Origin of the sequence: Neomelitea salexigens DSM 19753 (assembly GCF_000422345.1) — a bacterium.
Classification (GTDB): Bacteria; Pseudomonadota; Gammaproteobacteria; order Pseudomonadales; family Spongiibacteraceae; genus Spongiibacter; species Spongiibacter marinus_A.
Genome location: NZ_AULP01000003.1, coordinates 230687 through 343212 on the forward strand (window position 1 = coordinate 230687; position 112526 = coordinate 343212).

Sequence of the window (112526 nt, forward strand, 5' to 3'; positions counted from 1 at the left end):
GCGCTGAAATTGTTAATTGAAAACCCCGACATCCAGGCGCAGCTGCGCGAGGATTTGGATGGCTTGCTGCCGGTTTTTATCGAAGAGGTATTTCGCCTTGAAGCGGCCTTTCAGGGGCATTTTCGTTGGACCAAGAGCGCGACGCAATTGCACGGTGTAAACTTGCCCGCCGACAGCAGGGTGTTTCTAATGTGGGCGGCGGGGAATCGCGACGAGCGTGTATTCACGGCGCCCGATGACATTCGTCTTGACCGCAGCAACGGAAAAAAACACCTGACATTTGGCCACGGTATACACGCCTGCATTGGTCGCGAGCTGGCGCGCACGGAAATTCGTATCGTATTGCGTGAGTTTCTGCTGCGCACCGAAAATCTATCCTTGGCGGGACCTTCCCCCTATGTGGCGTCGATGTTTGCACGCACATTGCAGTGCTTGCCGATCCGCTTTAGCGCAAAGCGCGGGTTCGCTGACGGTGGTGGAGGAGCTGAGCGTCGTGAACATGCCGGAGCGGCATAGTTGTGTCGGCAAAAAAAATAGTCGTGCCGGCTAAAAATAAGATAAGTCGAGGTGATATGAGTGGCAGTTTGAACCGCCAGCGTTTTGTGGATGCTGCCCTGGATGTGATTGCCGATGTTGGCGTTGAGAAATTATCGATGCGCCGCGTTGCCAGTCAGCTGGGGGTTTCCGCAATGGCGATGTACAAGCATTTTGCGAATAAAGATGAGTTGCTGGGTGCAGCCTTTGAGGAATTTATCGCTCGCGCGGAGGTGCTGCCCGATGACCAATTGCCCTGGGATGAATGGCTGACTGTGAGCGCGCGGGGCATGTACCAGGCGCTGTGTAGCGAAATGTCTTGGGTACCCTGGCTGGGAAAACTGCGCCTTGGCGGCAACGCGCTCCGGGTGACAGAACGCTTTGCCGCCAAGCTGGCGGAAAGTGGATTGGCGACGGATGCCTCGGTGAGGGTCTATATGGCGACTATTCAGCTCGTGGTCGGCGCCGTGTGTATGCGGGCCTCTCTGCATGCCAGCCATTGGCAACAGGGCGAGGGTGCGGCGGCGACGCCTGAGGCACTGCCGCCGGAGATCTATACAGGCTTGGCAAATGCGGTTGCCCAAGAGCCCATCGACGTATCCTTACCCCTGTTGATTGAGGGGGTTCGCCACCAATTATTATTGGCTTAGTGCCGCCTGCCTGCCCGCGAGTCGACCGAAGAATGTCGCATCGCCCACCGACATCCCGCTGGCGTATCCCTTGGCTGTGCGCGGCAGGCCAGCGGTTGCACGGCCTGCGGCGAAGAGGCCAGGGATCGCGTGGTTGTCGGCATCGAGTACTTCGCCATTACAGCGTGTTTTTAAGCCGCCAAGCGTAAAGATTAGCGGGCCATTGGTGCCCGGCATAATGATTGCGCGCATTTCACTGGCGGAATACTCCAGCAGGGCGTAGGGCGGTTTATTGAGCGGCTTGAGCCATTCGGAAGTTTTGTGGAAGAGCGGGTCGCGCCCTTCACTGGCATGCCGGTTAAAATAGTCGACAGTATCTTCCAGTGCGCCCGGGGGGAAGGGCGCTTCTGATGCCAGCTCAGCGATGCTGTTACCGCTGGCGATCAGCGGTGCACGCTCCAGGTAATGTGAGGCCTCGTAGTCCTCTTCCTGCACAAGTAAATAGAATTTTTGCTCAGGCTGCTGGCAGGAGTAATGCGCTAACTGGGCAAGGTAGGCATCTTCATTGATGTAACGCTGGCCACGCTGGTTGAGCAGCAGGCCGTAGGTAAGCTTAGCGGGTGGGTAGAGTGGGAACGACATGAAGGCCTGATCCATATTGATGGCTTGGCCACCCGCCGCGAGCCCCAGCTGGATACCGTCACCCATATCATAGCTATTGCCGTAGGGCACCGCGTATTGATGAATCTCTGGCAGGTATTGGCGGGTCATCGCCTCATTCATAACAAAGCCACCGGTGGTCAACACCACCCCGCGCACAGCGCGGATCGCGATTTCGCGGTTATTGTGTTTTGCGATAACGCCACAGATTCGCCCAGTATTGTCCGCCAGCAGTGCCAGTGCCCGGCAGTCGTTAACAACGTCCACTCCCGCTTCGTCAACGCGCTGCATAATTGCATCCATAAAAATTTTGCCGCCTTCGTCACCTTCCTTTGAGGGGACGTGGCCACGCGGCACTGGCTCAGCGATGGTGTTGAAGGGATAAGATTTTTCATTGCCGGTAAACAGCAGCGATTCGTCGCTGAGTGGCACCACGGTGCGCTCATGCATTACCGCACGCTTATAGCTAACACCCAGTGACTCTACCCAGTCGAAGTGAGCGGCCGCGCCCTCGGCGTAACAGCGAATTTTTTCGCTGTCGCCGTAGGGGCCCAGGGCTTCGTGTAGGTAGGCCAGTAGGTTTTCAGTACTGTCGTGTATGCCCAGGTCTTTCTGCAGCGCGGTGCCGCCACTGCCGCCGAGATACATCTCGCAGCTGGATAACGCGGTGGCACCGCCACCGGCGCTGGCGCGCTCAATAATACAGACTTTCGCGCCGGCCGCGGCAGCCTCTAGGGCCGCGGCAGCGCCAGCGCCGCCGTAGCCGCAAATTAGCACATCGGTGGCGATATCAAAGTGAGTAACAGATTCAATCGGGCGTATGCGGGCGTTCGCAGCCATCTTTCAGGGCCTCATTATTGTTGTTTGTGACGTCGATAATTTTAACTTATCATTTGATAAGTATTAGTGTCGAGTCAAAAGAGCGCCCCCATGGCTAAGCCGTCCTCACGAAATCACATAATTGCTGTTGCCACCGAGCTGTTTGCCGAGCGCGGCCTGTCGGTGTCGCTGCGGGAGGTCAATGAGGCGGCGGGCCTGAGTGCCGCGGCCGTTCACTATCACTTTAAAAATAAGGGGGCGTTGATCGACGCGGTGCTTCGCAGCCGCATGCGGCCCAAGGCCGAACGAGAAGGGCAGCTACAACAATTGGCCACTGCGCCCAAGGTCACCATCGACGATATTGTTCGGGCCTTACTTGCGCCGCTGCGCGAGGTGTTGTCGGAAGACCCCATCGCGGGGCGGCAGTATGCCAGAGTGATTGCCAGGGTGTATGCCGAGCAGTCGGAAGAGGTTCCCTTGCTGGATGAATTCCTTTCGCCAGCCAATGCGCTGATTGCCATGCTCGCGCAACAGCGCCCAGATCTGTCATTGCTGCAGTGCCGACTCCGCTATGGCTTCGCGGTGGAAGCGATGCTCAATACATTGTCTTGCGTACACTTCCCCAGCCCCTTTGGCGGTGATGAGGTGGCGGACGATATGGCCATGTTGTTTGATGAATTGCAGCAGTTTTTGGTAGCTGGCTTGATGGCGCCTTAGATAATTTGCTGTCATATCGTATTGATGTTGTCGCATGCCCCGGTTGGGACATGCGGGCACGAAAGCGATCCTCCCTTTTATTTATCTGGCAGAGATAGGGGGCTGTCTCGGTCTCAGCTGGCTTTTCTCTGCGTAGTATATTGACTCTGTTCCGCAGCTTTGATCACGGCCTGCAGTGATGCGCTGACGACATCGTTGTTCACCGCGACGCCGATATAGCGCTGTTTGTTAATGCTCAGCAATACGTAGGCGATCGCTTCCGATGCGGTGCCTGATTTCAAGGCGTGCTCGCTGTAGTCGATAACTTCCACGGCGTCGCCATAGCGCTGTTGCCAGGCATCGGTCAATGCACTGATCGCGCCATCGCCTTCACCTTCCAGGGAAACCGCTTGGCCGTTGATATGGGTAACCAGTTTTAGCCGATCGTGACCATGGTGGCTGGCATTGTCCTGACTAATGGAGAAATTCTGAAGTGACTGCTGCCCCTCAGGCTGAAGGTAGCTGGCGGCGAAGACCGACCAGATCTCGGCAGCACTGAGCTCTCCCGATTGGGCCTCGGCTTCGGCTTGTACTTTACGGCTGGCGTCAATTTGCAGCCAGCGCGGCATGTGCAGGCCGTAGTCGTTCTCAAGCACCCAAGCGACGCCGCCTTTGCCGGACTGGCTATTAATCCGTATCACTGCCTCGTAGTTGCGACCCAAGTCAGCCGGATCAATAGGCAAGTAGGCAACGTCCCACTTAGCATCTTTGTCCTGCTGGGCGAGGCATTTTTTTATTGCATCTTGATGGCTACCTGAGAACGCCGTGAACACCAACTCACCGGCGTAAGGATGACGGGGGTGCAAGGGAATGGCTGTGCAGTGCTCAACCACCGAGATGATTTCATCCATATCGGAGAGGTTCAGCTTGGGGTCAATGCCCTGGCTATACAGATTCATCGCCATGGTGACGATATCCATATTGCCGGTGCGCTCGCCATTGCCAAGCAAGGTGCCCTCAATGCGGTCGGCGCCCGCCATCAATGCCAGTTCGGCAGCCGCAACCCCGCAGCCGCGGTCATTGTGAGTATGAATCGATACCCGGTAGTCTGCGCGGTACTGACTGTGGCGGCAGAAGTACTCGACTTGGTCGGCGAATACATTGGGAGTGGCGCATTCTACGGTGGCGGGCAAGTTGACGATGAGAGGTTTACCACTGTCGCGCCACTGAGCGATAACCGCATCGCAGACCTCAACGGCGTAGTCGACTTCAGTACTGCTAAAGCTCTCGGGTGAGTATTGAAACGTCCACTGGGTTTGCGGGTAGCGCTCAGCGTATTCCCGAACCCACTTTGCCCCTTGAACGGCGATGGCAGTAATGCCCGCTTTGTCGAGACCAAATACCCGCTGGCGCTGCACGGGGCTGGTGGAGTTGTAAACATGGACAATGGCGCGTTTGGCACCCTCCAATGCTTCGAAACTGCGAGCAATCAAGCTTTCGCGCGCTTGCACCAAAATTTGGATGGTGACGTCGTCAGGTATACGTTGCTCCTCTATCAAGGCGCGCACAAAGTCGAAGTCGGGCTGGGACGCAGAGGGAAAGCCAACTTCAATTTCTTTAAAACCGAGCTTGACCAGCAAGTCCCACATACGCAGCTTTTGTTGCACGGTCATCGGCTCAACCAGGGCTTGGTTGCCATCGCGCAGATCGACTGAACACCAATCGGGGGCGCGGTCGATAACGCGGCTTGGCCACTGTCGATCATCTAAGGCGATGGTGGGGGTGGGGCGGTATTTGCTGTGGTCAAAAGTCATATCAGTTCCTGTCGTGAGGCTTGGCCTCATAATTGTTTTTTAGCCCGCGGGTAGCGGGCTTTTTTTTCAGCCTTGTGGGCCTTTTAACGCGTCGGAGTCGCGGGGTGTTGCGGCTCGTTCGGTGAGGGTGGAAGGGGTAACTTCCTGTAGTTGGGCTACGGGGAACAGTGTAGGGAAAACGGCTGAGCAGGCGATTGCGAAGTGTTGGTTAATTTGGGGTGAAATTTCTATTTAATTGCTATTATTAATTGTATTTTGGAATAATATTGCTATTAATTGTTGTTTGGTGGTTTTTATGAATATAGATCGCTATGACAGGGCAATTTTGAGTGCCTTGCAGAATGACGCACGCCTGAGTAACCAGGAGTTGGCTGATCATATTGGCTTGTCACCGTCGCCTTGTTTGCGGCGGGTGCGGCGTTTGGAAGAAAGTGGCTTAATCGAAGGCTACCGGGCGCTGCTCAATGCCCGCCAACTGCAACTGAAGTTGATGGCCTTCATCCATATCAGCATGGACAAGCACACGCCTGAGCGCTTTGAAAATTTTGAGAAGAAGGTGGCCAATTGCGACGAAGTATTGGAGTGCCACCTGATTACCGGCCAGGATGCGGACTACTTGCTAAAAGTGATTGTCGAAGATATGGACGGGTTTCAGGCCCTGTTGCTGGAACAGATTACTCGAATAGAAGGCGTAAGCGGCGTACACTCGAGCTTTGTAATGAAGTCGCCAATCAGTAAAACGGCGCTACCTATTTAGCGTAAAATGACGAAGGGATGACGATATGGGCGGTCAGTTTATTGCTTCACTTGAAGAGGTGAAGGACGGGGAATTTCTCAAGCGGGAAGTCGATGGCAAAAAGGTATTGCTAACCCGTGTGAACGGGCAGATCGCCGCTGTCGAAAACCGCTGCCCACACCTGGGCTTGCCGCTAGCGAAAGGAGAGATTTGTGACGGCGCCGTTACCTGTCCTTTTCACGGTAGCCGCTTTGATTTACTCAGTGGTGAGAACTTGGATTGGACGCACTCTTTCTTTGGGGCAGAGCTGCCTAAATGGAGTCATAAGCTGATTGCATTGGGTAAAGCCCCGCAAGATTTACATACCTTTGATATCGAGTGTGTTGATGGTGCGGTATATCTGCGCGGGTAAGGTATGTTGTGGTTTTTTGTGTAAGGGCTTGAGATAGCAATGGCGGTAGATATTTCCGTTGTCCCGATTACCCATGCCATTCAGCAGGCGGTTGCGCCGGTATTTTTGCTGGCGGGCATCGGCGCAATATTAAATGTACTCACCAATCGCTTAGCCAGGATTATTGATCGGTCGCGCAATTTGCACGCCAGGCTTGAGATGGTTGGGTCGGAAAAATCTGAGACAATACACGCTGAGTTGGTCGTGCTCACCAAGCGCGCTCGAGTGGTCAATCGCGCTATTGGCTACGGCACGGTAAGTGCCCTGCTGGTGTGTACGGTCATTGCGACGCTGTTTATCAGTGCAGTGGGCAAATGGAATAGCGGCATGTTTGTCGTTGCGCTGTTTGTGCTGGCAATGTTGTTTCTTATTGTTTCGCTTTTGAGTTTCTTGCGAGAGATTCAAATGGCAATGAAAGTGATCCTCAACGGGCCGTAGTGACGCCACCGCTTTTAACCGTTGCTTAAGCGTCTTTGTCGTCGGGAGTTTCGGTCCGCGGCACCTGGTGTTGTTTGCTGACTTTCTGCAGCATAAATACTGGGTAGTGCTTGCGAATATAGGTTTGTTCGCGAAATAGCTGCCCAACATCCAGGCTTTTGTCGAGGGCAATTGCCAAACCGTCACTGTCTTGCCGAATAGCCACGCCTTCAGCTTCCAGCGTTTTTCCGTCATGAAAAATAATGACGCCGCTAAGCCGGGTGGAGATAGCTAAGTCGGGCTCATTGACTGCCGCGATTTTTAGCCCCTTTTCTGAGACATCAATAACCGAGTAGCGCTGACCGGAGTCCGCTTGAAAGGGGGGCTGTTCATTGTCTGGGTAGGGCACCCGGAAGTACCGTCGCTCGCTAGGCGGCTTTTGTTCGCTCATTGCGTGTTCCCTTTATCTCTGAGCATGAGCATAGCAGAAACCGTATCAGGCAGCGTGCTACAGCGTTTTACAGAATTTATTTACTTTTACTATTTGGAGAAGATCTATGGCCGACAAAATCGTTATTGTGGGAGGTGGCGCCGGAGGCCTGCCGCTGGCAAGTAGCCTGGGTAAAAAGCTGGGGCGTCGCGGCCGGGCAGAAATCACACTGGTGGATAATTCTGCCAGCCATATTTGGAAACCCCGCTTCCATGAGGTGGCCACGGGCGCGATTGATGCAGACTTGGACGCGGTGGATTATCGGGCCCATGCCCGGCGTAACCACTACCAATTTGCCTTGGGCAAGATGCAAAGCGTGGACAGGGAGAACAAACAGTTGGTGTTGGCGCCGCATTGCAATGCAGCGGGCGAGGAAGTGTTGCCCGAACGACGACTGGACTACGACTATCTCGTGTTGGCAGTGGGCAGTCGCGGGAACGATTTCAACACACCTGGTGTGCGCGATCATTGCCTGTTCCTGGACAGCCGCGCGCAGGCTGACCGTTTTCACGACCGTTTTCTCGATCTGTGTTTGCGCGCCAACCATCGCGCCGAGCCACTTTCTATCGCCATTGTCGGCGGCGGCGCAACAGGCGTTGAGTTAGCTGCAGAGATTCATCACGCCGTTGCCTTGTTGAAACTTTACGGACATGAACAGCTGGATCGCAGTCGCCTGAGGGTGGATGTTATCGAGGCAGGCCCCAGCCTGTTGCCGGTGCTTAAGCCGGAACTGGCGGCGACGGTGAAATCTGAGCTGGAGAAAATGGGGGTGAATGTTCACCTGAATACCAAGGTAAAAAGCGCCGATGCCGCAGGCTTTGTTACCGCCGATGATCAGCGCATTGATGCGGACATCCGGGTTTGGGCGGCCGGCATCAAGGCACCATCCTTTTTGGCGGAGCTCGGGTTAGCGCACAATCGCATCAACCAGCTGATGGTTTCGTCGACCTTGCAGACAGAGGATCCTAGTATCTTTGCCATTGGGGACTGTTGCGCCTGTGAGATGTCGGAAAACAAATTTGTGCCTCCCCGCGCGCAGTCTGCCCAGCAAATGGCTAAACACCTTTCCAGGAACTTACAGCGCCAAATTGCCGGTGAGGCGCTAAAACCCTTTACTTACCGCGATCATGGCTCCTTGGTATCGCTCTCCAACTACACCGCGGTAGGGAGCTTGATGGGAAGTTTGCGTGGCGGCTCGGTGTTTGTTGAGGGCTGGCTGGCGCGAATGATGTACATCAGTTTGTACCGGATGCATCAAGTTGCCCTTTATGGCTGGATCCGTACGGCGATGCTGCTGCTCGCTGGGCGTTTTAATAAACTGTGGCGCCCGCGCTTAAAACTACATTGACGTAGCGCTGGCCGCTGCTGCTTCGGGGTGCTAAAAAGGAGGACATACGATAAGCAGGAGGCAGTAGTGGACGGACAACATGAGCAGACCACTGCTCGTAAGGCGCAGTGGTTGCACTCAGAGGCGCAATGCGTTGAGCAGGTGCGCCAGCGCTTGGGTAATTCATTAACGCTGGCGCTGCCGCTGGGCTTGGGCAAGCCCGTTGCTCTGGTAGATGCGTTTTACCAACAAGCCTGCAAGCACCCTGAGCTTTCCCTTACGGTGATGACAGCGCTCACCCTGGAGCGTCCGCAAGAGCACGATCCGATACGCGGGCGTTTATTAACACCGGTATTTGAACGCCTGTTTCGCCGCTACCGCGAGCCGTTGTATACCACTGCTGAACGTCGCGGAGAGCTGCCGGCGAATGTGCAGGTACACGAGTTTTATTTTAAGGCTGGCGCCCGCCTTGGTAACCCGATAGCGCAACAAAACTATGTAAGTAGCAACTATACCCATGCGGCTCGTGATATCAGTGACCGCGGTTGCAACGTGGTCATGCAGTTGCTCGCCCGGCATGCCGATGGCCGGCTGAGTATGAGTTGCAACCCAGATACCTCCAATGCATTGCTAGAGCGATTGCGCGCAAAGGCAGAGCCATTTGTCGCTATTGGTGTGGTGCACGACGAGCTGCCCTTTATGGTTGGCGATGCCGAAGTCAGTGAACAGCACTTTGACTATCTGTTGAACAATGACAGCCAGCAGCACGGCTTGTTTGCGGTGCCGCGTTTGCAGCCGGTTCCCGCTGCCGACTACGCAATTGGTCTCATCGCCAGCAGCTTGGTTAAAGATGGTGGAACGCTTCAACTGGGCATTGGCAGTATGGGTGATGCGATTGTGCAGTCGCTAATGCTAAGGGATCAGCGCAATGACAGCTATCAGCAACTGCTAAAGCAATTGGGTGTTAGCGCCGCGCTCAGCAATGAAGTAGGTGGGCGTTTACCGTTTGAATACGGCCTTTACGGCGCCACTGAGATGTTTGTGGAGGGCTTTCTTTCGCTGTTCGACAGCGACATTTTGCGCCGCGAAGTATACGACTTCTGGGCGTTGCAGCAGCTGATTAACGAGGGGCGTTGCCAGCCCGACAATTTACAGGCGGACTGTTTGACCGCCATGGCAGACGTCGGTGTGCGAGAGCTGCGCGGTAAGGACTTTGAGGTATTGCAGTACCACGGTTTTTTCCGGGATGACTGCCGCTATCGCGAGGGCCGCCTGATCGCGGCAAGTGGTGAATCCTGCGCGGCGAATATGGCGAACCCGTCGAGTCAGCGGTTTATCGCCGAACACTGTCTGGGAAGGGCGTTGCGCAATGGAAAAGTATTGCATGGGGGCTTCTTTCTGGGCAGTGAAGACTTTTACGCTCGATTGCGCGCGCTACCAGAGGAGCGCCGCCGACAGCTTGCGATGTGCGGTGTCGATAAGATCAATCAACTCGATCTGAACCCACGGCTATTCCGTGCGCAGCGGCGCGATGCACGCTTTATCAACACAGGGTTGAATGTGAGCTTAAACGGCGCCGTCGCCTCCGATACTTTGGAGAGTGGCCAGGTTATTTCCGGTGTTGGCGGGCAATACAATTTCGTCGCGATGGCCCACCAACTTCAAACGGGGCGCTCTGTGCTGATGATCCGCTCGCATCGTCAGGGCGCTTCCGGCCCGGAGTCGAATATTGTGCCGCACTACGGTGCCTGCACGATTCCGCGTCACCTGCGGGACCTTATTGTTACCGAGTACGGTGTTGCCGATTTGCGGGGCAAGTCAGATCGCGAGGTAGCCGAGGCGCTTATTGCCATTGCCGATAGTCGATTCCAGCCTGAGTTGATCCGCTATGCGCAGCAAGCGGGTAAGCTCCCCGCTGATTTTGTATTGCCTGAGTCGCAGCGCAGCAACACGCCGCAGCGCATTCAGACAATCATTGCCCGTGCGGCAGAGCAGGGGCTGTGTCCGCCGTACCCACTGGGCTGCGATTTTAGTGATGTTGAGCTGCGAGCGGCTAAACGGCTTCTCAAGGTAAAGAAGATGAGTGCCTTGCAGCGATGTCGCACATTGTTGCAGTCAACGCCGATAGATAGTGCCTCAGATGAACTGTTAGAGTTGCTCGCGCTGAAGCAGGTAAGCGGGCTAAAACAGCGCCTTTTGCGGCGACTATTGCTGGCAGTTGACGATTGAATTTGTGGCTCTGCTCACATTTTGAACAATTGGTTTGTTGGTCATTGAGCTCCGCAAGTTATTGATAATGAGGCTAAATATAGTCGTTAGCGATAGTGGGGTAGGGGAAAATGCCTGCTGCTGTCGCCGCCTGTTTTCGCTAGTGTGAAGGCTACTGAATTGCACGCCGCGACATAAGTTCTTGTTTGCGACGGCCCAGCGAAAAGCAATAGGTGACGTATGAAGGCAGTAATGGCAACGAAAGTATTGATTGGGTGTTTGAGCGTGTCGGCGTGGTGTTATGGCGCGGAACCTGAGCAGTGCTTGAACTGGACAGTTGAAACCCATAATTCCGCCTCGAAAGCCTCCAGTTGCGCCTATTACATGCGCGACAAGGTGTCCACGCGCTTCCTCGTACAAAACCAGTGTGAGAGTAGAGTGTCAGGGGTTTTCAGTTACACGCGAGAAGATGCGGTACGGCCGCTGAGTGTACAGGCCTTTGATGTTGAACCGGGGGAGGTTGAAGAGGTGGCGAACCCTTGTGACGAAGCCGGTGACTGGCGCATCCAGGTGTCGCAAGTCAGTTATTGAGAGCCTGCCTTGTCGCCGCCCTGTTGCGGTAGTTTTCGCCAGACAAAAAAAAGCGCTGCATATTTGCAGCGCTTTTTTTATGCCAGAAGACCTAGCGAAGTTCGAAGCGAGCCGGGTCCATGCCCATAACGCTTTCGGTGCTGCTGTCCATTGACGCTGCGTGAGCTTTCGCGCGAGGTAACAGGCGAGAGAAGTAAAACTCAGCCGTTTCCAGCTTGGCTTTGTAGAACTCGCTGTCGCCTTCACCGGCTTCCAGCTTGTTCGCGGCGACTTCTGCCATCATCGCCCAGTAGTAGGCCATAGACAGATAGCCTGAGTACATCAGGAAGTCATAGGACGCGGCTGATACGGCATCGCGGTTACGGCTGGCGCGCGCGACCATTTTGATGGTTTTCCAGTTCAGGCCCAGGGTGTAGCCAATCAGCTTGGCACTGTGGCCACGGCGCTTGCCGCTGATCAGGTTTTTGAAGCCAAATTTGTAAAGCTTTTTGCTGAAGCCTGCGTACAGTTTAAAGCCATCCAGAACCACTTTTCGGCCGATCAGGTCCATCGCCTGAATACCGGTTGTGCCTTCGTACATGGTGGCAATACGTGCGTCGCGGTAAATCTGCTCCATGCCGTGCTCAGTGATGAAGCCGTGGCCACCGTAAACCTGCATGGCATTGCTGGCAGATTCCAAACCGGTTTCTGTCAGGAAGGCCTTCAGGATGGGAGTTAAGAAGCCCAGCTCGTTTTCCGCTGCATCGCGCTCTTCCTGAGTGTTGGCGTGAACCATTACGTCAGAGTATTTGGCGGCGTCGTAAATCATTGCGCGGCCACCTTCAGCAAAGGCGCGAGCTGTTAACAGCATGCGGCGCACATCGCCGTGGTGGATGATTGCATCGCCGGCTTTGTCGGGGTTTTTAGTGCCTGACAGGGCGCGCATAGAGTGGCGCTCCATCGCGTAGGGCCAGGCGTTCTGGTAAGCCAACTCTGACGCAGCCAGACCTTGGATGGCCGTGCCGATACGGGCAGTATTCATGAAGGTGAACATGGCCGCCAAGCCTTCGTTCTCTTTGCCCAACATATAACCGGTGGCATCGTCGAAATTGATAACGCAGGTCGCGTTGCCGTGGATACCCATTTTCTTTTCGATGCTGCCACAGGCAACGCCGTTGCGCTCAGTGATGTTGCCGTCGTTGTCAGACAGGAACTTGGGTACGATGAAAAGGGAAATACCCTTTGTGCCTTCCGGTGCGCCGGGTGTGCGGGCGAGTACGATGTGGACAATATTTTCGGCCAGGTCGTGTTCGCCAGCAGAAATAAAGATCTTGGTGCCGGTCAGTTTGTAACTGCCGTCTTCTTGTGGCTCGGCCTTGCTCTTCATTTGACCGAGGTCAGAACCGCAGTGGGGTTCGGTCAAGCACATGGTGCCGGTCCAGGTGGCTTCGCAGAGCTTGCGCAGGTATAGGCCTTTCTGCTCTTCAGTGCCGTGTACGTAAAGCGTGTTCATCGCGCCGAGGCTCAGGCCTGGGTACATGCCCCAGCTCCAGTTGGCGGTGCCGACCAGCTCTGATTTGATCAAACCCATTGACATCGGCAGGCCCTGGCCGCCGTATTCTGCGGGGTGAGACAAGCCCTGCCAGCCGCCCTCTACCCACATATCGTAGGCTTCTTTGAAACCGGGAGGTGTGGTGACTTCGCCGTCTTTCCATACACAGCCGTGCTCGTCGCCGCTTTGGTTGAGAGGCGCAAGGACTTCTTCAGAGAATTTTGCCGCTTCGCCAATGATGGCATCGATCATGTCGGGGGTGGCTTCTTCGCCGCCGGGGATCTGGGCATAGTGTGCTTGGTAGTCGAGCACATCGTTGATCACAAAATCGATATCGCGTACCGGGGCCTTGTAAGTAGTCATGGCTGCCTCGTGGTTGTCTATTCGCTGTCGGAGGAATTCCCAGTGAGGAATTCAGCTAGGTGGCGGAGCATAACGAAAGCGTTGCGGCGACAAATTGGCCGTGCCAACCAATAAAAAATGACAGTTGGGTCAATGTAGACACGAGCTGTTGTCAAAAAAGCGCGAGGCAGTTGGCTCAGCGGCGCCCCGCTATGCTTGAGAGATATGCGGTCAGGAGGGATACTGGGGGTTCGCGTTCTCGCAGGTGGAGTTGTCAGCATGAATGTTGATTTTTCAATTTGCATGGAGCGCCATCCGCTACCCGCGGGTGGCTATTTGGCCCAGCTTACGCTGAATGCGCCGTCGCGGCGCAATGCCATTACCCCGGAGATGGCCGAGCGTTTGCACCGGGCGCTTCTTGGCCTGCGCGACGACCCCGAGGCGGTGGCAGTACTGCTCGATGGCGCTGGCGCTGGCGGTTTTTGCGGCGGTGCTGATGCTCAGCGTATGTTGGCGTCGGCACTGGCCAATCCGGGGGGCGCCGCCGTCGAAGCGGAGGCCTTTCTACGCTGTGGCTATATTTCCGCGTTTTTGATTCACACTTTCCCAAAACCTGTAATTTGCTGGGGTGACGGCAGAGTAATGGGGGCCGGCCTGGGCCTGATGGCGGGTGCCAGCCACCGCATTGTCACTGAGCACAGCCGCTTATCGGTGCCCGAGGCGAGTATTGGTTTACTGCCGAACGCGGGCGCGGGCTGGTATCTGGGGAAGATGCCCGGCGAAACCGGTTTGTATATGGCACTGACCGGCGTGCAACTGGGTGCGGCTGACGCGCTTTATGCCGGGCTTGCTGACTACTGCTGGGCATCGGCAGAAAAATCGGCCTTGTTGCGCAGTTTATTGCACTTGCCCTGGTGCGACGACTCCTCGGCGAATCACGAGATGCTGACCGATGCACTCACTGACTGGGAAGTGGAGCAGGGTATTTGCTTGCAGCACGCGCCGCTGAAAACGCACCGGCAATGGATAGACCAGCATTGCCGTGAATCCTGCCCGGCAGGCCTTGAGGCCGCTTTAGCGGGCGCCGCACCGCGCGACGCCTGGTTGTCGGAATCGCTGGCGGGCCTTCGTCGAGGCGCCGCGAGTGCTCATAAACTAATTGTTCGCCAGTTTGAGCGCAGTCGCGGTTTGGGGCTGGCCGATGTGTTGCGTCTGGAAATGACCCTGGCAGCGAACCGGCTTCGCGACCCGGAGTTTGCCGAAGGGGTGCGCGCGCGCTTCAAAGACCGCGACCAGGACCCTCACTGGTGCTACCGCAGCGTGGCCGAGGTGCCGGACGAGGAAATTGAGGCGCTTTTTGTGCCGCCCTGGCAGCAGCACCCCCTGACCGCGCTGGGATAAGATGCACGAGGCGTTTATTGCGCTTCAGCCAGGATGTCCTCGTCGGTGTCTATTTGACGCGGCGCCGATATCCAGTTGTCGAGAGCATCTAGCATGTCGCTGCGCCGCCGTTTCAGGCCACTAAATGCCAGCAGCGGCGCAACATGGCCACCGTCGCTTACAAACAACTCCGCAGAACTTCCCGCTGACTGCAGTAATTCAACCAGCCGCTGACTATTGCGCACACTAACCGTTGTGTCGTCGCGACCGTGTATGAGCAGCGCTGGCGGGTGATTGGCACTGACAAAGTTCACCGTATTGCCCTCTGGGTAACGCTCTGGTGGGCCAAAGATCGCCGCCACCTTCTTTGCCTTCGGTGGCAGGAAGTCGTAGGGGCCAGATAGCCCGAAGACACCACTCAGCCACGCTGGGCTGCCGCCTTCTGCACGAAGGTAACGCTCATCCAGGGCAAGCATCAGGGCGCTGTGTGCACCGGCAGAGTGACCACCGACATAGAGTTGCTGCGGGTCGCCACCGTACTGCGCGGCAATTTTACGCACGGCTGCCACGGCGCTTGCGGCATCTTCAATAAACGCGGGGAAGCGCACTTCGGGGAATAAGCGGTAACTGATGATGACGGCCAGATAGCCACGTTGAGCCAGGGTTTCGCCCACAAAGCGATACTCGCTGCGCTCGCCAGATGACCAGTAACCACCGTGAATAAAAACCACCACAGGAAGATTATTGCCCTGCTCGGGGCGATAAAGGTCAAACTTGTTTCGGGGGTGCTCGCCATAGGACAGCGCTGGTATATGCGTGGCACCGGAGTCGGGCGTCAGGGCATTGACAAGATGCAGGGCGCAGCCGGTTACTGAAAAAAATGCCATAAGGAGTCCTGTCCACCGTAGAGCACAACTGAGATTGCTGAAAATAGGGCTCATTAGAGCGTGATTCCGTATTGGATAAAAGCGTGTTTACGGTGTGGTGCCGCAGTTGTGATCAGCAGAATAATTTTTTCCTATCAGTTTTATAGATATAATCGAATTTATCTATTTTTGGTGCGCGGTTAAGGTGAAAGCCAGCAATGAGGATTGAGGGCAAATACCATGAAAAAAACTCTGAGCTTTGCCGTGATGCATTTCAGCGTGGCCTTTGCCGTGGCTTATATACTGACCGGCAGTGTATTGATCGGTGGGCTGTTAGCCCTGGTTGAGCCAGCAGTGAACACGGTGGCGTTTTACTTCCACGAGCAATTTTGGCAGCGGCTGCAGTCATCCAGACCGCAGCCAGCGGAGGTGTTATCCGTTTAACAGATGCTGTATCAGTGCCACCACGATACCGACGGCAACCAGGGGCAGTATCCAGCGGCTGATCCGCTGTTGCTGCTCAGGGCTTGCCCGCGGCGCGTATTTTTCAATTAGTGGCACAAGCAAAAACAGCGAGATAAATATCGCCGCAACAAGGGCTAGCATGGTAGCCATAGCGTCGCCTCTCCTTTATTTAAAACGCCTACTGGCCGCGCCACTTTACCTGGTAGAGGTCGTGACGTCGGTCGCGAAGATTCTGCACGGTGCCACTATTGCGGGCGACGTGCAGGCTTTCTGGTCGCAGGTCTGCAATAGCAACGGTTTCGACATTGGGCGTGGTGTCAGCGGCAATGCCGTCGCGGGCAAAGGAGAAATCGCAGGGTGTCAGAATGCAGCTCTGTGCATACTGAATGTCCATATTCGCCACGTTGGGAAGGTTGCCGACATTGCCCGACATCACGACATAGATTTGGTTTTCCACCGCCCGTGCCTGACAACAGTAGCGTACGCGCATATAGCTCTGGCGTTCGTCTGTGCAAAACGGCACGAACAGGATCTGAGCGCCCTGGTTCACGAGGTGGCGTGATAATTCGGGGAATTCCGAGTCGTAGCAGATCAATACGCCAATGGGGCCGCAGTCGGTGTCGATAGTATTCAGGCTGCTGCCGCCCTCAATATTCCACCAATACGCCTCGTTGGGGGTCGGGTGGATTTTCGGTTGCTCGTCGATGCGGCCATCGCGATGAAAGACATAGGAGATATTTTCCACCCGTCCATTGGCGACGCGGGTAGGGTGGGAGCCGCCGATAATATTGATGTTGTAGCGCACGGCGAGGTCTTGCATGGCTTCGCAGTAGCGCGGCGTGTATTTGGTCAGGGCTTCAATGGATTCCGCTGGGCTGAGCTCTTGGTCTTCAATGGAGAGGAGCTGGAGGGTAATCAGCTCAGGGAAGACCACAAAATCCGCTTTGTAGTCGGCGACGACATCGACGAAGTATTCCACGAAGGACATGAACTCCGCGAAGGACTGCACTTTGCGCTGCATGTATTGCACTGTCCCAACGCGCACGGTATCCGCTTGCCTGCCACCAAATTCGCTGGTTTGGGTGATATAGGCGTCTCTGGCGATCTTCGGGTTGTGCCATACCAGGTGGGCGCCAAAGCCCAGCGAATCGCGGTCGGCGCTGAGGTAGTTTTCAACCACGCCCAAAACCTCAAAACCGTTGCCAATCTGGAATGACAGTACCGGGTCGCGCACCTGTTTTTGCATTACAGCGTCAAGGTAGGCTTCGGCACTGCCGAAACGGCGCAAACGCTTGGCCAGCCCTGGCAGGCGACCGACAAAAACAATGCCCTTCAGCGACAGGGACTCGCAGAGTTTTTTACGGGCATTGTAGAGCCGTTGGCCAATGCGATAACCGCGCACACTTTTGTCGACACACACCTCCATGCCATAGAGCCATTCGCCATTGGGGTCGTGGCGGGTGCCGTAGCCATTGGCCGTTATCGACTCCCATGTGTGGGGCTGCAGGCATACTTTACCGCTGACGCGAAACGTGGCGCAGTAGCCGACGATGTCCTCGTCGAGGGTGACCACAAATTTCCCCTCCGGGAAGTGGCTGAGCTGGCCGCGCAGTTCCGCCGGTGAGTAGGGGTCGATGCCGGTGCCCTGATACACCCGACGGGACAAATTGACGATGCCTGGAATATCGCCGCGTTGGGCGGTTCTTACATGCAGCCGTTTGCCCGAGGCGGTGAGCTTTTCGCCGCCTCGTGAAGCCGATTTTGCCATTCTATGATCTCGCTAGCGTACGGGAAGGTGGGAACTATTCACTGGTTTTCGCGCTCGACGCGCGGCGCTTCGCAGGCGTTTTACGGGCGGATGGCTTGGCCTTGGTTTGGGTTTTGCTCTCCGAGTCGCGCTTGGTTGCCAGGCCGCTCACGGTTTTTAACAGGCGGGTGGTCATATCCAGCGTTTTCATGCCCTCGGTGAAAGCCGTTTTGGCGATTTGCTGCACCATCTCCGTGTCGCCTTCGGTGATACGCTTTTGCACAGAGTCCCAAATAGGCTGCATATCGGGCAGGCCGACTAAGCGCCGCAGCTCTTCGGGTTCGATCTCCAGTTCTAAATGTACTTTCATTCAAGGTGCTCCTTGTGGATATGCTGAGTATGCCACTGGCAAAGCAAGGGTCAATCACCTGTTGTTCGCGAATCGCATTATTTTTGTAGCTGTCTCAAAACGTACTGCAAAATGCCGCCGCAGCGGAAGTATTCCGCCTCCTGCAGGGTGTCGATCCGGCTGTGGGCAAGCACCTCATGACGGTTGCCGTCGGCCCGCGACAGGATTACTCGCACGGCTTGCTTGGGCGTTAATTCAGCGTCGCAGGGAATCAAATCAACTTCTTCCAAACCGTTGAGATCAAGCATGGTCAAGGAAACTTCACCGTCTAATTCAAGCGGTAAAACGCCCATACCAATTAGGTTGGAGCGGTGAATGCGCTCGAAACTCTCAGCAATCACGGCGCGAACGCCTAGTAGCAATGTGCCTTTGGCAGCCCAGTCACGGCTAGAGCCCGTGCCGTATTGTTTGCCGGCGATAACAACGAGCGGCGTGTTGGTCGCGCGGTACTTTTCTGCTGCTGCAAAAATGGTGGTGACATCCTCACCATTGGGGGCCAGTGTAAAGCCGCCTTCTTTCTCGACCATGCGATTGTTCAGCCGGGTATTGGCGAAGGTGCCCCGTAGCATCACTTCGTGGTTGCCCCGCCGCGAACCATAGGAGTTAAAGTCAGCAGGCTCGATACCCAAGCTTTGTAGATAGTGGCCGGCGGGACTATCGTCGGCGATTTTACCCGCGGGCGAAATATGGTCGGTGGTGATGCTGTCGCCAAATACGCCAAGTATCCTGCCGTTGCGCAAGGCATCGAGCTGTTGTTTGGGAGCGGCGATATCGCTAAAGAAACTGGGCAGGCGAATATAACTGGAGTCATCTTGCCAGTGGTAGGTCTGCCCGGTGGGGGCGTCGAGCTGGCGCCATTCCTCGGTGCCTTTAAAAACGTCGTCGTAGGCCTCTCGATACATGCCACCGCTGACGATTTTGCGCACCTCATGGATTTCTGCGGAAGTCGGCCACAGATCTCGCAGAAACACTGGTTGTTCCATACTGTCGTGTGCGATGGGGTCGTTTTGCAGGTCGATCAAACTGGTGCCGGCCAGCGCAAAGGCGACGACCAGCGGCGGCGAAGCTAGCCAGCTCGCTTTAATTTGCGGGTGAATGCGGCCCTCAAAGTTTCGGTTGCCGGAGAGCACCGCCGACACCAGCATATCGCCGTCGTCGATGGCCCTGGCAACAGGCTCCGGCAGCGGACCGGAATTGCCAATACAGGTGGTGCAGCCGTAGCCAACGATATCAAAGCCCAGTGAATCCAAATCGTCTTGCAGGCCGCTATCGGCCAGATATTGGCTGACAACTTTGGAGCCGGGGGCCAGGGAGGTTTTCACCCATGGCTTAACACGAAGACCGCGCTCGCGGGCTTTGCGTGCCAGCAGCCCGGCGGCGATCATCACATCGGGATTAGACGTATTGGTGCAGCTGGTAATGGCCGCCAATACAACGTCGCCGTGCTGCAGGGGTTGGTTCATGTCCGGGATGGGTGTTTGCTGGTTGAGGTCGCGCCCCTGCAATTCAATACAGTCGCGCATTGCTTGGCCCAATTGAGGCAGTGCGACGCGGTCCTGTGGCCGACTGGGGCCAGCCAGGCTGGGTTCTACAGCGCTTAGGTCGAGGCTCAATGTGGTGGTAAATACCGGCTTGTCGCCAGCGGAGCGCCACAGCCCCTGCGCTTTGCAATAGGCCTCTGTCAGCGCAATGGTATCGGCGCTGCGGCCGGAGAGCTTCATGTAGGCCAGAGTGGCGTCGTCGACGGGAAAGTAACCACAGGTGGCGCCGTACTCAGGTGCCATATTGGCGATGGTCGCCCGGTCGGCAACGCTCAGTTCGCCGAGGCCGTCGCCGAAAAATTCCACAAACTTGCCAACAACGCCCTGTTTGCGCAGTAGCTCAACCACGGTCAGCACCAGGTCGGTGGCGGTAACCCCCTCGCGAAGGGCGCCGCGCATTTCAAAACCGACAACATCGGGAACCAGCATGGAATAGGGCTGGCCCAGCAGCGCCGCTTCGGCTTCTATACCGCCAACTCCCCAGCCCAATACGCCCAGGCCATTGACCATCGGGGTGTGGCTGTCGGTGCCCAGGACGGTGTCGGGGTAGGCGAGAGGGCCGCCGTCATCCTGCCCTTGAAATACCACCTGCGCTAAGTATTCGAGGTTAACCTGATGGCAAATGCCTGTGCCCGGTGGCACAACATTGAAGTTTTCAAAGGCGGACTGCCCCCACTTTAAAAACCGGTAGCGCTCGACATTGCGCTGCATTTCCTTGCTAACGTTTTCCTGAAAGGCCTGGGCGGAGCCAAATTGGTCGACGGTCACCGAGTGGTCGATAACCAAGTCCACGGGGATTTGCGGGTTGATTACTGACACGTCGCCACCGCGCTGGGCGACGGCATCGCGCATGGCCGCCAGATCGACTATGGCAGGCACACCTGTGAAGTCCTGCATCAGTACACGTGCCGGCGAGAAGTTGACATCGGCGCCGCCGCTGGCCTTATCTGCCCATTGGCACAGGGTGTTGATGATATGCTCATCGACCTGCGCGCCGTCGAAGTGACGCAACTGATTTTCCAGCAAAATTTTAAGCGACTTGGGCAATCGCTCAATGCCGGGTGAATCGAGTTTTTTCAGGTCGTAATAGCGGAAGTGTTTTCCTGAACAAGTCAGCTCAGAGAGCCATGATTCCCTACTTTTCATTACCGCCCCCTCAATCGTGTGATAACGCCAGTGCAGGCCTAATGGCTTTGACTACAACCCTAGCACAATGTTGCGTGGATGAAAGCGGCTCACATTGCCGCGCCGCCGCTAAAGCATCGCGTTTTTCAGGTCGCGACGGCGGGGGCGAAGGTGTAAGCTTGCAGGCGTTTTGCCCTGTTATGGGGCGTGATCATGGAAAGCGGCGAGGATGCTATGACAGTAATTGAAAACACCATCAACGGACTGATGAGCAGTAGTCCAGCACAGTCGGAGTTCTACCAGGCCGTCGAGGAGGTGTTGGAGTCGCTGGAGCCGTTGTTGGAGAAGGAGCGTCGCTACACTGAACACAGCATTATCGAGCGGATGGTCGAGCCAGAAAGACAAATTATGTTCCGAGTGCCCTGGGTCGACGACGCTGGCTGCGTGCAGGTAAACAAGGGGTATCGCATCGAATTCAACTCGGCGCTGGGGCCCTACAAAGGCGGTTTGCGCTTTCACCCGTCGGTAAATGCAGGGATTATCAAATTCCTCGGCTTTGAGCAGATATTTAAAAATGCCCTGACGGGCCTGGAAATTGGCGGGGGCAAAGGGGGCGCGAATTTTAACCCCAAGGGCCGCTCGGATCGCGAGATCATGCGATTTTGCCAGTCGTTTATGACGGAGTTATACCGCCATATCGGCCCTCACACCGACGTTCCCGCGGGGGATATTGGCGTTGGTGCGCGTGAAATTGGCTATATGTTTGGTCAGTACAAGCGGCTGACAGGTCGCTACGAGGGTGTGCTTACTGGCAAGGGGCCCCTGTGGGGAGGCTCGTTGGGACGGCGCGAGGCCACCGGTTATGGCTGTGTGTATTTTGCGCAAACGATGATGAAGGCCCACGACGAGAGCCTGGAAGGGAAAACCTGTTTAGTTTCCGGTGCGGGCAACGTGGCGATTCACACCATTGAAAAACTCCGCCAGATTGGCGCCCGTCCAGTGAGCTGCTCCGATTCCACGGGCACTTTGTACGACGCTCACGGCATCGATGTGGAAATTTTGAAACAGATCAAGTTGGAGCGGCGGGAGTCCCTTGAGGCCTACCTGCAAGAGTTTCCCAAAGCCGAATTCACACCGATTGATGATTACCCCGAAGACGGTCACGCGGTATGGCGAATGGAGGGCGAGGTCGCCTTTCCCTGTGCAACGCAGAACGAATTGACGGCGGCCGATGCCCAGGCGCTATTGGCTAACGGTTGCCTGTGCGTCTGCGAGGGGGCCAATATGCCTTGCGAGCCCGCGGCGGCGGAGTTATTGATGCGTGAGGAAATCCTCTACGGCCCGGGTAAAGCTGCCAATGCCGGTGGCGTGAGCGTCAGTCAGTTTGAGATGAGCCAGAATGCCAGCATGCGCCGCTGGACTTTTGAGCAGGTGGACGAGCGACTGCAGCGAGTGATGGCCGATATCTATGCCCGCTGTAGTGCGGCAGCGAAGGAATTTGGCGAGCCGGAGAACTTGGTTGTGGGGGCAAATATTGCGGGCTTTCGCCGCGTCGCTGACGCCATGATCGAGCAGGGTGTGGTGTAAGGGCACCGGGTAGCGGTGCAGGGCAATCTTGCCGCGGAGGATAAATGTCTTCAGTAATCGTGTTTCTCGATTTTTTTGGTATCGCGGTGTTTGCGATGTCGGGTGCGCTGACCGCCGGCCACAAGCAGCTGGATATATTCGGCGTACTGGTTGTGGCCCTGATCGCCTGCCTGGGCGGCGGCACGCTGCGCGATGTGATCCTCGGTGCGCACCCCGTGATATGGGTGGCCAACCCCGCTTACCTCTATGTGGGCATTAGCGCGGCGATGGTGGTTTTTGTGCTGGCGAGATTTGTGAGGCTACCGCTGCGCACGCTGGAGGTGTGCGATGCGATCGGGCTGGCCTTCTTCACCTTGGCAGGCTTGCAAAAAGCGCAGTCGCTGGGTCACAGCGCTGATATCGCTTTGTTGATGGGCCTGATGACAGGGGTTGCAGGCGGTATTCTTCGCGACGTGTTATGCAATGAAATCCCGCTGATATTTCAGCGGGAAATCTACGCAACCGCGGCCATCGCCGGTGGCGCGCTGTTCCTCGTTTTACAGGAGCTAGGCGTTGCGGGCAGCGTTGCCCTGTTTTTGGCCATGGCCACCATACTTGTACTGCGCCTAACAGGCGTGTTTTTTGGTCTGTCGCTGCCGCGCTTCCTGCTGAGCAAGCCCTAGCGATCAAGCTGCTTATGGCGGTATTGCGCTGGCGTGAGCTGTGTCCAGTTTTTAAAGGCGCGACTGAAGGCACTCTGCTCTGAAAATCCCAGTAGCGCCGCCACCTCGCCGAGTTGCAGCCGTGGATCGGCCAGATAATCTTCGGCCAGTTGCTGGCGGGTCTGTTGAAGAAGCTGTCGAAAGTTGCAGCCTTCTGCGGCAAGTTTTCGGTGGAGGTGACGCACCGAGACATGCAGGGTGTCGGCGATGCGTTCGGCGCTGGGTGGCCCCTGGCGCAGCTGGCTGACCAAACGCTGCCTGACGATATTTGCCAGCTCCTGGCCCTGCGGTGCTTCAAGGCTATTTAAGAGTTTCCGCGCCTGGCCCTCCAGCACCTCGATGAGAGCGGGGTCGGCGGTGCGCAGCGGGGTACTGAGCAGGTCCAGCGAGATACTCACCCGCGTTTGGCTGTGGCCGAAACTCACGGGGCAGGCAAACCACTGCTGGTATGGCTGCACATCTTCGGGAGCGGGGTTAATAAACTCGACCTTTAGCGGCGCGGCGTCTGGCTGATTGGTGATGTCCCGGCAAAACTGCAGCAGGGCCGCAATGGCAGTCTCGTCGACCAGGGCGCCGGGCCTGCCATTCTCGGCACTCCAACACAAGTCAATGTAGTCACCGCAGTCCACGCGCTGCATGGGGTTCACGTCGTAGATCAATTGGTGGTAGCGCTCCAGGCGTTGCAGCGCGCCGGCAACACTGCCACAGGCCAGCAGTACATAGCCGAGAATTCCCAGGTGACGGGGGGTAATGCGTTGTCCCAGGTGCAGGCCTAGCAGCGGGTCATCGAGAGCAGCTGACGCGCGCTGCAGGTAGTCGCGCCAGCGTAATACCGGAAAGCGGCCCATGCCTTGCGGCGCGGGTTCACCGAGTAGCTGCTGCGCATCAATCTGGTGTTCGGCCAAATGCTCGTAGAGCAATTGAACATAGGTGTGGGGCACCACGGCGTTTTGAAGTCGAGTCTGGGGCATTGCGGCACCTTAACATGTCCGAAATGGTCAAATACATGTCGTGTGGCGTCAATCATAATGCCTCGGCAGCGGGAATAATAGCGACAAAAAACGGAGTCCCTATGTTGAATGATGTGATCAGCCAGGTTCAGGCAATTTTCGGCGCCCATGTAGATTGGAAGCAAGTCGTATTGATGGCGGCAACGCCAATCTTTATTGTGGCATTTATCGTCGAGCTCTATGTGCGCAAGGCCAAAGGGCCTAGCCACCGAATGTGGTCGCAGTTTGAATGGCGGGAGATTCTCACCAATCTCGGTTTGGGTGGAAGCTACCAGGTTTTTGAGTTGCTGCTGCACATCGCCATCACCGGGGCGGTGATTAATTGGATCTATCAGTTCCGCGTATTTGATATTCCGGTGAATGCGTGGACGGTTGTGCCCTTGTTCGTGCTGATGGAGTTTTGTTACTACTGGTTCCACCGTGCCAGCCATCGCATCCGCTGGTTTTGGAGTGCGCATGTTGTTCATCACTCCAGCGAAACCATGAATATGACGACGGCAATGCGCCAAAGCCTGCTGTATTCAGTGACTGGCTGGTGGTTGTTCTTCATGCCGATGGTGCTGTTAGGTGTGCACCCAGGCGTTGTATTTACCCTGTACGCGGTGAACCTGTTTTACCAGTATTTCATTCACACCGAGGCGATTGGCAAACTGCACCCCTGGCTGGAGTTTTGGTTTAACACGCCCAGCGCCCACCGCGTTCATCACGGCCGCAACCCCGAATATATCGATCGCAACTACGGCGGTGTACTGATTATTTTTGACCGTATGTTCGGTACCTACACCGAAGAGCAGGACGATAACCCGGTTGATTATGGCATTGTCGACCAGATTCACTCTCACAATATCATCACGCTCAACTTCCACGAGTTTAACGATATGTGGCGGGACGTATTCGCTGCCGATACGGTAAAAGACGGGATCAAGCAGTTGGTGCTGCCGCCCAAGTGGGACCGCCCTCAGTCTTAACGCCAACGTTGGCCTACGGCGCCGCGTGCTGAAAAGCCCGCGGCGTTTTTGTATGGCTTGGCCGCAAATGCCTACTAATCTGATTCATTATGATGTGTCGTAGTGATGGCGGGTGAGCTATCATTAAGACACTTGCCTTAATGGCATAACAATAATGAAAACGTAGGAAGTCATGCGATGATGAAATGTAGTTATCGGAGTTGGGCCAGTGGCCTTATTGTCGCCTCGGTCGGGTTTGCTGGCGCTGCAGCTGCGCAACCGGCACTTGAAGAAGTGGTGGTGACCGCGCAGAAAAAAGCGGAGAGTTTGCAAGACACGCCAATCGCGCTGGATGCCTTTGGTGAAGAAGCGCTGGAGAGAGAGGGTATTGGCGGCGTGGGCGACCTTGCCAACAACGTGCCGGCGATGACCATCCAGCCATTCCCAATTAACACCACCACCTTGCGTATTTACATTCGCGGTATCGGCCTGATCGATGCCCAGATCACCCAGGATCCACCAGTGGGCGTATATGTCGACGGCGCTTATATCGCCCGTTCTGCGGCTCTAGCTACGGACCTTGCTGATCTAACGCGAATTGAAGTTTTGCGCGGGCCGCAGGGCACACTCTATGGCCGCAACTCCACCGGCGGTGCCGTTAATCTGATTACTCGCCGCCCCAATGTCGATGCGGCGCAGTTCAAGCAGGCATTTACCCTTGGTGACCGCAATCTCTTCAGTAGTAAGACCATGCTGAATACGCCGCTCTGGCAGGGCGCTGCGGCCAAGTTCGCCTACTTCACCAAGCAGGTAGATGGCTACATTGAAAACACCGGCGCAGGCGGTGACTTTGGTGATTCCGACACGATGGGTTACCGCATTGATTTCGCCTGGGATGTTTCAGATAGCGTCCACATCGATTACGCCTATGATCTGGCTGAGGTGACGAACACCAATATGGCCTATTCCCATATCCGGCCTTCCGATCCCATTCCCAACCCGGAGGTCAATCAGGGCATCGCCTTCACCAATTTAATTAACTCGGGGGCGCGACAATTCTACAACTTTAATTCCTCGGGAAATCGCCCTGACCGAATGCACTCGGCGATCCCCATGGAAGAGGCCGACAGCGAAATTTCCGGCCATCAACTATCGGTCGACTGGCAGATTAGCGAAACACTGGCAGCGAAATACATCTATGCCCAGCGCGAGCTGTATGACAACACGCCAACCATTTTGGCAACTGGCGCGCGCAGTGATGGCTACCGCTTAGATAATAGCCCGGTGTTTAGCTTTCCCGTGGCGGCAATACCCGGTGATTCGGCAGTGTGCAGCCCCTGCGTTGGCCGCAGTGAGCAGTACGGTGCGGTTCATCCATTGATTAATCAGGAGCAGTTCTCTCACGAATTGCAGTTATCCGGCAGTGCTTTTGCGGAGCGTCTGTCTTACATCACTGGGCTCTACTACTTTGAGGAGACCGCTACCCAGGGCGCGGGCAAGATAGGACACCTGCTGTCTGCCCCGTTGGGGAGCACTGCTGATGGCAACAACACCGGGAATCGTATCGAGGTGCTCACCGAGGCGCGTTTTGATATTGAAAATACTGCCATGGCGATGTTTGCCCAGTTTACCTGGAAGCCCCCGGTGCTGGACGATCGCCTCAGTCTGACCTTCGGTGCGCGCCATTCTGAAGACAACCGCAAGTCAGCCGCCCTGCGTCGTCAAATCAGTTTTGTGGTGGTGCCGGGGGACCTGGATAACACCGATCGAGACGATAATGACATCGCAACCCAGCTGTCTGACGCTTTTTATAACGTACGGGGCGACAAGGACTTCAAAGACGATTCCTTTAGCTTCATCGCCGAGTATGAACTCAGTGACGACATTAACCTCTACTTCAAAGTGAACGAGGCTTACAAAAGCGGCGGTTTTAATACTCGTGAGCAAGTGACGGAGGAAGGAGCGCAGCGCTACATCGATGGCTTTGATGAAGAGAAAGTGACCGCTTATGAGCTGGGGCTGAAGTCGCGTTTATTTAGCAATCGCTTACAGGTTAATGCCGATATTTTCCAGCAGGACTTTGTCGATCAGCAGTTGAACTTCAGTGTGCCCAATACCACCAGCGACACCACCGTAGCCAATGCCGGTGAGTCCACACTCAAAGGTTTTGAGTTGGATACCACTTGGCTGGCGTCTGAAAACCTGATGTTGGTACTGAACTACGCCTACCTCGATGCTGAAATCGAGCCCAGTCGTAACCCGTTATCAGGTGAGGTGGACGATGGCTTCGTTTTCGATTCGGCGCCACGCCATGCCTACACGGCCATGGTCGACTGGACGCTGTGGAGTAGTTTGGATCGTGGCAATATTGCCTTCAATGCCACCTACTCATTTACTGATGAACGCAATGGCGGCGGGCGCAAGGAGTTCGCGACCTTCCAGGCTGACCGTCAGGACGACTTTGCGGTGTTGAATGCGCGCTTGGGTTGGTATCAGTTGCCGGTATTCGACGGGGTGTTGGATGTGGCGGTGTGGAGCAAAAACCTCCTCGATGAAGAATACAGCGTCAACAACATACACAACTTGCCTCAGGCGGGGCGCTCGGTAATGTTTGGTGAGCCGCGCAGCTACGGTCTGGATTTGATCTACAACTGGGGAGGTTAATCCCTTTCGGATAAGTGCAAACCATCTTGTTTTCTGTGTAAAGGCCGGCATTGCCGGCCTTTTTTGTTGCCGGGCATTACGGATTTTGTTTTATCGGCACCACGTCGGCCTTTTATGGCCAGCGATAGATTGCAAGGTGCCAAAGCAGTGGTTGGAAAGGCAGAAGCTTAGGTGAGAGCAGTTGCCCACCGGCGGTGCCGGTGGGCAACGTGTTTAAGGCGCCGTTTGTTGTGGTGGGAGTAGCGGCAGATTCACCGAGCCGCTAATTTGCACAGGTATCGGCAAGGGGGAGGCTGAGGTCGGGTATTGGCTTGGGTAGGCGCCATAGACCATCAGTACCAGCTTGTCGCCGTTTTGCATGCGGCTCATCACCCCGACCAAGTCGACATTGTGATCGCCGAAGCCTCTGAAAGGTGTTACCTGGTTCATCAACGGCGTGGGCGCCTGAAGCGGGTTGCTGTCGCCGGATTCTCTAATGGCAAGTCCGACAAACAGAATGGGCTCAAGCAGCGGGGCATCTGCTTGCTGGTCGGCAATGCTCATGCTCAAGCTGATTGTCGGTACGCCGGCGATTACCTCATTGTCGGCCTGGGCAGTATAGAGCTCGATCTCAGTGGGTAGCAGGTTGGCTTCGTGGGCAATGATCGGCAGCGGGCTGGTAAAGGCAAAGTCGTCTCCACCGTAGGGCACATGGTTGAGCACGATGCCGTCATTACCTTCACTACCTAAGTTGAAGCAAACCTCTGGAATCTCGTTGGCAGCGCCTTGCTCAAACTTCAGCTTTTCGCGATACCAATTCACGGTCACGTCAGTGGTATTCAGGCGGCCACAAACACTTTGGCCATCGCCGCTGTCTATACCGTGGCCAGCGGCTTTGGTGAACAAGCGTACATCGCCGCCCTGATAACTCAAACAGCGGTAGTTTTGGTATGCATCATTAAAGTTAAACAGGGTGTCCATGTGGGATTGGGTAATGAACGCGTCAATAGCCCGCAGCCCGCCGTCAGCAGTGCTATCGTTTTGTCCCGCGCAGTGTGAGGCCGGGCTGTGGCGGTAGAGTAGCGCCAGTTTATCGTCGGCCAGGGTGTTTGCTGCCAAGCCGGTGGCGAGGCCTTCGTTGACTTCCTGGTCTTGATTGCCTGCCAGGTTGCCGCCAGCCGACAGCACGCTTGCCCAAAACGTTTTAAACACATCGTTTGGGTACAGGGAATAGCGCAGATCGTTCCAGGTGATGTCCGGGGCAATGGCATCCAGGCGGTGTTCTGGGTCAATCGCGTAGATCATTAATTGATAACCGCCACCGTAGGAGCCACCTACGGCGCCGATCAGCGGATTGTCTTTTTCGGTAGCGGAAGTCGGGCCATTATCCGCATAGGCAAGCTGACTCAGATTCTCTTCGGCCCAGTCCAGCACTTGCAGCCAGTCTTTGCCTTCCAGGTCGGGATCCAAAATGCGAATGGTGCCACCGGAGTCACCGTGGCCGCGCTCATCCAGACTCAGTACATAAAAGCCTTCGTCGAGTAAGGCTTTCAGCAAGCCTCCGGTGGGCCGGCTTGACTGACGGCTGCCAGAGTAGCCATGGCTATGCAAAATAAGCGGATAGCTTTCCTCTGAAGACAGCGATGTGGGCTCGTGCAGGGTGAACGCAATATTTTCCTCATCGACATTTGATACAAGGTTTACATCGTAGGAAACGCCGTCGGTAATGGTCGCTGGCGGGCAGCCATCGGCTTCAACGGCGGTGCCTGGTGGGGTGTTGGGACACTGGTCATTGCCATTGAGCACCCCGTCGCCGTCGTTGTCGTCTTTTTGCACATTACTGCAGCCCTCGCTGTCGACGGTTGCGCCCGCGGTGGTATTGGGGCAAATGTCGTCGGCGTTATTTACGCCATCGCTATCGTCGTCCAGTTGTGAGGGCGAGCAGCCTTGAACATTGGCGGTTTCCGTTGCGGGGGTGGCCGGGCAGTTGTCTTGACCATTGTTGACGCCGTCGCCATCGTCGTCGCGCTGTGCGTCGGAGCAGCCATTTTGGTCAACGCTGGCACCTGCCGGTGTCAGCGGGCACAGATCCTGGGCATTGCCAACGCCGTCGCCATCGTTGTCGCCGTTTTGACTATTGCTACAGCCATTGGCGTCAACCGTGGCGCCCGCCGCCGTATCTGGGCAGTTGTCGCTGCTGTTATTGACGCCATCATTGTCGTCATCCAGCTGCGAGGCGGAACAACCATTGTTGTCGACGCTTTCTCCCGCTGGCGTGGCTGGGCAGCTGTCGTTGGCATCTGCAACGCCGTCGCCGTCAGCATCTTCAACCGTAATCGCGCAGCCCTGAGCATCGACATCGGTGTTGCTCGGGGTTGCCGGGCAACTGTCAGATTGGTTGCTCACGCCGTCGCCGTCGTCATCCAACTGCGAGGCAGAACAGCCGTTGCTGTTGGCGATTTCGCTACTGGGCGTGGCGGGGCACTGATCTCGGGTGTCGGCAATGCCGTCGCGGTCGCTGTCAGTGCTGCCTCCTGAGTTATTGCTAGATGAGTTGCTGCTCGAGCCGCCACAGGCGGCGAGCATAAGGGTGAGCAAGAGTAAACCGAGCGATTTCCTCGACGGGAAAAGCAGCGTGCGTAACGTCATGGCAAATGTCCGTATTGTTAGTATTTTCGGGTGCTAGCGAGGCGGGCGATGTCACGTTGTAGCAGGGGCAGCCACTGGCTGTGCTTGTGCGAGTCGCCGCCTGAACCGCGAGCAGCAGTCGGAAGTGTGCGTGGCTGACACAGTTATGTCAATTCGTGAAATTGAGTGCGAGTGGGGTGGCCACAGGTGGGCGACTCATCTGAATGGCTTAATCCGCATAGATGAGTTGCCAGGATTCTCACCTACTGGGACGAGGGGCGGGCTTTACAAAGCTGACTAGATTCGATGCGTGCCCACGAGCACCACAATAATCATTGAATGGAGTCACGTCATGTCACAACAAACCTCGCCTTTTCCTCCCTACCAAATTCAGGCGGAGGACATACCCGACCGCTACCCGAGGGGGGGGGGCCTTGGATTACTCGACGACTTTGCCCGCCTGCGGACAGCCCGCAAAACATCGATGGTTTTGGCGGCAAGGTCGTCGTGCGCTGTCGCGGCTCCCAGATTGACGCGAGTCTCAATGGCCAGCGTCTGCCGACCCTGGCCCGCAACCGCTTGTTGCTCTGTTGGTACGACCCCGATGGCAACCCGCCGCTGGCGATGCAGGAGCCGCCAATTATGGGGGAGTGCGATACGCGCCAGTGGAGCCGTTGGCAGATGCGGGAGTACCGCATACACGCCAATTGCCGCGAGCTGATCGACAATATGGCCGATGCGGCGCACTTTGGCCCCGTTCACGGTGCAAATGTACGCAGCTTTCGCAACATTATGGATGGCCACACCTTTGTGCAGGAAATGTGCGGCCACAGCGAGCGCCTGTCGGCGGAGAGCGAGCTGTATAGCTATGCCAAATACTACGGCCCGGCCTACCAAACAACGTATATGCGCGGCAGCTACGACGGCCACACCGTTGAAAGCTACCTGCTGCTCAGTCACTTGCCGGTGGCGCGCGAGTGCTTTGATATTCGCTACGCGGTGATGGTGAAGCGCCTGCCCCATTTGAACGAGGCGCAAAATGCTGAGCTGTGCAAAATGTATGCGGAGAAGGCTTTTGAGGCCTTTGCTGAAGATGTGGCGATATGGCACAACAAAACGCGCATCGACAACCCCATTCTCTGCGATGGCGATGGCCCGATCCACAAACTGAGAACCTGGTACGCACAGTTTTATCAGCCGCTGGCGGAGATCAATGAAGAGCGCCTGCGCTACCGCGAGTACCAATTGCGCTATGACTAACATCGCGGCCCCAATTGGGGCCGCTATTCACCGCTCATGGAATCAGCGCCAAGCAAAACATGCCAAGGAAAGGAGAGACAAACATGCGCAGTTTGAAAGATCGCTTAAATATTGATGTTGTCGATAGCATACGCATTCGCGCACCCGCTCAACGGGTGTTCGCTACGGTGGCGAATTATCCGGCAATCGCCAACTGGTTCCCGCCGTATTCATGCAGTGTGGAGGGCGGTGGCGATATCAAGGAGGGTGCGCTTGTGCAGCACCGCTATGGTCGCCCGCCATTGGTGCTGAGCCATTTTACGCGCCGTATAGAGCGCATCGTGGACGGCGAGCGGATTGAGGAGCGGTATATCGATGGAGACCTGCGGGGCACCGGGGTATGGTGTTTCGAGCAGCACGGGCAAGAAACATTGGCCAGTTATCACTGCCGGGTGGAGGCCTTGAGCTGGTTCGCTCGACTCGGCTTTGTTCTTCAGGGTAGTCGCGCCCACAGTGAGGTATACCAGCAATACCTGGCGGCCTTAAAGCAGCAGTGCGAGGCTGCTGGCGTTTAACTTTTCAAGGAAGAAGTCATGTCTAAAATCGATCAAAGCCCGCAATACGCCGCGTTGCCCGGCGGTGGTATTCAGTATTACGACGCGGGCAATGGTCCCTGTGTGATGTTGATCCACGGTTCTGGCCCAGGGGTGAATGCCTGGGCGAATTATCGCGACAATTTGCCGGTATTTGCCGCGCATTTTCGCTGCATCATGCCTGACTTGCCCGGCTACGGCGGCAGTGATGCGCGAGACGGAGACCCGGTACAAAGCTGCGTGGCCGCCTGTGTTGAGCTGCTCGATGCCCTGAATATTTCCCGCGTACATATTATTGGTAACTCCTTGGGTGGCATCGTCGGTTCGCATATTGCGGCGCAGTATTCCGAGCGGGTCGTCAGTTTTACTACCATCGGTGGAATTGGCTTGAATCTGTTCAGCGCCTTTCCTGGGGAGGGGCTGAACCTGCTAACGGCCTTTACCGAGCAACCCAGCCGCGAAAATTTACGACGTTGGTTAGCGTCCATGGTTTACGATCAGTCCATTATTACTGACGAGCTGCTCGAGGCGCGATACACGGCGGCAACCGAGCCAGTGACCTTGGCGACCACTCGGGCGCTGTATTCTCGGTCGGCGATCGCTGCAATTGCCGATTACCGGCGGGGAGAAAACGCCGCTCAGGTGGTCGCGCATTTGCCACGCATTCAGGCGCCGACGCTAATTACCTGGGGGCGGGATGACCGCGTGAGTCCGCTGGATATCAGCCTGTTGCCTATGCGGATGATCCCCAATGCCGAGTTGCATGTTTTCCCCAACTGCGGCCACTGGGCGATGATTGAGTGCAAAGTGCGCTTTGAGTCTTTAGCCATCGACTTTATCAATGACGCGGAGCACCGTTGTGCGCAGGTGCAGCCATGAGCGTCGCAGCCATGTTGTGCTTGGCGCTGGCAATGATGGCGCTGGCAGCGTTACCAAGCAGCAGTGTGTTGCTGGTAGTCGCCTGCAGTTTGCGCGGTGGTCGGCGCCACGGTCTTGCCGCAGCGCTGGGTATTGTTATTGGCGATCTGCTGTTTGTCAGCCTGGCGATTGGCGGTGTTGCCGCGCTGGCTCAGGCGATGGGCGCGGTGTTTATCGTGGTTAAGGTGGCCGCAGCGCTGCTTCTGCTGAGTGTGGGCTTACGCTTATTGCTATCATCCCGCGCCGCTCACTCTCAGGCCTTACCGGCGGCGCCCGGTTCGCTTTGCACTAGCGCTATCGCGGGCTTGGTGGTGACGCTTGCTGATGTGAAGGCGGTGGTTTTCTATGCCAGCTTGCTGCCACTATTTGTCGACATGCAAAGCGTGTTGCCGGGAGATGTCGTGGCAATTGCGGCAATCACGGTGGCGGCCGTTGGTGGAGTGAAGTTGTTATATGTGCTGCTTGCTCAGCGATTGGTGCGAGGTTTGCCGGTGATCGCCAAGCGGGGGGAGGCTGCGGCAGGAGTTGGGCTGGTCGCTGCGTCTGGCGTACTGCTGTTGAAGGATTAGTTATCGCCGCTACAGAAAGAGGCGACCAATAATACTGGGTACGGCGGTCTCAACTTTTAAAATACGCGGCCCCAGGCTAAAGCCCTGCATTCCGGCGGCCAGCAGTTTTTCCACTTCATAAGGAATAAATCCGCCTTCCGGACCAATGGCGAGTAGGCGAGGCTGATTACTTGCTGCCGGCACATCCTGGCTGTGGTAGGGGTGGGCCAACAGGCCTTGCCGATGTTGCAGCAGTGCTGGCAATACATCTTCTACGAAGGGCTTAAAGCGGGTGGCGCGTTCAATGCTGGGCAATTGTGTATCGCCACACTGCTCCAAGCCCTCCAGCATGGCCGCGTGGAGGTGAGCGTCGTCGACCAAAGGGCTTTGCCAGTAGCTTTTGTCCACCCGGTAACTGTTCAGCAAAATAATTTTTTCCACGCCCAATTCGGTTGCCGAGCGAATGATGCGCCGCGCCGCTTTTGGGCGAGGCAGGGCCAGCAACAAGGTCAAAGGGAGCTTTGCCGGAGCGGGCGTATTCAGGTTAACGCGCAGTTCTATGGTGCTGCCAAGTCCGGTGATTTCCGCACTGCCAAGCTGGCCGTTAAGCACGCCGCAGCGCAGCTGCTGGCCAAGTTCAGCGCGAAGTACCTTGCGGATGTGCTGGGCGCGCGTATCGCTGATTTGCACGGTATCGGCGCCAGTGAAATCCGATGGCTGCAGCAGCAGCAAATTCATTGGGCGGGCTCGGCCCACAGGTCGTAGTCGTCAGCGCCTACGACATTGACTAATAGCGCATCGCCTGGGCGAAGGTCGGTAACGCCATCGAGGTAGACTTTGCCATCAATCTCGGGGGCATCCGCATAGCAGCGTCCAATCGCGCCTTCTTCGTCGACGACATCGATCAACACTTCCAATTGCTGGCCGATGCGCTGCTGCAGCTTTTCTGCGGAAATGCGTTGCTGCACTTCCATGAAGCGCTCCCAGCGCTGTTGCTTCACGTCTTCGGGCACGGGGTCTGGCAGGTCGTTGGCGCTGGCCCCATCGACGGGTGAATACTGGAAGCAGCCGACGCGGTCCAGTTGAGCTTCTTCCAGCCAGTCGAGCAGCAACTGGAAGTCTTCTTCGGTTTCGCCCGGAAAGCCGACAATAAACGTTGACCGTATTACCAGGTCGGGACAGATTTCTCGCCAGGCTTTGATGCGCTCTAGCGTTTTTTCCTGGTTGCCGGGGCGCTTCATCAGCTTGAGCACACGCGGGCTGGCATGCTGAAACGGAATATCCAGGTAGGGAAGGATCTTGCCCTCAGCCATGAGGGGAATCATTTTGTCTACGTGGGGGTAGGGGTAGACATAGTGCATGCGTACCCACACGCCGAGCTCGCCCAGTGCAACGGCGAGGTCTTGCATGCGGGTTTCCAGAGCGCGGCCATCGACAAAATCCAGCTTGTATTTGGTGTCCACGCCGTAGGCGCTGGTGTCTTGCGAGATGACCAATAGTTCGCGGCTGCCGGCGGCGACCAGCTGCTTGGCCTCATCGACCACCTCAGCCAACGGGCGGCTGACGAGGTCGCCGCGCATCGCCGGAATAATGCAAAAGCTGCAGCGGTGGTTGCAGCCTTCGGAAATTTTCAAATACGCATAGTGCCGGGGCGTGAGTTTCACACCCTGCGGCGGTACCAAATCGCGGTGAGGTTGGTAGCTGTCGTCCTGGGGAACATATTGATGAACCGCGCCCACAACGGCATCAACCGCGGCCGGGCCGCTTACGTCGAGGACTTCAGGATAAGCATTTTTAATGGCTTCGGCGTCGCTGCCTTTACCCATGCAGCCAGTAACAATAACCTTGCCGTTTTCGTTGATCGCCTCGCCAATAGCGTCCAGCGACTCCTGCTTTGCGCTGTCGATAAAACCGCAGGTATTCACCACCACAACATCGGCATCGTCGTAGCTGGGCACCACCTCGTAGCCGTCCAGGCGCAGCTGAGTAAGTATGCGCTCTGAGTCGACGAGCGCTTTCGGGCAGCCCAAACTAACAAATCCCACTTTTTGGGTTTTGTCAGCGTTTTTCTGCGGTGTGTTCTCAGGTGTGGCCATGGCTACCTCGCTATATAGACGGCGCGCATTTTACCCCAATTACTGCCAGACTGCTCGAAGGGGCATTGGAATGCTGGGGCAAAAATCACATTGGGAGGATCCGAGTGATGGTTAGTCATCATCCGGGCTTACGACGTCGAGTGGGCTTAGTTCGGCTCACTCTTTACGGCCTGGGAAATATCCTCGGTGCCGGTATCTACGTGTTGGTCGGCAAGGTGGCAGCGGTATCTGGCGCTTATACGGCTTTGGCCTTTATGTTGGCGGCCTTCGGCGTTGCCTTTACGGTGTTCAGTTACGCGGAGCTGTCCGCGCGCTACCCACTGAGTGCGGGTGAAGCCTTGTACGTCGATAAGGCGTTTCAGCGCCGGCTGTTGTCGACGGTGGTAGGGGTGTTGGTATTGCTGTCGGGTATTAGCTCGTCAGCGGCGATCGCACAGGGGTTTGCTGGGTATTTTCAGGTATTCGCTGAGGTGGATCGAGGGCTGCTGATCATAGGCTTGCTGGTGACACTGGGCACTGTGGCGATTTGGGGAATTGGCGAGTCGCTATCCGTTGTGGCGGTATTTACCTTGCTCGAGGCCTCTGGTTTGATTTTGGTGATGATTGCTGGCGGGAACTCCATTATGAACGAAAGTGGGGCGCCAGTGGTGAGTTCAGCCGAGGTGCCACCCATTACTGTGGTGGGTATTATTATGGGGGCGTTCTTGGCCTTTTATGCCTTTGTTGGCTTTGAGGATATGGTTAATATCGCCGAAGAGGTCAAAGATCCGGCGCGTAACCTTCCCCGAGCGGCGTTGATTGCACTGGCTGTGGCGACCGTGTTTTACGCCTTGGTGAGTGCGATAGCGGTAAAGGTGGTCGCTGCAAATGAATTGGCGGCCAGTGATGCGCCATTGGCGCTGGTATATACCCGAAGCACTGGCGGCTCGCCGGTGATTATTGCTGCAATTAGTTTGTGCGCCGTGGTTAATGGCGCCTTGGTGCAGATTATTATGGGCTCGCGCTTGTTGTACGGTATGGCAAAGCAGGGCTGGTTGCCCCGGGGACTGGCGCGAGTTTCGACGGTCACGGCCACGCCGGTCGTTGCGATAGTGCTGGTAACGGCAATCACGCTCGTGATGGCGTTGACCATGAATCTAACCGGCCTCGCAGAGGTTACTAGCTTTTTGGTGCTGTCCGTTTTCGTACTCGTCAACGCTGCCCTGATCCGTATCAAGCGGCGCTCGGTGTCGGCACCGGGTGTCTATCAATACCCAGCGTGGATTCCTTGGGTGGGACTTGTGGTGAGTGCCGTATTTATTATGGCGCGGTTACTGGTAGCTGGGGGGTAGGTGCTGTGTCAAAGATTCTTGGCTTTGATGTCTACGGCACGCTGGTGAATACGGCGGCGATTGAGGTTCCACTGCGAGATTGCATGGGTGAGTTGGCCGGTGTTTTTGCGGCGCGCTGGGGAGAGAAACAACTGGAATACAGCTTTCGACGCGGCTTGATGCAGCATTATGCCGACTTTTCTGTGTGTACGCGCCAGGCCTTGGATTACTGTTGCGAGGCCATGGCGCAGCCGCTTTCTAATGAGCAGCGTTGCAGGTTGATCGCCGCGTATGCTGAATTGCCGATCTTTGCCGATGTACTTGATGCATTGGCGCAGCTGGCCAGTGAGGGAAACCGGCTGTTTGCATTTTCAAATGGTGCGACGGCAGATGTTAAGGGCATACTCGCGAAGGCGGAAATTAGCGATTGGTTTGAGGGGGTGGTGAGCGCGGAAGATGTGCGTGTGTTTAAGCCTAGCCCGGCAGTGTATGCGCACTTTCTGCGGTCAACGGGTGGCGTTGTCGGGCACAGCTGGTTAGTGTCTTCTAACCCCTTTGATGTGATTGGCGCGCGCAGTGCGGGGATGCAAGCGGCATGGGTAAAGCGCGATGCCGATGCGGTGTACGACCCCTGGGATATTGCACCGAGCGTATGCGTGAAAAGCCTGGCAGAATTACCTGCCCGATTAGCAGAGAGGGATGTGAGTGAATAGAGTTTTCGTATTCGTTGCCGTATGGCTGTGGGCGCTGCCCACGTGGGCAGCGGAAGCGGCGTGGCAACAGGCCTATGTCGAGCAAAATATCCGCTTTATTGCCGGGCATACCGGGGCGCCCGCTGGGTTTAAGGCAGGGCTGAGTAACACCGCGTCGCAGAAGCGTTTTGGCAGCGATAGAACGGTTTATGGCAGTTTGAGTGCTTCGGGCCAGCGGGTTTCGGGTGAGCGTGTCGCGCTGGCGGATTTTTCCCGCGGTATGGTTGAGCTGGAGTTGGCCTTTCAGTTAAACCAAACGCTCGAAGCACCCATTGCCAGCGTGGCAGAATTGCAGTTAATAGTTCGCCGCGTTGCCATTGCGCTCGAGTTGCCCGACTTGGCGTTGTTGCCGGCCAGCCCCACCGCGAAAGAGATTGTTCGCGCCAATGTCGCCGGTAAATATTTTGTTATTGGCAATGGCGTGTCTCCGCAGGGGCTTGACCTGGATGCCCTGCCATTGCGACTGTTTCGCGATGCGTCAATGGTCGCCCAATCCTATGGCGGCGGGGTGAGTGGCGGTCAGTGGCAGGCCTTGTTAGCGCTGGTCAATCAGCGTGTTGCCATGGGGTGGCGCATTACGCCTCAGCAGTGGTTGCTGACTGGTGCGCTGGGCGGCATGAATGCACTCGAGCCTGGCTACTATCATGCCGAGTCTGTAGAGCTTGGCGGCGTCGCGATAACGGTGTACTGAGCTGCCTACATTGCCAGCGTGTCGGGGCGGCTGTGTTGCTGAACGCGCAGTCCCTGGCGTTTTAATGCGGCCAGCAATTCAACGCTGTCTTCGCGATTTAAAAATGCCCCGACGCGGACAGTTTTCGCTCGGCAACACAAACTGATTTCCAGGGGCGCCCAGGGGTGTTGGTGCTCCAGCACCAATATGCCGCTGTGTTGCTGTGGCCACTGCCATTGTTGCTCTGCGCAAAAATAACCGCTTTCAATACGCAGCTGCTGTTCACTTATGTGAATCACTTGTTGAATCTGCAGTTTGCCAAAGACGCGCCGCAGTAATACCCAGAGCAAAAATAATTCCAACCCCATAAAGGGCAAGATCATCCACGCGCCAATAGCCAGAAACCCTGAGGCAAATACCAGATTGAGCCCCGCGATGGCCGCTAAGATACGCCGATTACTCTGCCAGCTGGCGGAGCGGTTCGGGCGCAGCACAATCTGGCTGCCATCTCGGTTTGTTTGCGTTTCAACCAACGGCCTATCCTCGTGCACTGACTGTAGTTTAGTGCAGGAAAAATCACATCAATAGTTATACGTCTCCAGCAATAGTGAAAGATGTTTAGTCGTTAAATGGCAAAGGGAGGCGGGCAGTTAAACTGTATCGCTTTACCACTGCTGGGGTGGTGCAGATTGAGTGCGCTGGCGTGCAGCAATAGCCGGGCCGATGCCTGCCTGGCCTGTTCGTGGGCGTAGAACTCGCAGCCGAGGATGGGGTGGCCAATACTGGCGCAATGCACACGCAATTGGTGGGAGCGACCGGTAATGGGGCTGAGCAGCAGGGTGCTTTGGCTGTCGCTGCGGCGCAGGCATTCGTAGAGGGTTTGCGCAGACTTGCCATGCTCAAAGTTAATATGCTGGCGAGGGCGGCGCGGCCAGTCGCAGGCCAACGGCAGGTCGATCATGCCTTGGGCAGGGCCAACGCAGCCGCTGACGACGGCGTGATATTGCTTGCTGATCTGGCGTCGCTCGAATTGTTGGCTCAGGCGGCGGTGGCTGTCTTTATTCCGCGCAATCAACATCAGGCCAGAGGTGGCCATATCGAGCCTGTGTACGATCAAGGCGTCTGGGTACTGCTGCTGGATACGGCTTATCAGGCTGTCGCGATTGGCCGGGTGACGGCCGGGCACTGACAATAAGCCAGCCGGTTTACTAACGGCCAGTAGGTCGTCGTCTTCATAGAGAATACGGTGGCACTCATTACAGGCTGGCACGATAAATTCAGTGGCTTGTGACACGGTGGGCTCTCGACATTGGCTGACTAAATTATGCGTGATCAGTGTGCGTGAGGCGAGTGCCCAAGCGGTATCAATTTCGTCGGATTGGACGCCGACGTACCGGGCCGTTGTCCGTATACTATCGCCGCCGAGATCAGGCTAGCGCTTGAATGCTTACCGTTGCCATTACCGCGCTGGTGTTAAAAACAGGATAAATGATGAAAATACCGTCACTGCAAACGCGTCTGCGCGAGTACCTCCCGCATGGTCAGTTATCGCGCCAGCGCCTGCCTTTAGCACCTGAGCTGGAGTTGTGGTTGCTTGATGAAGCCTACCCCCAACACTTGCTGGACAGTGAGCAAATTCAGCGCATTATGAACTACCCGGCCTATTGGTGTTTCTGCTGGGCGAGTGGCCAGGTTATGGCGCGCTATATTATTGACCACCCCGAGTTGGTGCGTGGCAAGCGGGTGCTGGACTTCGGCTGTGGTTCTGCGGTGGCCGCGATCGCGGCGGCCAAGGCCGGGGCGTCATCAGTGGTCGCCTGCGATCTGGATAGCGATGCATTGGCGGTCAGTAAACTCAATGCCGAGACCAATGGCGTGAGCTTAGCCTACAGCGCAGATTTCTTTGCTGACAGTGAATCCTACGATGTGATTTTGGTTGCCGACGTGCTCTACGATCGCGCCAATTTACCGCTGTTAGGCGAGTTTCTGACGCGCGCCAACAGGGTGTTGGTGGCGGATTCCCGGGTGAAGGACTTTTCCTTTCCCGGTTATCACCATTTGCAATTTCAGCGCGCGACCACGATTCCCGATTTGGCGGAGTCCGAGGAATTTTCCCGCGTGAATGTGTACTTGGGAGAGCGTTAGGCGGGCCCGTGTAGCGCATCGAGAAAGGCGCTCGCCAGCGGGTTGAGGCGCTTGCCGCGTTGATAGGCGCTGCACCAGGAGCGCTTAATCGGAAAACCCTCCACCTTCAACTCAACCAGACTACCGTCGCGGATTCCTTGTTCGGCCACGCTGGCTGGCAGTACGGCGCAATCCTCGGAGTCGACGAGAGCATGGCGTATTGCCTGATTGCTGCCCAGCACGCGGGTGCGGCGAATCACGCAGCTTTGCTGCCGGCAGTAGTCCTCGAGTACTTGCCTGCTCCCCGAGCCGGGTTCGCGCAGTAGCAGGCGGTTTTCCAGGAATTCATGCAGACTGAGCGCCCCGGCATCGGCCAGGGGGTGATGTTTGGCAGCCACCGCCAGCAGCTGATGTTCGGCGAAGGGGGTGTACTGCAAGCCCTGGTCGCTGGGGACGCGAGTCATTACCGCTAGGTCGTGCATATTGTCGTGCAGACGTTTTATCAGATGCTGGTGGTTGTCGACATGCAGGCTCACCTCCGCATCCGGGTGCTGCTGGCAGAATCGATTGATGTAGGTTGGGATCAGGGTCTCGGCGCTCGACTCAATAATTATATTCAAGCTGCCCTGCAACTTGCCGTGTAGCTCCGTTAACTCTATCTCTAAATTTACCAGTCGCTGTTGCAGGTCGCGGGCCGCCCGCTGTAACAGCTTGCCTGCCGGTGTCAGGTAGAGTCGGCGGCCAACGTAGTCGAACAGCGGTTGGCGAATTAAATCCTCCAGACTGCGTATTTGCGCGCTGACGGCGGGTTGCGTGAGCGACAACTCTTCGGCGGCGCGCGAGTAGCTCATGTGCTGACAAACCGCCAGAAAAACATCAACTTGACGCAGAGTAAGCCGTTGTAAGTAGCTGGTTTGCATCCCCGTCTCCTGCAGAATTTGCTCGTTTATAAGTTAATACTTATATATAGGCAAATAAATATTAATTTCTTATAAGGAATATTTTCCGCTAGGGTGAATCGCATATTTGATACCGGTTTAGGAAACCAGTCGCTATGCTGAAAAAAATCCTAATTGCCAACCGTGGTGAGATTGCGGTTCGTATCGTTCGTGCCTGTGCCGAGATGGGTGTTCGCTCAGCGGCCATCTACACCGAACCCGATCGGTTTTCCCTGCATGTTAAGCGCGCCGACGAGGCCTACAACGTTGGCGCGGACCCCCTGGAGGGGTATTTGAATCCTCGTAAGCTGGTGGCGCTGGCGGTAGAAACGGGCTGCGATGGCTTGCACCCCGGCTACGGTTTTCTTTCCGAAAATGCCGAATTGGCGGAAATCTGTGCTCAGCGCGGCATTACCTTTATTGGCCCCAGTGCAGAGGTTATCCGTCGTATGGGCGATAAAACCGAGGCTCGCCGGGCGATGGTGGCGGCGGGTGTGCCGGTGACACCGGGTACTGAAGACAATCTCGCCGATGTCGATGAGGCGGTGTCGGTCGCTGCAGGCATCGGCTATCCGGTGATGTTGAAGGCCACCTCGGGTGGCGGCGGCCGGGGCATTCGCCGCTGCGACAGCGAAGCAGATCTGCGACGTCAGTTCAGTCGCGTGGTCTCAGAGGCCACCAAGGCTTTCGGTCGCGCTGATGTGTTTTTGGAGAAGTGTATTGTCAATCCGCGCCATATTGAGGCGCAGATTTTGGCCGACTCACAGGGCAATGTTATCCACCTGTATGAGCGTGATTGTTCGATACAGCGCCGTAATCAAAAGCTGATTGAAATTGCGCCATCGCCTCAGCTCACGCCAGAGCAGCGCGCGTATATCGGCGACTTAGCGGTGCGCGCGGCAGAGGCAGTGGGTTATGAAAATGCCGGCACCGTTGAGTTTTTGCTTGCCGATAATCAAATTTATTTTATGGAGATGAATACCCGCGTTCAGGTGGAGCACACCATCACCGAGCAGATTACCGGGGTTGATATTGTGCGCGAGCAAATCCGCATTGCCTCCGGCCTGCCGCTTGGGTATCGGCAAGAGGATATTAGCTATCGCGGCTACGCGCTGCAGTTCCGCGTGAACGCCGAAGACCCCAAGAACGGTTTTTTGCCCAGCTTCGGCAAAATCAGCCGCTACTACGCTCCCGGCGGCCCGGGCGTGCGCACCGACACCGCGATATATACCGGCTACAGCATACCGCCGTATTTTGATTCGATGTGCCTGAAACTGGTGGTTTGGGGACTGACCTGGGAAGAGACGCTCAACCGCGGCGCGCGGGCGTTGAATGATATGCGTGTTCAGGGCGTACGAACCACCGCGCCTTACTACCAGCAAATACTCAAGCACGCGGACTTCCGCGCCGCGCATTTCGACACTAGCTTTGTTGATAGTCACCCCGAACTGATCGAGTACTCCGATAAGAGTCGGCCCGAAGAGCTTGCCCTGGCGGTGGCGGCGGCGATCGCTGCTCACGCAGGACTGTAAACCCAATAATGATTGCAGCCGCTCAGCGGCCACGATGTGCACACAGGAAAGGAAGGCACTATGACTACGCCGATTAAAATTACCGATGTCGCCCTGCGAGATGGCCATCAATCGCTTATTGCCACTCGGCTGCGCACCGAGGATATGTTGCCGGTGTGCGCCGAGCTGGATGCGCTGGACTATTGGTCTCTGGAGGTATGGGGCGGCGCAACCTTTGATGCCTGCGTGCGTTTTTTGAAAGAGGACCCCTGGGAGCGACTGCGCAAGTTGCGTGAGGCGCTGCCTAATAGCCAGCTGCAAATGTTGCTGCGTGGCCAGAACCTGCTGGGTTACCGCCACTATGCTGACGACGTCGTCGAGGCCTTTATTGCCAAGGCGGCAGACAATGGCATGGATATCTTCCGGATATTCGATGCGATGAACGATGTGCGTAATTTGCAGACGGCGATCGCCGCCGTGAAGGCCGCCGGCAAACATGCCCAGGGTACTATTTGCTACACCACCAGCCCCGTGCACAACACGGAAACGTTCGTTGAGCAGGCGCGTAAGATGGTGGACATGGGCGTCGATTCCCTGGCCATCAAAGATATGGCGGGCCTGCTTACGCCGAGTACTACCGGTGAGCTGGTTGCGGCCTTAAAAGCCGAGTTTGACCTGCCGCTGGCTCTGCATTCGCATATGACATCGGGTTTGGCTGGGCTGTGTCAGCTGAAGGCGGTAGAGGCGGGCGTGGATATCATCGATACCGCTATTTCAGCCTTTGCCAACGGCACCAGCCACCCGGCGACCGAAACCATGGTTGCCGCCCTAAAAGACACGCCCTATGACCCGGGCCTGGATTTGGAAGTTTTGCAAAGCGTTGCCAAAAAACTGTGGGCGGTGCGCAAGAAATACCGGCAGTTTGAGAGTGAGTTTACTCGCGAAGATGTCAGCGTTCAGATAAACCAAGTGCCGGGCGGCATGATGTCTAACCTGGCGAACCAGCTAAAAGAGCAGGGTGCCTTGCACCGTATCGATGAAGTCTTCGCGGAGATCCCTCGGGTGCGCAAGGACCTGGGCTTCCCGCCGCTGGTAACGCCCACCTCGCAGATTGTCGGTACCCAGGCGGTGATGAATATTCTGGCGGAGGCGCCCTATACCACCATAACCAATGAGGTGAAGCGCTATTTGCAGGGCCACTACGGCGCGGCGCTGGGAACGGTGAACGAAGAGTTGCGAGCCAAGGCGATTGGCAGTGAGGCGGTAATCGATGTTCGCCCTGCGGATTTGCTGCCGCCAGAAATGGAGAAATTGCGCGCAGAAATTGGCGAGCTGGCCGACAGTGAAGAGGATGTACTGAGTTACGCCATGTTCCCGGATCTGGGCCGCAGCTACCTCCAGCAGCGTCGCGATGGCACATTGCAACCCGAGGTTTTAGAGCCGGAACTCGAGGCCGATCGCCCCGCCGCGGAAAATGCGGTGCCCACCGAATTTGTGATCGATGTTCACGGTGAAAGTTATCAAGTGGCGATTACCGGTGTCGGCATTAAGGGTAAAGGCAAACGGCACCTGTACATGACGCTGGACGGTATGCCAGAGGAAGTGGTTTTCGAGGCATTGAACGAATACCAGCGCGACGGGGGGAGTGGGCGTCGGCAGGCAACTCAGCCGGGGCATGTAACAACGAATATGCCGGGCAATATCGTCGATGTATTAGTGGCGCAGGGCGATGTGGTTAAGGCGGGCCAGCCAGTGCTAGTCACTGAGGCGATGAAAATGGAAGCGGAAGTGCAGGCGCCGATTGATGGCACAGTTCGTGATATCCACGTTAGTAAGGGAGATCGCGTCACTCCGGGTGAGGTATTGATAGAAATTGAGTAAAGAGCAAGAAAAACGCTTGCAAACGGCAATGATAATGATTATCGTTTAGTTGTGTCGCGGCGGGATGGTGTCTCCCCCCTCTCTCTGACGTTCTTATCCCGTTGCGACCTCTCTCCGTATTGGCCCCGGTTGCTTACCCTGCTTCCGGGGCTCTTTTTTTTACGTCCCTCCACTCCTGCACCGTGTCATGTAAGTAGTTTATGTAATTGCACTACAATGCGGTATTTGTGTCGTAGCGTCAACATCCTGTTTTCCCTCGCGTAAGCTCTTAGGCTCACTCGCTGGTATCGATGCGCGGTGACTACATAACAATAATAGAGGTTGTATCGCAGTGAATAGGGTTCTTTTGGGTAGCGGCCTGCTGCCGCTTTGTTTTAGCAGTCTTGTCACGGTATTGCCGATTTTCAGTGCACCCGCCTTTGCTCAGCTAGAGGAGGTGGTCGTCACGGCCAGGCGCCGGGAGGAAAGTCTGCAGGACACGCCGATTTCTGTTTCGGCGATCGGGGCATCGGCTCTGGAGGATGCGGGCATTACATCGCTGGCGGATGTTAAAAACATCGTGCCGAATTTGCAGATCGCGCCGACGGCGACCAAGAGCCAAGCCATTTTTGTGCGAGGCATCGGTCAACGCGCTTCAACACCTGAGCTCGACCCGGGAGTCGGTCAGTATTTGAATGGGATTTTCATCGCCCGTCAGGATTCTCAGCTGTTGGATGCGGTCGACGTTGAGAATATTCAGGTTTTGCGTGGCCCTCAGGGTACGCTGTTTGGTAAAAATAATACCGGTGGCGCGATGCTGGTCAGCACGGTTGCGCCAAATTTTAGTAGCGTGAGTGGCAGCGCTACGGTCACTGCCGGTTCTCACGGTCGCCAAGATATTAAGGCCAGCGTTAATTTGCCATTGATCGAAAATCAAATGGGTCTGAGGCTCAGTGGTACCGTGCGGCGCTTGGATGGTTACTTTAAGAATATTGCCGATGGTACACGCTTTGGCGATGAGGACCGGCAAGCGGTGTCTGCGCGGCTATTGTGGGACCTTACCGAGAACCTGCAACTCGATGTCTTCTCATTTTGGAGCTCGCAGGATGAGAAAGGGCAGGCGAACAACTGCGAAGTAATCAATGTGCAAGCGGCGGCGGCCACATTCTTTGTTCCCCAGCAGCCTGATAATTACGCCCAGCGATGTCAGCAGCAGGAGGGCTTGGCTGAGCAGCGCAAGGTGGCGATCAACACCGAAGCCAGTTTTTATCGCCAGCAGTCACAGCTTCACGCGATAAAGCTGAATTGGCATATGGGGCTGCTTGACCTTGAGTCGATCACCGCCTACAGCCGTCAATATGGCTTGGGTAAGCAGGAGGACGTTGACGGCAGTGACTTTAGCCTCGTGCACAATGGTGAGCGTTTGGCATTAAAAGCCTTGACGGCCTCCGGCGTCGACCCGGATCAAGAAACGCGTTACCAACTCAGTCAGGAGCTGAAATTCAACGGGCGATTTTTCGAGGACAAGCTCGACCTGACGTTTGGCGCCTTCTACTCTGCAGAGCGCATCGATGGTTTTCCCTACCCACAAGTTATTGGCGCCAACGGGGTTCTGGGTATTCCCCCGGAATTTCTGCTGAGTAGTACCGCAGGCGTTGCGCTGCCTGGGGTCGATTTACTGTCGGCGGCAGCCAATAACCTTGTGCTGCCGCTGCTGTCAGCGTCGGTCAATTTAAGCTATATCGAAAATGAAACACGTGCGCTGTTTGTACAGGGTAGTTACGATCTTACGTCCCATCTGCAACTAACGCTGGGTGTGCGTTACACCGAAGATGATAAACAGCGGGAGATTGCTTTATACAACGCCGATTTCAATGCCTTTGGGCTGCGTGAGGGGCTTATTCATGCTCAGGGCGGCATCTATAACCCAGTGCCCAGAGCGTATTTTGACAATATCGACTTTGCACAACCCATTCCGTTTCTCGCGCCGGTGTCGACGTCATCAGAGCTGTCCTTTGACCAGGTTTCGCCAGCGTTGACGGTGAGCTATATCTGGGATGAGGCGGATATCGCGGCGATCGGCCTCAATAGTTTGATGACCTATGTGACCGTCAGCGAGGGCTATAAATCGGGCGGTATTGGCCTGCGGGGGCGCCGCCTCAATGAGTTCGAGCCAGAGGTGGTGGAGAACAGTGAGATAGGGTTTAAGCTCGATGCCCTCGATTCGAGTTTGCGTCTCAATGGTGCGATCTACCATATGAGCTATGACCAGATTCAAGTTCAGCAGGCCGAGACGGGGCCCGGTGGGCCGACCGATGTCATCCTGTTTTTGGATAACGCGGGTTCTGCCGTAGTGCAGGGCGCCGAATTGGAGGCAACCTGGCTCTACGAAGGGCTACAGGTCAATGCCAACGCCGGCTATACCGATGCCTATTATCGGGATTACACGGTATTTTTAGCGGATGGCTCCAGCTTTGATCGCAGTGCCGAGCCCTTTGCGGTGGTGCCAAAAAACACCCGCTCGCTCGCCGTGCAATACCATTGGCAAACGCGCTTTGGCGCATTCATTCCGCGGCTGCATTACTCTTACCGCTCGGAAATTTTTGTCGGCCTGGATGCCAAGGCCAATCTCTACGATGGCGCGACATTGGGCGGGCAGGAGTTGTATAACGCACGCCTGACCTGGCTGCCCGACGAGAAGCTGCGTGTGGCGATGTACGTGAACAACCTGAAGGACTCGCTTTTCTTTGGCGGCGGGGTGGCACTGGGTGACAATCTTGGCACAACCACGAAGGCGCAGTTGCCGCCGCGTCACTACGGTCTGGAAATTTCGTATCAATGGGATTAAATGTGGCTGCCAAACAAGCCAATGAAATATCGGTTGAGCAGGCCGTGGCAGAAGCCGAGGCCTCTGCTGAGCGGCTCTTGAGTATGGCGAGGGCAATAAATGCGGGGCAGTGCCAGCCGGACACCTGGTCCTGTCGCCGTCAGTGGTGTGCAGATGCCGGGACCTATGTCTATCACAGTCATATCGCTGTGAGTGGTCAGGATCGCGAGCGACTGCATTGGCTGAGCAATGTATTTTTTCACGCGGCTAGCCTGCACTGTCAGCCTTGGTACCCGCAATTTAAAGGTGGTAAACGCCAGGTGTTGGCCAGTCCGCCCGTGGGGCAGGTTGTCGATCATCAACTGTGTTGGGGGCGCTTTGATCTGGGGCTGCCTAGCCCGCGCTATTACCGGCAATTACTGTCTTTGCTTCGCCCGGCAGATGACGCTGCGGTAATCGTTGCCCGCTCCGTGGACCACGGCCCGGCGCTGCCACCTAAGGCCAAGCTGGCTTATACGCTGTCGCCCAATGGCGAGGTCTTGCTGTGGTGCGACGATCAGCTGCACTGGCACCATATCTGCTGTACCCCCGGGGCGGGTATTTTGAATGGTTCTGCTGACCGCTGGCTGATAAATGCCCTGCGGTGGCTGCGCTTAGATCAGTCGGAACGGCGTACCTATCGACGTGAAGCGGAGCAGTTACGAGACTGGTTACACGCCGGTCAGCCCAGTGTCTCGCCGGCGATCTCGGCTTAGCACGCCAGCGCGCGATTGCTAAAGAATGGAGCATGGAAGAGGTGGCGCCCCGGAGAGGATTCGAACCTCTGACCTGCCCCTTAGGAGGGGGCCGCGCTATCCAGCTGTGCCACCGGGGCGAAAAGCGCAGCGGGAGATTCTACTGGCTCTATCAGCGTGGCGCAAAGGCTTCGTCGGCGGTTCGTTATTTAATGAGCGGCTCGCTGTAGCTGTGCTCGATATCCCAAGGGAAGTGTATCCAGGTATCTTGAGCAAATTCGCGGGTGTAGTACTCGGCCAGCGCCATCGCCTGAGGCTTGGCGTAGATGGTGACGAATGTGGCCTTGGGCAGCAGCTCGCGGGCAATTTTTGCAGTGCCTCCGGTATCGACGAGGTCGTCAACCAGCAGATAACCGTCACCGTCACCTTCCACTGATTTGAGAATACTAATTTCGCCCTGCTTGTCGTGGTCGTAACTGGCGATACACAGGGTGTCGACGACGCGAAGGTTGAGTTCGCGCGCGAGAATGGCGCCCGGTACCAAGCCACCGCGGGCGATACTGATAATGCCTTTCCACGGCGTGGCGGTGAGTTTGCGCGCAAGGTTACGGGTGTCGCGGTGCAGTTCGTCCCAAGTTAGGTAGTACACGGGCGTTTCGCTGGTCGACATGCTGAGATCCTGGCTGAGTGTAGGGAAAGGCAGTAGGGCGCGATTTTGCAGCAAGCGTGGTGCCCGGGCAAGAGCGGAGATGCTTGTGTCAAAATACCGACATGCTGGTGTGGTTATGCTGCCCGGGCTTGGCTATAGTCAAAAAAACGACAACGGCAAACAGAGAAAATGTGGCACCCATGCCAACGCGCATCCAGTTACTCATCGACGCAGATCCCAATATCATCGCCCACTATCGCCTGTTGTTAGAGGCACTAGACCCAAACCAGCAACGGGTGACCTGCGTTGAGGAGCTGGCACAGGCGAATGCGGTGTTATTGGCCGATGGCGCGAGCCTTGCGCCCGAAGCGCTCGCTGGGCGTCCCTGTTTTTTGGCTGGTGTGCTGGCTCAGCAAGGGCAGTGGCCGAACTGTGTGGCCTGTGTTGACGCTCCGGTATTTGATTCCCTGCTAGAGGGCCTGGGGCGCCTGGGGTCGATACTCGGCGGTGCCCCACCGGACATTGATCACGGCTTAGTCGCCAGCAGTCCGGCAATGCAGGAGTTGACGCGCCTGCTCGCCCAGGTTGCCGATAAATCGGTAACGGTGCTGATTAATGGCCCCTCTGGCGCGGGTAAAGAATTGGTTGCACAGGCGATACACCGGCTCTCTTCCAGAAGCTCTGGCCCCTTTGTGCCGATCAATTGCGGCGCCATTCCCCGAGAGTTATTAGAATCAGAATTGTTTGGGCATGAGCGCGGCGCGTTCACTGGCGCGATATCTAGCCGCGCCGGTCGCTTTGAGCTGGCTGACGGCGGCACCTTGTTTCTGGATGAGATTGGCGACATGCCGCTGGACATGCAGGTGAAGATATTGCGCGCCATTCAGGAGCGCAGCTTTGAGCGTGTTGGTTCCAGTGAGAGCCGCAGCGCTGATGTGCGAATCATTGCCGCGACGCATCGGGATTTGCCGGCAATGATCGACGCGGGAGAATTTCGCGAAGACCTTTACTACCGCTTGAACGTTTTCCCGCTGCAGGTTCCTGCCTTGTCCGAACGTAAAGAGGATATTCCTGCCTTGGTGCGCGACATCATCCGCCAGCTTGCCGACGACGGTTTGGGTACCCTGGCGCTAGCACCGTCGGCAGTCGCTTCTCTGCAGGCTCATCCTTGGGCGGGCAACGTTCGAGAATTGGCAAATTTGCTGGAGCGGCTGCTGATTATGTACCCCGACAAAGTCGTGGGGCGCCAGGACTTGCCCGAAGCCTACCGCGGTGCTGAGGAGGTGTGGCAGCCACCGGCGCGCGCTGAGTGGCGCGCGAGCGAGGCGGCAATCGCCGTTGATGAGCTTCCTGTTGAGGGCGTATCACTCAAGGAAGAAGTGGCTGACTTTGAGCAGCGACGGATTCAACAGGCCCTTCGTGCGGCAGATCATGTTGTGAGCCGGGCGGCGCAGCTGCTTGGATTGCGGCGAACCACGTTGATTGAAAAAATGCGCAAGTACGGTATGTCTGCCGACGTTTAACAGCCGCCGAACAGTTCAATCCAGTTACCGTCAGGGTCGCAAACAAAGGCGAAGCCGATGTTTTCGGCAAAGCGGGTAACATCGACGGCAATCCCGACGTTGGCCTCTTTGAGTTGGGCGATAACGCTATTTAGGTCGGCGACGCCAAAGCTGATGTAGCGATAGCCACAGGCAGCGTGGCCACCCCCAGGAATACATTGCTCGGGCGTTTCGTCACCGTAGTTCACCAGCTTGATGACGGCCGTGCCCAATCGGTAGCGGTGCATTGTTCCGCCGGGGAAGTCGAGCTTGCCCTCGAAGGCCAAGCCAAGGGTGTCGCCATAGAAGTGACACATGGTGTCGATGTTGTGAGTGACGATGCCGACTTCTATTGTTTCGCTAAGTGCTGTCATGTGAGACGCCTCGATCTTTTTCTTTCAGGCTACCAGAGCGCCTGTACTGACGGCAGGCTTAGCTGGCAAATCTTCATAACAGTTTGAACTGCTTAACCACCAGCAAGTTTGACGGTGTAGCCGCGTTCTTCCAGTAGGCGCTTCAGGGCTTGGCGCTGATCCCCCTGGAACTCTAGTTGTCCATCCTTTACCGCGCCGCCAATACTGAGCTTTTGTTTTAACTCCTTGCCGAGCTTTTTCAGGGCGGTATCGTCTAGCGGTATGCCGCTGACAATACTCACGCCCTTGCCTTTGCGGCCTTTGGTTTCTCGACGAATACGCACAATGCCATCGCCGCTGCGGGCGCTGCGTTCAGCGTCGGCGGTGATATCTTTGCAGCGACACTGTTGTTGGACTTCTCCACATTGTGGACACATCCGGCCTTGGTCTGTGGAGTAGACGATACGTGACATAAAGAGGGTTCACTCGAAAAATTCTGGTGCAAAAAAAGTATAATAACCGGCTAGGGCGGTATAGTAGCGCTCGATTTTTTCAGGAGCTTGCAACGATGTCCAGTCGCGAAACAGAGCAGCTAGTGGAGCTGCAAACTCAGTTGGCCTATCAGGAAGACTTACTCAATGCGCTCAACGACAGGGTAAGTGAACAGGACGGTGAACTGCGTATCTTGCGACAGCAACTGCGCCAATTGGCGCAAGCCAGTCGTGTAATGCGCGAAACGATGGAGGAGCAGGGCTTGGCTGAGCCCGGCTTTGCGGCGGAAATAGAGAAGCCGCCGCACTATTAACTCGGTGGTAGCGGGCGCTAATCGACGACGGAAACTTCCTCGGCCTGCGGCCCCTTTTCGCCCTCACTGAGCACAAACTCTACGAGTTGTCCTTCCATCAGACTGCGACGGCCTCGGCCCTTGCCGCGGATTGAGCGAAAGTGAACGAATACATCGTCACCACCCTCACGAGTGATAAAACCATAGCCCTTGCTGACGTTGAACCATTTTACGGTACCGCGCTCTCGCTTGCTGCCTAGAGCGTCAATGATGCCGGGTAGTCGTGGAGAGAGCAGCATGGCAAATAGCAGTGCTGCAAATACAAGAGCGGCTGGTAGCGCTGCCAGGCTAGCCAGCCCCAATTTGGAGAGAGAAAATACCGTCAGTGCGCTGAGCACAGCAGAAATAATAATTCTTAGAATTAACAACATAACAATACAAAACCAAAAATAAATAAACAAAACAAGGGATTAAGGGCCGGCAATATCGGCCGCAGCCGGCGGAGTATAGCACTCCAATTACAGTTCGTCGCCGTGCAGCGTACTGAGCTTGAAGCGGCGTGACAGCAACCAATCGGTAACGCGGTTGGGCAACTTACTGAGTGAATACAGCCGCCGATGTCCGTTAGCAACGCCTACATAGGCGGGGCAGCGTGATCGTTGGCTGGCGTCGAAGATACGCTTGGCAACGTCGTCGGCATCACTCGCGTTTTGCTGGGACAGGCTTGCTCGCTCGGCAATGGCTTGTTGCAGTGGCTGGTAGGGCCCCTGCGTTTGCTGTGGCGTCAATTCAGATTCGGCGCGTTCAGCGAATTTAGACCGGATGGCGCCCGCTCTAACCACCATCACCCGAATGCCAAAGGGCGCTAATTCCATGCGCATGGCATCGCTTAAAGCGTGCAAGGCGGCTTTGCTGGCGCAGTAGCTGCCGGCAAAGGGTGTCACCAAACTTGCTGACACACTGCCGATGTTTACAACCGTACTCCCGCGCTTTAATGACTGGCGTGCAGACTGAACAAGCTCGAGCGGCGCGATGCTATTGGTTTGGAATTGCTCGGCGAGTTTTTGTGGGCTGATTTCCAGCATCGGCCCCATCAGGCCAAAGCCCGCGTTATTAATGAGTAGATCAATCTGGCCGAACTCCTCGTGCAGCTGAGTGCAAAGCGTGCGGATGTGCTCGGGGTCATTAAGGTCTAAAGCGCGCTTGTGAAGGCGGGGGTGTTCCAGCGTAATCGATTCGGGCCTGCGGGCGGTGGCAACCACGTGGTAGCCGCGAGCAAGGCCCTGTTCGGCAAGTGCTTTTCCCAAGCCGCTTGAGCAGCCGGTAATCAGCGCTAACTTAAATGAATCTGTCATGGCAACGCTCCATATGCGGGGTGTTTCATCGCGGTAAGTCACAGGCCTACGTTAGTGGAACTACGCATTTTTATGCCCCGCGTGCTGGGAGATGATGCGCTATATTCATGGGTGTTGGCAACGATGAGCCTTCAGCAAATCAGGGAGGGGTGATATGCGTGCAAGCACCACTGCGCGTCGGTATGTTGTACGCCGTTGTGCCTTTCGCTTGGTGTGGTTGGCGCTGTTGACGACAAGCCTGGCCGTAGGAAACGCAAGGGCTGAAATTACTGGATTCATAGAGCGCCCCGTCCCGTTTGCTGAGGCCTTGGCAGAAGTCGACTATTTACTTGACCACGGTGCGGTCGTACCGCGTTTCTTCGACTTGCTGGAAAATTCCGATCTCGCCGCTTTTCAGGCCCTTCAGCAGCAAATGAGCCAGGCGCTGCCCCCATTGGCAACACTACAATCGCTCGGGGGAGAGCAACAAGCCCTGCTATCGCTGCAATCTATTGTGTCCGCTTACTCGGCTTACAAGGTGGGGAATGTCGGTGCCGTTCCACTTAATGCTGAATTGGATCAGCGCATTGTTATCGATGCGCTCAGCAGGCTGCAAGGTCAATTAGTTGCACAGATCGCGCGGGATGAAAAACGCTGGCAGAGCGCGCAACGCAGCCGTCTGTTGTTGCTATTCGGATTGGTGGTGATCATATCCGCGGCTGCAGTGCTGGCAGTGCTGCTGTCGCGGCGTCAGCGCACGGTCTCGGCCTTGAAGGCCAATGTTGAAACGGAGGTATTGCGCCGCCAGACCCTGATGGCATCCATTCCTGGTGCGGTGTTGATATGCGACGCGCAAGGGATGTTGATTGCCGCGAGCGAAACCGCATCCAAGCTATTGGGCTACCGGAATGCCGCATTGATCAAGCGTTCTCTGCGCAGCTTGTTTGCACCGCGATTCGAACACAAATATGAGTTTCTGATGGAGTCCTCGTCAGAGCAGGATGCCAGCTTTAAAGGCATCGAGTTGATGTTGATGAGTCATTCCGGCAGTGAAGTGGCAGTTGAGCTATACCCCGGTTGGTACACCGATGCAGACGGCAGCCGTCGCCTGTTGTTATTGATTCGCGACATGAGTGATCAGTACTTGATGCACGAACAATATCAGCATAGCCAGCAGCGTTTTGATCTGGCGGTTATGGCCTCTCACGACGCCATATGGGATTGGGATTTGCTCGCAAAGGAGGTGTACTTAAGCCCTGCGTGGCTGAAAATGGTCGGGCTGTCTCGCTGCAACGAGCGCGACGGTTTACGCGTGCTGATGAACAGTATTCCGGAAGCGGATCAGCAACGGCTGAATCCGGAATTCATCGCGTTTTTGAAGAGTGATGACAAGCTGTTTTCTGGGGAGCACAAGATACGTCGTCGTGACGGCTCCGTGCTTGAGGTGAGTTTTCAGGCGGCCGTGCAGCGCGATTCTGAGGGACGCGTTGTGCGTATGGTGGGCGTTCAATCGGATATCAGCGCGGCGAAGCAGGCAGAGCGACAGCTGCTTGCTGACAAGCATGGGCTTGAAGATCGCTTGCGGTTGCAAAGCATGCAACTCGAAGAAGCGAATCAGCGGGCAGAACAGGTCAGTAATGCTAAATCGGCCTTTTTGTCGGTAATGGGACATGAGTTTCGTACCCCGATGAATGCTGTGGTGGGTATGACTGACCTATTGTCAAAGTCGGCCTTGAACCGCGAGCAGCGGATGATGCTCGATACCATTCGCCGTTCCTCACAGAGTTTATTGGCAACCCTCGACAACATTATCGACTACTCACTGCTTGAAACCGGTGACGTCACATTAGAGGAAGAGAATGTTCAGCTGTGGGATTACCTAGAGGGAGTCGCCTTGGCGGTAGCGCCAATGGTGGCGCGGAATCAGCAGCAGTTTCTGTTGCGCATCGATCCGCGGTTGCCGGAGCAATTATTTACCGACCCCATTCGCTTGCGGCAGTTACTGTTAGTGTTGCTTGAGAATGCGGTTAAGTTTTCTGTTTACAGTACGCCGAGAGGGATTATTGAGCTGCAAGTGCGTCCTGCCAGCGACGTAGAGCGGCAGTACTACGACTGGGCTGAACTTGTCTTTGAAGTTCACGACAACGGTGTGGGGATTCCTGAGCAGGGTAGTCGTGACTTGTTTCGGCCCTTTGTGCAGGCAGAAAATTCTCGAAACCGTCGTTTTGGCGGGGTGGGTTTGGGACTGGCTGTCGCCGAAAAACTCGTGTCTCTGATGCGTGGGCATATCCTGGTGAGTAGTGCCGACGATGCCGGTAGCTGCTTCTCGGTGCTGTTACCCGCGCAACAGCTGGAATTGAATCATGCGGATGTCGACGCCGCGGGCCTGCCGATTGTCGCGCTGGTCAGTGATGAGCGTTTGCGCTTATCGCTGTCGGCAGCGCTGAGCCGGCGCGGCTGGCGTGCACATTTCGTTACCGATGTTCACGGCCTGCAAAAACAATTGGCCAAAATGCCAAGCGACTCGCCGCAGTTGGTAATTAGTGAGCGACGTGAGGCCTGCTTGGAAGCGTTGGACACGGTTATTTATCTGCGAGAGCGGCCTGAGCGCGAAGAGTCGCTGCCGGCGGCGAGTGAGCGCGTTGTATTAACTAACCCACTGTTGCCATCGCAACTTTATCGCGCCATTGATGCCGCTATATCGTCGGAGCAGGACTCTGCCGCAGCGGTCAAGCTCAGACCTTGAGCACGTCGTCGGCTTGCAGACCCTTGGGGCCTTCTACAAGTTTGAACTCGACATTCTGGCCTTCGTCCAAAGTGCGATAGCCGTCCCCCTGAATAGAGCGAAAGTGGACAAAAACGTCCTCGCCCTCGTTTCGGGTAATAAAGCCAAACCCTTTGGCGTTATTAAACCATTTCACTGTGCCAGTTACGCGGTCGCTCATTGCTTATCCTCTTTGTCGCAGTCGGGTCGCATAAAGGTGCTTTCGGTCGGGCGGCGAGATAATTGCCACCAGTCCGGGAAAAAGAGATAGGAAGCGGGCAGAGCGGTCTGCTTCGGGGCGGGGAGCCGGGCTTGCCGGTTGTCAGCGAAACGAGAAAACATCACAGTTGGGCGAATAGCGCTGCCGATATTGCTGTTAACTATAACGACTCTAGCGCCGTTGTCCATGCTTTGGCCCATTCATTTGGATCAAAGCATGGCAATGAGACGTTACAGCGCCTCTATTTCGCCGCGCTGCTCAACGAGTCGCAGGCGGGCATGCTGCTGGCCTTGCAGCTTTTCTTTTTCTTTCTCGACAACTGCCGCCGGTGCTTTGTCGATAAAACCGGGGTTCCCCAGCTTTCCGCTCAAGCGCTGGATGTCCTTGTCCAGTTTGGCAATTTCCTTGTCGAGGCGAGCCAGCTCCGCGGCCTTATCAATGAGGCCAGCCATCGGGACGAGAACCTCCATATCGCCTACCAGCTGTGTAGCGGCCATCGGCGCTTGCTCGCCGTCGTTCAGGGGGCGAATGTCGTCCAGTTTTGCCAGTTTCAGCAGGAACTGCCGATTGGCTTCCAGGCGTCGGGTATCTTCGTCGCTGGTGTTGCGCAGCAGCACATTGAGCGCTTTCGAGGGGGGCACGTTCATCTCGCCGCGAATATTGCGTATTGCGGTGATAACGGCTTTTAGCCACTCGGCATCGCTAAGGGCTTGCTCGTCAATGCCTTGATCATTTGCACAGGGATAGGGCTGCAGCATAATGCTGCTATCGCCCGCATTAACGCCGGCAATCGGGGCCACGCGCTGCCAAATTTCCTCGGTGATGAAGGGCATAAAGGGGTGGGCAAGGCGCAGGGTTGCTTCAAGAACTTGAATGAGCGTACGCCGCGTGCCGCGTTTTGCTTCGGCGCTGGCATTGTCGTCCCAAAGGACGGGCTTGGAGAGTTCCAGGTACCAATCGCAGTACTCGTTCCAGATAAATTCATAGACCTCTTGGGAGGCGTGATCCAAACGGTAGGCGGCCATCGCATCGGCCACGCGCCGCTGGGCTTGTTCTAAGCGCGCGCAGATCCAGCGGTCGGCGAGGCTGAGTTCCACGGGCTCATTGCCCGTGCCGCAATCTTCGCCCTCGGTATTCATCAATACATAGCGTGCAGCGTTCCAGATCTTGTTACAGAAATTCCGGTAGCCCTCTAAGCGCTTCATGTCCCAGTTGATGTCGCGGCCGGTCGAGGCCAGCGAGTAGAGTGTAAAACGCAGTGCATCGGTGCCGTGGGCGCCAATACCCTCGGGAAAGGCTTTACGCGTTGCTTTGCCAATTTTCTCGGCAAGTTGAGGCTGCATCATATTGCCGGTGCGTTTTTGCAGCAGGCTGTCGAGGTCAATGCCGTCGATCATGTCCAAAGGATCGAGGACGTTGCCCTTGGACTTGGACATTTTTTGCCCTTGCTCGTCGCGGATCAAGCCAGTGACGTAAACCGTTTTGAAAGGGACTTGGGGGCTGCCGTCTTCATCTTTCATAAAGTGCATGGTCATCATGATCATGCGAGCGACCCAGAAGAAGATAATGTCGAAGCCGGTTACCAACACATCGGTGGGGTGGAAGGTTTTCAGGCGCTCGGTCGCTTCCGGCCAACCGAGGGTGCCAAAGGTCCACAGCGCGGAGCTAAACCAGGTGTCGAGTACGTCTTCATCCTGTTGCAGAGCCAGTTCGGGGGGCAAGCCATACTTGCTGCGCGCTTCTTCTTCATTGCGGGCCACATAGATATTGCCCTCGCTGTCATACCACGCGGGCACGCGATGGCCCCACCACAGCTGGCGGGAAATGCACCAGTCTTGGATGTCCCGCATCCAGCTGAAGTACATATTTTCATACTGCTTGGGCACAAATTGGATGCGGCCGTCTTCTACCGCGGCAATGGCGGGCTCAGCTAATTTTGCTGTCGCCACAAACCACTGGTCGGTGAGCAGGGGCTCGATCACCAGGCCTGAGCGGTCGCCTCGAGGGACTTTCAGGGCGTGATCATCGACTTTTTCAAGCAGGCCTGCGGCGTCCAGGTCTGCGACAATGGCCTTTCGCGCGGCGTATCGATCCAGCCCTGCGTAGGCCTCAGGCAGGCCGGCATCTAATTCATCGTTAGCGCTACTGTCGCTGTTGTAGACATCTGCGCGGCCGAGGATGGCAGCGTCCTGATCCATAATATTGATCATTGGCAGCTTGTGGCGCTGGCCAAGTGCGTAGTCGTTGAAGTCGTGCGCGGGGGTGATTTTTACACAGCCAGTGCCGAACTCGCGGTCGACATAGTCGTCGGCAACGATGGGTATACGGCGGCCGACCAGAGGCAGCTCGATAAATTTGCCGACCAGTGACTGGTAGCGCTCGTCTGCGGGGTTTACTGCGACGGCGGTGTCGCCAAGCATGGTTTCCGGGCGGGTGGTGGCAACGACAAGGTAGCGGCTGCCATCGGCGGTGGTTTCGCCGTCGGCCAATGGGTAGCGGAAGTGCCAGAGATGGCCATTTTCGTCTTTGTTTTCAACTTCCAAGTCGGAAATGGCGGTGTGGAGCTTGGGGTCCCAGTTGACCAGGCGCTTACCGCGATAGATCAAGTTGTCGTCGTAAAGGCGAACGAAGACTTCTTGAACGGCCTTGTAGAAGCCATCATCCATGGTAAAGCGTTCGTTTTGCCAGTCGACTGAGGCGCCGAGGCGACGCAGCTGGCGGGTAATTGTGCCGCCAGACTCCTCTTTCCATTCCCACACCTTGTCCAGGAAGGCGTCGCGGCCCAGGTCGTGGCGGGTCTGGCCACTTTCCGCAGCGAGTTTGCGCTCGACAACCATCTGGGTGGCAATACCTGCGTGATCGGTCCCTACTTGCCAGAGCGCTTTGGCGCCTTTCATGCGCTGATAGCGAGTGAGCGCATCCATGATCGAGTCCTGAAACGCGTGCCCCATGTGAAGGCTGCCAGTGACATTGGGAGGCGGGATCATGATGCTGTAGGCAGGGCCATCTCCGGCGGGGGAGAAATAACCTTTTTCCTCCCAGGTCTGGTACCACTTGCTTTCAATGTCCGCAGGCTGAAATGTTTTATCCATGGGTTTCCGTTTGGCGATAACTGTTGGGGGTAGAGCGTGGGACGGCTCTAACGCAAAAAGGCGATAAGTATACTGAGTTTTGGCCCTCTGGGCCAAAGCGCGAATGGATTGTTTAGAGAGGTTTTACGCCGGAGGCGACCGCGCGTGTTCCGGCGCGCTGCCGAGGATGAGGCCTCAGCGCTGACGGCTTTGTTGATACCAGCGTTCGAGTACGTCGCCGTCGAGCTTCCGCAGGCGCCTGCGAAGTTCCGCTTCTATGTCGGGTAGCATATCGTCGATCAGTTCTTGCAAAAAAATCTCCCGGCTGTGGTCGTCGTCACCCCCGGCCAGCCAGTCACTCGTGTTACTGGCTGTTTGTTCGGCGTTGTCTGACGCCTCGGCGGGCTCGGTATCGGGAGTGTGGATAATGTCGTTCAGCACCGGGATGTCGTCGCCGGTGTCACTGAGAACGGTTTTTAATGATTGCAGTTCGTCTAACAGGGGGAGTTGCTCTTCGTTTGAGTGGCTCATTGCGGTCCCCCTTATTGGCCGACGTTGTGATTGTGCAGCGGGTAGCCGCGACGCTTGTAAAAGCTGTAGCGCTGCCGCGATGCCGCCAGCGACGGCTCGCGTTGGTCGACAATTTCTGCCAGCCGTTTAAAGCGGCTGAATGGCTCCGGAACATCATGGGCGAGATTGATCAGCAGGTCGCAGTGATCGCCCATGGCTGTGTGGTCACCGGCGTGGCAGATCGCTATGTCAGCGCCACCCTCTGCGCCCAGCTCATGGGGGAGAAAACTCTCCGGCTTAAAGTGCCAAAGACGGTCGTCGAGTTCGGCGGCTTGCTGGGCATCAGCGCAGTGCATCAATATTTGATGGCCACTGCGCCATGCCTTCTCTGCCAGTCGGCAGCTGAAATCCATTGCCGCATCAGCTGAGGTACTGCTGATAATGTAAAAATCGACGCGAGTCACCTAGTCCTTTGCCTTGCTTTGCAGGTAGTTGAAGAGTAGTCCGACGGGACGCCCGGTAGCGCCTTTGTTGGCACCAGACAGCCAAGCGGCGCCCGCGATATCCAAATGTGCCCAGCGGTAGTCTTTACAAAAGCGTGACAGGAAGCAGGCGGCGGTAACGCTGCCGGCTTCCGGGCCGCCAATATTTGCCATATCGGCAAAGTTACTGTCCAGTTGCGGCTGGTAGTCATCCCACAAGGGCATAGGCCAGGCGCGGTCGCGTGCGTCGTTACCACAGTTTTGCAGCTCTGCAGCGAAGTCGTCTTGATTACTGTATAGGCCGATAGCGTGTTTGCCTAAGGCAACAACGCAGGCGCCTGTCAGCGTCGCGATATCGATTACTGACGCGGGTTTATACTTGCCTGCGTAGGTGAGGGCGTCGCAGAGCACCAACCGGCCCTCGGCGTCGGTATTGAGTATTTCGATGGTTTGCCCCGACATGCTGGTGACGATATCACCGGGCTTGGTTGCCCTGCCGCTGGGCATGTTTTCAGCCGCCGCGATAATGCCGACCACGTTGACCTTTAACTCTGCTCCGGCAACGGCGCGAAGTGTGCCCACCACACTGGCAGCGCCGCACATATCGTATTTCATTTCATCCATCTTGGCGCCGGGCTTAAGGCTGATGCCGCCCGTGTCAAAAGTGACCCCTTTACCCACCAGTACGTGCGGGCGCTGACTCTTTGCCGCACCTTGATATTCAATGGCAATCAAGCGCGCTGGCTGGTCGCTGCCGGCGCTAACCGAGAGCAGGGCGCCCATACCGAGCTGTTGCATTTTCTTCTCATCGAGTACGCTAACTTTTACTTTCTCGAACTGTCGAGCGAGTTTGCGTGATTCTTTAGCGAGAAAATCCGGCGTGCATATATTGCCGGGCAAATCACCAAGGCGACGAGTGACGTTAATGCCTTCCGCCGTTTGTTGACCATATTCGACGAGCTTACGGTTGCTGTCGCTGTTGCTGCCTTGCAGCACGGCGCGCCGCAATGCGCTGCCCGGTTTTGCCTTGCTCAAGGTCTCGCTGTACTGGTAGCGGGACACTTCCAGCAGCTGGGCGCTGCGTTGCAGTAGCCAACTGGCTTTGCGCCCATCGACGCGCAGGTCGCCAAACAGAAGACAGCAGTCTTTGCTCTGCTGTTTGTTCAATACGGCTATGCCGCTTTGCAGGAGTTTGTCGGCGTCGGCGTCGCTGACGGCCTCGCTGTCACCAGTGCCGACCAGCAGTAGCCGTTTGGCGCGAATACCGGGTAAATAGGGGATATAAAGTGTTTCTGCGACCTTGCCTTTAAAATCGCCGCGTTTCAGCAGCGTATCGATTGTGCCATTGCTCGCCTCGTTAATGGCGGTGAGGGCGCCGCTTAACTGGCCATTGCTGAAGACGACAAGGCAGTCTGTGGCGATGGTTTTTGGGTCTTTGCAGGGCTTTAGGCTGATTTGCATTGATTCTCTCTCAGACAAACATTCGCAGAGGGCGCCGCGATAAGCGATAATGCGGGCCAGATTTTTATATCGGTGCTTGCTGCGTCCAAAACCGGGACGGGCAGCGTGTTATGACGCTAGTGTAAAGGGTATTATCTGCGCGTGAAACCATTTGCCAGCAGAGGGGCTTGGTAGCTGTGATTCTTTTTCGTTACCTTGCGAGTGAAATTTTTAAATCTGTATTTGCGGTTACTTTAACGCTGCTGGCAATCATTATGAGCGGGCGGTTTGTAAAGTACCTTGCACAGGTGGCGTCGGGGGACTTCTCGCCCGATGTGCTGTTTCTTATCATGCTGTACCGCCTTCCCGGTTTTTTGGAGGTGGTGCTGCCGCTCGGGTTGTTCATCAGTATTTTGCTGACCTACGGCCGCCTCTATGTCGATAGCGAAATGACGGTAATGAGTGCCTGTGGCATGAGCCGTCGTCGATTGCTGCTCTATACCCAAATTCCCGCCTTTATTATTGCTGCCATCGTGGCCTATATCAGCATGGTGGTGAGCCCCGCAGGTATACAGGCCTATGCGGCCAAGCTGGCGGAGAGTCGCGCAGAAATTGGTGTGAAAGCGGCCGTTGAGGGGCGCTTTCGAATTGATAAGGGTAGCGGCAGGGTCACCTATATAGAAAAAACCGACCGCGACTCACAGACCATGCGTTCTGTGTTTATGGCTCAGGCTGAGCCTCAGCAAAGCGGCGGGGGCGAGCGCCCTTTGGTGTCGCTGGTTACCGCCGAGAGCGGTCGATTTGAAGTGGACGCGGCCACTGGCGAGCGCCATTTGGTGCTGGACAAAGGGGTGCGTTACGTTGGCGAGCCCGGGCAGTCCGATTATCAATTTACCCGCTTTGAGCGCCTTAGCCAGCTTATGCGCGACCCGGAAGTAAAAACCTATCGCCAAGAGATCGATGGAAAATCAACGCGAGAGTTATGGCGCAGTGACGCCTTAGAGGATATCGCCGCCGTTCAGTGGCGCATCTCACTGAGCGTGTTGGTGCCCATCGCGGCATTGATTGCGGTATCGCTGAGTAAAACGGATCATCGTCGCGGGCGCTACGGCAAAATGTTTCCGGCGTTTATGCTCTACATGTTTTACCTGGTGGCGCTCAATGCCGTGCGCGATGCCATCGCCAAGGGCAACTGGCCTGTGCTGCCGGGAATGTGGGTAATTCACCTCATCTTTCTCACACTGGGCCTTATCCTACTCTACTGGGATAGTGTGTTGCGGCACTGGTGGCTGACCTGGAGGCGAAGCCGTGGTTGAGTGTCATGCATAAATTAAATCGCTACATCGGGCGCACAGTTGCCGCGGCTATCTTGCTGGTTCTGCTGGTCATCGTCGGTATCGACTTACTCTCCAGCCTGATCGACGAACTGAAAGAGATACGGGGCGACTATACCTTTGTATCCGTGCTCCAGTATGTCGGCTTGGTGGCGCCGGGCAGCCTCTATAAGTACCTGCCTTTTGCGGCGCTGGTGGGCTGTTTGGCGGGGCTGGGTAGCTTGGCGAGCAGCAGCGAGCTGGTGGTAATGCGAGCGGCAGGCGTGTCAACCGCCAAGTTGGTGATGGCGGTGGTGCGGCCGACGCTATTTATCACCTTGATCGGCTTGTTTGTCGCCGAATATGTCGCGCCAGCAGCCCAGCAAATTGCGGAAAGTCAGCGCGCGATTGCGCTGCAAAAGTCGACCAGCAGTCACTCGCGGCACGGAATGTGGCACCGCGAAAGTGACGCATTTATGCATTTCAATGCGGTTCAGCCCAACGGCGTGTTGTACGGGGTGAGCATCTATCGCTTTGATGACCAGCAAAGGCTGGTGCAAAGCACCTACGCTGAACGGGCCAATTACCTGGGTGGCAGCTGGATGCTTGAGGATGTCCGGCAAGTTGATTTCAGTGAGCAGCGTGCCGAGCAGCAGTTTTTTTCCCAGCGAGACTGGGAGTCTGATTTGTCACCGGAGCTGCTCAATGTTCTTGTGCTGGACCCTGAGGATCTCTCGATTACTGGGCTGTGGCGTTATGCCAGTTACCTGAATAAGCAGGGGCTGAATGCGGGTGACTATGAGCTGGCGTTTTGGAATAAGCTGCTGCAGCCGGTAACCATACTGGGCATGGTGTTCGTGGCGATCTCGTTTATCTTTGGCCCGCTGCGCGATGTGACAATGGGGTTTCGTATCTTCGTGGGGGTGATGGTCGGTATCGTGTTTCGCACTCTGCAGGATATTCTGGGGCCATCGAGCTTGGTGTATGGCTTCGACCCCATCTATGCCAGTGTGTGTCCGATCATCATCTGCTTTGCGGTCGGTGGCTTGCTGATGATGAAGCGCACTTAATGAGCGCCCCTATTTTTTATGTTTGGGGAGTTGTACCACGCGGCTCGACGAGGCAATGTCCTGCCAACTTCTTCCCTGCTTATCTAGCCACGCCCACCAGTATCCGGCACCAAAAAGGAAAAAAGCCAGCGCTGCCACGGGTAGCCGGATCATTACTTGCTGCCAGGTGACCTGCTCGCCAGAAGTTGACTCTAGCTTTAGGCGCCACGCTTGCATGCCCAGGGTTTGGCCGCTTTTTCTCCAAAACCAGCCGTAAAAGGCGACAATAAGTACTAACAGATACGCGCTGTAGGCCCAACCTTGCAATGGGGCGTTGAGTTCGTGCACCACGCTATCGGTTGCCGGTGAGTTGCCCAGCTGCTCGGCATTAAGGAAAAGCGCCGGTAGTAGCGAGGCGACAAATAGCACGGCAAACATCAGGAAGCCGTCATAAACAGCGGCGGCGAGGCGAGGCCAAACGCCGGCCACGGGATAAGTATGTTGAGTCATTTTTTCTACCCAAATAAAAACGGCCGCCATTGTAGCAGAGCTATGGCGGCCGATGTTTATTGCCCTTGGGTCTAGAAATTTACGGCCACACCGAAGGCCAGTGAGCTGCTGCGGAGGTGGAGATTGTAGTCGATGGCGAAGTTCTTGCTGGGTTTGGCTACGCGAACCCGGCCATTTTCATCGGGAAGAAAGTTCATGGATGCACGTTTATGAATAGCGCGGTAAAGTGCTTTGGCGCCGAGTTTGATAAGCTCTTTTTTCGCCGCATTGCCCGTTTTGGCGCGGTGCTGGTTCATCCAGATGCGATTGAAGCGGGCTTCAGTGGCGCTGTGGGCAATAAAGCTCCCTGTTAATTCATCTTTTTCGATGCAAAAACGCAGGGTTGGCTGATAGCCAGGGCGATGGTCGGCGGGTAAAGTGAGCTCGCCATCGTAGCTGCTGCTTTTACCGGCGTGAGCCAGAGTGCAAAGCAGAGTGGCGACAAGGGCCAGGATCACGCGCTGCAGGGAAGCGGGAATGATTGCGGTCTGAGTGATCGTGATCATGTGCGTGTATCCTCGGCTATGCTGAAATTATCGTTGTTGAGCATGGACTTAGAATATCCAGCAGGGCGCCGGGAAATAATCCGTAGATGTACCGTAGGGGTTTAGCCATAGGCCCTTAGTGGGCAACCGCTGATGCAATAGCGAATGCCAAGAAAAACTGTGTAGTGAGTCACAATAATGAACAAGGGAAGCCGTACGCGATGCGCATACTATTGATCGAAGATGACCTGAGTGTCGCTGAATATATTGTAAAAGGGCTGCGTGAGAGCGGTTATCAGGTTGAGCACGTGGCCGATGGCAAGTCCGGTTTGGTCAAGGCAACCACAGAGGAATACGACGCCCTGATTGTCGATCGCATGCTGCCCAATGTGGATGGCCTAACCATTATTCAAACTCTGCGAGCGGCCAACGACGCCACACCGGCGCTCATCCTGAGTGCCTTGGGCGAGGTAGATGACCGAGTGAAGGGGCTTAAAGCGGGCGGCGACGATTATCTGGTTAAACCCTTCGCCTTCGCCGAACTGTTGGCGCGCATTGAGGTGATACTGCGCCGCCATGAGTCCAGTTCTGCGGTGACACGCCTCAAGGTTGCCGATCTGGAAATGGACCTACTGGCGCACAAAGTGACCCGTGGCGGCGAAACCTTCAACCTGCAGCCTCGCGAGTACAAGCTATTGGAATACCTGATGCGCCACGCCGGTCAGGTCGTGACGCGCACCATGTTGTTGGAGAATGTGTGGGACTATCACTTTGATCCCCAAACCAATGTTATCGACGTGCATATCAGCCGGTTGCGGCAGAAAATAGACAAGGGCTTTGATCGTCAATTGCTCAATACTGTTCGCGGCGCCGGGTATATGTTGGATGATTCTGAGTAAGATATTTACCAGCTTTACTTTCCGGTTTTTGGTCAGCTACGTCGCGTGGTTGAGTGTGGCGGTATTCATGGTATTGGCATTGATTTACGCCTTTATCGCCTACGATTTTTTCAGTGACGTACATCGCTCGGTCAAGCTTGAATTGGAGGCGCTCAGCCAGGCCTATGAGGAGGGCGGTAGCGAAGCCGTTGACGAATTCGTCGAGGTGCACAGCGGGCCGACGCGACTGATTCGGTTTTTTTACTTTGTTGGCGACGCCGAGCAGCGCAAAATCGCCGGCAACCTCAATGAGTGGCCCGACGCCAAGGAATACCGCAATGGCTGGATCGGTTTCGACTTTGAGTCCTTAACCAATATGGCCGACCCGGTCGGCAACGAGTTCGTTGCGCTGTCCACTCAGCTGCCAAGTGGCGAGCGTCTGTTAGTGGCACGTCACTATGCCGATGTGCTTAACAGTACAAAGCTGGTCGCTGGGGCATTAACGCGTTCCATGGTCGCGACCATTATCCTTGGGACGATCGGCGGTGCGATCACCGCAGGGCTGAGTTTGCGGCGGATCGAGCACATCAATACCACCTTGCACCGCATCATGAGCGGCGATTTCTCCGAGCGCATCGATGTTAGCGGCAGTACCGGAGACTTCCGGCGCCTGTCGGAAAACGTCAACCAGATGCTCGACCGCATTGAGGTGTTGATGACTGGGGTCCGGCAAGTTTCCGATAATATTGCCCACGATTTGAGGACGCCCCTAACGCGCCTTAGAAACAAGCTCAGCGATTTACACGACGACTGCAGCGACCCCGCCAATCGCGAGCAGGTGGAGGCATTAATAGAGGAAGCGGACGGCTTGCTCGGCACCTTCAGTGCGCTGCTGCGCATTGCTCAAGTAGAGTCGGGTAACCGTCGTTCCGGTTTTGCCGATGTCGACCTGTGTACCCTTGTTTCTGACGTTATCGAGCTTTATGAGCCGCTGGCCATGGAGAAAGACCAGCAGTTCAACACCGCGCTGGCGAGGGTGGGCAAAGTAACCGGGGACCGAAATCTGCTCTTTCAAGCGGTGGCGAACCTGGTGGATAACGCCATCAAGTACACACCGGAAGGTGGTGAGGTGCAGGTTGGCTTATCGGTTGAGCCCGATTGCTACCGCGTGTATGTCGCGGATACGGGCATCGGTGTGCCGGATGCTGATCGTGAAAAAGTCTTTCAGCGTTTCTTCCGCGTGGAAAGCAGCCGCGGCTGCCACCCGGGTAATGGTTTGGGCTTGAGTTTGGTGCATGCGGTGGTGAAATTGCATGACGGCACTATTAGCCTGGAAGATAATCGGCCGGGCCTCAAAGTGGTGATGCGCCTGCCTCGCCAGAGCAGTGCGAGTAAAAAAGGGTAGGCGGCGCGCCCTTTTTAGGTCTTGAACTACCGCGAGTGACGTAGCGTCTTAGTCGTGGTCGACGATGTGTAGGTGGTCGGTATTGGGCGTCTTTACCGCGGTTTTTCGTGGCTCTTGAAGGTGACTGCCCACTTGCGCTAAAGAGAGGCCACTCGTGTCTATACTGACGGCATTCACTTGTCGGCGCTCGTTTTCGCGCAGCACCGGGCTGCCCGTTGGGCACAGTGACAAGGTGTCCTGGCTGTCGCCAATATTCTCAGCGATGGCGCGTTGTTGAGGAGTACCCTCAGGGCAGGGGCGCGCTTCAGTGAGAATGCCGATTTTGTCGAAACCGGCCTGCAAGCGCTGTACCTCCGCCGCATTGAGTGCCTTGCGAATACGGCTGCTGCGCCCGCGCAATAGTTTGTCTATTTGGTCGGGCGGGCGCTTAAACAGCGCGGCCAGCTGTTGAACAGCGCGATCACGGTTGCTGCCGACAGCCAGATGGCCTGTTAAGAAAAGATCAAAACGTTGCTCTTCCATCACTGTTAAGACACTCTGTTATCCATTTGTGCAAGTGAATCTGCTTTTATTACCTTATCTTCACAACTTAGCAGACAGTGTAGAGGGGTGTTAACATTCTGGCGGTAATTTTGTGACTTGGTTGGGTCTTGCTCTGCGGTGCGGCGGTTGCAGGAGACAACAAGCTGTGCATTTGTCCGACACGATTAGCGAAGTTTATGGATCTTGAAGCTGTTCCCAGTCGTTTTGCTCGCTCTCTGCTCAACCTCGCGGTTGAGCGTGGTTACGATGCGGGCAAAATTCTGCAATATGCGCAGATCCCCTTCAATCCAATAGACAGCCGCAGCGACGGCTATCAGCCTCATATCACCGCGATGCAGTACACGCGCCTGTATCAACAGGTAATGAGCCTGATACAGGACGAAGCCTTTGGCTTGATGCTCGGTCACAAGGTGACGCCGGGTGCGTTTCGCATGATGTGTTATTGCCTGCTGGGTTGCGACAACCTGGGCAAGGCTATCAAGCGTGCCTGCGAGTTCTTTCGCACCTTCTACGAAGCCGATACCCAGATTCAGTTAGATACGCGCCGAGACAGTGCAATCGTGGGTTATGGCAGTGTAAAGAAGGGCTTTGCCGGCGACTTTGTGGAGGCCTCCGACCTCTATGGGCTGAGTTTGTGGCACCGTTTCTTTTGCTGGTTGGTGGGCACAAATATCGAGCTAAAAGAAGTGCGCTTCGCCGGTCAGGCACCCCGGGAGCGGGCGCGGGTGGTGCGCTATCAGCAGCTGTTCGAATGTCCTGTGTACTACGGTCAACTGCGCGATGAATTTGTATTCGACACGCGCTATCTCAATTTTCCCCTAGTGCAGAACGAGCGCAGCTTAAAAGAGTTTTTGCGCACTGCACCTTATCCGCTCATGGTGCTGAGCAGTGGTCGTGACGATAGCAGCTTGGTCGCCAGGGTGCGCGCCATGATCGGCCAGGACTTCTCGCAAGGTTTCCCCAGCTTTGAACGGATCACCGAGGCCCTCAATATGTCGGCGCCCACACTGCGGCGGCGCCTTAAAAAAGAGGGAACGACTTTCCAGCAGCTTAAAGACGAGTGTCGGCGTGATGCGGCTATGGCCTACTTGAGTGGCTCGGAGCTCTCCATCAATGGCGTCGCCGCGCTGATGGGATTTACCGACCCCTCGGCGTTTCACCGCTGTTTCAAAAAGTGGACGGGTATCACGCCGGGCGAGTTTCGTCAGCGAGAGCGCGATAGCGAAGGCTAACACCTGTCTTCTTCAGCTAAGTGGCTGTTAAATAAAACGAAATATCATAGATGTCAGTCCATTGACCGGATATGTTATTGCCCGCATCCCAGCTCAGACGCCATGCTTTGCCTATTTGACGTAACCCCAATCTACTTTGGCAGGACACAGCATGGCAGACGCTTTTATTTACGATGCGATTCGCACCCCGCGCGGCAAGGGCAAACAGGGCGGTTCGCTCTATGAAGTAAAACCTATTGACCTGGTGACGAATCTTCTTGAGGAGATGAAAGAGCGCCTCGAATTGGATACCAGCAAGGTCGAAGATTTGATCCTCGCCTGTGGCGAGCCAGTCAAGGAGCAGGGACAGAACATTGCCAAGGCGGCACTGGTCTATTCGAGCTGGGACGACATTACTACCGGTGCCCAGCTTCACCGCTTCTGTGCAGGTGGTCTGGATGCCGTGAATATGGCGGCGGCTAAAGTCGCTTCCGGTTTCGAAGAGCTGGTCGCAGCTGGTGGTGTCGAGTCCATGTCGCGCCTCGGTATTGGTGCCAGCGGCGGCGCAACCGGCGACCCGTGGGTGGCGATGAAGTCCTACTTTATCTCCCAGGGTTTGGGCGCCGACATGATCGCCACCATGGATGGCATCAGCCGTGAAGAGGTGGATGCGTACGCAGCGCGCTCACAGCACCGCGCAGCGCAGGCGCGTGACAATGGCTACTTCAAGTCCATCGTTCCCGTCCGCGACATGAACGGCGTTGTGGTGTTAGAGCAAGATGAGTTGATTCGCGCTGAAACCACCGCCGAGGGCCTGGCCAAACTGAAGCCGGCCTTCCAAATGTTCAACGATTTCGGTCACGGCGGCGTCGCCAAACTGAAATACCCCGAGCTGGAAAATATCGAATGTGTGCACACCGCGGGTAACTCCTCGGGTATTGTCGACGGTGCCGGCCTGGTGCTGATCGGCAGCGAAGCCGCTGGTAAAGAGCAGGGCCTAACACCGCGCGCACGTATCGTTAGCTGTGCGCTGGTTGGCAGTGAGCCCACCATCATGCTGGACGGTCCCGTTCCCGCTACGCAGAAAGCACTGAAAAAAGCCGGTCTGAGCGTTGATGATATCGACCTGTTTGAACTCAATGAGGCCTTCGCGTCGGTAGTGCTGCGTTACCAAAACCGTCTCGGTATTCCCGATGAGAAAATTAACGTCAACGGCGGCGCCATCGCCATGGGTCACCCCATTGGTGCGACGGGTGCAATGATTCTCGGCACCCTGTTGGATGAACTCGAGCGCCGTGACCTGAAGCGCGGCCTGGTTACGCTGTGTGCCGGCGGTGGTATCGGCATCGCGACCATCATCGAGCGCGTGTAATTCGCGGGAACAGTGAATTTTTGGCTCGGCACTGGCTGCCGAGCGGCAAAGAGAGATACAGAACAATGGGATATATTCGTTTAGAGAAAGACGCAGACGGCATCGTTGAATTGATCTTTGATCAGCCGGGTAAAACTGTAAATACCATGGGCCTGGAATACGACGAGGCCATGCGCGCCGCCGTGGCAGAATTGCAGGGCATGGTCGAGGCTGGCGGCGTTACCGGTATTTATCTGCGCAGTGGCAAGCCCAACCAATTCTTTGCTGGTGGCGACATCAAAGAGATGTTGGAGATGGATCTGAATCCACCTGCCGATAAGAAAAAAGAAATGTACGACGGCATTATGGCGACCAAAGCGCCACTGCGTATCCTGGAAACCCTGGGTGTGCCCGTGGCGGTGGGCATGAATGGCCCGGCGCTGGGTGGCGGTTTTGAAATCGCCTTGGCGTGTCACTATCGCGTGGCCGTCAAAGGCATTCAGATGGGCTTGCCGGAGGCGATGATTGGTTTGATGCCTGGTGCCGGCGGTGTTGTGCGTATGACCTACCTGCTGGGTATGCAGGAAGCCATTGGCCTGATTAGCCAGGGTCGACGTTTGAAGGCGGATAAAGCGTTGGAGAAGGGCTTGGTTAATGCCCTGGCCGATGACGAAGCGGATATGCACGCCCAAGCCAAAGCGTGGATCAAGCAAAATGCCAACACTGAGGGCGGCGTTAAGCAACCCTGGGATAGCGAAGGCTACAAAATGCCTGGTGGCGGCCCTGAAGAGGAAGCCAACCAGGGGCTGACCTTCTTTGGCCCCGCCAATGTTATGGTTCAGACCAAGAATTTGATGCCGGCACAAAACGCCATCTTTGCCTGTGTGGTTGATTCTGCTCGTGTCGATTTCGATACCGCGCAAAAGATCGAAGGTCGCTATTTCCTCAGCCTGCTGCTGGATCAAACGGCCCGCAACATGATGACTGCCTTCTTCGTGCAAATGGAAGCGTTGAATCGCGGCGCCAGCCGCCCGCAGGGCCCTGAGAAATTCAGCTGCCAGAAGCTCGGCATTATTGGCGCCGGTCAAATGGGTGCGGGTATTGCGACAATGGCCGCTCAGAAAGGCATTGAAGTCGTACTCAAAGATATCAGCATGGAAAATGCTGAGCGCGGTAAGGCCTACGCCGAAGCCTACTTTGATAAAGGCATCAGCAAGGGTAAGGTGACCGAAGAGAAGAAAGCGGAGTACATGGCGCGCATTCTGCCCAGCGCTGACTACGCTGACTTGAAAGGCTGTGAGCTGGTGATTGAGGCGGTATTTGAAGACCGCAAGATCAAGGCAGCGGTAACGCAGGAAACTGAAGCGGCGCTGGATGCCAGTGCGGTGTTCGCCTCGAATACTTCAGCCTTGCCGATTACCGAGTTGGCGCAGGCGAGTAGCCGCGCTGAAAACTTCATTGGCATGCACTTTTTCTCGCCCGCTGAAAAGATGCCGCTGGTTGAAATTATTCGCGGCGAAAAGACCAGTGACGAGACCTTGGCGAAAGCCTTTGACTTGGCCCAGCAGCTGGGCAAAACCCCCATTGTTGTAAACGACGCACCTGGCTTCTTCACCACTCGGGTTATCGGTAAAACGGTATCTCAAGGGGCTGAAATGCTGGAAGAGGGCGTTAATCCGGTACTTATCGAATCGGCGGCGCGCGACAATGGTTCACCTGTTGGACCGCTGGCGGCGATCGATGAAATCAGCCAGGAAACAGCGTACAAAAACGGCCAGCAAGCCAAAGCCGATGCAGAAGCGCAGGGCAAAGTGTGGGAAGACAATGCCGCGTCCCGCATTCTCGATCGCATGGTGAATGAGTTCGGGCGTCGCGGTAAAGTTCACGGCGGTGGCTACTACGAGTACCCCGAAGGTGGCAAAAAGCACATGTGGCCTGGCCTGAAGGAGGCGTATGCGCCAAATGGATACACCGATATGCCCTACGAAGACATCAAGGATCGCCTTGTCTTCAGCCAATGCCTGGAAGCCGTACGCGCGATGGAAGAAGGCGTGGTAACCAACGTGGGCGACGGCAACATCGGTTCCATTATGGGGATTGGCTTTCCCGCGCAAACGGGTGGTGTCTTCCAGGCGATTAATGCCTATGGTTTGAAGGCATTCGTGGCGCGCGCTAAAGAACTACAAGCACGCTACGGCGATGTGTTTGCGGTTCCTGCGCTGCTGGAGCAGCGTGCAGAAAGTGACGAGCTGTTCTTGTAGGACGCTCGTATTTTATGAGTGTAAAAGGCCGGCCTATGCCGGCCTTTTTTATGCCCGCTGAGTAAAATCCAGAAAGGACTCGCAGAAGATGTGGGAGCGCGACGCGCCGCGCATAAAAAGGCGCCGCTGATAGTGCCGTACGAAATCAGTGCTGCCACTCAGGTAGCAGGCGGTGTCGGATAGCGCTCCTAACTCATCAAGCGCATCGTCCAGTTCAGAGGCGGCCCCGTCTGCCCAGCTGGCGCTTGCCGCGGTGATATCCGTCTGCTCGGCCAGCTTCTCTAACGTCGTGCAGTGGTAGGGTTGCTGTGTCGAGCGATAGGCGTGGATCAATGTAATGGGTGTGGCTGGGAGTTCTTGCAGGGCCTGTTGGGCCAGGGCGAGGAGCGGCGCTAGGCCGGTGCCATTACCCAGCAATAAAATGCGCTTGGTTCGCGCGTCGCTGCGCAGGGTAAAGTCTCCGAGTGGGCCCTGCAGCTTGACCTCACTACCTAACTCGGCGCGGCACAGAGCGTCGCTAACTTGCCCGCCTTCATAGCGGCGAAGTTGCAGCCTCAAGTTGCCATCGTCGGCGAGGTTGCTCGCGGAATAGCAGCGGTAATCGACGCCGTTTACTGACACACTGAAATACTGACCGGCCTGCCAGCGCAGTGGCGTGCGTAGGGTGAGTTCCCAAACACGCTCGCTCAGGGCACTTCGCGCGACAATACTGGCAGAATGTTGGCTATCTTTTGGGGAAACACTACGAATTTCCAGGCCTTCTGAGGGCTGTAATTGGCAACTAAGCGCGATACCGTCGGCTAGCTCATCAGGGCGCAGCCCCCGTTGGGCACCGTGAATTTGTTGCGCCGCCAGTGGCCCGTCTACTTTGACTCGGCAGCTTTGGCAAGCACCGGCTTGGCAGCCGTGGGGGATCTGCTGGCGGTGACGCAGTAAACATTGCAGCACTGTCTCTGTTGGCAGGTAGTCCAGGGTTTGATCATTGAAGCGAATGCTGGGCATAGTGAGTTGTCTGCTGCGAGATAACCCGGAAATGGTACTTTGCCTGGCGTGGGCTGTCAGCGACTTTTTAACGGACGAATAGCCGTGCGTAGCGCAATGGAGCGGAGGGAGAAATACGGTGGCTGACAGCGAGAAGCAGATAGTAGAGAGCTGGCAAAGGAATGCGGGGCCTTGGGTTGCCGCGCTTGATCAACAGGCAATCGCCAGCCGGGTGGCGGTAACAAATGGGGCAATTGTTAACGCTGTGCTGAGCCATCATCCGCAACGCGTTCTGGATGTGGGTTGCGGAGAGGGCTGGCTAATGCGCGAGCTTGCTGGGCACGGCGTTGACGTTGCCGGTTTTGATGCCGTCGCCGAATTGGTGGCGGAGGCAATAGCGCGAGGCAGTAAGAATTGCCAGTGCATTGCCTATGAGGCGCTAGATACGGTGGCATGGCCGCGAACATTCGATTTGGCGGTGTGCAACTTTTCTCTGCTGGGTGAATCAGTCGAGCAGCCCTTGAGGTCGCTCAAGCGGGCCTTGTCGGCTAGTGGCCATTTATTGGTGCAAACCTTGCACCCTTGTTTTATTACACGCGGCGAGAGTTACTGCTCAAGGTGGTTAACGGGCAGCTGGGAGGGCTTGCCTGACCACCTTCATCAACAATTTAAGGATGCGCCGCCGTGGTATTTTCGCACGCTCAGTGACTGGTCTTTAGTATTTCAACGGGCGGGCTATAGCATCGCGAACGTTGAGGAGCCAAACGCGGGCAAGGGGGCGATGCCGTTATCCATTCTATTCCATTTGCGCCCCGTGTAAGGTGGCGTAACGATAGCTTTGAACATTAGGAGGGAAAGTGTCTACCAAGTTGTCTGCACCCGGCAGTGATACTCATAATATCGTTATTGCCTACGTATTGTGGCTATTCGGCTTCATGGGGGCTCACCGTTTCTATTTGGGACGGCCGATAAGCGGAACACTGTATTTTTTTACCCTGGGCTTGTTTTTTATCGGCTGGATTATCGACTTAGTGTTGATTCCCGCCATGGAACGCTCTGCCGATCGACGCTATCAATCAGGCACCGCCAGCTATTCCGTCGCATGGATATTGCTAACCTTTCTGGGTATTTTCGGTTTGCACCGTTTCTACCTCGGTAAATGGCTGACTGGGATTGTGTATTTACTAACGGGCGGCGTGTTTCTGCTGGGCGTTATATATGATTACTGGACGCTCAACGAACAAATCAGCGAGCGCAATACACGCCTTTTTTACTAATGGGAATGGGGCTTTGGTAAAACGATAAATTAGTAGCGTGTCCAGCTGCTGCCATCGAGTGACAGATAGCTCTCGCCGTCGATACTGAGCATTGTGCTGCCATCATTCTGAGATACGGGCTCGGTGCGGGGAAGGGTGCTCAGCCAGTCACTGGTGCTAAATTGCTTACTGGCAAAAATATCGGCAGCCATAAAGTCGGCCAGCAGTTGGCCAATAGCTTGATAGCTGCTGGGCTGAGTAATACGCGCAGCTGGGCCCTGACGCTCCAGGTTTGGGCCAATGAGCTTGATGGCAACCGGCACTTTTGTAATCGCCGGTGTGGGAATTTCACGCATTCCCGGAATTTGCATGGCGTCGCCGCGCAGCCCCGCGCCGTGCTCGGGGACTAGCACTACAACAACATTGCGGCCGCTCTGCTGAAGGCGGTCTAAGAAGCGTGAAATATCGCCAAATAAGCGATCCATTCGGCGCTTATAACTTTGTGCGCCGCGCAGATTTTCCCGACTGTCCAGTAGGCGGTTGCCATCGTGCAAACTGGTGGTGTTGTACAGCGCCACTGTCGAGGGTGACGGCGATTGTAGCCGCTGTTGCCACCAGTTCTCCAACACCGCGAGGTCGCTGTATATCGGCGAGCCGTCAAAGGCCTTCTGTGCTTGGGGGATGCCCGCAAGGGGAAACAGTTCAGCGTCGACGTGGCCAAGTTGGCGTGTGCTCTCGAGAAAATTGTCGAAGTGACCATCGTGATTCATGAGCAGGGCATGGTCGTAACCCTGCTGCTTCAATTGGGTCATTAGCAGGCACTGGTCGCTGGTCTCTTCATAGAGTCCAGAGTGAGATAGCTGCCCACAACTCGCTCTGCTGAGCCTGAGAACAGCCGGGCCGCTGTAACTGGTGGCCGAGTTAAATTGTTCAAAGACAAAGTCAAAGCGCTGCAATAGCGGGTGCTGTCGCTGCTCAACGACATCAAGGTCGTCCCAAGAGAGGGAGCAAACGCTGAGGAAAATAACGTCGAAGGCCTGGCGTTCTTGCGCGAGAGGCGGGAAGCGAACCTGGCGTCGAGCTTCTCGGCTGAAGAAACTGCTGAGGTAATTATTTAGTGCCTCGTCGTCCTGCGTCGAGACACTCGCCTGCGCCTCATGTTTGCTGTGTCCGTCTAGTGAAAGGCGGGCGATGGGGGCAGTCGGCTGTGGGCTCAGGCTGTGAAGGCTTGCCGCGAAAAGTGCTAATAGCACGAATGATGTTAAACGAAAGTAGCGGTTGGCTATGATGTAAACGGCAATACCCACAACGGCGATTAGGGGATTCATATCAGGCACAAAACGCCAGGCTAGTTCGACGAGATAATCCGACTCAAAGTGAGAGAGTTGTTCGAGTTGAGAGAATAATCGCTCTAAAGGAGGTAGGTTAGAGTCGAGATGGAGCAGCCAAAGCGCCAATATCACCGCGGCGACTTGGCGAGCCAGGCGAAGCGCTGGAAGGGAAATTGGCAGCAATAGAAAAATTACGAAGGCGGCATTTTCAAGTACGTGAAACTGCATTTTCCCCTGGAAGTAAAGCACCAGTTTGATTAAAAAATAGGCGTTCCATATCGCCAATTCGGGTAGCACAAGTTCCCGGGATTGCAGCGTGCGGGCCTTACCGTTCATTTACTAGCGTCGTCCTTTTCTAAAGGGCCTTTTGCCGTTGGCACTGTCGGCTGATAGCGACGCAGGTGACGCGGCTCCAGGTGGCGGTGCATAAAGTGACGAAGGCCGGAAAGTGCCTCGCGAAGAAAATAGCCCAGCAACAGCCCTACCACTAAGCTACAGGTTAATGTGAGCATGAAGTCGTGGATATTCATGGCCAGTTACTCACCTTTGCTCTGCGTAGTTGTGATGTCCAGCCGGCGGCGTTTTGCAAAAGTCAGTGCGCGATCCCACTTGCTAGAGGGGGCGAGTGGCCGCCGCTGTGGTTGTCGATCTAGAAGTTTGCGTGCTCGCTGAGCATTTATGAATGGCGAGGCTAGCAAGAGCTTGTCCAGTAATTCATCAATATCGTCGGCATCACAGTGAAGTAAGCGGCTTGCAAATAGGTCGTTAACGGGTAGGTCTAAACTGTTCCGTAGTGCGGTTTCTGCATCTCGTAAAGAGCAGGCGTAGAGGAAGAAGTAGACTTTACCATTGACTACGGTAAGTAGGTCACCCTCGCGCCTGAGGCGGCATAATCCAAGAATTTGTTCTATGCTGATACCCGGCAGGGGCATGAGTTCAACAATCAGGTGTTGAAGCTCACTGAACAGATTGTTGTCAAAAGCCCGCCTCGCGTAGCGGGAGAAAGTCGCTGGCTCAGTGTAGCCGTACTCACTGGAGTATGGCCGCGTCTCGATGAGCTTGCTCAGGCTGGGAGGCAGACTGCGTTTAAATACATGACCTTGAATAGCCGAGACCAAACTGTGTACGGCTGTTGTGTCGACGCCGTGCGGAATGATGAGGCTACAGCCTGCTCTCAGCAGGTAAGCCTCGTCAGCGGCGCGCAGGCAGCGCGATGATTCGCGGACAAGAATTTTGAGGTCGTCGCCAGCGCTAGCGCGCAGCTGATAAATCATCAGTGCCAGTGTTTCGATATCTTCGGCCTGCTGGCAGTCGAAGATGACGGTTGCGGCAACGGCGTCGTCCAGACTCTCGAATAGAGCAGTGTTATCGGTTTGTTCGGCAATCACGTTGGCACTTTGATAAAGCTCTTCTTTAAGGTGCTGAACCGTGTAGATGGTGTCGACGTCGCTATTTTGGATCGCGCTGCTAGGCGGAGCTTGCGACACGTGTTCGAAATGCTTGATCGCGCGATGGTTATCCAGCGTTAACAAAAACTCCTGCTGGGCAAGCATGCCTTTGGGGCTAAGCCAGTGGTCGATGAGCAGCGAATAGCGGCTTTTTGAGATACGGGTTTGTATTGCGATCCCGGATAAGGTTTTGCTGTGACGATTTAATAGTGGTCGAAGCGTTTCACATGGGCCGTAGACAAGAAACATAATGCGATACTGACCGCGTCGACAGAATCGGCGCCATGCGCCTAAGTCTTGTTGAAGCTTGGTGGGGGAGGAGTGATCAAAGCTGTTCTCACTGAGAATCACGCAAAGGCCACTTCGGCGGGGTAGCGAAAGTCGCTCGGTGTCTCGCAATATCCGCTTGAGGTTCAGGTTTTTTGAACTGTGGTTGAAGAAGCAGCCCAAAGCTCGAGAATGGCATAGCGCTGACAGTGTTTGTTGGTCTGGTTCATCCAGTTTTTCAAAGACGCTTTTCTGCCTTTCTTGAAAGACGAAACTTTGGTGACTAGATGAAAGTAGCGAAAGGCTGGCAATAAAATCGGTAAACGAGTGACCGAGCAAGCAGAACAGGCCGTCTTGTTTCAGGGTGTCTTCAAAGCTGTCTTTTATCGCCTGAATGCTCATTCGCTATGATGTCTCGTGTCGTTCGGGACTTGCTATGCGTTGATTGCACTATAGCGCAGGGCGCGTCAGAATGGCTAGGAATCGCGGCTAAGCCTCATAAAAAACCTATATATGTAGGTGTGATTGCCGATGGTGGTCGTTAGCCGCGTTGGCTAAATTTGAGATACGATGTATGGATTTTCAGCCCAAGGAAAAAACAATGGAGCTGCAGGAGCGCGCGCGGGAATCTCAGCGAATAGCGAAGGCCCATACTGAGCCTTTGAGCCGCGATGTTCGTTCGGTGATGCGTTCGTTAGGCGTAGGCGTCGCTTTTTCGTACAAAGAGAACTTTAGGGTGAGCGAGCGTTCGCGGTTGATGGCTCGTTGGCCACTGCTGCGAGCACTTAATAATAGCGATAGTGAGAGCTAAACCGTGTCTGAAGCAGATGTCATGGGAAGCGCAGTGTCATGTTGACAATTACGGTTAGCGGTATGCATGGCGGTGTTGGCGCTACGGCCATAGTGGCCAACTTATCTGCTGCGTTGCAGCAGCAGGGACTGCGCTGTTTGTGCATTGATGCAAATGCCGACAATATGCTGCGCTTGGCTTTGGCAGTGAACCCGGAAGAAACCTTGGGCTGGGCAAAATCAAGCCTGACCCACAGTGCATGGCAAGATGCGACGCTACAACATGAGGATGGACGGTGGGTGCTGCCCTTCGGTGAGCTAAACGTTGATGAACTGGCGCGCTTTATACCAACCTGGGCCTCCAGCGAGTCACCGTTGCATGATATATTTTACGAGCTACAGTCTTTGCCCCTGGACTGCGTAGTGATTGACGGGCCACGCTCGCGATTGCTGCCACATTATTCCCTTCCCAGTGTCGATCTAACTTTGTACGTCGCGGCGCCGGATGCGGCGAGCTATGCCTTGTTAAAACAAGACGCCAAAAACTGGCAGTCGCCGAACTCTCGTATTCTCATTAATCGTTTACAGCCTGCTCAAGAGCTGGCCAGCGCCATTGCGAGCTTTATTGCCGATGATTTTGAAGAGCGAATGGTGCCCTGTGTAGTGCACGAGGACTTGATTGTCGCGGAGGCTCAGGCTGAATTGTCATCGGTGATCGGATGCGCGCCGGACAGCCAAGCCGCCCAAGACTTTCAAAGCCTTGCGCTTTGGTGTCAAAGCGAACTCCAGAGCAGGGAAAAATGAACGAAGATTTTTCGTCTATTCTGCGGGCCCGCTATCGGCACTATGCTGGCGTTAGTTTGGTGTCGCTGCCAGGGAAATGCATACTGATTAGCTGGTTACTGTTCTCTGCGCTGTTTCTGCGCAGCCGAATTGCAGGCTGTGAGAGTTGGCGGCTGCCTGAAGTGTTTTTCCCCCATATATCCTTGATTCGTCCCCGTTTGTTAGATCCTGTACGTGTTCTCGTGCAAATATTCTGGTTGTTCTTCATCCGCGCTCCCCAGCATAAGAGTGGGAACAAAAACATTGCAAAGAGGCTGTCGCATGGGCTAGGCGCAAGGTTGGTAGGCGCTGGGAGCGTAGCCAAAGTGAACTGGCTTCAGCCTGCATTTTGGCAGGCGCGGGATGCCAGCGTTGCCAGGCGTCACCGGCAACCGCTGACCATTGCACTTGCAGCTGTGTTAGCAGTGCTGTGCATAACCGTGCCATTAGACCCAATGGCCCAGTTCGTATTCGCATCGGCACTTTTCGGCGTGTTGCTGATATTTAACAAGTTGCCAGGTCGCTTTCCGCAGATGCTGATGATTGTGCTGTCGCTGCTAATCTCCTGCCGGTATATCTGGTGGCGCTGCAGCTCCACACTCAATTTTGACGACCCACTTGGCCTTGCGCTCGGTATTGTGCTGTTGCTTGCAGAACTCTATGCCTGGTTGGTGTTACTGCTGGGCTATTTTCAGAATATCTGGCCGCTCAACCGCCCTGCGAAATCACTGCCTAAAAATACGGCGGACTGGCCGTCGGTGGATATATTTGTGCCGAGCTATAACGAAGACCTAGAGGTTGTGAGAGCCACAATCTATGCTTGCCAGGGCTTGGATTGGCCAAAGGATAAGATGGAAATCTATCTCCTCGACGATGGTCGGCGAGATGAATTTCGAGATTTTGCCCGCGATGTTGGCGTGCACTACATCACCCGCAGCGATAACCGCCATGCCAAAGCGGGCAATATTAACAATGCTTTAAAGCAGTCACGTGGTGAGTATGTCGCTATCTTCGACTGTGACCACATCCCAACACGCGCCTTCCTTCAATTATCGATGGGCTGGTTTATCTGCGACCCTAAGCTTGCTCTCGTGCAAACCCCCCACCACTTTTTCTCACCGGATCCCTTTGAGCGTAATCTGAGTAATTTTAGGAAAGTGCCGAACGAGGGTGGTTTGTTTTACGGCCTGATACAAAATGGCAACGACCTGTGGAACGGGGCGTTTTTCTGTGGTTCCTGCGCGGTTATTCGCCGTGGTCCTCTGGAGGAAATCGGTGGGGTCGCTGTGGAAACCGTCACCGAAGACGCACACACCTCGCTGCGATTGCATCGCTTAGGCTATAACTCTGCCTACATACGGGCTCCGCTGGCGGCGGGGCTGGCCACTGAAACCCTCTCAGCCCATATCGGGCAGCGCATTCGCTGGGCTCGTGGAATGGCGCAGATATTGCGTTTGGATAACCCCTTGCGTGGCCCTGGTTTAAAACTGCGACAGCGCCTGTGTTATTTCAATGCTATGTTGCATTTTCTGTCGGGTATTCCTCGTTTGGTTTTCCTATTGGCACCGCTAGCCTTTTTATTGCTGCATACTTACATTATCTACGCCCCGGCGATAATGATTTTTCTGTATGTGCTGCCCCATATGCTTTATTCCTCGGTGGTGAATGCCAAGATTCAGGGCCGATATCGGCACTCTTTTTGGGGAGAGGTCTATGAAACGGTGCTATCGTGGTACATCGCTAGGCCGACGACGGTCGCACTGTTTGCGCCACACAAGGGCACATTCAATGTAACGGCAAAGGGCGGCTTAATCCATGAGAAATATTTCGACTGGGTAATGTCTCGACCCTATATATTGCTCGTGCTGCTGAATGTTTTCGGTTTTTTGGTTGGCCTGTGGCGCTTGTACGCGGGGCCGAGTAATGAGATCAGCGCGGTTTTACTCAATCTTTTTTGGGTGGTCTATAACCTGTTGATATTAGGCGGAGCGGTGGCGGTGGCGGCCGAGGCGAAACAACTGCGCAGTGATCACCGCGTTCAGGTGCGTTTCCCGGTGGTACTGGAACTGCCCAGTGGGCATTTGCTCCATGCGCAATTGGTCGACTTTTCGCTAAGTGGCGCCAGGATAGAAATGTCGGCGGACGCTGCGGAACAAGTGGGCCAGCGTGTGAACGTCATTATGGACCGTGCAGGCAGGGAATATAGCTTTGCGATGACGACGGTATTTAAAGGGCGGGATGTTGTTGGTTTGCGGCTGTGCGATCAATCGCCAAGCAGCATGGTGAATTATGTGCAGTGTACCTTTGCTCGGGCAGATAACTGGGTGAGCTGGAAGCAAAATATGAGCGTCGACAAACCCCTTAGTAGTATGGCTGCGGTGATGAGCATCAGCGTGCAAGGCTATCGACGTTTGCTGAGGGCGGGGCCGCAGCCTCTTCCCCAGTTACTGACTACAATTAAAACGTTGGTGGAGATGGCGAAGAGCCTTCGTCCACAGCCAATTTTGATTAGGGTGGAAGAAGCATGAATCAGCGTAGCAAGGCACCGAGAGCGGTTGATATCTGCCGATGGGTTCTGTTGGCGTTCTGTGCAGCATGTCTTCCTTCATGGGCCGAGCAAGTAGTGCTGGAGTCGCCGCCGTGGCGGCAGGCCGTTGAGCTGAGGCGTTACGATTATTCGCTGACTGAACTGGGGTATCCTCAAAGTGTCCTGCTGCGCGGCAGTGAGAGCTCGGCTGGACTAAGTTTCGGGTCGCGGCTTGATGAGCTGGTCGAAGAAGCTACGCTGGATCTGGGCTTCGCATTCTCCCCCTCCTTGGTCGCACACTTGTCGCACCTCAAAGTCTACCTTAACGGCGAGTTTATGTCGGCGATTGCGGTCGACCCAGAAAAGCGCTTGCAACAAAAAGCAAGCATCCCTCTCAATACGCGTTACTTAGCTGATTTCAATCAGGTGCGCGTGCAATTGGTAGGGCAGCCGCCTGAGCAATGCTTCAGTCCAGATAGCCCTAGCATTTGGGCAGAGCTTACCGGTGAAACGCGTTTGAGAACCGTTAGCCGTGTTTTACCCGTTGCCAATAATTTGCAGATGCTACCCGCGCCATTTTTCGATCGTCGCGATTACCGTGCGCTGCAATTACCAGTGGTCTTCAGTGGTGGCGTTAGCCTGCAAACGCTACGTGCCGCTGGCATTGTGACATCCTGGTTCGGTGCTCTGGCAAACTGGCGGGGCGCGAGCTTCCCAGTAGCGGGTGAGGTCATACCTCCTCAACACGCCTTGGTATTTATGACCAATATGCAGCGCCCCAGGGCCCTGCAAGATTTTCCCCCGGTGAGTGCGCCGACGCTGCAAGTGATCAGTCATCCGAAAAATGCCGCTGCCAAACTACTGTTAATCCAGGGTCGTGATGACGCGGACCTAATACAGGCTGCCAAGGGTTTGGTTCTGGGCAGTGAGTTACTCTCTGGGCCGGTCGCGGAAATACAGCGAGCGGTACAAAACAAACCGAGAAAACCCTACGATGCGCCGAATTGGCTGCCCACAGACCGACCAGTGCGCTTTGGCGAACTCGTCGACAACCTCAATCAACTACAAGTTGAGGGGCGTACACCTGCTCCGGTACGGGTAGGGTTTCAGCTCCCGCCAGACCTATTTACCTGGCGGAGCCGTGGGATTCCTGTGGAGTTAGATTACAGGTACTCGCCCCCTGTTGAAGATGGCAGTGGCTCGCAGATGAGTTTAAGTATTAACGAGCAGTTTATTGAGGCGTTTAACTTAACCCGCAAAGGTTTTTCTGGCGAGGCCAAGCGCTTTCGTGTGCCCCTGCTCAATGACGGTTTTTTGTCGGCGAATCAGCGTCTGCGTATTCCCGCGTTTAAGGTTGGCAGTCGCAATCAGCTGGAATTCAAATTCGATTTTGCTGGCATCAACAGCGGCGAGTGCAAAAGTTTGGCGCCCGCCCAGCGCTACGCTGTTGTCGATGCCGATTCAACCGTTGATTTTACCGGCTTTGCGCACTACATCGAGATGCCCAATCTGCGCGCATTCGCGAATGCCGCCTATCCCTTTACGCGTATGGCTGATCTTTCCGAAACGGCAGTGCTGATGCCCGACAGCCAAAATCGCGAGATTGTTCAGACCTATCTTCAGTTGATGGGCTTTGCGGGAGCCAGTTCAGGTTATCCCGCATTGGCAATGGAGTTGTTTGACGATTGGCAGGAGGCAGAGTTAAAAGATCGAGACATTTTGCTGATCGCAGCCAACGGCGAGCTCGCCAATGTGGGTGAGGACTTGCCCATACTCTTTAATCGCAGCGAGCGGATGCTGCAAAAGCCGCGTAAAAATATCGTTTCAGAAAGCGATACCTGGGCAGGGGCTGCGCCAGCACTGGCATCGGCGACAACAGCAGTCGAAGCCAGTGCGAGTGGGCGGTTTGCTGCACTACTGGGTATGCGTTCTCCCTACAATGATGACCGCAGTGTGGTCGCCGTGCTTGCGGCTCGTCCCGGCGACATGGCGATAGTAAGAGAGGCGCTTTCCGATAGCGGAAAAATCGCCGAGATGTATGGCTCGGTTGTGGTATTCCGCGAGGGTGGCCAGGCCAGTTTTAATGTTGGCGACAAATACTATGTGGGTAAGCTGCGCGTTTGGGACTTAATCTGGTACCACTTTTCCCGCTACCCAATGCTGCTCGGAATCATCAGCATTATTGTTGTGCTAATGCTAGCAGTGGTGCTATGGCGGCTGTTAAGTGGTGTGGCGCGGCGTCGCCTACAGCAGGGGGATGAGTGAATCGTCGGTGTTTAGCATTACTGCTGGCCATCTTCCCCGGGTGGCTGTGGGCTGAATGCAGTTGGCCTGCATGGCAGCATTTTGCCGAACAATATATCGACAACGGGCGAGTGGTTGATGGCAGCGACCCTCGCCAAATTACGACCTCAGAGGGTCAGTCCTACGCGATGTTTTTCGCCTTGCTGGCGAACGACCAGAAGCGTTTTGCCGATTTACATGAATGGACGGAGCAACATCTTGCCAAAGGTGACTTAAGCGCTAACCTACCTTCGTGGCTGTGGGGGCGCGCACAGGACAATAGTTGGGCAGTGCTGGATGCTAACTCGGCTGCGGACTCCGATACCTGGATCGCCTACTCCCTGGCCGAGGCCGGTCGCCTTTGGAACAATCACCACTATCGCTCGCAGGGCTATTTCCTCGCCAACCACATTGCTCGGCAAGAGACCCGCGAGGTCGACCCTATTGGCAGGGTATTGATGCCGGCACCAGAAGGCTTTGTTAGCGAAGATGCGCTACGCCTCAACCCCAGTTATTGGATGCCACAAATCATTAGCCGCTTCGCGCAACTGTACCCAAACTCCGTTTGGCCTGAGTTAGCTGATGCACTGCCAGCACTGCTGCGCGAGAGCGCAGCAAAGGGCTTGAGTCCCGATTGGGTGGAATGGCGGCAGGGCGACTGGCAAACAGACCCTAAGAGTGGGCCGAAGGGCAGTTACGACGCGATACGCGTTTATCTGTGGGTCGGTATGTTGCATCCTGATGCCGCTGCGGTGCCATTGCAGCACCATTTTGACACCATGCTTGCTCTCACCGAAAGTCGCGGAACTGTCCCTGAGCGGGTGAACCCTGTCAGCGCGACAGCGCGGGGCACTGGCCCCTGGGGCTTCTCAGCGGCGTTGTTGCCGATGCTGTCAAACAGTAACAGAACGGCCCTGCTGGAGGCGCAGCAGCAACGCGTAACCCTCGAGCGAAAAAACAGCGATGGTCTCGGTCCGCGGGATTACTATAACCGAGTGCTGGATCTCTTCGCCGATGCTTGGTTGAGCGGTCGACTGCGGTTCTCTGCAAATGGTGCAGTCGAGACGGCATGGCCGGCGGGGTGTTTATGAGCCGCGCAGCCTTTCTTTGGCTCTTGCTGGCCAGCGCCGTGGGTACCTTGCTTTGGCAGCACGATCCGTTCAAGCTGCGCACGGCGGATGAGAATTCTGCGCCCGCCGACATTATTGTCGCTACCGAAAGCCGCCGCTCGGTGCCGGTGGATAAGTCACTGCAAAACAATATCGAATTGCAGTTGCTAGAGTCTCAGCTGCTGGGGCGGGATGATCTGGTTCAGGCCAAATTGCAGCGCTTGGATGTTATCAATCCAAATGCCGAACATGGGTATTTGTACCGAGCGTGGCTTGCAATTCGAGATGACGATGCTGAGGACGCCGAGCGAGTGCTCGCGGAATTCAAAGCACGTTATGGCGAAACGCTGACATTTTTGCAGTTGGCGGACTACATTGCCCTCCATACCTACAACAAGCCATCAATGCAGCAGGTTGCGTTGTTGGCAAAAACGGGTCGTGTAAAAGAGGCCGCTCAGCAATTTAAAACATTGCTGAGTAATGGGTTTGCTTTGGTATCGAGCGAATTGGAATATTTGCAGATACTGGCGCGGGTTGAGGGGCAAAGGCCTGCTGTGATTCGTCGGCTTCGCGCCTTGAATCAGCAATACCCGCAGGTCGCACCGCTGCGGTTAGCTCTGGCAGACCAGCTGCTGTCCGAGAATTCCGATAGCGAAGCGGGACAGGCAATATTAAAAGACTTGCTCGATGACCCATCACTTGCGCAGCAGGCCTTACAGCGCTGGCTCGCGTCCCTCGCTGAGCAGCCTTTGGGGCCAAACCGTCTCCGTATTCACACAATGTTAGCCGAGCGATTCCCCGATAATCTTGCTGCCATACAGGCAAAGGCCTCAGCCATAGCACTGCAGGAAGAGCAGCGCCGTTTGATGCGCAATCCTCATTATCGCGCGCGCAGCCGGGGTTTGGCGTTACTGGATGCCGGAAACCTGCAGGCCGCTGAGAAGAAATTGCGTTACGCTCTTGCTGGCCGACCGCAAGATGCCGAAGTTCTCGGCGGCTTGGGGCTTGTGTATTTGCGTCGCGGCGAGCATCAGCGCGCCCTCAATTATTTTCGCGACGCGGAGCGTTTTAATCGCGATCCAGACCAACAATCGCGCTGGCGCACCCTGATAGACACTGCGGCATATTGGCGAGCGCTTCGTCGTGGCGAGGCCCTGCTTGAGAGGGGGCAGTATGCCAGCGCTCGAAAGGCCTTTTATGAAGCATTATCGATCCAGAGAGCCGAGGTGGAGCCATTGATAGGATTGGCCGATCTGTCGCGCGGCGAGGGTGACTTTGCCGCGGCCGATACGTTCTACCGCCAAGTTTTGTCTCGAGAAGCGCTTAATACCGACGCGCTATGGGGGCGAATCCAGCTTCATAGGCAGTGGCGTGGCCACGACCAGGCTGAGCAGCTGTACAGACGTTACAGTGTCGAGCAGCAGGCCAGCGTTGCGGAGCTCAGAACCGCCTGGTGGCGTCAGCAAAGTGCCGAGCTGCTGGTTCAAGCTCGCGCGTCGGGGGACCCGGTCGCGGTGGCGTCGGCACTTGACGCGCTTCTTGAGTATCCGCCGCTTTCACCATGGCAGCGACTCGACGCTGCCCAGGCCATGGTAGAACTTGGTGACAGCGGGCGCGCAGACCAATATATGGCGCAAACTCCCCGCGTGAGTGGGGATGCCGAAGGGATTTTTGCCTATGCCCTATATCTGTCATCTAGGGGGCAGCGCGCGCAAGCGGTTGAACAACTGCGGTCAATTCCGAAGGCGCGTCGCAGTGATGCCATGCGCAGCAATTTGCTGCGCATGGAATTCGAGCAAGCAGTAGCGGGCTTGCCCGGTGATGACCGCCAAAACCGCTTGCAACAATTGCAAGACCTTCAGGGTCAATACAAAGACTCCCCCGATACTCGGCTTAGATTGGCGCAAATGTGGTGGCGCGAAGGTGAAGAAGGCCGTGCCCGAGAGCTTATTCAGTCGTTACTTCCACTGGCCTCCCAAAGTGCCGATCGACAGCAAGGTGTTGCCGAGCTTTGGTTAGAAATGGGCGAGCTCAAAGCGTTTGAGCGTTGGTATCGGCCGATGCGCGCAAAGGCAAACCGCAGCGGCGTTGACGGTCCACAGCTCGACGCATTGGCTGCACGCTATGCAATGGCAAAAGGGCAGTACTTTGCAGAGCGTGAGAAAGAGGTTCTGGCACGCCGGTATTACCGCGAGGCCGCAGACATTCGCGGCGAACATCGTGCGGAGGCCTTGCTGGCACTAATAAGTTTGAGCGGGAAATCCGCTGATACAAGTGCCTTTGCCCAGCATCATCAAATGCTATTTGCCATGCGTGCTGAGCTAAGCGCTGAGCAGGTACTGCAAGCAGCAGCAATAAATACGCAGTATGGGAAGGCAAAAGCAAGTAAGCAGTGGCTGGCTCTGCTGCCAAAACGCGGGGACGTTAGCGACCAGCAGTTGCGCACGGCGATGCAACAAGCCATTGCGGCAAAAGATTGGTCGGCGGCGCAGCGCTACGCCTACGCCGCCTTGCAGCGTGCGCAGGGGCAGCCCGTTGATACGGCGCTGTCTGAAGACGCACGCCGACAATTGTATGACAGTGCCGACCGCGAATACTGGCTGGGTAGTAGCGTGGTGGCCGCCATTGACGAGTTGCGCGAACGGCAGTCGGGGTACATTAAAGCGGGTATAGACCTCACCGAGCGGCGATCCGGTACCGCATTACAGCAGATGCCAATAGAGCTGCGCTGGCCTTTTCCCCGTTATGATGGACACGCAATTTTGCGCGTAGATCGTGTATCGATCGACTCAGGACAAGTGGATTATCTCGACCCGGATGGCAATACGCCGCCCAATATTACGCGCATACCGTTTGACGAATCGGCAAGCGGAACGGCTGTCGGGCTGGGTTGGCAGGCACGCAACTGGCAAGCCGATATTGGCACCACCCCGCTGGGTTTTACCAAGGAAAATTGGGTGGGAGGTGTTTCGGTAAGAGGCAAGCTGGGTAAGTTTGGTTGGTCTGCGACGGCGTCTCGGCGACCAGAAACTGGCACCGCGCTTTCCTATGCCGGGATGACTGTGCCACAGGGAGCGACAGGTGCTGGTAGGGAATGGGGCGGTGTGCTGCGCAGCGGCCTTAAATTTGGCTTGAGTTATGACCTAGGCGGTCGCTATGGCTATTGGTCGAGTGCTCAATTTCATCAGTTGCACGGTGACGATGTCGCGGATAACCAACGACTCGCCCTGATGGGTGGGGTTTACCGCCGTATTATCGCCGAGGAAAACCGTAACTTGCGTGTTGGCCTGAATGTCATGGCGCTGAGCTACGACAAGAATCTGAGTGAATACAGCTTGCAGCACGGAGCATACTACAGCCCCCAAAAGTACCTATCGCTGTCTATACCTGTGCGCTACTTTGGTCGCGTAGGGGAGAATTGGTCCTACTTGCTCGGTGGCGCGGTCTCGTTCTCGCAGAGCGATGAGGACCCCTTGTATGAACTCGCCACTGGCGGCGGCGGTGGCGGTGGCCCGGGGTATTTTTTGGAAGCGGCGATAGAGCGGCGCGTGAGTCGCCACTGGTATATCGGCTTGGCAGCAGATATTTATCGAGCTGATTTCTACGAGCCCAATCATGCATCGCTGTATGTGAAGTACCAGTTCGATGATCGCTGGCAGCCCATTTACACGCCGCCTGAGCCTCCCATTCCGTACAGCGATTTTGACTAGCCATCTGAAGGAAGGCGATATTGAGCGCCCCTGAGAACATTTTATATATCGGCCACGTTTGGCCCGAGCCAAATTCGTCTGCGGCGGGGCGGCGCACACTATCACTGATTCGCTGTCTGCAAGCCGCTGGCGGCCGGGTGACGTTCGCCTGTGCGGCGGCGCTGTCTGAACACCGCTACCCGCTTAGCGACATCGCGGTGGATGAGGTCGAGATTCGGCTAAATTGCGATAGCTTCAATCAATTGCTTAGAAAAATGCAGCCAGACCTGGTTGTGTTTGACCGCTTTCTCACCGAGGAGCAATTTTCCTGGCGGGTGGCCAAAGAGTGCCCGCAGGCGATGTGCATACTCGATACTCAGGATCTTCACTGCCTGCGCGACGCCCGCCATCAGGCGCTCAAGCGCGGGCAGAACACGATGCGGCCCGATAGCGAGCTACTGAGTAGTGAGCTGGCGTTGCGCGAGTTGGCATCCATATGGCGATGCGACCTGAGCTTGATGATTTCTACTGCAGAGATATCGCTGCTGCAGTCCCACTACGGTGTTAGTGCCGAGCTGCTGCATCACCTGCCATTTAGCAGTGAAGGTGGAACGGCGTCACCGCTGCCTTACGCGCAGCGACGCCATTTTATCTGTATTGGCAATTTTCGACACGAGCCAAACTGGGACAGCCTGCGTTATTTACGCAGCGAATTATGGCCCGAGATACGCCGGCAACTGCCATCGGCGCAGTGTCATGTGTACGGGGCGTACCCGCCTCCAAAAGCGCAGCAACTGCACAGTGAAAAGCACGGTTTTTTGCTCAAAGGGTGGGCCAAAGATGCCGCCGCCGTGATGCGACAGGCCCGCGTTTGTATCGCGCCTCTGCGCTTCGGTGCCGGGCAAAAGGGCAAGCTGCTGGAGGCGATGGAGCAGGCAACTCCCTCGGTAACCACAAGCATTGGCGCGGAGGGGATGGTGGATACGCCAGCCAACTGGGGCGGGGTGGTTGCGGATTCGCCGCAGGCGTTAATCGAGGCAGCGGTGTCGCTATACCGCGATGAGTCGAACTGGCGCAGTGCCCAAGAGCGCGCCGTGCGCTGCCTGGCGCCGTATACGTCCGCGGAGCCAAGCCAAGCGCTCCGGTCGCGTATTGGTCAGCTATCTGGCGAGCTGGCTGTTCATCGCCAGGGCAATTTTATCGGTGCCATGCTTCGCCACCACAGCCTGCGCAGTCATCAGTATATGTCTCAGTGGATAGCGGCTAAGTCTCAGCTGGCTACTGCGCACTGAGGTTTGCAAAGTGGCTATTCATCTGCCATGTTGGATGCGCTGTATGATTTTTGATCAAGCTCGCCGGGCATCTTCACGGCCCTGAGCAGCGACCCAACGTTGGAGCGGAGTGGCGATGGACCATCTTATTTTCGATGCACATTTGCACATCATCGATCCCGCTTACCCATTGACCAGCAACCAGGGCTTTCTGCCGTCTGCGTTTACCGTCGACGACTACATCCACCAGACCGCTGACCTCGGCATTGCCGGTGGGGCAGTGGTGTCTGGGTCATTTCAGAGCTTTGATCAGTCCTACCTGCAAGCCGCGCTCGTCAGCCTGGGCCCGCACTTTGTGGGCGTTACCCAGCTGCCCCATGACACCCCTGATGATACTTTGGTGGCACTCGACCGCCAGCGGGTTCGCGCCGTTCGTTTTAATTTGCGGCGCGGGGGCTCGGAGTCGGTGCAGCACCTGTTTTCGTTTGCGAACCGGGTGCACGAGCTATTGGGTTGGCATACGGAAATCTACTGCGACAGCGCAGCACTGGAAGAATTGGAAACGCCGCTGTGTGCGCTGCCGGCGGTAAGCATTGATCACCTGGGCTTGAGTAAGGCCGGGTTGCCGCTGCTGTATCGTTTGGTTGAGAGGGGCGTCAAGGTTAAGGCAACGGGCTTTGGACGGGTCGACTTCGCTGTCAGTCAGGTCGTCAAACGCCTCCATAGCATTAACCCAAAGGCCTTGATGTTCGGCACTGACTTGCCTTCAACGCGCTCGCCTAGGCCGTTTAATCCAATAGATATTGAGATCATCGGCAATGCACTGGGCGATAGCGATGCGCGCTGTGTGTTGTGGAAAAACGCCGTCGAATTCTACCGCTTGCAGGGCGAATAACCGCGCCAACCTTGACCGCCGATTGCCCCTTGATTACAGTCCCGCCCCTTGCATCGACTCACCTGAGATCATGGCTGTGCCCGCGCAGCTCGCCAATACCATGACAGAACTCACTATACCCACCGCAGTACTCGCTCTGCTTGCATTGCTTGCCGATCGTGTATTGGGCGAGCCGCGTCGCTGCCACCCACTGGTTGGCTTTGGCAGATTTGCGCATTATCTGGAGGCCAGGCTCAACCGGGGAAGTGGCTCTCTCAAATTGTGGGCAGGTGCTCTGGCATACACCGTCGCGGTGCTGCCTCCGGTGCTTGTGCTCTATGGCATCAGTGTTGTGCTGAGCGAATTCTCCCCTTTGCTGGAGGCGCTGTTGTCCGTGGTCATTTTGTATTTGGCCGTCGGCTGGCAGAGTATGCGCGAGCATGTGCAGCCGATTTTAACGGCGTTAGAACAGCGTGATCTTCCCGGTGCCAGGCAGGCTTTGTCATACATAGTCAGCCGGGACACGGCAGAGCTCAACGACGCCCAGGTGCTCAGTGCCAGCATCGAGACGACGCTGGAAAATAGCAGTGATGCGTTGTTTGCCTCGCTGTTTTGGTTTGCCGTGGCGGGCCCTTGCGGGGTGCTTGTGCACCGTTTGAGCAATACCCTGGATGCGATGTGGGGCTACCGCAATGCGCGTTTTAATTTGTTCGGCCGCGTGGCGGCGCGCTGCGATGATGTGTTGAATTTTATTCCCGCTCAGCTCACCGCGCTGAGCTTTGCGCTGGTGTCTTTCTCCGCGAGCGCGATTCGCTGCCTGGTTTCTCAGGGGTGGCGCTGGAAGAGCATTAACGCCGGCGCGGTAATGGCCAGCGGCGCCGCCGCCTTGGGCATCACCGTCGGAGGCGCCGCCAATTACCATGGGCAGCAGCAACAGCGTGCGACGCTGGGCGCAGGTCGCCTGCCCCAGCCGGAGGATGTGCGGCGGAGTTTGCGCTTGGTGGATACGGTTTGCGCGGTGTGGTTGCTCAGTGCATTGGTGGGAGCATTACTATGAGCGAGCGAGTCGTGCCGCCTCGCCACGGTGGCGACCCCAATGAGCTTCACTACCCCGAAGGCATGCCGAGGCCCTTGTTAAATCTGGCCACCGGGATCAACCCCTGGCCCTGGCCGGTTCCGGCCTTGCCGAGCCATTGCTTTACGGAATTGCCCTATGAAAACCCTCAATTACAGGCGTCGGCAGCGGCCTATTACCAGGTTGATGTTGCGCAGTTGTTGCTGTGTGGTGGCAGCCAACCGGTAATTCAGTTGCTGCCGCAGTTATACCCTCAGGGCAATGTGCTGTTGCCCGCCGTGGCCTACGAAGAACACGCCTACCGCTGGCAGCTGGGGGGGCATCACTGCCGGTTTTTCCGCGACTACAGCAGCGAGGCCGTGGCCGCGCAAATTCGCGAGCAAGATATTCAGTATTTAGTGCTGATCAACCCCAATAACCCCGATGGCCGGCAACTCCCGGTCACCGTAGTCGCGCAGTGGTTGGCGCTACTGCCGCCAGAGGGTTGCCTGGTAATTGATCAAGCCTATGTGGATTGTGTGCCGGCCTATCAGGCCAATGCCTTGTTGGCCGATAAGCGCGTTGTGCTGCTGCGCTCGGTAGGAAAGTTCTTTGGTTTGCCCGGGCTGCGTCTGGGCGCCGTACTGAGTCACCCAGAGACGATTATCCGCTTGCGCGAGCAACTTGGGCCCTGGTCGGTTAATCATGCCGCGCAGCTGATTGGCCAGCAGTTATTCGCCGACCGTGAATGGCAGGAAACGATGAGGCAGCAATTGCCGCTTGCCGCACACCAACAGGCGCAACAGCTGCTGCGCTGCTTTGGGCGCGACGTCGAGCACTGTGCGGTGACGCCGCTATTCACCACACTAAAAATGCCGCTGGGGCAGGCGGAAAAGTGGGCGATGCAGGCCCTGAAGCAGGGGCTACTGTGCCGGGTTTATCGCTGCGGCGAATACGGTTATATGCGCTGGGGACTCGCTGCCAACGCAGACTTGCTGGCCGAGCGACTGGCGTTAATTGAGGAGGCGCCCTGTGGATGAAGGTATTTCTTACCTGTTGGAGCAGTTACAGCCGCTGGGCGCGGTTAGCGCGCGGCGTATGTTTGGCGGCTACGGCATCTTTTGCGACGGACTGATGTTCGCGCTGATCGCTGATGAGCAGCTGTATTTCAAGGTGGATTCAAACAATACCGGCAACTATGAACAGCGCGATTTGCCGCCGTTTCGATACCAACGCCGACATCAGTGGGTTGAACTCAGCTACCGGCTTGCGCCGGAGGAACTCATTGATGAGGCCGACGAATTAATTCTTTGGGCTGCCGATGCTGTTGCCGCAGCACGGCGTGCTCGCGGTGTATAATGGGCGAGGATTTAGCAGGAGTAGAGCACCATGCACATTGAACAGGCCATTCGCGACAAAATTACAGATGCCTTGTCGCCGACTCACTTTGAAGTGACCAATGAAAGTCATATGCACAGCGTGCCCAAAGACTCTGAAACTCACTTTAAGCTTGTCATTGTTGCCGAGGGCTTTAGCGGTAAGCGGCGAGTGGCCAGACACCAAGCCGTCTACGCTGCGCTTGCCAAGGAATTAGCCGGACCGGTACATGCGCTGGCCCTTCACCTGTTTAGCCCTGAGGAATGGCAGGAAAAAACGGCAGCGGTTCCCGATTCGCCGCAGTGCCTGGGCGGTAGTAAAAAGGAGGCCAAAGGCTGATATGTCAAACATTGTTGTAGCGGCGCTGTATAAGTTTGTCAGCCTGCCAGACTTCCACGAACTTAGAGAGCCCTTGCTTGACCATTGCCTTACCCAGAATATTCGCGGCACATTGCTGCTGGCCGAAGAGGGCATCAACGGTACCGTCGCAGGCAGCCGCGAGGCCATCGATAGCCTATTGGCGTACCTGAAAGCTGACCCCAGGTTGGCAGATCTCAGCCATAAAGAGTCCTTCGATAGCAGCCAACCCTTTTACCGTATGAAGGTAAAGCTGAAGAAAGAAATCGTTACCATGGGGATCGACGGCATCGACCCGAACGAAGTCGTGGGCACCTACGTAAAGCCAAAAGATTGGAATGCACTCATTTCCGACCCCGACGTGGTAGTGATCGATACGCGCAACGACTACGAAGTGGAGATCGGCACCTTTAAGGGGGCTGTAGACCCGAAAACCGAGAGCTTCCGCCAATTCCCGGAATATGTGCGTCAGAACTACAACCCCGCCAAGCACAAAAAAGTTGCCATGTTTTGCACCGGTGGCATTCGTTGTGAAAAGGCCTCAGCGTTTATGAAGCGTGAAGGGTTTGAAGAGGTCTATCACCTGGAGGGCGGCATCCTCAAATACTTGGAGGAGGTCGACCAGCCCGATAGCCTATGGCAGGGCGAATGTTTTGTGTTTGATAACCGAGTATCGGTCAAACAGGGCCTGGAGCCGGGTGAATACGCACTGTGTCACGGTTGCCGCTGGCCCATTACCGACGCCGACCGGCAGAGTGATAAATATGAAGAAGGGGTAAGCTGCCCCGCGTGCCACGACGCGCTTACTGACGAGCAACGGCAGCGTTTTCGAGACCGCCAAAAGCAGATAGAGCTGGCGCGGCAACGCAACGTGCCCCATGTTGGTGCTCCGCCGCCGGAGCGTCAGCGCAGCCGCACCAAGGGTGGGCAGAGCTAGGGGCGAGCACTGGCCCAAACTGTCACCAGTAATGAGCCATCAGGCTATAGCGCCGAGCGGCATTCGGTTTTACACTGTTGGAACAAACTGTGCATTGAGCTGGAGAGGTGTGCATGGTGGCCCTAAAAGAATAAATCAATGATCGGCCTTAGCACGGATACAGGAACATGAGGTTTAAAGGATGAAGCAGTTAGGCGTACTCGATACCGCGTTTGTCAATTTGGAACACCCCAACACACCACAGCATGTTGGGGGAATGGGTATTTATGACCCCTCGACGGCGCCGGGTGGTTTTGTGCGCTTTAAGGGTGTGATCGCAAACTTTGAGCGGCGTTTGAAGAAACACTCAATTTTCCGCTCCAGATTGGTGAATGTGCCGGGTAAGCTTGACCGCCCCTACTGGGTGCAAGATGCCAATTTTGATGTCGAGTTTCATATTCGCCACCTCGCCTTACCCCAGCCCGGAGATTGGCGCCAGCTGTGTATCCTGATTGCTCGCCTACACGCCCGTCCACTCGATATGTCGCGCCCGCTTTGGGAGGCCTATATTATCGAGGGCCTGGACAATATCCCCGGCGTGCCCAAAGGGGGCTTTGCTATCTACACCAAGATGCATCACTCCTTGGTGGATGGCGCGGGTGGTTCGTCAATTATGTCGGTGATTCACGACCTTGAGCCCGACCCCGAAGCGGTGCCAGAAGCCCCGGAAACGGTCATGGTCGATATCGCGCCAAGCCCGCTGTATCTGGGAACGGCGACGGCAGTTAATCAGCTGAAAAACAGTGTGAAAATGCTGGGCGGTGCCGCCAATACCCTGGCGGATTTGGGCAAGCTGGCATGGGGCGTTGCGCGCAAGCGTATTCCCATGCCGTCAATCACCTCGCCGCGCACGCGCTTTAACACGCCCGTTGGCCCCTACCGCGTGTTTGAAGCCGCAGAGTTCTCGCTGGAAGACGTCAAGCTTGTAAAGAACCATAGCGGCGTCAAAATCAACGATGTGGTGTTATCTGTGGTCGGCGGGGCGATGCGCAAATACCTGCAGCACCACAATGAATTACCCGAGGACAGCTTGGCGGTGTCCATTCCGCTGAACATGCGCACGCGCCGCGGGGTTTCTGATGAGAATAACCAGGTCGGATCGGTGTTCGTTGAAGTGCACACCGAACTGGATGACCCACTGGCGCGTTTGAAAGCTATTTATCAAAGCAGCCAGGATGCCAAGGCCTTCGGGGAAAACTCGCCCCTGGTCGACGTGCTGCGCTTAGCCGGTGTGATGCCGCCAGCAATGACGCGACCCATCGTCAATACCTACGTCAATAACGAACTGACGCAGCACTTGCCACTGGGTATCAGCTCCGTGGTGTCAAATGTAGCGGGGCCTCCGTTCCCACTGTATTCCGCGGGCGCGCAGATGGTGCGCTATTACGGCCTGGGCCTGCTCACACCGGGCGTAGGGCTATTCCATTTGGTATTTAGCTCATCCGGTGTCGTGACCATGTCGATTCTGGGCGATCGCGACAGCATGCCGGATCCTGCTTTCTACCGCGAATGTGTCGAGAAAGCCTTCCAGGAACTGCTGGATGCGGTGAAGGCGGATATCAGCAAGCAGGAAGCGGAGGCGAAGAAGCCCAAAGCGCGCAAGAAAGCGCCTGCCAAAAAAGCCGTGAAGAAAGTCGGCAGTGGCGCTGTTGCTAAGGCGCCGGTCAAAAAGGCGCGAGCGGCATCCACCAAAGCCAGTTCAACCAAGTCGGCGACCACAGCCAAGCGCAGTCGCGCGAGCAGTGGCGCGGCGGAGCCTGTTGAGTCGATACTTAAGCCCGAAGCAGAAGTGAGTAGCAATGCTGCGAGTAATGTTGTTAGCCTGAGCGCAGAGTCGGGTAAATAACAACAGCGGCGCAAGCGAAAAAACGGGGGCGTTCAAGCCCCCGTTTTTTATGTGCGGATTCTTTTGTTCGAAAGGTGGCGTGAAGCGAGCAAGCTTGTCAATGAGCGCTGAGAGACACCTGATCCCGCCCCGCAGCCTTAGCCTCGTATAGTGCTTCATCGGCTTTTTTTATCAGCTCGTCGGGGCTGTTATCTTTGATTGGGGTAAACGACGCGATTCCGGCGCTAACCGAGACGACCCCGGATTGTGGCGATGCTTCGTGGGGGATGGCGAGTAAGCGTAAATCGCCTACGAGCCTATTCGCCAACTTCAAGGCATTGGCCTTGGACACATCGAATAGCAGAACAATAAACTCTTCCCCACCCGTGCGGGCAATTACATCGGTTTCGCGGGTGAAACGCTTTTTCAGCAGGTCTGCAAATTGCCGCAATACATGGTCGCCGCCGTCGTGGCCGTAGCGGTCGTTGTACTGTTTGAAGTAATCAAGATCGAAAACAATCGCGCTGAGGCTAAGCTGACGGCGCGATGCCAGCTTCCACAGGTAGTCCAGGCGCTCCTGAAAAAGGCGGCGATTGCCGATGCCAGTCAATGCATCCTTGTAGGAATACGCTTCGAGCTTACTGGTGTGGTTGGCGACATGTTCGAGGAGCTCGTTGTATTCATCGACCAGTTTGCCGAGCTCGTCATTATGTTTGTAATTGAGTTTTTGTTGATAGTTGCTCGACTGCCGTATTCGGCGCATGGTCAGAGCGAGGTTTTCAATGGGGTAGATAATGGAGCGTTTCATCAGCACCATTACGACCGCCCAAGACAGCATCGCGATGATCAGGGCAGCAACGATCGTTGGGCTGAAAATTTCGTCGTCAAAGGCACGTGGTGCTGTTTTGAAACGCATGTGCACGATGACATCGCCATCGTCGTTTTGCAGCAGGGAGTATAGCGTGTCATCTTCACTGCGCTGGCCGAGGCCGATGCCATATTGCTCGCGTTGCTTGATGCTCTCATCGTGAGTCATGGCGTTCACGGTAAGACCGAGCCGTTCACCCAGTGATGCGATCAGTGCATCATCGATACGGCGCACCGCAATATATATCGACGGCAGCTTATCTGTGGTCCAGTTGGCTTTACCCGCGGCGTAAACCAAGGGGCCATCCTCCTGGCTTAGTATCAACCCTGATGTCTTTGCGCTGCCCTCTCGGCCTAGTCGTGAGAGGGCCTCCTGTACGATTTCCAGCTGAGTGTCGTTGCTGGGAAGGCGGCGTGTTTTCTCTGCTATTTCTCCTGCTTTCACAATTCGATTATGGCCAGTTTCATCAGCCAAAATGAAGTAGTCGAGCTCCCCGTAGCCCCCTATGTGGGCAAGTTGTAAAATGATTGGTGACCAGTCGAGTTGAGCTTCAAGGCTTTGGAGCAGTCCCGCGGCCGCGTAGATTCGGCTTACTCGTCCTTCTAGGTTGTCGCGGTAGCGTTTAACCGCTTGCTCAAAACGATCGACGTCACGCAGATCGGCAGCGTTCTCGATTTTCTTCAGATGGGGGTTGAGTATTAGCTCACGTGCCAGCAAACCAGAAAAAATGGTAAACAGCATGGTGCTGGCGATAATCAGCGTGGCTTTTCGGGTAAGCGTCATGAGATTACTGGATGTCCGTGTCCAAGTGCGCGAAGGATATCTCAGTGCCGCGTTGGTGGCTAATTCTCAATAGCGCTCCTTACAATTTACGTCACAGTAATATAACCCATTAAACCCGTTTTCATGTGTTCAATCACGTGACAGTGAAACATCCAGCGGCCAGGGTTATCGGCAACGAAGGCGATGCGGGCGCGTTCGTTCTTCTCCAGCAGTATGGTGTCACTCTGATAGGGGGTTACCTTACGTTTATTAGAAGACAATACAGTAAAAATCAACCCGTGTAGATGAATAGGATGAGCGTGCGGCGTGGCGTTGTGCAGCTCGGCGATATAGCTTTTGCCAAGGCTCAGTGTCGCCAGCGGTTCGGGAAGGCTATGGTGGCCGTGCGAACCCCAGGCGCGGCGGTTGATTAGCCAAAAGCTATGGTCGGCCTTTCCATCTTGGTCAAGCGGCGACAGCGCGCCCTGCCACTCAAAGACAAAGCGCAGTAACTCGGCCTGTTCAAGTTTGGGTATCGCAATCGGATTGGGCGGCAAACTCGTCACGGTGTTTGTCTGCGGTGTTGGCGGTTTACTGTCTACCGTGCGCAGGCGGCAGAGCTCGACACCAAAGCGGCCTTTTTGATCGTAAAGAATGAGTTCAACACCGGGCTCCGGGGCGACAAAACCGAGATCCATGCGCATGCCTGCACCCAATGGGGTTAATTCAAAGGGACGGTGGGGGATCACGGGGCTGCCATCCAGGGCGAGAATGCGCGGCGAATTTCCATCCAGGCGTGGCCGGTAAACCCGCGTGTTGTCCATATTCAGTACGCGCAGGCGCGTCGCCTGGTTGGCGGGAATATCAATGGTGGGTTGCTGTCGGCCATTCACCGTGTTGACGGTGCCGAGTGTGCCATCGCGGAAGGCTTCTCTGGGAATGGAGAGCGGCAGGTAATCGCCATTCTTATCCAGTCGCCAATCTTTCAGGCCGATAATCACCTCGTGGTAGGGTTGCGGTTCCCGCTCTTCGACGATCAATACCCCGACCATCCCCATGCCCAGTTGACGAATGGAATTGATATGGGGGTGATACCAAAAGGTGCCCGCATCTGGGCAAACAAAATCGTAGAGGAAGCTCTCGCCGGACTGAACCGGCGCCTGACTCAGCACCGGTACGCCGTCCATCGCGTTGTCAATGCGGATACCATGCCAGTGAATGGTGCTGGCTTCGTCCAGGTGGTTTTCGAAGCGCAGGCGCAGCCTCTCACCCTGGCGAACACGAATGGTCGGTGCGGGGAATTGCCCGTTAAAGCCCAGTATCTCGCTCTGTTTGCCAGGTACTAAGGTCGCGCTACCTCGCTCTGCGCGCAGCACGTAATCGTAGCGCTCGCTATTGTCACTGTCGCCGCCTGGCGGCGTGGCCATCGCCAGACTAAAACGCGGCAGGCAAGTCAGTGCCGCGCCGCTCAAACCGTGTTTAACAAATTGGCGTCGTTTCATAGCGTCTCTGTGGCTAGCCGAGGGTATTAGCCAGATGTGGTGGGATCAGGCTTAAATGATTGTCCCAACGCAGGCCCGGTAGGTAGGCCAGTGGTGACAGCTGGTCTTCACCGGCGCGGGCAGCCATTAGCTGCCCGGAGCTGCTGCTTACAATGAACTGTTTGTTGGCGGCGTCATACACCGCGCCAGCGCAATCCCGCAAGCGCCAACTGTGCAGCAGGCGGCGCTGGGGTATGGACCACAGCCCCAGCTGATTGTCGCGGGGGAAGCTGCAAAGCACATTTTGCTGATCGTCGGTGGCGACGCTGGCGACATAGTCGTTGCGCATGGCCAGCTCGGTGTTGATATCCAGTGCAAGCATCTCGCCACCCAACCGATGGTGGTAGATGAGTGGCTTGGCGGAGGGGGTCGTTCCCTGGTATTGCCCGCCCACCACAACATCGCCGTTAGTATTGACATCCAAATGGCGCAAGCTCAGCTGGGCGTCGGGGGAGGGGGTGAATGTGACGACGCGCTGCTCCGCCAAATTCACGTAGCTCAAACCGGGTTCAAGCGCTCCGGGGTTGAGGGTGTTACGACCACTCGCTGGCAGCGTTTTAATGCCGCCCACCGCCACCACGATGTGCTTGCCATCGGGCATCAAGGCGAGTTCGTGAGGGCCGATGCCGCCGCAATCCATGTGGTTAATCAATCGGTACTGGTCGTAGCAATCGTAGACGCCAATAACGCCGCGACCGTCGCCCGTAACGTGGTTTTCTGTGGTGTAAAGGTAGCGCCCATCGCCGCTTACACAGCCGTGACCGTAAAAATGGTAGCCCTCGGCGGCGTTGATCTTATGGCGAAGCTTGCCGGTTTTAAGGTCGACAACATAAATGTGGGTGCCGGGGCGGCGGGCGAAAAATAGCGCTTCTGCTCGCTCATTGTGTACACAGCTGTCGTGGCCGCGCTCGTCACCGGGGAGCGTGAAAGCCCAGTGATCACCGTGCATTGCCCCCAGTATCGGTTGGCCCTCGGCATTGTTTGCCGCGCTGCACACCGGGCTGTAGTTGGCCTGCGCTGGGGCGGATGTGAACTGCCAAAGTGCTGCAGCTACGGGTAAACCCAGTGCACCAGCGATCAGGGTGCGGCGTTGCATACTAGTCTCCGTCGGCGCCGTTAAAACTCAGGGTGATACCCAGAGCATCCGGCAGGGCATTTTTTAGCAAGTCGAGTAATTGCTGTACCTCAGTATAAAGTGCGAGCAACTGAGGTTTTTGCGCTGGATCAGTCGCGGCCGAGAAAAGGTCACCCTCAACGGCCTGCGCAGCGACAATGGTTTTTTCAAAGGTGCTGGTAATTTGCTCTGCTAGCTCACTGTGCTGATGCTGCCGCAGGTAGTCGTCGATCCCGTATAGTTCATCAGCCAAATAAAGGCGCTGCAACGCATTGAGGTTGCCAATAATGGCTTCGCGAGAGAAGCGGCTACGCCACCACTCAAGCAGGTACACCTGGCTTAGGCCCCGGCTGTTGGCAAAGCCCAGAGGCCGCTCAAGCTTATCGCGTTTTATCAATTCGGCACCGGCAACCAATGATTCCAAAAGCGCTGCAATGGCCTGTTGGCGGTCGGGATAAACCGGGTTTTTAGGGCCGGGCTGCGCAAAGGTGCCAAGGTAGTTTCCGTGATCGGGCAGCCAGGCTTCGTGCAGTGTTTTGCTTAACGTTTTCTGATGCTCGGCGATAGCGCTCAGCACTTGACAACGCAACGGGGTAGTTTGATAACGATTAAGTTGAGCCGCTTTTTCATCGAACAGTAAGTACTCCAGCGCACTTAAGCCTTGTACCACTACGCTCGCGTCGGCGATCGTGTTGGCGGTGAAGGACGCGGCGTCGGCATGCTCGGTGATCAGGCCTTCAAGCTTGCGAGCGACCAGGTTTTTGCGATCGGGCCAAAACTGGATCTGCCAGCTTAGATTGTCTTCCATCAAGGGGCCGAAGCTTTTTACTTGCAGCCCCGACCACGCTACGGCGCTGTGGCGCCAATGTTCTCGGGCCGCTTGTAGCCCAGCGTCGTCAGGCGATTTACAAAATGCCTGGGTGGCCTGAGAAAGCTGCTTTGCCGCCAGAGCAAAATCCCGGTGAGCGGGCAGCAAGCTGGTTTGCGCGGTGTCTTCAAGCAGCTGTTGTTCGGGGGGCGGGGTGCAGGCAGCGAGCAGACTGAAACAGGGCAGCAACAGCCACTTCCGGCAGTGTTGTATCAGGGTCGCTGGCGTAGACATTTACAATTCCTTTAAAAATTCGATAAGACGGGCCTGCTGTGCTTGCGATAAGGCGTTGAAACGCTGTCTCGCGGCGCGGGCTTCGCCGCCGTGCCAGGCAATCGCCTCGCGAATACTGTTCGCGCGGCCGTCGTGGAGCAGTCGGGTATTGTCCGCCTCTGCGCTGCGGATGCCAAGCCCCCACAGTGGCGCAGTGCGCCATTCTTCGGGGCGCGCCGCGCCCTCGGCGACGCCGTCATTCAGGCCGTCGCCCATATCGTGAAGCAGCAAATCGCTGTAGGGATAAATCGTGCCGCTGGCGGTGACTAATGTTGGACGGTGGCAGCTTGCGCAACCGATTTCTGCAAAGGTTCTGGCGGCGGGGCCATGGTGGTCAGCTCTGCTGCCGGGGATCGCTAAGTTGGCAATGTAGTGTTCAACCGCGCCGAGAAGCTTCGGGCTGATCTCGCTGCCATCGGGCTGGTCGGCGCCAGAGGCGCGCTCACAGCGGGCGCGAACAGCCATTCTGTCGTTCTCAGAAGCGGCCGCGCTAATTTGGTCGCAGCGGGTGGCGCGACGTATTGCGCTGTCGATGCCCATGTCCTCAGCAAAGGCCTGGGCAATTTGCTCGCGCAGCGAGGCTTGGGAAGCTTTCCAGCCAAAGCGGCCAAGCTGCCCGTTATCCAGTGTGGCCGCTCGGCCGGAAATACCGTCATTGTCGCGGTCATCAACATCTTCCCAGGCCAGGATCTGGGCACCATCAACGGCGTCGAGCTTGCCCAAACCGATCAGCATGGGGGCCAAGCGTGCCGAGGCTGAAAGCTGCCGATACTCGGCGATAAGGTATTGCCGATGGGGGCGCGTCGCGCGGTGGGATACTCGCCAGGCAATTCGACCTTCCGCTGTGAAACCGGGCAGGGCGCGGTCTTGCAGTTGGCTGCCAAACAGGCTGTCTTTCGGTAGCCTCAATACCGTTCCAAGACCTTTTGTGGGAAGTTGGCCCTGGCCGTTGCCTGGGTGGCAGCCAGCGCAGCTTCGCGCATTAAATAGCGGGCCAAGGCCATCGCGTGCGGTTGTGGTTGCCGGCGACGACACCCACGGGCGGTGGGCAAAGCTCCGGCCCACAGCCCAGTCGAGTTGCTGCTGCGGGCTCAGTTCGGGCGCCGGTCGCTCAAGGGCCGATGTGCCCCAGCTCGATAGTGGTATCAGTGCCAGGGCGACAAGGGCGAAAAGGCGGTTGCGTGGCAAGGCGTCAAATCGCGTTGGGGTTAATGCCGAGGCTCGCTGCGGCGTCTTCAATGGCGCGGGTTTGGTTTGTCAGGGCTTGCAGAATACTGCCGAGTAGGTTGCGACCCTGAGCATTGCCTGGGGCGATCAGCATATCGAATTTTTGTGGGCGCTCCGGGTGCTCGGCCACTTGCGTTAGCAATTGCAGGCGCGCCATGGTGGTGCTCAGGGCGGCCGTTAGCGCTCTATCAGCCTGTGCTGACGATGCAGCAACCGCTTGGCTCAGCGACGGGCCGCGAACCCAGCTGCCATCAATGCGCTGGTACTCGCCTTTATACACATTGCTGATGCCCAGGCCGTTGTAGTAGTGGGACCAGTGCGTATTGTCACTAAAGCAGTCGTGCTCGTCTTCCGTTGAGTTGGCTTCCAGGGCCACTTTGATACGCTCGCCGCCAAGCTCCCCCAAGCTCAGTGAGCCAATGCCATAGAAGATGCGCGCCAGTGCCTGTTCGGTGGGCAGAGCCAGTAATTCACGGCGGTAATTGTCGCCCTCGGCAGCCCATTGCCGGGTCATGTAGGCGAGGTCGCTAACCAGCAATTGTGTCGCGGCCAGCAAATATTGCGCGCGGCGCTCGCAGTGCCCGTTTGTGCAGGCTTCACCCTTACTGAAGTCGGTGTATGGGCGCTCGCCCGCACCGGCTTGATGGCCGTTAAGGTCTTGCCCCCAAAGCAGGAATTCAATCGCGTGGTAGCCGCTGGTCACGTTGGCGGCATTGCCAGCCAGCTCATGTAAGTCCTGTAATAACGCCGGGGTGATCGTGGTGGCGTCTATGGTGCTACCGCCGAGCGCAATATTGGGGTTGGCGATGATATTCATGTCGGCGGCGATATTGCCCAGGCTCGCGGCGTAGCTTTGGTCAACGTAATCAATCAAGCCCTCATCCAGCGGCCAGCTATTGAGCTGCCCCTCCCAGTCGTCAACCACTGGGTTGCCAAAACGAAAGGCCTCACTTTGCTGGTAGGGGATGCGCGCGGCGATCCAGGCCTGGCGCGCCGCCACTAAGGTTTTTTCTGATGGCTCGGCGAGCAGGGCCTCAACACGACTTTGCAACGTTTGCGCTGTCGTTTCTGCATCTTCGAACACCGCGTGTGCCAAATTGGTGTAGTGCGTCACGATAGCGCGGCGGTTGTCCGGCGCGGCTTGCGCAACGCCAAACTGGCACAGCAAGAGCAGTGTTAGCACATACTTAGTCATGAAGAGTCCTCAAGTTGGCGACGGTAAAGCAGCCGGATATTTTGCGCTAATTGAAAATGATTCGCAATTGTAATTCCTCGGGTCCGAGCGATCCGCCGGTTCAGCCCTATGCTAGACTTGGCGTTTTTTTTGCGGAGTGACCTCAATGGCGTACCTTCCCCGTCGATCGGTGTTATACATGCCTGGCGCGAATACCCGCGCCCTGGAAAAGGCGCGAAGCCTCGACGCCGATGTATTGATCCTCGATCTTGAAGATGCCGTTGCCCCGTCGCAAAAGGTACAGGCCCGCCAGCACATTCTGGATGCGCTCGCCGAAGGTGGCTACGGTCACCGCGAATTGGTGGTGCGCGTTAACGGCTTTGATACCCCCTGGGGCCGAGAAGAAATTGCCGCCTTTGCTCACGCGCCGATCTCCGCCCTGTGCTTGCCGAAAGTGGAATCCGCCGCAGAAGTGCAGGCCTCAGTGCAGCTACTTGTTCAGGAACAAGCGCCGGAGACGCTCAAGCTTTGGGCAATGGCAGAAACGCCCAGAGGCGTATTGGCCATCGACGAGATAGCGGGCAGCCATTCGCGGCTTGAGGCTATCGTGATGGGCACCTCGGACCTGGCCAAGGAGCTTCGCGTACCGCACACTCCGGACCGGTTGGGCCTGCAGGCATCGCTTAGCCAATGCGTGCTGGCGGCGCGCGCCCACGGTTTGGATGTGCTCGATGGCGTGCACCTTAACCTCGACGATGAGGCGGGCTTTGTGCAAGCCTGTGAGCAGGGCGTGCAATTGGGCTTCGATGGCAAAACGCTGATCCACCCGAAACAGATCGCCGCGGCTAACGAGGCGTTTGGCCCGTCTGATCAACAATTAGCGCAGGCGAAAAAAATTCACCAAGCCTGGGTAGAGGCCGAGGCCCAGGGGTTGGGCGTGGTTGTTGTGGATGGCCGTCTGGTGGAGTCGCTGCATGTTGATGAAGCGCTGCGAATTCTTGCCATCGGAGAAGCGCTGGCGGCGCGTTAGGTCCTCATTGCTGTTGCGGTCGTGGCAGTCTCGCGTGGCTGCTGCTTTCGCAGCTGAATGATTTCCAGCATTCGCTCGTCTACCCAGCTGTCGAGCCGCCAGTTTTTTACAAAGCCGCAATGCCCGCCGTAGCGGGGCGTTTCGATGCTTAATCCGTTGACGCCACGCAGCCGTTCAAAGTCCTCGGCGATAATCATGGGGTCATCCTGGGCCGCGATGATGTGGGCGGGGCCGCAGAGAGAACTAAGAAGGTCTGCGCTTAAGGCGTAGGCGCGAAAATACTCGTCGGGTTCGTTAAACGGCGTGTGGTTGGGGACAAAATAATCGTTAAAGTCCCTCAGCCGTTTCATGCCGTGCAGTTGCTCAGAAAAGTTCAGCTCGGGGTAGAGTGCCAGTTTCTTTTTCAGCGAGCGCTTCCACTTGCGCACAAAATATTGCTCGTACACCCACCAGCCCTGCTCAATGGCCGCCATGGTTTTTACCGGGTCGACAACGGGGCATACCGCGATGGTTTGGTGAATGTGAATGCCCGCCTCGGTGGCCGCGGCGGCAAGTCGCAGGGCAAAGTTACCGCCCAGTGAAAAGCCGGCGAGAAACTGCCAGTCGTGTGGGTAATTATTTTGTATGGCGCGCAATGCGCCGAGCACCTCTTCAAGCAGGGTGGAGTTGAATAACTCTCGGTTTAAATGGTGGCTTGGGCCGTGGTCGCGCAGATTCAATCGAAACACATCATAGCCAGCGCGATAGAAGGCACTGGCGGCAGAGAGCAAATAGGTTGACCGGGAGCTGCCTTCCCAGCCGTGAATCAGCGTGATTAACCCGCGACTGCGGCCCTGCTGCTGGCGGCTGTATTCGCCCAGTAGCTGACTACCATTCCCGCAGTCGAGAATCACCGACTTACTGGCGCGTCGCAGTTGGCGAACTTTGGGTATGAGCCGTAGTTTACGCGGTGCGGTCGAGGCCAGCAGCGATTGCACGTGGGGGTTCTGCAGTAGCGAGGGTGGGGCAAATTCACTGGTGTGAGACATTGTTGAAACTACTCGATTTTTGCTAAGCCGAATGGACGATAGGCCGTGCTGGTTTGGAGCTGCGACTATAGGCGGCTACTGGTGTAGCGCATGGACGCACACTCTGTGTTTCCAATAAATAATAAAGCAGTATGACACGGGAGATACTCATGACAAAAATTCTTGGCCGCCGTTCCCTTCTGGCAACCGCAGTCTGCGGTCTAGTGTCGACAGGTGCTATTGCTAATGACCTTGCACTTGAGGAGGTATTGGTAACCGCAGAGAAACGCGAGAGCTCGCTTCAGGATACCCCCATCTCGCTATTGGCATTTTCCAATGAGCGCCTGGACCGTTTCGGCATTACCGATCTGGCCGACGTGGCCGGTTTAGCGCCAAACGTCACCATCACCCCTTTTCCTAACAGCCGCAGCTCCCTGGTTATTTTCATGCGCGGCGTGGGTAACAACGACAGCCAAACCACCCAGGATGCCGCCGTCGGTGTCTATATTGACGGCGTGTATGTGGCGCGCAGCATCGGCTTGGGCAGCGATGTTGCCGACCTGGAGCGCATTGAAGTACTGCGTGGGCCTCAAGGCACGCTGTACGGCCGCAATACCACGGGCGGTGCCATTAACCTGATTACAGCAAAACCCGCTGACGAATTCGGCGTTAGCCAAAAAGTGAGTGTGGGCAACCGCGATTACTGGCAGTCACTCACCAAGATTGAAAGCGGCAAGGTTGGCCAATTCGCCGGTAAATTCACCTACATGGAATCGGCCCACGACGGCTGGGTGAAGAACACCGGTAGCGGTGACAACTTCGGCGCTGAAGACAAAAAAGCGGGCCGCATCGCGGTGCGTTGGGACGCCAGCGAAAGCGTCACCGTTGACTACGCCTACGACTTCTCAGAAATTGAAGGCCCTCAGCAGTACTACCAGCCTACCGAGTCATTTGTCCCCGGTTTGTACCCCAATGCCAGCGATCAGCGCTCGGAAACAGGCTCGTGGTCTGGCGGCGTTAAACCCAGTAATACCGATATTTCAGGCCACAGCCTGACCGTCACCTGGGACACCGCTGTGGGTACCCTGAAGTCGATCACCGGCTACCGTGAACTGGAAGAGAGCATTGAACAGAACTACGGCGGCGGTGCGCCTGGCTTTGCTGTAAGCGTGGATATCGACCAGGACCAGTTCTCGCAAGAGTTCCAGCTGGTTGGTGATGCCGGAGCGAATATTCGCTACGTGGCGGGCCTGTACTACTTCGAAGAAGACGGCCTGGAAGAAGAGTTTGATACTGCGCCAACTCCTGTGCCTCCGTTTACGATTGCAACTGTCGAAGATCGCACCATTAAGTCTGACGCCAAGGCCTATGCCGCCTATGGGCAGATCACCTGGTCGCCTGAAGCGCTGGAGCAGCGCTTAGACGTTACTCTTGGCGGTCGCTACACCGTGGATAAGCGCTCGGCCACCAAAGAGAGCAGCGTGTACTTTGTTGGCGGCGAGCAGGCGGGCAGCGATGAGTGGAGCAACTTCAACCCAAGCTTGACTCTGGATTACGCCTGGAGCGATGACCTGAGCACCTTCGCCAAAGTCGTTACCGCCTACAAAGCGGGTGGCTACAATGTGCGCAGTACGGAAGCCGGCTTCCAGCCACCCTTCGATGAAGAGAACATGACCTCTTTCGAACTGGGTATGAAGTCGAGCTGGCTGAACAATCGCATCACCGCCAATGCCTCGGTATTCCACGCCGAATATGAAGACATGCAGCTTCAGCAGGTGACCAACAATGCCACCATCTTCCTCACCGACGTGTACAACGTGGGTGAAGCTGAAATCGATGGTTTGGAGCTGGACGTGATGGCTGTGCTGGTGCCCGGCTTAACCATGCAGCTGTCCTACGGTTATACCGATGCAGACTTTGTCGACTATCGAGATCAGCGAACTACCGTTACTGATCCTGTGACCCCTGGGGCAACGATCCCGAATCCAAATTTTGGGAAGAACATTGCCGACCAAGCGGAAATGCCCTACGCACCAGAGCACAATTACACCATTGGCTTGGAGTATCAGCGTGCGGTAGGCACCGGGGCCAACACCTCAATGCTGACCGCATCGCTGGACTACAGCTGGACTGATGAGCGTTATGGCACCGCCTTTAACGACGATATCGAAGGCTATTTCCTGGATGACTATGGCGTCGTCAACGGCCGCATTGCCTTGTCTGGTATGTCTATCGGCTCTACCGAGCTGGAAGTTGCCTTCTGGGGACGCAACCTCGACGACGAGGAATACAAAGTTCACTCCATTAGTTTGGGAGCGTATCAGTCTGCCTACTTCGGCGAGCCGAAAAGCTACGGTGTTGATGTAAAACTGAGCTTCTAAGCCACTCAACCGTTGTATCGAAACGCCGCCAGCAATGGCGGCGATTTTATTTGGGGAATATATGTATAGAAAAACCATAATGCCGTTCTCCGGCGCTCGTTCATTGCTGCCACTTGCGATGGGGTGTGGTTTGATTGCCGGCGCCCATGCTGAAAATCTCGCACTAGAAGAAATTTTAGTCACCGCAGAGAAGCGTGAAAGCTCACTTCAAGACACGCCGATCTCACTGCTGGCGTTTTCCAATGAGCGCTTGGAGCGTTTCGGGATTACCGATCTCGCCGATGTTGCTGGCTTGGCGCCCAACGTCACCATCACCCCTTTCCCCAATAGCCGCAGCTCGCTGGTGGTATTTATGCGCGGCGTTGGAAACAACGACAGCCAAACAACGCAAGACCCGGCAGTAGGGGTCTATATCGACGGCGTCTACGTGGCGCGCAGTGTCGGCTTAAGCAGTGACGTTGCCGACCTGGAGCGAATTGAAGTGCTGCGTGGCCCCCAGGGCACCTTGTACGGTCGCAATACCACTGGCGGTGCCATCAACTTGATTACCGCCAAACCCAGCGACGAGTTTGGGTTTAGTCAAAAAGTCGGTGCGGGCAACCGCGGCTTTTGGCAGTCACTCACCAAAATAGAGTCAGGCAAGGTTGGGCCCGTTGCGGGCAAACTTAGCTACCTTAAATCCGGGCACGATGGCTGGGTAGAAAATACCGGCGAGGGCGATAACTTTGGTGAAGAACGCAAAGAGGCTGGGCGTGTAGCCCTGCGTTGGGATGTTAGCGACAGCATTACCGTTGATTACGCCTACGACTTTTCAGAAATTGAAGGCCCGCAACACTACTATCAAAAAACGGTAACCCTCGACCCGGTGTTATCGACTCTTTTCCAACTGGATTCGCCCGCTAGTGAGGGCCGCCAGAGTAAGGCTTCCTGGTGGCGCAAGGCCGACCCCAGTCGCACGGAAATCTCCGGCCACTCCCTTACCGTCACCTGGGACACCGCCATTGGCCAGTTAAAGTCGATTACCGGTTATCGCGAATTGGAAGAGAGCATCACCCAAGACTACGGTGCGGGTGACAAGTTCTTTGAAGCGAACGTCGACATTGAACAAGATCAATTCTCGCAAGAAATTCAGTTGGTCGGCGATGCCGGTGAAAGCTGGCGCTATGTGGCTGGCCTTTACTACTTTGAAGAAGAGTCCTACGAGGCGGAATTTAACCGCGGTATTGGCCTGGTGCCCGGTTCCTATGAGCCGAACGAGGACCGCCAAATTGCCTCAGAAGCGGAGGCCTCAGCGGTTTATGGACAGGTTACTTGGTCGCCCGAAGCACTGGCGCACCGTTTGGACGTAACGCTGGGTGGGCGCTACACCGTTGATAAGCGTGCCGCGACCAAGGACAGCTCCATCTACTTCTCCAATGGTGAGCAGTCGGGCAGTGACGAATGGAGCAACTTTAATCCAAGCCTCACGCTGGACTACGCTTGGACAGACCAGCTGAGCACCTTTGCAAAGGTTGTTACCGCCTATAAAGCGGGTGGCTATAACGTTCGCAGCACGGAGGAAGGTTTTCAGCCGCCCTTCGACGAAGAGAATATGACCTCCTATGAAATCGGCCTAAAATCTAGCTGGTTCGATAACCGCATGACCCTGAACGCGGCGGCTTTCCACGCCGAGTATGAAGACCTGCAAACCCAGCAAATTACCGACAACAGCACCATTTTCCTCACCGACGTTTACAACGTGGGCGAGGCCGAAATTGACGGTTTCGAAATGGACCTGATGGCGGTGCTGGCGCGCGGTTTAACCCTGCAAATTTCCTACGGCTATACCGACGCTGACTTTATTGAATATCTGGATCAGCGCGAGACCGTTGCCAGCCCGATTCCCGGTCAGAACATGGCTAACCCCGACTTCGGTAAAAACGTCGCCGACCGCACAGAGATGCCCTATGCGCCCGAGCACAACTACACCGTTGGGCTTGAATATCAGCGCCCGCTGAGCGGCGGCAATATCCAAGGCGGCGCGATGCTAACGGCTTCTGTTGACTATGCGTGGACCGATGAACGCTTCGGCACCGCCTTCAATGACGATATGGAAGGTTTCAAAATGGATGACTACGGCATCGTCAATGCGCGACTGGCCCTGTCAGACATCGCGGTGGGCGAGGGTGATCTGGAGATCGCTGTTTGGGGGCGCAACCTCGATGACGAGGAATATAAGGTTCATGCCATCAGCCTGGGGCTCTATCGTTCCGCTATTTTTGGCGAGCCAAGAAGTTACGGCCTCGATCTAAAACTGAGCTTTTAAACTATTAAAAAAGATGGGTGCTGCCCACAAGGACAGCGCTTTTGGGGAAGTGAATATGTCATACGGAAAGTTAGCGCTGGAAGCCAGTCGTAAATCAGGCGAATACGTGGCGGCGGGTAACCGCGAGGCATGGCTGGCATTGTTTGCCGACGATGCCGTCGTACAAGACCCAGTCGGCGTCTCCCCACTCGACCCAACGGGGCAGGGGCACAAAGGCAAGGAGGCGATCGCCGCATTTTGGGATATGATCATTGCCCCAGGCAGTATCGATTTTACTATCCTGAGCTCTCATCCTGCTGGCGACGAATGTGCCAACGTTGTTCATATGGAAAATACCATGCCCGGCGATATGAAAATTATCGTGGATATGGTGGTGGTCTACACCGCCAATGCCGAGGGTAAAATCACCTCGTTGAAAGCCTACTGGGACTACGATGCGGTCATGGCGCAGATGGCATAGCGACCACTGCCGCGCAGCATCGTTATTCATTACTCATCGCTTGTAAGGATGCTGAGCCAGCTTATGTGTGAAGAACCTGCCGGTTTTATTTGTCCGCGCTGTGGTCACCCTCACGACCCGGATGCCATTAACCCCGAGGGGTTTACCTGTTGGGAATGCCCCAAGTGTGCGACGGAAATGCGTATACATATTACGCCGGATCGGGCTCGGCGGCAGCGTTATGAGGGGGGTGGGAAAGAGGACAGTTAAGCGGCTTCATACAAGCAATACCTGTTTATCTATCTTGGCTCCCTTTTGATGCCCTGCGACGGCGTTGAGGGGAGGGCGGTGTTGCCCGACCTGTAGATACCCTGTTCAGACGCAAGCATTTTTCGCATGGCAATCACTAAAAAGCAGCGAGGAATCGAACGGAGTATCCGTCTTAATACAGGCCCACAGGCCTGTCAGATACTTACGCATTACAGCCACAAGAGCCTGTAACTTGGTTTTCCCGCGGGCCACCAGGGCCTCGTAAAATGCCTTGGCATTCGGATCAAAGCGCACGGCTGACATGGCAGGCATATACAACGCAGAGCGTATGTACACATTCCCCGCTTTACTGATCCGTGAGGCCTGATGAACGCTGCTTCCGGATTGGTGCAGGCGTATATCCAGTCCTGCATGACGGCTGACC

The 112526-nt window shown here is 56.1% G+C and carries 98 protein-coding genes and 1 tRNA gene (1 of these 99 cut by a window edge); 57 read left to right on the plus strand and 42 right to left on the minus strand.

Annotation, left to right across the window (positions count from 1 at the left end; translation table 11 throughout):
* Positions 1-516, plus strand: partial view of a cytochrome P450 gene (locus tag H573_RS0107045; RefSeq protein WP_084497967.1) — the final stretch only. The gene continues 939 nt to the left of window position 1, outside the view; 516 of the gene's 1455 nt are visible here — the last part of the coding sequence; its start codon lies beyond the left edge, outside the window; the stop codon is at positions 514-516.
* Positions 517-572: 56 nt separating this feature from the next.
* A complete protein-coding gene (locus tag H573_RS18920) occupies positions 573-1184 on the plus strand; it encodes a TetR/AcrR family transcriptional regulator (protein ID WP_027873654.1) in 612 nt (203 codons plus the stop codon).
* Here the strand turns inward: H573_RS18920 and H573_RS0107055 are convergent.
* Entirely contained in the window at positions 1173-2663 is a 1491-nt protein-coding gene (locus H573_RS0107055) for an FAD-dependent oxidoreductase (protein ID WP_027873655.1), read from the minus strand. The two genes, H573_RS18920 and H573_RS0107055, sit on opposite strands and share 12 nt — an antisense overlap.
* A 90-nt stretch (positions 2664-2753) precedes the next feature.
* Between H573_RS0107055 and H573_RS18925 the strand changes: the two genes are divergently transcribed.
* Positions 2754-3359, plus strand: a complete 606-nt coding sequence (locus tag H573_RS18925; protein ID WP_051171079.1) for a TetR/AcrR family transcriptional regulator — start codon at positions 2754-2756, stop codon at positions 3357-3359.
* Between the two features lie 113 nt (positions 3360-3472).
* Here H573_RS18925 and leuA read toward each other — a convergent pair whose 3' ends face one another.
* A complete protein-coding gene (leuA, locus tag H573_RS0107065) occupies positions 3473-5152 on the minus strand; it encodes a 2-isopropylmalate synthase (protein ID WP_027873656.1) in 1680 nt (559 codons plus the stop codon).
* 295 nt (positions 5153-5447) lie between these two features.
* Here leuA and H573_RS0107070 point away from each other — a divergent pair, with 295 nt between their 5' ends.
* The 3 genes from H573_RS0107070 to H573_RS0107080 are packed head-to-tail and all read left to right on the plus strand — an operon-like array spanning position 5448 to position 6777.
* Positions 5448-5909, plus strand: a complete 462-nt coding sequence (locus tag H573_RS0107070) for an Lrp/AsnC family transcriptional regulator (protein ID WP_027873657.1) — start codon at positions 5448-5450, stop codon at positions 5907-5909.
* A gap of 25 nt (positions 5910-5934) precedes the next feature.
* On the plus strand, positions 5935-6300 hold the full coding sequence (locus H573_RS0107075) for a Rieske (2Fe-2S) protein (protein WP_027873658.1): 366 nt from the start codon (positions 5935-5937) through the stop codon (positions 6298-6300).
* A 39-nt stretch (positions 6301-6339) separates the two neighbouring features.
* A complete protein-coding gene (locus H573_RS0107080; protein WP_027873659.1) occupies positions 6340-6777 on the plus strand; it encodes a DUF2721 domain-containing protein in 438 nt (145 codons plus the stop codon).
* Positions 6778-6802: 25 nt separating this feature from the next.
* Here the strand turns inward: H573_RS0107080 and H573_RS0107085 are convergent, their stop codons facing one another.
* Positions 6803-7207: a PilZ domain-containing protein gene (locus H573_RS0107085; RefSeq protein WP_027873660.1), complete on the minus strand. Its 405-nt coding sequence runs from the start codon at positions 7205-7207 to the stop codon at positions 6803-6805.
* A 106-nt stretch (positions 7208-7313) separates the two neighbouring features.
* Between H573_RS0107085 and H573_RS0107090 the strand changes: the two genes are divergently transcribed.
* The 3 genes from H573_RS0107090 (at position 7314) to H573_RS0107100 (ending at position 11372) form a co-directional block, all read left to right on the plus strand.
* Positions 7314-8594, plus strand: a complete 1281-nt coding sequence (locus H573_RS0107090) for an NAD(P)/FAD-dependent oxidoreductase (protein ID WP_027873661.1) — start codon at positions 7314-7316, stop codon at positions 8592-8594.
* A 66-nt stretch (positions 8595-8660) separates the two neighbouring features.
* On the plus strand, positions 8661-10802 hold the full coding sequence (locus tag H573_RS0107095; RefSeq protein WP_051171080.1) for an acetyl-CoA hydrolase/transferase C-terminal domain-containing protein: 2142 nt from the start codon (positions 8661-8663) through the stop codon (positions 10800-10802).
* 231 nt (positions 10803-11033) lie between these two features.
* On the plus strand, positions 11034-11372 hold the full coding sequence (locus tag H573_RS0107100) for a hypothetical protein (protein ID WP_154653854.1): 339 nt from the start codon (positions 11034-11036) through the stop codon (positions 11370-11372).
* Between the two features lie 91 nt (positions 11373-11463).
* Here H573_RS0107100 and H573_RS0107105 read toward each other — a convergent pair whose 3' ends face one another.
* The gene (locus H573_RS0107105; protein WP_027873664.1) at positions 11464-13266 is read right to left on the minus strand and encodes an acyl-CoA dehydrogenase C-terminal domain-containing protein; all 1803 of its coding nucleotides are present in this window, start codon (positions 13264-13266) and stop codon (positions 11464-11466) included.
* Positions 13267-13524: 258 nt separating this feature from the next.
* Between H573_RS0107105 and H573_RS0107110 the strand changes: the two genes are divergently transcribed.
* Positions 13525-14646 (plus strand): enoyl-CoA hydratase/isomerase family protein, encoded by a 1122-nt coding sequence (locus H573_RS0107110; RefSeq protein WP_051171081.1) that lies wholly within the window; start codon positions 13525-13527, stop codon positions 14644-14646.
* A gap of 14 nt (positions 14647-14660) precedes the next feature.
* On the opposite strand, the gene H573_RS0107115 is transcribed toward H573_RS0107110, so the two are convergent.
* Positions 14661-15512: an alpha/beta hydrolase gene (locus H573_RS0107115; protein WP_051171082.1), complete on the minus strand. Its 852-nt coding sequence runs from the start codon at positions 15510-15512 to the stop codon at positions 14661-14663.
* Positions 15513-15731: 219 nt separating this feature from the next.
* Here H573_RS0107115 and H573_RS0107120 point away from each other — a divergent pair, with 219 nt between their 5' ends.
* The gene (locus H573_RS0107120; protein ID WP_027873667.1) at positions 15732-15935 is read left to right on the plus strand and encodes a DUF2061 domain-containing protein; all 204 of its coding nucleotides are present in this window, start codon (positions 15732-15734) and stop codon (positions 15933-15935) included.
* Here the strand turns inward: H573_RS0107120 and H573_RS0107125 are convergent.
* The 4 genes from H573_RS0107125 to acnA form a co-directional block, all read right to left on the minus strand.
* A complete protein-coding gene (locus H573_RS0107125; protein WP_027873668.1) occupies positions 15924-16106 on the minus strand; it encodes a hypothetical protein in 183 nt (60 codons plus the stop codon). The genes H573_RS0107120 and H573_RS0107125 overlap by 12 nt on opposite strands.
* A 28-nt stretch (positions 16107-16134) precedes the next feature.
* The gene (locus H573_RS0107130; RefSeq protein WP_027873669.1) at positions 16135-17724 is read right to left on the minus strand and encodes a carbon-nitrogen hydrolase family protein; all 1590 of its coding nucleotides are present in this window, start codon (positions 17722-17724) and stop codon (positions 16135-16137) included.
* Between the two features lie 34 nt (positions 17725-17758).
* Positions 17759-18073 (minus strand): hypothetical protein, encoded by a 315-nt coding sequence (locus H573_RS17370; RefSeq protein ID WP_036256002.1) that lies wholly within the window; start codon positions 18071-18073, stop codon positions 17759-17761.
* A gap of 77 nt (positions 18074-18150) precedes the next feature.
* Complete coding sequence (gene acnA, locus H573_RS0107140; RefSeq protein WP_027873670.1) at positions 18151-20799, minus strand: aconitate hydratase AcnA; 2649 nt, start codon at positions 20797-20799, stop codon at positions 18151-18153.
* 213 nt (positions 20800-21012) lie between these two features.
* On the opposite strand from acnA, the gene gdhA reads away from it, so the two are divergent.
* Positions 21013-22365, plus strand: coding sequence for an NADP-specific glutamate dehydrogenase (gene gdhA, locus H573_RS0107145; RefSeq protein ID WP_027873671.1), 1353 nt, complete (start codon positions 21013-21015; stop codon positions 22363-22365).
* A 44-nt stretch (positions 22366-22409) separates the two neighbouring features.
* Complete coding sequence (locus tag H573_RS0107150) at positions 22410-23027, plus strand: trimeric intracellular cation channel family protein (RefSeq protein WP_027873672.1); 618 nt, start codon at positions 22410-22412, stop codon at positions 23025-23027.
* On the opposite strand, the gene H573_RS0107155 is transcribed toward H573_RS0107150, so the two are convergent.
* Entirely contained in the window at positions 23024-24037 is a 1014-nt protein-coding gene (locus tag H573_RS0107155; RefSeq protein WP_027873673.1) for an AraC family transcriptional regulator, read from the minus strand. The genes H573_RS0107150 and H573_RS0107155 overlap by 4 nt on opposite strands.
* Before the next feature lie 101 nt (positions 24038-24138).
* Between H573_RS0107155 and H573_RS0107160 the strand changes: the two genes are divergently transcribed.
* Positions 24139-25044 carry a sterol desaturase family protein gene (locus H573_RS0107160; protein ID WP_036256005.1) on the plus strand — a complete coding sequence of 302 codons (906 nt, stop codon included), beginning with the start codon at positions 24139-24141 and terminating at the stop codon, positions 25042-25044.
* A 177-nt stretch (positions 25045-25221) separates the two neighbouring features.
* On the plus strand, positions 25222-27687 hold the full coding sequence (locus H573_RS0107165) for a TonB-dependent receptor (RefSeq protein ID WP_027873675.1): 2466 nt from the start codon (positions 25222-25224) through the stop codon (positions 27685-27687).
* Between the two features lie 213 nt (positions 27688-27900).
* On the opposite strand, the gene H573_RS18930 is transcribed toward H573_RS0107165, so the two are convergent.
* Positions 27901-30315, minus strand: a complete 2415-nt coding sequence (locus H573_RS18930) for a thrombospondin type 3 repeat-containing protein (protein ID WP_084497970.1) — start codon at positions 30313-30315, stop codon at positions 27901-27903.
* Positions 30316-30633: 318 nt separating this feature from the next.
* Here H573_RS18930 and H573_RS17380 point away from each other — a divergent pair, with 318 nt between their 5' ends.
* The 4 genes from H573_RS17380 (at position 30634) to H573_RS0107190 (ending at position 33613) form a co-directional block, all read left to right on the plus strand.
* Positions 30634-31554, plus strand: a complete 921-nt coding sequence (locus tag H573_RS17380; RefSeq protein ID WP_154653855.1) for a hypothetical protein — start codon at positions 30634-30636, stop codon at positions 31552-31554.
* An 83-nt stretch (positions 31555-31637) separates the two neighbouring features.
* The gene (locus H573_RS0107180; protein ID WP_027873677.1) at positions 31638-32108 is read left to right on the plus strand and encodes an SRPBCC family protein; all 471 of its coding nucleotides are present in this window, start codon (positions 31638-31640) and stop codon (positions 32106-32108) included.
* Between the two features lie 18 nt (positions 32109-32126).
* Positions 32127-33005 (plus strand): alpha/beta fold hydrolase, encoded by an 879-nt coding sequence (locus tag H573_RS0107185; RefSeq protein ID WP_027873678.1) that lies wholly within the window; start codon positions 32127-32129, stop codon positions 33003-33005.
* Positions 33002-33613, plus strand: coding sequence for a LysE family translocator (locus H573_RS0107190; protein ID WP_027873679.1), 612 nt, complete (start codon positions 33002-33004; stop codon positions 33611-33613). The genes H573_RS0107185 and H573_RS0107190 overlap by 4 nt, the downstream gene beginning before the upstream one ends.
* A gap of 9 nt (positions 33614-33622) precedes the next feature.
* On the opposite strand, the gene H573_RS0107195 is transcribed toward H573_RS0107190, so the two are convergent.
* Both H573_RS0107195 and rimO read right to left on the minus strand, forming a co-directional pair.
* Positions 33623-34330 (minus strand): 16S rRNA (uracil(1498)-N(3))-methyltransferase, encoded by a 708-nt coding sequence (locus H573_RS0107195; protein WP_027873680.1) that lies wholly within the window; start codon positions 34328-34330, stop codon positions 33623-33625.
* Positions 34327-35688, minus strand: a complete 1362-nt coding sequence (rimO, locus tag H573_RS0107200; RefSeq protein ID WP_051171084.1) for a 30S ribosomal protein S12 methylthiotransferase RimO — start codon at positions 35686-35688, stop codon at positions 34327-34329. The genes H573_RS0107195 and rimO overlap by 4 nt, the downstream gene beginning before the upstream one ends.
* 107 nt (positions 35689-35795) lie before the next feature.
* Here rimO and H573_RS0107205 point away from each other — a divergent pair, with 107 nt between their 5' ends.
* From H573_RS0107205 to H573_RS0107215, 3 genes are read left to right on the plus strand one after another with little or no spacing between them, the layout of a single operon-like run.
* A complete protein-coding gene (locus H573_RS0107205; protein WP_036256007.1) occupies positions 35796-37019 on the plus strand; it encodes an APC family permease in 1224 nt (407 codons plus the stop codon).
* A gap of 5 nt (positions 37020-37024) precedes the next feature.
* Entirely contained in the window at positions 37025-37711 is a 687-nt protein-coding gene (locus tag H573_RS0107210) for a haloacid dehalogenase type II (RefSeq protein ID WP_027873683.1), read from the plus strand.
* The gene (locus H573_RS0107215; RefSeq protein ID WP_027873684.1) at positions 37704-38441 is read left to right on the plus strand and encodes a hypothetical protein; all 738 of its coding nucleotides are present in this window, start codon (positions 37704-37706) and stop codon (positions 38439-38441) included. The genes H573_RS0107210 and H573_RS0107215 overlap by 8 nt, the downstream gene beginning before the upstream one ends.
* Positions 38442-38446: 5 nt before the next feature.
* Here H573_RS0107215 and H573_RS17385 read toward each other — a convergent pair whose 3' ends face one another.
* Together H573_RS17385 and H573_RS0107225 are read right to left on the minus strand one after the other, a co-directional pair.
* Complete coding sequence (locus H573_RS17385; RefSeq protein ID WP_051171086.1) at positions 38447-38953, minus strand: DUF2244 domain-containing protein; 507 nt, start codon at positions 38951-38953, stop codon at positions 38447-38449.
* Between the two features lie 92 nt (positions 38954-39045).
* A complete protein-coding gene (locus H573_RS0107225) occupies positions 39046-39714 on the minus strand; it encodes a pseudouridine synthase (protein ID WP_205618912.1) in 669 nt (222 codons plus the stop codon).
* 197 nt (positions 39715-39911) lie between these two features.
* Between H573_RS0107225 and H573_RS0107230 the strand changes: the two genes are divergently transcribed.
* Positions 39912-40565 (plus strand): class I SAM-dependent methyltransferase, encoded by a 654-nt coding sequence (locus H573_RS0107230; RefSeq protein ID WP_027873686.1) that lies wholly within the window; start codon positions 39912-39914, stop codon positions 40563-40565.
* Here H573_RS0107230 and H573_RS17390 read toward each other — a convergent pair.
* Positions 40562-41464, minus strand: coding sequence for a LysR family transcriptional regulator (locus H573_RS17390; RefSeq protein WP_051171087.1), 903 nt, complete (start codon positions 41462-41464; stop codon positions 40562-40564). The two genes, H573_RS0107230 and H573_RS17390, sit on opposite strands and share 4 nt — an antisense overlap.
* 134 nt (positions 41465-41598) lie before the next feature.
* Between H573_RS17390 and H573_RS0107240 the strand changes: the two genes are divergently transcribed.
* The 4 genes from H573_RS0107240 (at position 41599) to H573_RS0107255 (ending at position 48435) form a co-directional block, all read left to right on the plus strand.
* Positions 41599-43014, plus strand: a complete 1416-nt coding sequence (locus H573_RS0107240) for an acetyl-CoA carboxylase biotin carboxylase subunit (protein WP_027873687.1) — start codon at positions 41599-41601, stop codon at positions 43012-43014.
* A 60-nt stretch (positions 43015-43074) separates the two neighbouring features.
* On the plus strand, positions 43075-44874 hold the full coding sequence (gene oadA, locus H573_RS0107245; protein WP_027873688.1) for a sodium-extruding oxaloacetate decarboxylase subunit alpha: 1800 nt from the start codon (positions 43075-43077) through the stop codon (positions 44872-44874).
* Between the two features lie 331 nt (positions 44875-45205).
* A complete protein-coding gene (locus H573_RS0107250; protein ID WP_084497973.1) occupies positions 45206-47701 on the plus strand; it encodes a TonB-dependent receptor in 2496 nt (831 codons plus the stop codon).
* 2 nt (positions 47702-47703) lie between these two features.
* Positions 47704-48435, plus strand: a complete 732-nt coding sequence (locus H573_RS0107255) for a hypothetical protein (RefSeq protein WP_154653856.1) — start codon at positions 47704-47706, stop codon at positions 48433-48435.
* Positions 48436-48477: 42 nt separating this feature from the next.
* Here H573_RS0107255 and H573_RS0107260 read toward each other — a convergent pair.
* Positions 48478-48554: transfer RNA gene (locus H573_RS0107260), tRNA-Arg, on the minus strand.
* A gap of 65 nt (positions 48555-48619) precedes the next feature.
* The gene (gpt, locus tag H573_RS0107265) at positions 48620-49084 is read right to left on the minus strand and encodes a xanthine phosphoribosyltransferase (RefSeq protein WP_027873691.1); all 465 of its coding nucleotides are present in this window, start codon (positions 49082-49084) and stop codon (positions 48620-48622) included.
* Positions 49085-49263: 179 nt separating this feature from the next.
* On the opposite strand from gpt, the gene H573_RS17395 reads away from it, so the two are divergent.
* Complete coding sequence (locus H573_RS17395; protein ID WP_084497980.1) at positions 49264-50586, plus strand: sigma-54 interaction domain-containing protein; 1323 nt, start codon at positions 49264-49266, stop codon at positions 50584-50586.
* On the opposite strand, the gene H573_RS0107275 is transcribed toward H573_RS17395, so the two are convergent.
* Positions 50583-50978 carry a VOC family protein gene (locus H573_RS0107275; protein ID WP_036256012.1) on the minus strand — a complete coding sequence of 132 codons (396 nt, stop codon included), beginning with the start codon at positions 50976-50978 and terminating at the stop codon, positions 50583-50585. The genes H573_RS17395 and H573_RS0107275 overlap by 4 nt on opposite strands.
* A gap of 92 nt (positions 50979-51070) precedes the next feature.
* Complete coding sequence (locus H573_RS0107280) at positions 51071-51430, minus strand: SUI1 family translation initiation factor (RefSeq protein ID WP_027873693.1); 360 nt, start codon at positions 51428-51430, stop codon at positions 51071-51073.
* Between the two features lie 95 nt (positions 51431-51525).
* On the opposite strand from H573_RS0107280, the gene H573_RS0107285 reads away from it, so the two are divergent.
* Entirely contained in the window at positions 51526-51762 is a 237-nt protein-coding gene (locus H573_RS0107285) for a SlyX family protein (protein WP_027873694.1), read from the plus strand.
* A 17-nt stretch (positions 51763-51779) separates the two neighbouring features.
* Here the strand turns inward: H573_RS0107285 and H573_RS19280 are convergent, their stop codons facing one another.
* Together H573_RS19280 and H573_RS0107295 are read right to left on the minus strand one after the other, a co-directional pair.
* On the minus strand, positions 51780-52040 hold the full coding sequence (locus H573_RS19280) for a cold-shock protein (RefSeq protein WP_154653860.1): 261 nt from the start codon (positions 52038-52040) through the stop codon (positions 51780-51782).
* Between the two features lie 219 nt (positions 52041-52259).
* Positions 52260-53096: an SDR family NAD(P)-dependent oxidoreductase gene (locus H573_RS0107295; protein ID WP_027873696.1), complete on the minus strand. Its 837-nt coding sequence runs from the start codon at positions 53094-53096 to the stop codon at positions 52260-52262.
* Positions 53097-53250: 154 nt separating this feature from the next.
* Here H573_RS0107295 and H573_RS0107300 point away from each other — a divergent pair, with 154 nt between their 5' ends.
* Positions 53251-55821 (plus strand): sensor histidine kinase, encoded by a 2571-nt coding sequence (locus tag H573_RS0107300; protein ID WP_027873697.1) that lies wholly within the window; start codon positions 53251-53253, stop codon positions 55819-55821.
* On the opposite strand, the gene H573_RS0107305 is transcribed toward H573_RS0107300, so the two are convergent.
* The 5 genes from H573_RS0107305 to H573_RS0107330 all read right to left on the minus strand — a co-directional run bounded on the left by H573_RS0107305 (position 55811) and on the right by H573_RS0107330 (position 61583).
* Positions 55811-56020: a cold-shock protein gene (locus tag H573_RS0107305; RefSeq protein ID WP_027873698.1), complete on the minus strand. Its 210-nt coding sequence runs from the start codon at positions 56018-56020 to the stop codon at positions 55811-55813. The two genes, H573_RS0107300 and H573_RS0107305, sit on opposite strands and share 11 nt — an antisense overlap.
* 269 nt (positions 56021-56289) lie before the next feature.
* Positions 56290-59151: a valine--tRNA ligase gene (locus tag H573_RS0107315; protein WP_027873700.1), complete on the minus strand. Its 2862-nt coding sequence runs from the start codon at positions 59149-59151 to the stop codon at positions 56290-56292.
* 174 nt (positions 59152-59325) lie between these two features.
* On the minus strand, positions 59326-59661 hold the full coding sequence (locus H573_RS18940; RefSeq protein WP_051171089.1) for a hypothetical protein: 336 nt from the start codon (positions 59659-59661) through the stop codon (positions 59326-59328).
* An 11-nt stretch (positions 59662-59672) separates the two neighbouring features.
* On the minus strand, positions 59673-60104 hold the full coding sequence (locus H573_RS0107325) for a DNA polymerase III subunit chi (protein ID WP_027873701.1): 432 nt from the start codon (positions 60102-60104) through the stop codon (positions 59673-59675).
* A complete protein-coding gene (locus H573_RS0107330; protein ID WP_027873702.1) occupies positions 60105-61583 on the minus strand; it encodes a leucyl aminopeptidase in 1479 nt (492 codons plus the stop codon).
* Between the two features lie 176 nt (positions 61584-61759).
* On the opposite strand from H573_RS0107330, the gene lptF reads away from it, so the two are divergent.
* Together lptF and lptG are read left to right on the plus strand one after the other, a co-directional pair.
* Positions 61760-62878 (plus strand): LPS export ABC transporter permease LptF, encoded by a 1119-nt coding sequence (gene lptF / locus H573_RS0107335; protein WP_027873703.1) that lies wholly within the window; start codon positions 61760-61762, stop codon positions 62876-62878.
* Between the two features lie 5 nt (positions 62879-62883).
* The gene (gene lptG / locus H573_RS0107340; protein ID WP_027873704.1) at positions 62884-63945 is read left to right on the plus strand and encodes an LPS export ABC transporter permease LptG; all 1062 of its coding nucleotides are present in this window, start codon (positions 62884-62886) and stop codon (positions 63943-63945) included.
* A 9-nt stretch (positions 63946-63954) separates the two neighbouring features.
* Here lptG and H573_RS0107345 read toward each other — a convergent pair whose 3' ends face one another.
* Positions 63955-64434, minus strand: a complete 480-nt coding sequence (locus H573_RS0107345) for an RDD family protein (RefSeq protein ID WP_036256106.1) — start codon at positions 64432-64434, stop codon at positions 63955-63957.
* 71 nt (positions 64435-64505) lie between these two features.
* Complete coding sequence (locus H573_RS0107350; RefSeq protein ID WP_027873706.1) at positions 64506-64979, minus strand: hypothetical protein; 474 nt, start codon at positions 64977-64979, stop codon at positions 64506-64508.
* A 200-nt stretch (positions 64980-65179) separates the two neighbouring features.
* Here H573_RS0107350 and H573_RS0107355 point away from each other — a divergent pair, with 200 nt between their 5' ends.
* Together H573_RS0107355 and H573_RS0107360 are read left to right on the plus strand one after the other, a co-directional pair.
* Positions 65180-65857, plus strand: a complete 678-nt coding sequence (locus H573_RS0107355; protein WP_027873707.1) for a response regulator transcription factor — start codon at positions 65180-65182, stop codon at positions 65855-65857.
* Positions 65844-67241, plus strand: a complete 1398-nt coding sequence (locus tag H573_RS0107360) for a sensor histidine kinase (protein WP_027873708.1) — start codon at positions 65844-65846, stop codon at positions 67239-67241. The genes H573_RS0107355 and H573_RS0107360 overlap by 14 nt, the downstream gene beginning before the upstream one ends.
* 48 nt (positions 67242-67289) lie before the next feature.
* Here H573_RS0107360 and H573_RS0107365 read toward each other — a convergent pair whose 3' ends face one another.
* Positions 67290-67766 carry a hypothetical protein gene (locus H573_RS0107365; protein ID WP_154653857.1) on the minus strand — a complete coding sequence of 159 codons (477 nt, stop codon included), beginning with the start codon at positions 67764-67766 and terminating at the stop codon, positions 67290-67292.
* A gap of 194 nt (positions 67767-67960) precedes the next feature.
* Between H573_RS0107365 and H573_RS0107370 the strand changes: the two genes are divergently transcribed.
* The 3 genes from H573_RS0107370 to H573_RS0107380 all read left to right on the plus strand — a co-directional run bounded on the left by H573_RS0107370 (position 67961) and on the right by H573_RS0107380 (position 72607).
* A complete protein-coding gene (locus H573_RS0107370; RefSeq protein ID WP_027873710.1) occupies positions 67961-69016 on the plus strand; it encodes an AraC family transcriptional regulator in 1056 nt (351 codons plus the stop codon).
* Positions 69017-69167: 151 nt separating this feature from the next.
* The gene (locus H573_RS0107375) at positions 69168-70367 is read left to right on the plus strand and encodes an acetyl-CoA C-acetyltransferase (RefSeq protein WP_027873711.1); all 1200 of its coding nucleotides are present in this window, start codon (positions 69168-69170) and stop codon (positions 70365-70367) included.
* 65 nt (positions 70368-70432) lie between these two features.
* Positions 70433-72607, plus strand: a complete 2175-nt coding sequence (locus tag H573_RS0107380; protein WP_027873712.1) for a 3-hydroxyacyl-CoA dehydrogenase NAD-binding domain-containing protein — start codon at positions 70433-70435, stop codon at positions 72605-72607.
* Between the two features lie 48 nt (positions 72608-72655).
* On the opposite strand, the gene H573_RS0107385 is transcribed toward H573_RS0107380, so the two are convergent.
* Positions 72656-73609 (minus strand): FAD-binding oxidoreductase, encoded by a 954-nt coding sequence (locus tag H573_RS0107385; protein WP_027873713.1) that lies wholly within the window; start codon positions 73607-73609, stop codon positions 72656-72658.
* A 118-nt stretch (positions 73610-73727) separates the two neighbouring features.
* On the opposite strand from H573_RS0107385, the gene H573_RS0107390 reads away from it, so the two are divergent.
* Both H573_RS0107390 and H573_RS0107395 read left to right on the plus strand, forming a co-directional pair.
* Positions 73728-74408 carry a class I SAM-dependent methyltransferase gene (locus H573_RS0107390; RefSeq protein ID WP_027873714.1) on the plus strand — a complete coding sequence of 227 codons (681 nt, stop codon included), beginning with the start codon at positions 73728-73730 and terminating at the stop codon, positions 74406-74408.
* 37 nt (positions 74409-74445) lie between these two features.
* The gene (locus H573_RS0107395; RefSeq protein WP_422730523.1) at positions 74446-74865 is read left to right on the plus strand and encodes a TM2 domain-containing protein; all 420 of its coding nucleotides are present in this window, start codon (positions 74446-74448) and stop codon (positions 74863-74865) included.
* A 29-nt stretch (positions 74866-74894) separates the two neighbouring features.
* Here H573_RS0107395 and bcsG read toward each other — a convergent pair whose 3' ends face one another.
* From bcsG to bcsE, 3 genes are read right to left on the minus strand one after another with little or no spacing between them, the layout of a single operon-like run.
* Entirely contained in the window at positions 74895-76511 is a 1617-nt protein-coding gene (gene bcsG, locus H573_RS0107400; RefSeq protein ID WP_036256014.1) for a cellulose biosynthesis protein BcsG, read from the minus strand.
* Positions 76508-76705: a hypothetical protein gene (locus H573_RS17405; RefSeq protein WP_036256016.1), complete on the minus strand. Its 198-nt coding sequence runs from the start codon at positions 76703-76705 to the stop codon at positions 76508-76510. The genes bcsG and H573_RS17405 overlap by 4 nt, the downstream gene beginning before the upstream one ends.
* 6 nt (positions 76706-76711) lie before the next feature.
* A complete protein-coding gene (gene bcsE, locus H573_RS0107410; RefSeq protein ID WP_027873717.1) occupies positions 76712-78292 on the minus strand; it encodes a cellulose biosynthesis protein BcsE in 1581 nt (526 codons plus the stop codon).
* A gap of 172 nt (positions 78293-78464) precedes the next feature.
* Between bcsE and H573_RS0107415 the strand changes: the two genes are divergently transcribed.
* From H573_RS0107415 to H573_RS17420, 14 genes are all read left to right on the plus strand, one after another.
* On the plus strand, positions 78465-78701 hold the full coding sequence (locus tag H573_RS0107415) for a hypothetical protein (protein WP_027873718.1): 237 nt from the start codon (positions 78465-78467) through the stop codon (positions 78699-78701).
* A 38-nt stretch (positions 78702-78739) separates the two neighbouring features.
* A complete protein-coding gene (gene bcsQ / locus H573_RS0107420) occupies positions 78740-79483 on the plus strand; it encodes a cellulose biosynthesis protein BcsQ (protein WP_027873719.1) in 744 nt (247 codons plus the stop codon).
* Positions 79480-82029, plus strand: a complete 2550-nt coding sequence (gene bcsA, locus H573_RS0107425) for a UDP-forming cellulose synthase catalytic subunit (protein WP_036256018.1) — start codon at positions 79480-79482, stop codon at positions 82027-82029. Before bcsQ ends, bcsA begins: the two co-directional genes overlap by 4 nt.
* Positions 82026-84293: a cellulose biosynthesis cyclic di-GMP-binding regulatory protein BcsB gene (gene bcsB / locus H573_RS17410; protein ID WP_084497974.1), complete on the plus strand. Its 2268-nt coding sequence runs from the start codon at positions 82026-82028 to the stop codon at positions 84291-84293. Before bcsA ends, bcsB begins: the two co-directional genes overlap by 4 nt.
* On the plus strand, positions 84290-85402 hold the full coding sequence (gene bcsZ, locus H573_RS0107435) for a cellulose synthase complex periplasmic endoglucanase BcsZ (protein ID WP_027873721.1): 1113 nt from the start codon (positions 84290-84292) through the stop codon (positions 85400-85402). Before bcsB ends, bcsZ begins: the two co-directional genes overlap by 4 nt.
* The gene (locus H573_RS0107440) at positions 85399-89130 is read left to right on the plus strand and encodes a cellulose synthase subunit BcsC-related outer membrane protein (RefSeq protein ID WP_161624246.1); all 3732 of its coding nucleotides are present in this window, start codon (positions 85399-85401) and stop codon (positions 89128-89130) included. The genes bcsZ and H573_RS0107440 overlap by 4 nt, the downstream gene beginning before the upstream one ends.
* Before the next feature lie 20 nt (positions 89131-89150).
* Positions 89151-90401 carry a glycosyltransferase family 4 protein gene (locus H573_RS0107445; protein ID WP_036256020.1) on the plus strand — a complete coding sequence of 417 codons (1251 nt, stop codon included), beginning with the start codon at positions 89151-89153 and terminating at the stop codon, positions 90399-90401.
* 115 nt (positions 90402-90516) lie between these two features.
* Positions 90517-91275, plus strand: coding sequence for an amidohydrolase family protein (locus H573_RS0107450; RefSeq protein WP_027873724.1), 759 nt, complete (start codon positions 90517-90519; stop codon positions 91273-91275).
* A 76-nt stretch (positions 91276-91351) separates the two neighbouring features.
* Entirely contained in the window at positions 91352-92311 is a 960-nt protein-coding gene (gene cbiB / locus H573_RS0107455) for an adenosylcobinamide-phosphate synthase CbiB (RefSeq protein WP_205618913.1), read from the plus strand.
* Positions 92308-93348: an aminotransferase class I/II-fold pyridoxal phosphate-dependent enzyme gene (locus H573_RS17415; protein WP_036256021.1), complete on the plus strand. Its 1041-nt coding sequence runs from the start codon at positions 92308-92310 to the stop codon at positions 93346-93348. Before cbiB ends, H573_RS17415 begins: the two co-directional genes overlap by 4 nt.
* Positions 93341-93667 carry a TfoX/Sxy family protein gene (locus tag H573_RS0107465; protein WP_051171092.1) on the plus strand — a complete coding sequence of 109 codons (327 nt, stop codon included), beginning with the start codon at positions 93341-93343 and terminating at the stop codon, positions 93665-93667. The genes H573_RS17415 and H573_RS0107465 overlap by 8 nt, the downstream gene beginning before the upstream one ends.
* Positions 93668-93697: 30 nt before the next feature.
* A complete protein-coding gene (locus H573_RS0107470; RefSeq protein ID WP_027873727.1) occupies positions 93698-94024 on the plus strand; it encodes a BolA family protein in 327 nt (108 codons plus the stop codon).
* Position 94025: 1 nt separating this feature from the next.
* On the plus strand, positions 94026-94979 hold the full coding sequence (gene trhO / locus H573_RS0107475) for an oxygen-dependent tRNA uridine(34) hydroxylase TrhO (RefSeq protein ID WP_027873728.1): 954 nt from the start codon (positions 94026-94028) through the stop codon (positions 94977-94979).
* 181 nt (positions 94980-95160) lie between these two features.
* Complete coding sequence (locus H573_RS17420) at positions 95161-96864, plus strand: WS/DGAT/MGAT family O-acyltransferase (protein ID WP_051171093.1); 1704 nt, start codon at positions 95161-95163, stop codon at positions 96862-96864.
* Between the two features lie 97 nt (positions 96865-96961).
* On the opposite strand, the gene H573_RS18945 is transcribed toward H573_RS17420, so the two are convergent.
* The 6 genes from H573_RS18945 to H573_RS0107510 form a co-directional block, all read right to left on the minus strand.
* Complete coding sequence (locus H573_RS18945; protein WP_051171094.1) at positions 96962-98494, minus strand: GGDEF domain-containing protein; 1533 nt, start codon at positions 98492-98494, stop codon at positions 96962-96964.
* A gap of 86 nt (positions 98495-98580) precedes the next feature.
* Positions 98581-99975 carry a multicopper oxidase family protein gene (locus H573_RS0107490; protein WP_027873729.1) on the minus strand — a complete coding sequence of 465 codons (1395 nt, stop codon included), beginning with the start codon at positions 99973-99975 and terminating at the stop codon, positions 98581-98583.
* Positions 99976-99988: 13 nt separating this feature from the next.
* The gene (locus tag H573_RS17430; protein WP_051171095.1) at positions 99989-101110 is read right to left on the minus strand and encodes a DUF1513 domain-containing protein; all 1122 of its coding nucleotides are present in this window, start codon (positions 101108-101110) and stop codon (positions 99989-99991) included.
* Between the two features lies 1 nt (position 101111).
* Positions 101112-102230, minus strand: a complete 1119-nt coding sequence (locus tag H573_RS0107500) for an imelysin family protein (protein ID WP_027873730.1) — start codon at positions 102228-102230, stop codon at positions 101112-101114.
* Entirely contained in the window at positions 102231-103508 is a 1278-nt protein-coding gene (locus H573_RS17435) for a di-heme oxidoredictase family protein (protein WP_084497975.1), read from the minus strand. It abuts the gene before it with no gap.
* Positions 103462-104691, minus strand: coding sequence for an imelysin family protein (locus H573_RS0107510; protein WP_027873731.1), 1230 nt, complete (start codon positions 104689-104691; stop codon positions 103462-103464). The genes H573_RS17435 and H573_RS0107510 overlap by 47 nt, the downstream gene beginning before the upstream one ends.
* Before the next feature lie 145 nt (positions 104692-104836).
* Between H573_RS0107510 and H573_RS0107515 the strand changes: the two genes are divergently transcribed.
* Positions 104837-105700: an HpcH/HpaI aldolase/citrate lyase family protein gene (locus H573_RS0107515; protein ID WP_027873732.1), complete on the plus strand. Its 864-nt coding sequence runs from the start codon at positions 104837-104839 to the stop codon at positions 105698-105700.
* On the opposite strand, the gene H573_RS17440 is transcribed toward H573_RS0107515, so the two are convergent.
* Complete coding sequence (locus H573_RS17440; protein ID WP_051171097.1) at positions 105697-106728, minus strand: YheT family hydrolase; 1032 nt, start codon at positions 106726-106728, stop codon at positions 105697-105699. The genes H573_RS0107515 and H573_RS17440 overlap by 4 nt on opposite strands.
* A 149-nt stretch (positions 106729-106877) precedes the next feature.
* Here H573_RS17440 and H573_RS0107525 point away from each other — a divergent pair, with 149 nt between their 5' ends.
* The 3 genes from H573_RS0107525 (at position 106878) to H573_RS0107535 (ending at position 111853) form a co-directional block, all read left to right on the plus strand.
* Positions 106878-109088: a TonB-dependent receptor gene (locus H573_RS0107525; RefSeq protein WP_027873733.1), complete on the plus strand. Its 2211-nt coding sequence runs from the start codon at positions 106878-106880 to the stop codon at positions 109086-109088.
* 61 nt (positions 109089-109149) lie between these two features.
* Positions 109150-111393: a TonB-dependent receptor gene (locus H573_RS17445; RefSeq protein WP_161624247.1), complete on the plus strand. Its 2244-nt coding sequence runs from the start codon at positions 109150-109152 to the stop codon at positions 111391-111393.
* A 55-nt stretch (positions 111394-111448) separates the two neighbouring features.
* Positions 111449-111853, plus strand: a complete 405-nt coding sequence (locus tag H573_RS0107535) for a nuclear transport factor 2 family protein (protein WP_027873734.1) — start codon at positions 111449-111451, stop codon at positions 111851-111853.
* Positions 111854-112207: 354 nt separating this feature from the next.
* Here H573_RS0107535 and H573_RS19875 read toward each other — a convergent pair.
* The coding region (locus H573_RS19875; RefSeq protein WP_027873735.1) for an IS110 family transposase at positions 112208-112526 on the minus strand (319 nt) is incomplete at its 5' end.

Excerpts from the sequence above, each read along its gene's own strand:
- H573_RS0107075 (WP_027873658.1), top strand. The coding sequence starts at position 5,935 with ATGGGCGGTCAGTTTATTGCTTCACTTGAAGAGGTGAAGGACGGGGAA.
- H573_RS0107080 (WP_027873659.1), top strand. The coding sequence starts at position 6,340 with ATGGCGGTAGATATTTCCGTTGTCCCGATTACCCATGCCATTCAGCAG.
- H573_RS0107380 (WP_027873712.1), top strand. The coding sequence starts at position 70,433 with ATGGGATATATTCGTTTAGAGAAAGACGCAGACGGCATCGTTGAATTG.
- H573_RS0107350 (WP_027873706.1), bottom strand. The coding sequence starts at position 64,979 with ATGATCACGATCACTCAGACCGCAATCATTCCCGCTTCCCTGCAGCGC.
- H573_RS0107285 (WP_027873694.1), top strand. The coding sequence starts at position 51,526 with ATGTCCAGTCGCGAAACAGAGCAGCTAGTGGAGCTGCAAACTCAGTTG.
- H573_RS0107120 (WP_027873667.1), top strand. The coding sequence starts at position 15,732 with ATGAAAAAAACTCTGAGCTTTGCCGTGATGCATTTCAGCGTGGCCTTT.
- H573_RS0107070 (WP_027873657.1), top strand. The coding sequence starts at position 5,448 with ATGAATATAGATCGCTATGACAGGGCAATTTTGAGTGCCTTGCAGAAT.
- H573_RS0107160 (WP_036256005.1), top strand. The coding sequence starts at position 24,139 with ATGTTGAATGATGTGATCAGCCAGGTTCAGGCAATTTTCGGCGCCCAT.
- H573_RS17395 (WP_084497980.1), top strand. The coding sequence starts at position 49,264 with ATGCCAACGCGCATCCAGTTACTCATCGACGCAGATCCCAATATCATC.
- H573_RS0107130 (WP_027873669.1), bottom strand. The coding sequence starts at position 17,724 with ATGGCAAAATCGGCTTCACGAGGCGGCGAAAAGCTCACCGCCTCGGGC.
- H573_RS0107230 (WP_027873686.1), top strand. The coding sequence starts at position 39,912 with ATGAAAATACCGTCACTGCAAACGCGTCTGCGCGAGTACCTCCCGCAT.
- H573_RS0107105 (WP_027873664.1), bottom strand. The coding sequence starts at position 13,266 with ATGACTACTTACAAGGCCCCGGTACGCGATATCGATTTTGTGATCAAC.
- H573_RS0107490 (WP_027873729.1), bottom strand. The coding sequence starts at position 99,975 with ATGAAACGACGCCAATTTGTTAAACACGGTTTGAGCGGCGCGGCACTG.
- H573_RS0107470 (WP_027873727.1), top strand. The coding sequence starts at position 93,698 with ATGCACATTGAACAGGCCATTCGCGACAAAATTACAGATGCCTTGTCG.
- H573_RS18930 (WP_084497970.1), bottom strand. The coding sequence starts at position 30,315 with ATGACGTTACGCACGCTGCTTTTCCCGTCGAGGAAATCGCTCGGTTTA.
- H573_RS0107190 (WP_027873679.1), top strand. The coding sequence starts at position 33,002 with ATGAGCGTCGCAGCCATGTTGTGCTTGGCGCTGGCAATGATGGCGCTG.
- H573_RS0107275 (WP_036256012.1), bottom strand. The coding sequence starts at position 50,978 with ATGACAGCACTTAGCGAAACAATAGAAGTCGGCATCGTCACTCACAAC.
- H573_RS0107280 (WP_027873693.1), bottom strand. The coding sequence starts at position 51,430 with ATGTCACGTATCGTCTACTCCACAGACCAAGGCCGGATGTGTCCACAA.
- H573_RS0107510 (WP_027873731.1), bottom strand. The coding sequence starts at position 104,691 with ATGACTAAGTATGTGCTAACACTGCTCTTGCTGTGCCAGTTTGGCGTT.
- H573_RS0107110 (WP_051171081.1), top strand. The coding sequence starts at position 13,525 with ATGAATGTTGATTTTTCAATTTGCATGGAGCGCCATCCGCTACCCGCG.
- H573_RS17440 (WP_051171097.1), bottom strand. The coding sequence starts at position 106,728 with ATGTCTCACACCAGTGAATTTGCCCCACCCTCGCTACTGCAGAACCCC.
- H573_RS0107240 (WP_027873687.1), top strand. The coding sequence starts at position 41,599 with ATGCTGAAAAAAATCCTAATTGCCAACCGTGGTGAGATTGCGGTTCGT.
- H573_RS0107355 (WP_027873707.1), top strand. The coding sequence starts at position 65,180 with ATGCGCATACTATTGATCGAAGATGACCTGAGTGTCGCTGAATATATT.
- H573_RS0107385 (WP_027873713.1), bottom strand. The coding sequence starts at position 73,609 with ATGCCCAGCATTCGCTTCAATGATCAAACCCTGGACTACCTGCCAACA.
- H573_RS0107195 (WP_027873680.1), bottom strand. The coding sequence starts at position 34,330 with ATGAATTTGCTGCTGCTGCAGCCATCGGATTTCACTGGCGCCGATACC.
- H573_RS0107305 (WP_027873698.1), bottom strand. The coding sequence starts at position 56,020 with ATGAGCGACCGCGTAACTGGCACAGTGAAATGGTTTAATAACGCCAAA.
- H573_RS0107055 (WP_027873655.1), bottom strand. The coding sequence starts at position 2,663 with ATGGCTGCGAACGCCCGCATACGCCCGATTGAATCTGTTACTCACTTT.
- H573_RS0107205 (WP_036256007.1), top strand. The coding sequence starts at position 35,796 with ATGGTTAGTCATCATCCGGGCTTACGACGTCGAGTGGGCTTAGTTCGG.
- H573_RS17445 (WP_161624247.1), top strand. The coding sequence starts at position 109,150 with ATGTATAGAAAAACCATAATGCCGTTCTCCGGCGCTCGTTCATTGCTG.
- H573_RS0107115 (WP_051171082.1), bottom strand. The coding sequence starts at position 15,512 with ATGGCATTTTTTTCAGTAACCGGCTGCGCCCTGCATCTTGTCAATGCC.
- H573_RS17420 (WP_051171093.1), top strand. The coding sequence starts at position 95,161 with ATGAAGCAGTTAGGCGTACTCGATACCGCGTTTGTCAATTTGGAACAC.
- H573_RS17390 (WP_051171087.1), bottom strand. The coding sequence starts at position 41,464 with ATGCAAACCAGCTACTTACAACGGCTTACTCTGCGTCAAGTTGATGTT.
- H573_RS0107100 (WP_154653854.1), top strand. The coding sequence starts at position 11,034 with ATGGCAACGAAAGTATTGATTGGGTGTTTGAGCGTGTCGGCGTGGTGT.
- H573_RS0107125 (WP_027873668.1), bottom strand. The coding sequence starts at position 16,106 with ATGGCTACCATGCTAGCCCTTGTTGCGGCGATATTTATCTCGCTGTTT.
- H573_RS18925 (WP_051171079.1), top strand. The coding sequence starts at position 2,754 with ATGGCTAAGCCGTCCTCACGAAATCACATAATTGCTGTTGCCACCGAG.
- H573_RS0107165 (WP_027873675.1), top strand. The coding sequence starts at position 25,222 with ATGATGAAATGTAGTTATCGGAGTTGGGCCAGTGGCCTTATTGTCGCC.
- H573_RS19280 (WP_154653860.1), bottom strand. The coding sequence starts at position 52,040 with ATGCTGCTCTCTCCACGACTACCCGGCATCATTGACGCTCTAGGCAGC.
- H573_RS0107180 (WP_027873677.1), top strand. The coding sequence starts at position 31,638 with ATGCGCAGTTTGAAAGATCGCTTAAATATTGATGTTGTCGATAGCATA.
- H573_RS17370 (WP_036256002.1), bottom strand. The coding sequence starts at position 18,073 with ATGAAAGTACATTTAGAACTGGAGATCGAACCCGAAGAGCTGCGGCGC.
- trhO (WP_027873728.1), top strand. The coding sequence starts at position 94,026 with ATGTCAAACATTGTTGTAGCGGCGCTGTATAAGTTTGTCAGCCTGCCA.
- H573_RS0107330 (WP_027873702.1), bottom strand. The coding sequence starts at position 61,583 with ATGCAAATCAGCCTAAAGCCCTGCAAAGACCCAAAAACCATCGCCACA.
- H573_RS0107375 (WP_027873711.1), top strand. The coding sequence starts at position 69,168 with ATGGCAGACGCTTTTATTTACGATGCGATTCGCACCCCGCGCGGCAAG.
- rimO (WP_051171084.1), bottom strand. The coding sequence starts at position 35,688 with ATGGCCACACCTGAGAACACACCGCAGAAAAACGCTGACAAAACCCAA.
- bcsG (WP_036256014.1), bottom strand. The coding sequence starts at position 76,511 with ATGAACGGTAAGGCCCGCACGCTGCAATCCCGGGAACTTGTGCTACCC.
- H573_RS0107450 (WP_027873724.1), top strand. The coding sequence starts at position 90,517 with ATGGACCATCTTATTTTCGATGCACATTTGCACATCATCGATCCCGCT.
- H573_RS0107500 (WP_027873730.1), bottom strand. The coding sequence starts at position 102,230 with ATGTCTACGCCAGCGACCCTGATACAACACTGCCGGAAGTGGCTGTTG.
- H573_RS0107300 (WP_027873697.1), top strand. The coding sequence starts at position 53,251 with ATGCGTGCAAGCACCACTGCGCGTCGGTATGTTGTACGCCGTTGTGCC.
- H573_RS17430 (WP_051171095.1), bottom strand. The coding sequence starts at position 101,110 with ATGCAACGCCGCACCCTGATCGCTGGTGCACTGGGTTTACCCGTAGCT.
- bcsB (WP_084497974.1), top strand. The coding sequence starts at position 82,026 with ATGAATCAGCGTAGCAAGGCACCGAGAGCGGTTGATATCTGCCGATGG.
- H573_RS0107315 (WP_027873700.1), bottom strand. The coding sequence starts at position 59,151 with ATGGATAAAACATTTCAGCCTGCGGACATTGAAAGCAAGTGGTACCAG.
- H573_RS0107525 (WP_027873733.1), top strand. The coding sequence starts at position 106,878 with ATGACAAAAATTCTTGGCCGCCGTTCCCTTCTGGCAACCGCAGTCTGC.
- H573_RS0107085 (WP_027873660.1), bottom strand. The coding sequence starts at position 7,207 with ATGAGCGAACAAAAGCCGCCTAGCGAGCGACGGTACTTCCGGGTGCCC.
- H573_RS0107515 (WP_027873732.1), top strand. The coding sequence starts at position 104,837 with ATGGCGTACCTTCCCCGTCGATCGGTGTTATACATGCCTGGCGCGAAT.
- H573_RS17405 (WP_036256016.1), bottom strand. The coding sequence starts at position 76,705 with ATGAATATCCACGACTTCATGCTCACATTAACCTGTAGCTTAGTGGTA.
- H573_RS18920 (WP_027873654.1), top strand. The coding sequence starts at position 573 with ATGAGTGGCAGTTTGAACCGCCAGCGTTTTGTGGATGCTGCCCTGGAT.
- H573_RS0107185 (WP_027873678.1), top strand. The coding sequence starts at position 32,127 with ATGTCTAAAATCGATCAAAGCCCGCAATACGCCGCGTTGCCCGGCGGT.
- H573_RS0107155 (WP_027873673.1), bottom strand. The coding sequence starts at position 24,037 with ATGCCCCAGACTCGACTTCAAAACGCCGTGGTGCCCCACACCTATGTT.
- lptG (WP_027873704.1), top strand. The coding sequence starts at position 62,884 with ATGCATAAATTAAATCGCTACATCGGGCGCACAGTTGCCGCGGCTATC.
- H573_RS0107415 (WP_027873718.1), top strand. The coding sequence starts at position 78,465 with ATGGATTTTCAGCCCAAGGAAAAAACAATGGAGCTGCAGGAGCGCGCG.
- H573_RS0107345 (WP_036256106.1), bottom strand. The coding sequence starts at position 64,434 with ATGACTCAACATACTTATCCCGTGGCCGGCGTTTGGCCTCGCCTCGCC.
- bcsA (WP_036256018.1), top strand. The coding sequence starts at position 79,480 with ATGAACGAAGATTTTTCGTCTATTCTGCGGGCCCGCTATCGGCACTAT.
- H573_RS18940 (WP_051171089.1), bottom strand. The coding sequence starts at position 59,661 with ATGAGCCACTCAAACGAAGAGCAACTCCCCCTGTTAGACGAACTGCAA.
- H573_RS0107440 (WP_161624246.1), top strand. The coding sequence starts at position 85,399 with ATGAGCCGCGCAGCCTTTCTTTGGCTCTTGCTGGCCAGCGCCGTGGGT.
- gpt (WP_027873691.1), bottom strand. The coding sequence starts at position 49,084 with ATGTCGACCAGCGAAACGCCCGTGTACTACCTAACTTGGGACGAACTG.
- bcsE (WP_027873717.1), bottom strand. The coding sequence starts at position 78,292 with ATGAGCATTCAGGCGATAAAAGACAGCTTTGAAGACACCCTGAAACAA.
- H573_RS0107295 (WP_027873696.1), bottom strand. The coding sequence starts at position 53,096 with ATGACAGATTCATTTAAGTTAGCGCTGATTACCGGCTGCTCAAGCGGC.
- acnA (WP_027873670.1), bottom strand. The coding sequence starts at position 20,799 with ATGAAAAGTAGGGAATCATGGCTCTCTGAGCTGACTTGTTCAGGAAAA.
- H573_RS17380 (WP_154653855.1), top strand. The coding sequence starts at position 30,634 with ATGGAGTCACGTCATGTCACAACAAACCTCGCCTTTTCCTCCCTACCA.
- oadA (WP_027873688.1), top strand. The coding sequence starts at position 43,075 with ATGACTACGCCGATTAAAATTACCGATGTCGCCCTGCGAGATGGCCAT.
- gdhA (WP_027873671.1), top strand. The coding sequence starts at position 21,013 with ATGACAGTAATTGAAAACACCATCAACGGACTGATGAGCAGTAGTCCA.
- leuA (WP_027873656.1), bottom strand. The coding sequence starts at position 5,152 with ATGACTTTTGACCACAGCAAATACCGCCCCACCCCCACCATCGCCTTA.
- H573_RS17415 (WP_036256021.1), top strand. The coding sequence starts at position 92,308 with ATGAGCGAGCGAGTCGTGCCGCCTCGCCACGGTGGCGACCCCAATGAG.
- H573_RS0107360 (WP_027873708.1), top strand. The coding sequence starts at position 65,844 with ATGATTCTGAGTAAGATATTTACCAGCTTTACTTTCCGGTTTTTGGTC.
- H573_RS0107370 (WP_027873710.1), top strand. The coding sequence starts at position 67,961 with ATGGATCTTGAAGCTGTTCCCAGTCGTTTTGCTCGCTCTCTGCTCAAC.
- H573_RS0107150 (WP_027873672.1), top strand. The coding sequence starts at position 22,410 with ATGTCTTCAGTAATCGTGTTTCTCGATTTTTTTGGTATCGCGGTGTTT.
- H573_RS18945 (WP_051171094.1), bottom strand. The coding sequence starts at position 98,494 with ATGACGCTTACCCGAAAAGCCACGCTGATTATCGCCAGCACCATGCTG.
- H573_RS0107090 (WP_027873661.1), top strand. The coding sequence starts at position 7,314 with ATGGCCGACAAAATCGTTATTGTGGGAGGTGGCGCCGGAGGCCTGCCG.
- bcsQ (WP_027873719.1), top strand. The coding sequence starts at position 78,740 with ATGTTGACAATTACGGTTAGCGGTATGCATGGCGGTGTTGGCGCTACG.
- H573_RS0107535 (WP_027873734.1), top strand. The coding sequence starts at position 111,449 with ATGTCATACGGAAAGTTAGCGCTGGAAGCCAGTCGTAAATCAGGCGAA.